A 115,343-nucleotide genomic window follows, 5' to 3' on the forward strand; every position below is an offset into this window, starting at 1 on the left:
CCATTTGCGCCGTTTTCTCTTGAAGTCGTGGTATTGATTTTGGTGTAGTTGATAAAGCGTTCAACAATATCCATTCCAGGAGGTCCTTTAATATTTTATTGACGAAATACTGTAAGAGGAAGCTCGCGTACAGCACGAGTGATATAAAACAGGGAACTGGATAAAACCAGCGCTCATCCCGGAACGCTGATTTTATGAACATTACGACAATGATTTATATAAATGAATATAAAGAAATGAGTAATGACGCCTGTGACAAAAACGCCTTACTGATGGGTAAAATCATATTCCCTGTCGGTGTTTACTGCTATTTTCCATGGTGTTTAGCTAACAGAAATCATAAACGGCACTCGTAAGCCCAAGAGATAATAGAAATCATTTAGACTTCACTCCTCTATACCGGCCTAAGATATACCATCGCTATATTTTTTTAATGAACGAAGACTGTAACAGCAACATGCAACCGTTTGCACATCTCTACAAATAGCCACTTAACACACTAAAATCCGTGAGCAAGCTCACAATTATGTCAATAGCAAAAATTTCTATCATGCTGAAAAACCGTTAATTATAAGTAACGCTATATAGTACCCCGGTAAATAGATTCATCGTGATACTATTTCAGCATCACCGTATTATCGATTGAATAATACTTGCGCAATCATTAATTTAAAATACGGCCAACAATAGTATTAACACTTCTTTATTATGGAGATTAATAAAAAACACAGAAAAAAAACCTCTCCCCTGAGAAGAGATTCAGGGCAGAGGTAATACGGGTGTTAAGGACAAATTTATAGTTTTAGTGATAACGGAAGAGCTTCTTGCGAAACCGAGTATACACAACTTGCAACATTAAGAAAATTCTTAAAATTGATTAATCGCAAACTCGGTCGAAAATCATCAAAATAATAAAAAATGCCTTATCAAAACGGCAAATAAAACAACACAAAGATTAACCCACACTAATCAATTACATGGTGCTGAATGCGCTCACAATGCTGTGTCAGCACAGATATCATTCTGTGCGCAGACAGAATATCAAATTAATTTAATGCTTTAATAAATCCCTCACATAACGAAAATTTGAAGTTAATAAAGTAACTAAACGGCATAACTCGCTACAGATCACATTTTATGTATCAGGATTTTTCTCCTGAGATTTTGGCTGGTATGATTCGCCCGGTAAATACCTTTCAACTCAACCCGAGGCTTCGATGCTGGAGAATGTAATCATCTGATAATCAGCTTACCGACCTTTTCAGGCCGGACTGGTTATCAATGCGCCGAAATGGAATGCGGACACCGCTGTGTGTTTGCACGTTTTGCACATGATGATTAAACAGGTTTTCCAGTATGAATTTATCCCGTCAGGAACAACGTACCTTACACGTTCTCGCCAAAGGTGGCCGGATTCAGCACGTCCGCGACGCCTCAGGCCGCGTCACCTCCGTCGAATGCTACAGCCGCGAAGGACTGCTGCTCTGCGACTGCACCCTCGACGTGTTCAAAAAACTTAGAACCAAAAAGCTGATCAAGTCCGTCAATGGTCAGCCCTATCGCATCAATACCACCGGGCTGAACAACGTTCGCGCCCAACTGGATAATCGCTAAGGAGAGAGAGATGGATATCCCAAAAATTTTTACTATCAGCGAAAGCACTCATCGCATCCATAACCCGTTCACCGCGCAGAAATACGCCACGTTAGGCCAGGTACTGCGCATGGAGCCGGGAACCCGCATTCTGGATCTCGGTAGCGGCTCGGGCGAGATGTTGTGTACCTGGGCGCGCGATCATGGCATTTTCGGCGTCGGTATCGATATGAGCCAGCTGTTTAGCGAACAAGCAACGCAGCGCGCAGCGGAACTGGGCGTCAGTCAGCAGGTGAGTTTTGTCCACGCCGATGCAACGGGCTATATCGCTGAAGAAAAATGCGATATTGCCGCCTGCGTTGGCGCAACCTGGATCGCAGGCGGCGTCACCGGAACGGTCAGACAACTGGAGCAGAGTCTTAAGCCTGGCGGAATCATACTCATCGGTGAACCGTACTGGCGCCAGATGCCCGCAACGGAGGAAATCGCGCAGTCCTGCGGCGCGACCGCTGTCGCCGATTTTCTTTCCCTGGCGGAACTCATTTCTTCTTTTGACCCACTCGGCTATGACGTGGTTGAAATGGTTCTGGCTGACCAGGAAGGTTGGGACAGGTACGAGGCGGCAAAATGGTTGACGATGCGCCGCTGGCTGGAAGCAAATCAGGACGATGAGTTTGCAACGGAAGTCAGGGAGCAACTGAGAAGTTCACCGGGACGCCACGTCACCTTCACCCGAGAATACATCGGTTGGGGCGTGTTCGCACTCATGAAGAGGTAAGCTGTGTGGTCGGTATAGCCGGGAGGTTATACCGACTTTCTCATCACTTTGCCGCTGACTGCATTAATACTTCAACAAATTTAGCCAGCCACTGCGGATGTGCGGGCCAGGCAGGTGCAGTCACCAGATTACCGTCGACATGGGCTTGATCAATACCGATATCTGCATAATGTCCGCCGCTCAAACGCACTTCAGGGGCACAGGCCGGATAGGCGCTACAGGTGCGGTTTTCTAATATCCCTGCAGCCGCCAATAATTGAGGACCATGACAGACGGCGGCGATAGGTTTATCCGCTGAGTTGAAATCCTGCACCAGCTGAATGACATCCGGGTTCAGCCGGAGATATTCCGGAGCACGCCCGCCGGGGATCACCAACGCGTCGTAATCGACGGCCCGCGCTTCGGCAAAATTCGCATTCAACGTAAAACGGTGTCCCGGTTTTTCGCTATAGGTTTGCGCCCCATCAAAATCGTGAATCGCGGTTTGAACGTAGTCACCCTGGCTCTTATCCGGACAGACTGCATCAACACGATGCCCCAGCATTTGCAACGCCTGAAAAGGAACCATCGTTTCATAGTCTTCGACATAATCGCCAACCAACATCAGTATCTTCTTCATTCACATCCCCCACGCACGGTTATTAATGATGAGAAATAGCGGCCATCTTTACTATAGTCCACGCGATAGGTGACATTGATAAATACGCCAGAACATTCGGTCAGATCACAATCTACGGCAAGTCCGCCAGATGACGACCTTAGCGCAAACCTGCATGGTAAAACAGGGTTAATAAATATAAATTATTTATAAATATATATAGTTGAGAAATTTTAATAACAGCCAGAACCATCCATTATATAAAATAAAGCAATTGCAACGAATATATACTGTGCTATATTCCGCCTGCACTTTACCGGAAAACACCTTATTTATTATTTAATAAATAAGATTATGCACACACTGGTTATTATCTATTATTATTTTATTCACCTGCAGTCAGGTGAAAATACGCAAAGGTTATTCCCATGATGACAAGACGTTCATTCGTCAGGCAAGGACTGGTGACATCAGCAGGTATGCTACTTGCCGGTATGGCTGGCATCAGCTTTAGTCAATTTGTCCGCGCAACAGAAAACCGCAGATGGCAAATGCCGGATGAAGGTGCGCCGCATGCGGCCACATGGATGGCGTTTGGTGCCAGTGCGGAAATCTGGGAGCCTCATCTGCTGCCGGTGGTCCAGGAAAATCTGGCATTGGTCGCCAAAACCATCGCGGCATTTGAACCGGTGCATATGCTGGTACGTGAGGAGGACAGCGAACTCGCCGCGCGCCTGTGCGGGCCGTCGGTCAACCTGTTGGTTCACCCGATCGACGATCTGTGGATCCGCGATACCGGGCCGGTATTTGTAACAAGCGCCGGCGGCGGGCTCGGCGGCGTTGGGTTTAATTTCAACGGCTGGGGCAATAAGCAAGAGCACGAACGTGATGCCGAGGTGGCTGAATTTGTCGCCAGCTACGCTCAAGCCGAATATATCCGCTCGGCGCTGACTCTGGAAGGTGGTGGTATTGAGGTGGATGGCGAAGGCACGGCGATTATTACCGAGAGCTGTGTGCTTAATCCCAATCGTAATCCAGACGTCAGTAAAGCCGAGTGCGAAACTGAACTTAAGCGACTGTTAGGGTTGGAAAAAATCATCTGGCTGCCGGGTATCACTGGTAAAGATATTACCGATGGTCATACAGATTTTTATGCCCGATTCACGCATCCGGGTACGGTGGTGGCGGGTCTTGAGCCGGATCCATCCTCCTTTGACTATGCTGTCACCCGACGACATCTGGAAATATTACGTGCCGCCACGGATGCCAAAGGTCGACGCCTGGAGGTGGTGACGCTTGAAGGGCCGACCACCATCCGTCAGACATATGCGAGTGATGATTTCGCCGCAGGCTATATCAACTTTTATCTCTGTAATGACGCCGTGATTGCACCACAATTTGGCGATAAGCGTACCGACCACAATACCCATGCTATTTTGCAGGAGCAGTTTGCCGAGCGTGAGATTATTCAACTGAATATTGATGGCATTGCGGCTGGCGGCGGTGGAATTCACTGCGCGACGCAGCAGCAACCCTGTTAATCATTCGCAATGGCATGTTTTGCAGGAGAGCGGGGAGACTCGCTTTCCTGGCGACAGAAAAAGTGATTTCCTTAGAAAGGTATAACCACAGATTAATTTAAAAAACAAAGCAACAAAATTAACAACAACGAAATAAACAACATCAAATAATAACATTTCAATAGCTTTCATCGATCTTTCATCGTGTTTACGATCTGCCAAACCTATCGTTTAAATCTATCAAAACATTTATATTGATCGTTTTTATCGATCGTATATTCTGTACGAAATAAATGCTAATGACGGCATTTTTATTACCAGCGCAGTCAGAAAAATTCTTCTCTCTTGCGTTGTGATACACCAGAAAATTATCAAGGATTATGCTTAAACATTTACATAACATCTATTTAAATAGTTTTCAATTAGCAAAAACATCCAAAAATACACATTTTCAGCACCCGGTATAACCGGTTTTAAATAGATGGATTAAATTGAGAGCGGTGATAACTCACTGAGAATTGCGCATGATAATATCGTTAAAAAAAACGGCAAACATAAATTTCGTTAATGCATTTAGAGACTATTTTTGCGTAGGCATCGCATTTTTTGCTTTACAGTTTGTCGCAGGTCATCTCAGTAAGCAGGAAGATATTGCGGGTGTAACACTGCATTTTTACGATCTCACTTTACCTCTCATTTCCGCATTACTGGTTTTATACAGGAAAAAGGCATTCCCCATTTTAGGTGCCTTTTTCTTGTATGCGCTCTACTCTTACTCATTAGATTCGCTGCTAACGTTATCGGCTCAGCTACTGGCCGCTCTCATTAGCCAGACATTCTATTTGTTCTCGACAGGCAAACGAGGTGCCGTAAGCTTTGGCCGTAGCCAGCTTACAACCCTACGTATTGTTTGGCTGGTGTGCTGCAATTCCTTACTCTTTATCTCGATTGAGCACTGGTTCCAGTCGCGAGTTATTTCTGAACCAATTACTCATCTTTTTACACTGCAAACATTAATTAACTTGCAGTGGTTGATGAACTCTTGCCTGACAGGGATCCCTTTCTGTTACTTGTTGCTCAGAAGCGTTCAAAACCCAGTGTGGTGTGTTTTACACATTAGGCATGTGAAGACATTGATAAAATCCGGCCCACCTATTTTATGTCAAGTATTATGGCTGGTTCTGTTAGTCTGCATGATGTCCGCTTTGATTGTCAGCAGACAGGATATACTCATATTTACTGACTACTCATTACTGTGGCTTCTTCCGCTCATGCTATGGGGAGTGATCTGTATTGGTCATGCTTTTATATCCCCTGTTTGGGTGGCTATGCTCATCTTGCTAGGATATTACATAAATAGTTATATACCACCCGTTGACTATAATAACTATTTACATAGTCTGGTGATTTCTTCCACGATAGTGTTTGTCTTTTCTCTGACGATTGTCGTTGCTGGTGTACTTGCCGTCCGTAACCGAAAATACCTCCGACGCCTCAAACAACTTTTTAGATCAGAGCCTAATACTGGCCTGCCTAACTTTCAGGCCCTGCAAATGGATATCCGTAAATACTCAACTGAGTGCCTGTGTTACATCCGTTGTACTGAACTAAACACGCTAGAGCAAACTCATGGAATCGAGTTCCGTTTTGAGTTTGTAAAAGGGTTAAGCACCTATGTGCGTAAATTAATAAACGGGGCCGGTAACATCTATTATGCACCAGGCCACGGGATAATTCTTCGCCTTAATGCTATACCTGATATTACTGAACTGTATAAAAAGCTAAACTCTTTCCGTTTTATCTGGAAAGACTACCAATTAGGACTATCTTGCGGTATGGCGTATACCACCGAGAAAAATCTAATTAAAAATTTATCACTCGCAATTAAGCAGCTTAATACCCAAAGTTACATCTCGTTGATGCAGGGACAACCGTTGTTACTTAGCCCACACATGCCGGGGGATAGAATTGTCAGTCAGGCTGTGATTCGTCATATGTTGCAAAAAGCGATCGACAGACAGTCGTTTGAACTGATGGCTCAACCCATCGTATCAACAATGTTGGTTGTTCAACCGATCGTTTCAACCACTGGACTGACACGTTATCACGAGATACTTATTCGGATAAAAATGGTTGATGGTAAGTTAATCTTCCCAGATACCATCCTACCGGTTGCACGCGAGGCTGGACTACTCCCTGCGTTGGATATCACTGTGATTGAACAGACATTTCGTTTTATACAGTCACGGCAGAAATCTGAACCCAACAGCCATTTTTCTATTAACCTGACCCCAGATTCGCTTAATAAAATTGATTTTCTTGATAATGTTTTCACATTGTTTAGAAAATACGCCATCGCACCGGAACGTATCATTTTTGAAGTCATTGAGTCAGATATCATTGATAACGCCAATGTCACTGATGTTCTGAGAGCATTACGTAAAGCCGGTTCAAAAATTGCTATTGATGATTTTGGAACCGGAGCATCCAGTTATTCTCGATTACGAACGTTAGACGCTGACATTCTGAAGATTGATGGCTCATTCATCCGTAATATACTGACCGATGAGTTTAGTCGATGCGCGGTCAGATCGTTCTGCGAAGTTGCGAAACTGAAAAAAATGGAAGTCGTCGCTGAGTTTGTTGAAAATGAGGAAATTGAAAAGATGCTAATCACGATGGGTATTGGTTGGTTACAGGGATACCATATAGGGAAACCCGTTCCTATAGAGTTAGCTCAATTGTAATTCAATTATTATAATAATAATTATCTTACAACATTGATTCACTTACCGGCTCCCGTGCCGGTTTTTTTATTGCCTAATACAAGCAGTACATCAATTAAAGCAGGTATGCCGCCGCAGTCTGCCGCGGCATACCGTATTTTATTTTTAGCCCAATTCAGCTGAAAGCTATTGTCGATTCCGCTTCCATTACTCCCAAGCGCGCTCAGTTTTCGCCGCGTCAAACTGCGGCGGCGGCTTACGAAAACGTCCGGTCAGGTAAGCGAGATATACCAGCCCTACCCCGGCCCATACCAGTCCCAGCGTCAGCGAAGTCACCTCCAGGTTGACCCACAGTACAGCAACCGTGGCGGCACCGACCATTGGCAATACCAGATAGTGCAATTTCTCCTGCCAGGTGTGTTTACGCCCTTCACGACGCCAGAAGTGGTTAAACACCGACAAATTGACGAACGTAAAGGCCACCAGCGCGCCAAAGTTAATCAACGCCGTGGCGGTTACCAGGTCAAAAAATAGGGCTGACAGCGCCACAATGCCGACCATAATGACGTTTAGCGCAGGGGTGCGCCATTTCGGATGGACATAACCGAAGTACTTCTCCGGGAAGACGTTATCGCGGCCCATCACGTACAACAAACGGGATACACTGGCATGCGACGCCAGGCCTGACGCCAGCGTATTCACAAAGGTCGTACACAGGAAAATAGACTGGAACAGTTTGCCGCCGACATACAGCGCAATCTCCGGCAGCGCTGCATCCGGGTCTTTAAAGCGGCTAATATCCGGGAAAAACAGCTGCATAAAGAACGACGCGGCAATGAAGATCAACCCACCGTACAGGGCGGTGAGGAAAATAGCTTTCGGGATCGTACGCGCCGCGTCCGGCGTTTCTTCAGAGAGCGTCGTCACCGCATCAAAGCCGAGGAACGAGAAGCAGACAATAGTCGCCCCGGTGATAATCGGGATCAAATGCGCATTCTGGCTAATAAATGGTTGCAGCGACCAGACGGTGCCGACCCCCTCGCCTTTATGCAGTCCTTGTACCACGAGGAAGATAAACACGGCGATTATCGCCACCTGCACCAGTACAAACAGCGCATTGAAGTTCGCCACCAGATTAACGCTTTTCAAATTAGCCGCGGTGAGGATCACCACGAACATCACTACCCAAATCCATGGAGCAACCTCCGGGAACAGCGCGGAGAGGTAAATTTTCGCCAGCAGGACGTTAATCATCGGCAGGAAAAGGTAGTCAAGCAGCGACGACCAGCCAACCATAAACCCCACGTGCGGATTGATGGCTTTTTGCGCGTAGGTGTAGGCCGAACCGGCCTGCGGAAACTGGCGTACCAGCTTACCGTAACTGATGGCGGTGAACAGCACGCCCGCCAGGGCCAGCAGATAGGAGGCCGGAACATGGCCATTGCTGATGCCCGAAACAATCCCAAAGGTGTCAAACACCGTCATCGGCGTGAGATAGGCCAACCCCATCACCACCACCTGCCACAGCTTCAGGGATTTTCGCAACTGTGTTTTGCCCGGCTGGGCTGCAACATCCACAGGAGAATTAGTCGACATAGCGATCCTCCCCGCATCGAGTCCAGGTCTGCGTTCGAAACGTCGGTAGCGCAAACCTGAGTCGTGTCGGGGTGGATCTCCAAAAGTAAGGGGTCACTGTCGTACGGCACAGTTGTGGTCCGTACTTACTGCGGGAGCCATGGATGCTCACGCGGGGCTGGTTTTTAAACACTGGCATCATCACATTTCCTCGTCACAAACTCTGTCGGTTATCTGAAGACCCGTTGTCGCCCGCGCTCCATTACGCGACATCCGGGAAATGGCAGGTATTCCTGCAATTTTTACGGGCTGGCTCCGCTCAGCCCGCATGATGCGACTTCTTTTTAAATGACCTGTACGACGGTCAGGCGTTTTTCAACATCCACTCAATTTCAGTGTCGGTAATAAGACGTTCAAACTGGATCAATTCATCGTTTTTACAGGCGTGATACACGTGGCTAAAACGCTCACCCAATAATTCACGCAGACTGTCGTTTTGCATAAACTCCCACAGCGCATCGCTCTGACGGATCGGGAACGGCAAACCTTCCTGCTCCAGACCGTTGCCTTCCACCTCTTCCTGTAACGGCAGCTCGTTATCCAGACCATGGAGGATCCCGGCCAGAATGGTCGACATCACCAGATAAGGGTTGGCATCAGCCCCCGCCACACGATATTCAACCCGATGGTTATCACGATCGCCGCAGGGAATGCGCAGCGCCACTGTACGGTTGTTATGCCCCCAGGATGCCTGGGTAGGGACGTACATCCCCGGCTGGAAGCGACGATAAGAGTTCACATTTGGTGCCAGCAGCGCCATCGACGCGGGCATCAGATCGATCATCCCGGCAAGCGCCCGCTTAAGCAACGTGGAATCATCGCCATTCGCATCGGCCAGCACGTTCTCGCCTTTGTTATTCATAATGCTGATGTGGATATGCATCCCGCTACCGGCATGCTCCTCATAAGGCTTAGCCATAAACGTGGCGTGCATCTTATGTTTCTCCGCCACTAGCCGCACCAGGCGCTTCAGCGCCAGCGCATCGTCACAGGCGTCGAGTACGTTATCGGTATGGATGAGATTGATTTCAAACTGACCAGGCGATGCTTCGGCCACCGCACCGTCGGCCGGGATCAACTGCAGACGAGCCAGTTCGTCGATATCGTTCAGCACATCAGCAAAGTGGTTCAGGTTATCAACGGAGTAAACCTGACTTTGGGTATTACGATCGTCCGTTCCCGGCGCGCACGGCGGCTGCAGATAACCTTCGGGATCGCGCTTGCGATCGAGTAAATAGAACTCCAGCTCTACCGCTACGACGGGGAACAAACCGCGCTGGCGAAGTTTCTGCCAGAGTCGGTTGAGAACGTTCCGCGGCTCAACGTCAAAGGGAGCGCCATCTTCATCCAGCATTGTCAGCATCATCTGCCCAATAAATTCCGGATCGGCGGCCGAAGGGGTTAACGTTCCGAGCACTGGCACACAGGTCCTGTCCGGCTCGCCAAGTTCTTGTCCTAACCCCGCCTCTTCCACCACATTGCCCAGAATGTCCATCGCGAACACCGATGCCGGAAAATAACAGCCCTTCTCTAACTTAGACAATCCCGACACGGGGATGCGTTTACCGCGAAAACAGCCGTTAAGGTCGGTTAACAGCACATCCACAAACTGCGTGTTGGGATAACGTTCCAGATATTGCTTCACTTCGCGCGCAAACGCGCTACTTCGCCTCTCTTCAGAATGCTGCACAAAATTCTCAACTTCTACGATATTGGTATCCATGATTCACCGCCGTTGGCCTGGTAAGCTTTCTGTGATTTGACTGTTAAATATAATGTCCACTCTTCGACTCTGGATGCAAACAATTTGTTTGTCAAATGTTAAATTAAGTTTGCTAGAAGGTTATTACGCTGCTAGATTGAGAAAATAATGAACGGAATGGCACAACAAGGAACCGTTTGGCAATAATTTATTCCAAAACGTGAGGTCGATCATGGGCAATATATTTGACAAGCCAGTTATTGGTGTAGTGATGTGTAGGAACAGGCTTAAGGGTCACGAGACCCAGACTCTGCAAGAAAAGTACCTGAATGCGGTTTTGAATGCCGGTGGATTACCGATAGCGTTACCTCATGCGCTCGCAGAGCCAGAATTACTGAACGCGCTGTTACCAAAACTGGATGGTATCTTCCTGCCTGGAAGCCCAAGCAATGTGCAGCCGCACCTCTATGGTGAAAATGGCGATGAGTCTGACGCCGATCCGGGGCGTGATCTTCTGAGCATGGCGCTAATTAACGCCGGGCTCGAAAGGCGCATTCCCATTTTCGCCATCTGCCGGGGCTTACAGGAATTAGTTGTCGCCACTGGCGGGACTCTGTATCGTCGCCTGTGCGATCACTCACAGTTCCTGGAACATCGTGAAGATGCGGAACTCCCGGTGGAGCAGCAATACGCCCCATCTCATGAAGTCCAGGTTCAACAGGGAGGATTGCTGTCGCAATTAATACCAGGTTGCAGCACGTTTTGGGTTAACTCCTTACATGGTCAGGGCGCAAAAACGCTTGGCCCGCAGCTGCGTGTGGAAGCACGATCGCAGGATGGATTAGTGGAAGCGGCCAGCGTTCACGACCATCCTTTCGCGCTCGGCGTGCAGTGGCACCCGGAATGGAACAGTAGCGAATACGCCCTGTCGCGTTTGTTACTTGAAGGTTTTATCACCGCTTGTCAGAACCACCTCGCTGAAAAACAGCGACTCTGACCACTACTGTTAAGGAAATGCAATTATGAGCGATGACGGCCTGGCGCCGGGTAAACGTTTGTCAGAGATCCGCCAGCAATTGGGTCTTTCGCAGCGTCGTGCCGCCGAACTGTCTGGGTTAACGCATAGCGCCATCAGCACCATAGAGCAGGATAAAGTCAGTCCTGCCATCAGTACGCTGCAAAAGCTATTGAAAGTATATGGGCTGTCGCTCTCCGAGTTCTTCGCGGAACCGGAAAAGCCTGACGAACCGCAGGTGGTTATCAATCAGGATGATTTGATTGAGATCGGGAGTCAGGGAGTATCCATGAAGTTAGTTCACAACGGAAATCCGAATCGTACGCTGGCAATGATGTTTGAAACCTATCAGCCAGGCACGACAACCGGGGAGAGAATTAAACACCAGGGTGAAGAGATTGGGACAATACTGGAAGGTGAAGTCGTTTTAACCATCAACGGTCAAACGTATCATCTTGTTGCAGGGCAAAGTTATGCCATTAACACCGGCATTCCACACAGCTTCAGCAACACCTCGGCAGGGATCTGTCGCATCATCAGTGCCCACACTCCCACCACATTCTAATAAGTAGCGGCCTGAGTTTCTCAGGCCTTCTTAAATAACGCGCATTAACAGGGTAAATCCCTGGGGCATCGTGCAGCCTGATTTTGCCTGAAAAAGATCAGCAACGAACTTTATCTTATTGATATAAAAGGAGTAGCTATGAACTTTCAGAACCTTAAATATTGGCGTGAGAAAGCCAGTCATTATTCGCCGGAAACCCGTTTATTTATTAACGGCGAATATTGCGCCGCCGCCGATAACGAAACCTTTATTACCCAGGATCCGGCCGGACAGCGCCCACTCGCCAAAGTCGCCCGCGGCAAAAAAGCGGATGTGGATCGTGCGGTCTCCGCGGCTCGCGCCGTCTTTGAACGCGGTGACTGGTCGCAAGCGTCACCCGCAGAACGCAAAGCGGTTCTCCACAAGCTTGCAGATTTAATGGAGCAGCATCACGAGGAGCTGGCGCTACTGGAAACGCTCGACACCGGTAAACCGATTCGCCATAGCCTGCGTGATGATATTCCAGGCGCGGCGCGCGCCATCCGGTGGTACGCCGAAGCTATTGATAAAGTCTATGGCGAAGTTGCCACCACTTCGGTAAACGATCTGGCGCTGATAGTGCGCGAGCCGGTCGGCGTGGTCGCGGCTATCGTTCCGTGGAACTTTCCCCTGCTGCTGGCCTGCTGGAAACTCGGCCCGGCACTGGCGGCGGGCAACAGCGTAATCCTCAAGCCTTCCGAAAAATCACCGCTGACCGCCATACGCCTTGCGGCGCTGGCTAAAAAAGCGGGTTTGCCCGATGGCGTTCTCAACGTTGTTAGCGGGTATGGCCAAGAAGCGGGCCAGGCGTTGTCGCAGCATCCGGATGTCGATGTGATTACTTTTACTGGCTCAACCCGCACCGGCAAGCAACTGCTTAAAGATGCTGGCGACAGCAACATGAAACGCGTGTGGCTGGAAGCTGGCGGTAAAAGCGCCAACATCGTGTTTGCCGACTGCCCGGATCTACCGAAAGCCGCCGCCAATGCCGCAGCAGGCATTTTCTACAACCAGGGCCAGGTCTGTATCGCTGGTACGCGTCTGCTGCTGGAAGAGAGTATTGCCGACGAATTTATCGCACTGCTGAAAGAGCAGGCGAAAAACTGGCAGCCAGGCAACCCGCTGGATCCTGAAACCACGATGGGCACGCTTATCGACAATGCGCATGCCGACACCGTGGACACGTTTATTCGCGACGGCGAAACGCAAGGCACGCTGGCGCTGGATGGCCGCAGCCATATCCATCCGGCGGCTATCGGCCCGACAATTTTTGTCGATACCGCGCCGCAAGCCCACGTCAGCCGCGATGAGATCTTCGGCCCGGTGCTGGTCATCACCCGTTTTAGCAGCGAAGCCGAAGCCCTGGCGCTGGCCAACGACAGCGACTACGGCCTGGGCGCCGCGGTCTGGACCCGCAATTTGTCGCGCGCCCATCGCATGAGTCGTCGCCTGAAGGCCGGGTCGGTCTTCGTGAATAACTACAACGACGGTGATATGACCGTGCCGTTCGGCGGTTATAAGCAAAGCGGCAACGGGCGCGATAAGTCCCTGCATGCCCTGGAAAAATTTAGCGAACTGAAAACCATTTGGATCTCCCTGGAGCCTTAATCATGACTGAACATACCAGCAGTTATTACGCCGCTAGCGCCAATCAGTACGAACCGTTTCCCACCCTTAGCGAATCGGTTAGCTGTGATGTCTGTGTCGTGGGCGGTGGCTATACCGGACTCTCCTCCGCCCTGCATTTAGCGGAAATGGGTTATGACGTGGTGCTACTGGAGTCCGCGCGTATTGGTTTTGGCGCCAGCGGACGCAACGGCGGCCAGTTGGTTAACTCTTACAGTCGCGATATTGATGTTATCGAACGCAGCTACGGCCCGGACGCCGCCAAAATGCTCGGCAGCATGATGTTTGAAGGCGGCGATATCATTCGCGAACGCATTAAGCGTTATCAGATTGACTGCGACTATCGCCCCGGTGGGCTGTTTGTGGCGCTGAACCATAAGCAGATGGAAACGCTGGAGGAGCAGAAGTCGAACTGGGAACGCTACGGCAACACGCAGCTTGAACTGTTAGACAGCAGCGAAATTCGCCGTGAAGTCAGTAGCGATCGTTATGTCGGCGCGCTGCTCGACCATAGCGGTGGTCATATTCATCCGCTCAATCTGGCGATTGGCGAAGCGAACGCCATTCGTCTGAACGGCGGGCGCGTCTTTGAACAATCGCCAGTCACCCGAATCCAACACACCAGCCCGGCGGTGGTCAGCACGGAAAAAGGTCAGGTTACCGCCCGCTTTGTGATCGTGGCGGGCAACGCCTACCTCGGCGACAAACTGGAACCGGCGCTGGCAAAAAGCAGCATGCCGTGCGGCACACAGGTATTAACCACCGAACCGCTGTCCGCTGAAATGGCGCGCTCGCTGATCCCGAAAAACTATTGCGTGGAAGATTGTAACTACCTGCTGGATTACTACCGTCTGACCGGCGATAACCGCCTGCTGTACGGCGGCGGCGTAGTCTACGGCGCCCGCGATCCGAACGATATTGAGCGCCTGGTGATGCCGAATCTGCTGAAGACCTTCCCACAATTGCAGGGGGTAAAAATTGATTACCGCTGGACCGGTAATTTCCTGTTGACGTTATCACGTATGCCGCAGTTCGGCCGTCTTGATACCAATATTTACTATATGCAGGGCTACAGCGGTCACGGCGTGACCTGCACCCATCTGGCTGGACGCCTGATTTCCGAACTGTTACGCGGGGATGCCGAGCGCTTTGACGCATTCGCCAATCTGCCACACTACCCGTTCCCGGGAGGCCGCAGCCTGCGCATTCCCTTTACCGCCATGGGGGCGGCCTATTACAGCTTACGCGATCGCCTTGGGGTTTGAGTTCTTCCGCGATAAACCCGACGCACAGGGCGGTCTCCCCTGTGCGTTTTTTTATTGCCGATCGGTGAAAAACAGATAACAGTCACGAATATATCGCTATAGGACATAACCACACTCTTCGCATTGTTTCTCTCCTCTAATCGGATACGCTTTTTTAGATATCGCTGGCGGCGTGCGCCAGAACTCAACGGGGGAAGAAACGCGTGTTATGAATACGAATAATGAGGAGACCTTTTATCAGGCGATGCGCCGGAAGGGAGTGAGCCGACGCAGTTTTCTTAAATATTGTAGCCTCGCCGCAACATCGCTGGGATTAGGGGCAGGAATGACGCCCCGCATAGCCTGGGCGTTGGAGAACAAACCCCGCATCCCGGTCGTCTGGATCCACGGGCTGGAATGTACCTGCTGTACCGAATCGTTTATTCGCTCCTCGCACCCACTCGCCAAAGACGTCATCCTCTCTCTGATTTCCCTCGATTACGACGACACGCTGATGGCCGCCGCCGGAACGCAGGCCGAAGAGGTATTTGAAGACATTCTGCGCCAGTACCATGGCCGCTACATTCTGGCCGTCGAAGGTAATCCTCCGCTGGGTGAACAAGGGATGTTCTGCATTAGCGGCGGAAGACCCTTTGTGGAAAAACTCAAACGAGCCGCCGCCGGGGCCAGCGCGATCATCGCCTGGGGCACCTGCGCCTCCTGGGGCTGCGTGCAGGCTGCCCGGCCTAACCCCACCCAGGCAACGCCGATCGATAAAGTGATCACCGATAAGCCGATCGTGAAAGTGCCCGGCTGCCCGCCGATTCCGGACGTCATGAGCGCCATCATCACCTACATGGTGACGTTTGACAGGCTGCCTGAACTCGACCGTCTGGGGCGTCCGCTAATGTTCTATGGGCAGCGTATTCACGACAAATGCTACCGCCGCGCCCACTTTGACGCCGGGGAGTTCGTCGAAAGCTGGGACGATGACGCCGCCCGCAAAGGCTATTGCCTGTACAAAATGGGCTGTAAAGGGCCAACCACCTATAACGCCTGCTCCACCACCCGCTGGAATGGCGGCGTTTCTTTCCCCATCCAGTCCGGTCACGGTTGTCTGGGATGTTCAGAGAACGGCTTCTGGGATCGCGGCTCGTTCTACAGCCGCGTGGTTGATATTCCACAGATGGGAACGCATTCCACCGCCGATACCGTGGGCCTCACCGCGCTTGGCGTCGTGGCTGCCGGCGTCGGCGTCCACGCCGTCGCCAGCGCCGTTAACCAACACAACCGCCACAAACAGCAATTAGCCGACGCCAGACAGCAGTCGTCAGACAATGAGGATAAACAGGCATGAGCCATTCGTATCAAACCCAGGGATATACCTTAAACAATGCCGGTCGCCGTCTGGTTGTGGATCCCATTACGCGCATTGAAGGTCATATGCGTTGTGAAGTGAACATTGATGAGCAAAACATCATCACCAACGCGGTTTCTTGCGGCACCATGTTCCGCGGACTGGAGATCATTCTTCAGGGTCGCGACCCGCGCGACGCATGGGCATTTGTCGAACGAATTTGCGGGGTGTGCACCGGCGTACATGCCCTTGCCTCTGTCTACGCCATTGAAGATGCCATTGGCATTAAGGTGCCCGACAATGCCAACATCATTCGCAATATTATGCTGGCCACGCTGTGGTGCCACGACCATCTGGTGCACTTTTATCAGTTAGCCGGAATGGACTGGATTGACGTGTTGAATGCCCTGAAAGCAGATCCGCGCGCCACATCGCAACTGGCGCAGAGCCTTTCTGCCTGGCCGATGTCCTCACCAGGCTACTTCTTTGACGTCCAAAATCGGCTGAAGAAATTTGTCGAAGGCGGTCAGTTGGGGATTTTCCGCAACGGTTATTGGGGCCATCCGCAGTACAAGCTATCGCCAGAGGCTAACCTCATGGGCTTTGCCCACTATCTGGAAGCGCTCGATTTTCAACGCGAAATTATCAAAATCCATACGGTGTTTGGCGGTAAAAACCCCCATCCTAACTGGATTGTCGGGGGTATGCCGTGCGCTATCAATATCGATCAGAGTGGCGCAGTAGGCGCGGTCGATATGGAACGCCTGAACCTGGTGCAGTCGATCATCACCCGCACCGCTGACTTTATTAACAACGTCATGGTGCCTGACGCGCTGGCTATCGGCCAGTTCAATAAACCCTGGAGCCAGATTGGTACCGGGCTTTCTGATAAATGCGTTTTGAGCTACGGCGCGTTCCCGGACATCGCCAATGACTTCAGCGACAAAAGCCTGTTGATGCCAGGCGGCGCGGTGATTAACGGTGATTTTAACAACGTATTGCCTGTGGATCTCGCCGATCAGCAGCAAATTCAGGAGTTTGTCGATCACGCCTGGTACCGTTACCCGGATGATCAGTTGGGCCGCCACCCGTTCGAAGGCATTACCGAACCCTGCTATAACCCCGGCGATGTGAAAGGCAGCGATATTAATATCCAGCAGCTTAACGAGCAGGAACGTTACTCGTGGATAAAAGCCCCACGCTGGCGGGGGCACGCCATGGAGGTTGGTCCGTTGGCGCGCACGCTGATTGCCTATCACAAAGGGGATGCCGCCACGATTGAATCCGTGGATCGCATGATGTCCGCCCTCAAACTGCCGCTGTCGGGCATGCAGTCTACGCTGGGCCGTATTCTGTGCCGGGCGCACGAAGCGCAGTGGGCCGTGAGCAAGCTGCAATACTTCTTCGACAAGCTGATGACCAATCTGAAAAACGGCAACCTGGCGACGGCGAATACCGAAAAATGGGAGCCAGCAAGCTGGCCGCAGCACTGCCGCGGGATCGGTTTTACCGAGGCGCCGCGCGGAGCATTAGGACACTGGGCATCGATTCGCGACCAGAAAATCGATCTGTATCAGTGCGTGGTGCCGACCACCTGGAATGCCAGCCCGCGCGATCCAAAGGGACAAATTGGCGCTTACGAGGCAGCGCTGATGGGTACCCAAATGGCGATACCGGATCAACCCCTGGAGATCCTGCGCACCTTGCACAGTTTCGACCCCTGCCTGGCCTGTTCAACCCACGTGCTTGGCGATGACGGCAGCGAACTGATCGCAGTCCAGGTTCGCTAAGCGTTGAGGAAAAGGAACGATGACTGGAAAGATATCCCCACGCGTCGGGGAGGCGCGTGATACCGCCGTCAGCCACTATGTGTTTGAAGCGCCTGTTCGCTTGTGGCACTGGCTGACGGTAGGCTGCATGTTGGTTTTGATGGTGACCGGATACTTCATTGGCCGACCGCTGCCGTCGGTCAGCGGCGAGGCCACTTATCTGTTCTACATGGGTGACATCCGGCTGGCGCATTTCGCCGCCGCCATGGTGTTCACGGTGATACTGCTGATGCGCATTTACTGGGCCTTTGTCGGTAACCGCTATTCACGCGAGTTGTTTATCGTGCCGGTCTGGCGTCGCAGCTGGTGGCAGGGCGCGTTTTCGGTGGTGCGCTGGTATCTGTTTCTGGAAAAGAAACCGAGAGAGGATATCGGACATAACCCCGTCGCGCAGGCAGCGATGTTCGGCTATTTCCTGCTCTCTGTTTTTATGATCCTGACCGGTTTTGCCTTATACGGCGAGCATAGTCAGTACGCCATCTTCACTCCCTTCCGCTATGTGACAGAGTTTTTTTACTGGACCGGCGGCAACTCTCTCGATATTCACAGCTGGCACCGGCTAGGAATGTGGTTCATCGCCGCCTTCATCATGGGTCATGTGTATATGGCTATCCGCGAGGACATCATGTCCGACGATACCGTCATCTCAACCATGGTCAACGGCTATCGTAGCCACAAATTTGCCAAACGTCAGCGCGACAAGGAGGGAGCATGAGTGAGCCAAACGTCATCGTGATGGGCTTAGGCAACCTGCTGTGGGCAGACGAAGGGTTTGGCATTCGCCTTGCGGAGCGCCTGTACGCCCACTATCACTGGCCAGAATGGGTAGAGATTGTCGATGGCGGCACCCAGGGGCTGAATCTGCTGGGCTACGTTGAACAGGCCAGCCATTTGCTGCTGCTGGACGCCATCGACTACGGACTCGCGCCGGGCACCCTGCAAACCTACGCCGGTGATAAAGTTCCCAGTTACCTCAGCGCAAAAAAAATGAGTCTGCACCAGAACAGCTTCTCCGAGGTGCTGGCTCTGGCAGATATTCGCGGCCATCTCCCCGCACACATCGCCCTCGTGGGACTGCAGCCGGTACAACTGGACGACTATGGCGGTAGTTTGACCGACATCGCACGCGCTCAGCTCCCGGCGGCGGAACAAGCCGCGCTTACGCAACTGGCCGCGTGGGGTATCACGCCACAGACAAACGAGGAAACGCGTTGCCTGAACTATGAATGCCTGTCGCTGGAAAACTATGAAGGCGTGCGTATTCGCCAGTATCGCGTGACGCTGGAGGAATAAACAATATGTCGAATGACACCCCATTTTCTGCGTTATGGCAACGTATGCTGGCGCGTGGCTGGCAACCGCTGAGCGCGTCTGAACTGGATGGCTGGGTAACCCGCGTGCGTGATGGCGTGGTCCTGCTCAGTAGCGATCCTCGTCGCACGCCGGAAGTCCGCGATAACCCGGTCATGATTGCCGAGCTGCTTCGAGAATTTCCCCGGTTTGCCTGGAAAATAGCCATCGCCGACCTCGAACACAGTGAGGCGATTGGCGATCGTTTTAGCGTGTTCCGCTTCCCGGCAACTCTGGTGTTTATCCACGGTGAGCTGCGCGGCATTCTCAGCGGCATCCACCCCTGGGCCGACCTGCTCAACCTGATGCGTCCCCTCGTTGAAGAACGCATACTGCCGGAGCCAGCGAGATGAGCGAAACCTTTTTTCATTTATTGGGACCGGGTACGCAGCCGGGTGATGACAGCTTCAGCATGAATCCCTTGCCGCTAACCTGCCAGGTCAACAGCGACCCCAGCATGGCGATACTGGAAAACTGCCCGCACAGCCCGGCGGTGATGGCGTTGTTAGCCGATGTTTGCCACCAGCTTACCCGGAGAATTCCCGCCAGGCAGGACGTACTGGGATGGGATTTATCCACGCTCAATGCCGACGATCTCACGTTTTTAAATACGCTGCTCGGTGAAGGCGAAGTTTCAGCGCGCATCCAGCATGCTGACGGCCGGGAAAGCGAAATTCAGGAGTCGATTTTCTGCGGCATCTGGCGAGTGCGTTGTCAGAATGACAAGGGCCAATGGGAGGAACATCTGGAAGCCGGTAGCGCGCCGCAGGCGCTGTGGCAGGCGGCAACACTCAATACGCTGCCGAACGATAGCCTGCTGCCTCCACCCATCGACGGATTGATGAATGGCCTGACGCTGGCCCAGGAACTGCTGGCGCACGTGCGCGATCCAGCCACGCTTCCCCATAGCATTAACCTCACCCAACTGCCGATTAGCGACGAGGATCGCCGCTTCCTCGCCAATCTGTGTGGCGAAGGGCACATTCAGATCCGCACCATCGGCTACGGCGAGAGCCAAATCAACGCCACGGCGCTGCGCCATGTCTGGCATGTAAGCTGTCTGGATACCTTGAAAGGGCTTTTACTCGAGAGTTATGAGATCTGCCCATTACCGGAACTGGTACTGGCTGCGCCGGAAGATCTGCTCGACTCCCTCGAGCGCCTGGATGAAGTCTGCGCCTGGCTGGCATCCGGCCCGCCTGCCTGACCACTCGCCAGGCTCGCGCACTTTTCTGCTGTGGGTCTGGCTGGCGTTTTCTTCCTTATCTATTCACTCTCTAATGCCTGATGGAGTTCGCATGTGGGACGTCATTGACTTATCGCGCTGGCAGTTTGCGCTGACCGCGCTGTACCACTTTCTGTTTGTTCCCCTGACGCTAGGGCTGATTTTTTTGCTGGCCATCATGGAAACCCTGTTCGTGGCCACGGGCAAAACCATCTACCGCGACATGACGCGTTTCTGGGGAAAGTTATTCGGTATTAACTTTGCGCTCGGCGTGGCAACCGGCCTAACCATGGAGTTTCAGTTCGGCACTAACTGGTCGCTCTATTCCAACTATGTGGGCGATATTTTCGGCGCCCCACTGGCGATGGAAGCCTTGATGGCTTTCTTTCTTGAATCCACCTTCGTCGGGCTGTTCTTCTTCGGCTGGCAGCGTTTAAACAAGTACCAGCACTTACTGGTGACCTGGCTGGTCGCGTTTGGCTCCAATATCTCGGCGCTGTGGATCCTCAATGCTAACGGCTGGATGCAATACCCAACCGGTGCTCGCTTTAATATCGATACCCTGCGCATGGAGATGAGCAGTTTTAGCGAACTGGTCTTTAACCCTGTCAGCCAGGTGAAATTTGTCCATACCGTGATGTCCGGTTATGTCACGGGCGCCATGTTTGTGATGTCCATCAGCGCCTGGTATCTGCTGCGTGGTCGCAATCGCGAGTTTGCCCTGCGCTCCTTCGCGGTGGGTTCCGTTTTCGGCACGCTGGCTATCCTCGGCACCCTGCAACTGGGTGACAGTTCAGCCTATGAGGTCGCCCAGCTCCAGCCGGTAAAACTGGCGGCAATGGAGGGCGAATGGCAAACCGAGCCCGCCCCCGCCCCTTTTCATGTCATAGCCTGGCCGCAGCAGCAACAAGAGCGTAACGCCTTTTCCGTGAAGATACCGGCCCTGCTTGGGATCCTGGCGACCCACTCTTTAGATACCCCGGTTCCGGGACTCAAAAATCTGATGGCGGACGCGCTCCCCCGCCTACAGCGGGGCCGGGAAGCGTGGTTATTGTTGCAGGAAATCGCCAACGGTCACCGCACGCCTCAGGTACTGAAGGCTTTCCACGCCGTAGAAAATGATCTGGGTTACGGCATCCTGTTGGCGAACTACGCGCCTGATATGAACCACGTTACGCCAGCGCAATATCAGGCCGCGCAACGCGGCACCATCCCGCAGGTAGCCCCCGTGTTCTGGAGTTTCCGTATCATGATTGGATGCGGTTCTCTGCTGTTGCTGGTGATGGCGATAGCGCTGATACAAACCTTACGCTGGCGTATCGACCAGCATCGCTGGGTATTGCGCATGACGCTGTGGAGTTTGCCGCTACCGTGGATTGCCATTGAAGCAGGCTGGTTCATGACGGAGTTTGGCCGTCAGCCGTGGGCGATTCAGGATATTTTACCCACCTGGTACGCCCACTCCGCGCTGAGCGCGAGCCAGTTGGCCTTCTCCATGGGGCTTATCCTTACGCTTTACACCCTGTTTTTAATTGCAGAGGTCTACCTGATGCAAAAATACGCGCGTCTGGGTCCAGATACGATGACGAGCCAACAACCAGCGCAACAACAGGGATAAAGGAGATAATCATGTTGGATTATGCAACATTGCGGCTCATTTGGTGGCTGCTGATTGGCATCATTCTGGTGGCCTTTATGGTCACTGACGGGTTTGATATGGGGGTCGGCTGTCTGTTAGCGCTAATTGCACGTAACGATGACGAACGCCGGGTGTTAATCAATAGCGTCGGAGCGCACTGGGAAGGTAATCAGGTGTGGCTTATTCTGGCAGGTGGCGCATTATTCGCCGCCTGGCCACGCGTGTACGCTGCCGCTTTTTCGGGGTTTTATGCGGCAATGATTCTGGTGCTATGCGCCCTTTTCTTCCGCCCGTTGGCTTTCGACTATCGCGGTAAAATCGCCAATGCGCGCTGGCGAAAACTGTGGGATAGCGGATTGCTTATCGGCAGTCTGGTACCGCCTGTTATTTTCGGCATTGCGTTCGGCAACCTGTTTTTGGGCGTGCCTTTTATCCTCACGCCGCAACTGCATGTGCAATACCTTGGCACCTTCTGGCAGTTACTCTCTCCCTTTGCCCTGTTGTGTGGCGCATTAAGCCTGATGCTGGTTATTCTGCAAGGGAGCGTGTGGCTCCAGTTAACAACCGAGGGCATCATTCGCCAACGCGCGCTGTCCGCCACCCGTCGCAGCGCAATGCTGGTGGTACTCTGCTTCCTGTTAGCCGGTTACTGGCTGTGGACGGGAATTGATGGCTTTGTGCTACTTAGCCAGGATCCGAACGGTCCTTCCAACCCGCTATTAAAAGCGGTAACAACCTCACCGGGCGCGTGGATGGCACACTTTTATCAGTCACCACTGCTGTTGATTATTCCACTACTTGGCATGATTTTCCCAATGCTCGCGATCTATGCCTGCGGCCAACGCCGCGCCGTGTGGGGATTTTTGTGCGCTTCCTTGACCCAGGCCTGCGTGATCTTCACCGCCGGAATCACCCTGTTTCCGTTTGTGATGCCTTCAAGCGTGCAGCCCCTTTCCAGCCTGACGGTGTGGGACAGTACCTCCAGCCAGATGACGCTCAGTATCATGCTGGTTATTGTGCTGATTTTTCTACCGATAGTGCTGCTTTATACCGCGTGGAGTTATTACAAGATGCTGGGGCGAATCAAGGTAGAAACGATCCGCCGCCACAACAACGAACTTTACCCGGGAGGACTGTAAGATGTGGTATCTGTTTTGGTTGGTCGGTATTTTGCTGATGTGCGCGTTCTCCACGCTGGCGCTGGTCTGGCTTGAGTCGCGGCAGAAATAGTTCTGCGCGTGTGTTTAGCTTTCAGGCTCCCCCTGTTTATTCGGGGAGCCTTTTATACCCTTTCCATCAATTCCCCAAGACGTTTAATCTGCCGTCCCTGGTTATCAAAATTACGCTCATTAAGCCACATATCGTAAGCCGGTCGGAGTGTCGGGTACTCACCGTCAATAATTGAGTACCATGCGGTATCCCGATTTCGCCCATGGGTAACAATAGCCTGCCGAAATATGCCTTCAAAACTGAAGCCAAAACGCTCCGCCGCCCCACGGGAAGGCGCATTAAGCGCATCACATTTCCATTCAAAACGGCGATAGCCCAGATCCTCAAAAACGTACTTTAAAAGCAATGATATGACCTCCGTTGAAATTCGTGTGCGTTTCATGCGTACGGAGTAAGAAATATGCCCCACCTCAATCACACCATTTGAGGGATCAATACGCATCAGTGCAAACGTACCAACAGGTTTCATACTGGCTAAATCAATCACGGCAAAATGCATTGGATCTGTTTGTTCTTCCATGTTTTTTACATAATCCAGGAAGGAAGCAAAAGTGTCAAAAGGCCCTGCTGCCAGATATGTCCAGTCACGAAAATCGCTCGCTTCGCAGTACGCTTCATACAACTCTTTTGCATGGCGTTCGGCGTTAATACGTTCAAGCTTACAATAGCGACCTGTAATTTGCTGAGCCTGTGGAAAGGGTACGCCCTTCCAGTCCGACAAAGACTGACCTACGGGTTGGTGGAATTGGTTAAAGATGCCCGACATATCTGTACCTCTTACAAAACAGGACTAAACCAGCGCAGAGTATGATCAAACTGAGCAGTCCAAAAGAACCACAATGCATGTTTTTAACGGATCCACAGCATTTCATTGTATAAAAAAGGCATAATATTTTAGACGTAGCCAAACCAGCGTATTACAGCATCAATGATAAGAGCTGAATAACTTATTCATTAAATAACCTGAGCCAGACGGCGTATCCCATCAGTAATTTTCTCAGCAGGATGATTAGCAAAACCAATCAAAACTCCCTGTCGGGTGATATCTCCATGGTAATAACGGCTCAGTGATAGTATTCCCATCCCAAGCGCTCTGGCTTTTTCCTCGACTTCATTTCCACTCAATCCATTTTGTAGCCAGCATACAATATGAACCCCAGAGTCAGAAGGCTGAACAATCATTTTATCAGCAAGGTGTTCTTGAATAGCATTGACCAGCGCAGTTCTTCTTTCATAACACGCCTTGCGAATTCGCCGCACATGACTGGCATAATGTCCCTCCTCAATAAAATTCGCCATCACGGCCTGCTCAAGATAACTGGTGCCGAGATCAGTAAAATATTTCGTCACCATAATCTGTTCTTGTAAACCGGGCGGAACAACTAAAAAACCTAAACGGAATTCTGGATACATCATTTTCGAAAATGTACCGGCATAAATAACCCGTTGATTGTCATCTAATCCTTGTAGTGCCTGTAAAGAACGATCGGCATAGCGGAACTCGCTATTATAATCATCTTCAAATATCCATGCCTGGTTTGACTTCGCCCATTCCAATAGCTCAAAACGCCGGGGTAAACTCAATGTTCCACTTAATGGATATTGATCCGACGGGACAACATAGGCCAGCTTAGCGTCAGGGAAATGATCAATTCCATAGCGCACGTTCATTCCTTCGCTATCTACCGGTACCGGCCTCACAATCGCGCCAGCGGACATAAAAGCCCCTCGTGCGCCTTTGTAACCCGGGTCATCCAGCCAAACTTCATTGCCTGTCGACAGCAGCGCTCGTGCGGTAATGTTCAATGCCTGTTGGATACCATTTACGATGATTATCTGATCGTCGTTACAGTTCACGCCACGCGTTGTTTTGATGTAACGACAAACCGCTTTTCTCAAAGGAAGGTATCCGCAAGGGTGAGTGTGTGCTCCCAGTTAATGCCGGGATTGTCTCCAGACCCGTTGCAGTAATTTGCCCCATAGTGCGTGCGGGAAGAGATCCGTACAGCCAACGCCAACCGCAAACAGACGGTTCATGCCGCGCCCTTCATACTCATTCGACCATAAATCGCGCACAGGATTATTTTGGCTGTTTAGCTGTTCATCAGGAATGACGACTTCCCCCGGCGCCATCATTGGATAGCTATTGCTGATACTCCGATCTGGGATATGGTGCGCAACATAGGTACCAGACCCTTTCCGGGTCAGAATATACCCTTCATCTAATAGCCTGTCATAACCGGCAATGACTGAATTTCGTGAGATTGACATCATCTCGGACAACGCCCGGGTTGAAGGCATCTTTGTTCCTGCGGGTAATCGACCAGCAAGAATGTGTTCACGAAGAGCATGATAAACCTGTTCCTTCACGACACCTTTGCCTAAAACAAATCCTTGAAATAAAGGTGCATTATTTTTCTTCATTGTATTAACCTTTATGCTAAAAGTGGATCCTATCAATAGGTAAAAAGTGTCTCTTTACGAGAATTTATAAAGCCCCTAGGATCATCCTCCTGACACATTATTCTTATACAATATCAGGATAAATATATGAATAGCAAAAATACTTTTACTATTACAGCTGCAGAACAAGAAGATTATTCCGGCTGGCTCCCTTTATGGAAAAACTACCAGACATTTTATCGCACTAATATTTCAGATAACGTAACAAAATTAACATGGGAGCGTTTTCTGACGCCCGGCGAACCGGTTTATTGTGCGGTCGCTAAATATGATGGTAAAATAGTGGGTCTGGTGCATTATCTTTTTCACCGCTCAACCTGGACTGAATCAAACTATTGCTATCTCGAAGATCTATTTGTTAGCGAAGACGTACGCGGTCAACACATAGGTAAACAGCTGATCGAGTATGTTCAAAAGCAAGCCCAGGAAAACCACGCGTCAAGATTATACTGGCACACGCATGAAACCAATCTCCGTGGGCAACGACTGTATGACTGGGTTGCCAAAAAGAGTGGGATGATTGAATATCGTATGTAAGAGAAATAATACCTCGACCAGACGTTAATAATTCAGTTTAAAAAAATAAAAGATTAGCCTCTGAGTAGATATACTCAGAGGATGTATCTATCAAGCATCAAAAAGGTAAAGAGCCGGAATGGCAAAAATAAAGTAAAAACCCCCGCTATCCGATGAGGATGCGGGGACATTCACAAAAATCACAGAGAGCTAAAATTATTTAGCTCGCCGTTATCATGCTTAAAGGTCTTTTATTTCGTAGTCCGGTAGATGACATCGCGTAATAAAAGCATTCAGCGTTTCGATATCCGGCAATGCGGTCAGTGCGCCCTTGCGGGTTGTCGCGAGCGCACCGCAGGCACTGGCCCAGGCGATAGCCTGGCGAAGCTGTTCAACACACTCCGGCATCCGGTTGTCTGCAAGCCAGGCCAGCAAGCCGGCAACAAAAGCATCCCCCGCCCCGGTCGTATCGATACTGTCGACGGTATAACCGTTGAAATGGATCACATTATCCTGCCAAAGCACCATCGCGCCCTGCGCTCCGTAGGTCACAACTTTCAGTTGTGCAGGCAGCGCTTTAAGGCCGTTAAGCGCATGGGCAAAATCGTGTGTACCGGTCATCCAGTACCACTCTTCTTCCGAAAGCTTAAGAATGTCAGCCTGTAAAGAATAGTGGCGTACCACTTTGAGCATCTCATCCTTATCGGGCCACATTTGCTCGCGTAAATTTACATCGAAACTCAGTAATCCGCCCCGTTGTTTAACCTGAGCGATGGCAGAAGCCAATGTCTCACGACAACCTTCAGCCACCAGAGCCAGAGAACAGAAGTGCAGAATATCGTCGCTAAAATCAGGAAGCGCGGCGGACGTTAAAAATTGATCCGCGGAAGGATTGGTTAAAAATGTAAATCCACGCTCTCCACCGTTACCCAGCGAGACCAGCACCGTACTGGTTCTGTGCTGATTATCCACCTGAAGGCTTGCAGTTGAGACGCCTGCATCAGACAGCGTTGTTTTTAGAAAGTGGCCAAAGTCGTCATCACCAACCCGACCAATAAAACCACTTTGCCTGTGTAAACGCGCAGTACCAATTGCCACATTGAATGGCGCTCCTCCTGCACAAGCTTGATATTGCATGTCTGAAAGCGGCAAAAGATCAACCACCGCATCGCCAAGCGTCCAGATATTCATGACATTTCCTCAATGGTAATTAACGCATTTATTTAAACGTGACGGTTAAAAGTTATAATCCAGCATCAGCTTATAGTCAGTGGTTATGGCATCACCATTAGTGACCCAACTGCCACTCTGGTTTATTAACGAACCGGTTATTTCGCCGGATACCGTAAAACGAGAAGTTAATGGATAATTTGCTGATAATTTAAGAAAGCGGTTACGGGTATTCTGGAATACCTCGCCATCTTCAACTCGCGCATTATTCTTTTTGTAATGCCCATATCCACCGCTGAATGTCGTGGATAATTTCCCCCAGTTGTGCCAGACGCCAAGTGATGTTGTCCAACTTTTTTCATCAATATCTCCCCATTGCGCACGGTCTAAAATTGCAGAAGCGAATTGCTGGCGGAACCAGGCTCCAGTGGTATTGTTAATAATGTATTGAACGCCGGGTTCAATCTGAAATGAACGTCTATCCCGGTCATTTTGTGAACCACCATTACGGCGATGATCAATCTGCTGATACAGATAGTTAAAGAACGAGAAATTGTCCGTAACACGCAAATCGGTAAAGAACTTGACGCGCCCCTGCCAACGGTCATCAAGTGATGAACTCCCGCCCATCACGTCCCAGCCATAGCGTAGACGCTTGTAGAAATATTCATGACCAACAATCAACTGAGTCCACTGATTTTGGCTGAGGTATGTTTGATCCTCCCAGGTCCCGTTATAGTTAGTGGTTCGGCCCTCAGAAAATGCCAAATACCAACCGGGTAACGCATCATGACGCATCACTCCTTGTACAAATGTCAGTGAATCATTTCCGTTATGGAAATGGCTGTTACGCCAGTTATTATCCTCTATAGAATATTTCATTTTCAGTTGACCATGAACACGACCGCCGGCAGGATTTGATGAGCGGGTTGAGGTCCACATCACGTCTTCATCCAGATATGACCACGGATCTACAGCAATCACCTTTCCCGATACATCCTTCATGATGCTCATGCTCGCATTCGCCAGCGCCGGAAAAAGAAGAACAAAAATAACAGACAGGGCATGATAGTTTTTCATAGTGATATCTCGTTATATTATTTCTTTTATTTTCAATGTGGCGTGAAAATTATCATTTTGTGGCAAACTAATACTCCAGGATTTCTCCGCCATGGAATACATTCGGGTACTGAATGCGGCTTTATTATTTATATAAAAAACAGCAATTGAGTTTTGAATCAGCACACGTAACTCAATTTTTTCATCCAGAGGAATATTTACCCATGATTCCGCATTCGCATGGTGAATAGATGCGAGTGGCGCATTGAAAAAGTAGACCTTGCCTTTGCTCTTATTGAACACAACGTTAAGCTTTGCATCGCTTACTCTGTCGTCAGTCAGACCAAAACTCATAACCATTCCAGCAGAAGGGATATCTATAGTTGCACTTAACTCACCTCGTTTGGGCAGCGGTGGGTACACTGCAGATTGTAATGGACCAAACTGTGTTGCTGTTTTTATCATTTTACTGCTTGTTAAGCTGGTCACCGGACCGGGGTTATCATTTATGGCCGTTTGAAGTTCCTGTGAAAGGATGCTGCTAAGCTGCCCCTGCTCATCTGCGATGAGCTCATGAGCAACCAGATTTCCTGCCCAGTCAATATTGCCATTGTCACTGCTTCCTGCTTTGGTTGGGATCCAACCAAAAACAAACAGGCGATCGTTTTTAAGTACGAGTTTTCCTGCGTAAAACCCCGAGCCATCAACCACATAATTGTCCATCTTTCGCCATGGTCCATCCGGATTATCCGCAACTCGGTACTGGGTCAGGCGTAGCGGCCATTGGTCGCTAAAGCTGAGATACCAACGTCCGTTAAAGAAAACCAGCGTTGGGCATTCGAGGTTAGAGTTACTGGTAATCGTGTCATTATCAAAAAATACACCACGGTCTTCCCAGTTCTTTAAATCGGTTGAACTGTACCGGGCTATGACACCGCGCCCCTCGCTTCGCGTGGTAATTAACATCCAGAACTCTTTCTTTTCTGCAACCCAAACAACATGAGGATCCCGGAAGTCATTACCGCGATAATTATCACCTGGCAGGATCGTATCCTGTGGGTGTTTTACCCAGTGAAGGCGATCTTTACTGGTCGCGTGCATAATGGACTCAACCGGGAACACATTTTCATTATGCGCGGTATACCAGGCATGCCAGGTATTGCCAACTTTAATAATCGAGCCGGTTCCCAATAGCAGTTCAGGATCGTCAACGTCGTTAACGTAGGGAATCACCTCAGAATGGTTCTGGTAGTTATATAAATTAGTGCTCGATAGCAAATGAATAGCATGTACGCCTAAATCGCTACCGCCGCGTACATCATTGAGATAAAAAATATCAAATTCACCATCGTTATAAACAGGCATCGGGTCACCCACAAATGATCCCTCCACCCGAGGAAAAAAATCATTAATATTGCGAATACTTTTATTGTGTAATGTTTCTTTAGAAGGTTGCGACCAGGCTGGCATATTGATAAACGAAAGTGCCAACAGAGCGGCAGATACCACTAATATTATTTTTTTCATGTTACACCTGAATATCAGAAGTTATAATTCACGCCAACCACGGTAAAGGGATTCCACGAATGGCCGCTAGAAGTCCAAAGCCCGTTTTCTTTCGTGAATTGTGCTTTGAATTCACCATATAATCGAACTTCACCAAAAACTGGATAGCTGATGGTGCCGCCAATAAATTTATAACGACCGTCATAGAAAACTTCTTTGCCATTGCTGGCGTTATCTATTTTGTCCTGGCCGAAACCTAAATACAGGGAGGTTAACAGAGGATACCAGTTTCGCCAGAGCCCAGCGGTAACCTTCCATTCTTCTTCTACAATGTCGCCCCAGCTCTCACGTTCCTGACGGTTATAGTAATAATATGGCCGCAAATACAGGCCGAGATCGGGATTCACACGGTATTGAATGGCGGGTTCAATTTCAAAAATGTACTGCTCAAGATCGCCATTTCCCGGTTCGTTGCCCTGCGGCTGATATTCCCCATAGGCGTAACCGGCCAGGCTCCATTTGTTGGTCAGTCGCAGGTCCTGCCAGATTTTGTACCTGTTTTTCCAACGTTTAGTTGCTGTTTCCGAACCGACCATAACCTCCGTACCGATATTACCGCGCCAGGTTTCAAAAATATGGCCGACAAAAAACTCATTGATCGTATTTGTGCCTTTGTAATCCTGATTACTAAATTGTCCTTTATAGCTATCCTCGCGGGCATTCCAGAAGCCAAAGTACCAGTTTGGTAGCTCATCATGTCTTAAAAAAGCCTGAATGGTGGCGAGTTTAAATTTGCCGCTATTTTTCTTATTATCACTCCAACGAACATCATCAATTTCTATCTGAGTGCTGATATTTCCATGGAGGCCGCCAGCCTCCATATTACGACCAATGCTGTCCCAGTGAACAGGAGGATCTTCCTGTCTTAAACGCAATACACTGACATCATCAGGCTTATCTAAAGCATGACTCTTTTTCACCTCGGTTGTTTTATTTTCAGTTTCTCGATGCGAGGCTGTCGGCATCGATGAAGTTGCCCGTTTACTTTCTGCCCCTGTAGTAACAGGAGGGACAGTGACGCTATTCGTCGATTGTTCATCTCCTTTTGTTGGCTGGCCAGTATTATCTTGCGGCGTGTCATATTCATCAGAAAAATAGCTTTGATAACTCCCGATATAGGTAGCTGGTTGTTCGGTATTATCCTCTGCGATAGCGGGAAATGCCGTAACGGACGATATCACACAGGCCAGAATTTTTTGTTTCAACACAAACCTTTTGATATTTCTCGCGGTAACGCGAGAGTGAGGTATTAATATTTCATCCATTTCATTATCTCATTATTCCAGGCAATAACATGCCAGCCTAAGACTGGCAGAAATAAAAGCTCACAATGTAAGAGGTAAGGCGAATCAGGACTAAATTATTTATCCAAAGACCAATATCCGGCTTCCTGTAATGAGGCAACACCATGATTCGCAAACAGTGAAAGATCGCGTTGTGCCGGGTGAGGATAAATTCGGCTACTTAAGCAAGCATCCCCCTCATTAACAAATACCTCTACTGATGAACGGTCGATAAAAATGCGTAATGACAGTACACCGTCTGCTGGCAACGAAATACTGCGAGTTCCTTCCAGTGAATATTCTGGATAGCGACGCTCCACTATCAGACGTTGGGCCTGATTATCGACGTAAATTCTCAGCCCATCCCCTAATGCCATACCAAACTGTTCAGCTGTAGAGGCGATTAGATCCCATACCAGTTGCACCTCGACCGCTTCGGCATCATCCGTAATAAGGACTTTCTGATTACGCAGGCAACAAGCTGGCGTTGGATAATAGCTGCCACGCAGCGCAGAGACTTCGTCAGCGGGTTTCATTCTCACCCGATGGTCATCTCCAAGGCTCAGTTCGCGCGGGAGAGACAGCATGCCTGCCCAGCCGTCCTGCTGTTCAGGCATCGGTGATTCCCACATATCCAACCAACCAATAACAATGCGGCGATTATCCGGGGTCAGAAAGCTTTGCGGAGCATAAAAGTCGTGCCCATGGTCAAGCTCAATGAATTGTCCGTCATAGGTGAACTGTTGACCGGGCTGCCATTCCCCGAGTAAATAGCCACTCTGAAAAAGGTTGCGATGGTGATAGCCTTTCGCCGCGATCCCCTGAGGAGAAAACATCAGGATCCGCTTCCCACTCAGAGTAAAGAAATCAGGACATTCCCACATATAGCCCATCCCCTCATCAGCCTCAGCGAATATCCCTTCGTCTTGCCATTGGCGGAGATCGGATGAACGATACAAACGCACTTGACCCGTCTTCTCCACACGGGAACCAACCACCATGTACCAGAATTCCCCTTCACGCCATACCTTCGGGTCACGAAAATGATGCAGTCCAGGGGGAGTATCGATCACCATCCCATGCCGTTCAAAATGGATACCGTCACGACTGGTGGCCAGACACTGCACCTGGTAGAGATTGTCGTCTGTGTCTGGCGAACCGTGAAATTTATGTCCGGTATAAATCAGTGCCAGCATATCGCCATCCACCACGGCGGAGCCGGAGAAACAGCCATCCACATCCGCCGGACCTTCTGGCGCCAGCGCGATTGGCAGATGCTCCCAGTGCACCAAATCTTTGCTGCGGGCATGTCCCCAGTGCATTGGCCCCCATTCAGGAGAATAAGGGTGATGTTGATAAAACGCGTGATACCAACCGTCAAACCAAACCAGGCCGTTAGGGTCGTTCATCCAGCCTGCGCGAGCAGCGAGGTGATACCGCGGATACCATCGCGGATTAATACTGGATTGTGCTTTTTCAAGCGTCTGTTCGGCTTGTTTTAATAAGGATGTCATCGTCTTTACTCTCAGTGCATTACACAGCGTTTTGCTGCAGAAAGGATGGCTCAGATGAAGACTTATTTGAGCGCAAAAGGAAAATTGAAATAAACGTGGTGCAGAACACCATAATGCCCATGATGAGATAGGACTGGGCGAAGCCAAATTTCTCATAGCTAAAGCCTGCCAGCGGGGATAATACGGTGCCAATAATGGAACTGGTGCAGGCAAATCCCACCAGATAAATCGTGGAGGACAGACGCTTGTCGAAATTTAGACTGTTGTATTTAAAAATAGCGACTAACAATATCGGTAGTTCAACAGCGTGAAGTAATTTAGTAATGGAAATAAGCAGCGGTCCTTCCACCAGCCCGGAAGCGATCATACGCATCGCCATCACCATTCCGGCGAATATCAGACCATTTTTGGCGCCAATGCGATTAACCAACCAGGGCGCACAAAACATGCCCGCCGCCTCCAGAAAAACCTGGAAAGAGTTTAAATAGCCAAACATCTCATTCCCTTCTCTTAATGACGGGAACTGTGAAGAGAAATAGACCGGAAATTGCTGATCGTAAACGCCGTAAATGCAGGTACCGACCACGAAGAATATCAAGGCCCAGAAACGTGGCAGAGTAAGCAAATTCAGCGCATCTTCCAGAGAGACTTTTTTAGCGCCGATTTCGAGTTTCTCCATGCTTGCCGGAGCCGCGACTTTTAAACGGGCCAACAGACAGAAGAAGATAATCCCGGAGCAAGAGGCCACCAGGAAATTAAGGTCCGGGTTAATGTTAAACAGTAGCCCGGCAAAAAAGGTAGCCACAGCCCAGCCCAGAGACCCCCACATACGTGCCCGACCAAACTCAAAGGTACTCTGACGCGCAACGCGCTCGGTGTAGGACTCCAGAACGCCGATACCGCCGTTAAATGTCAGACCGATAAACAAACCGCCGAACACACTCCCCAGCAAAATATTAATACTCAGCAAATAGCTAAATAACAAATAAGCGGGTCCGGAGAGGATCAAAAGCGCTGTGATGCACCATAACAGATGTTTACGCAAGCCAAGTCGGTCCTGAACAAAGCCATAACAAACCTGAGCGAAGAGTGCCGAGACGGATAGCACGGAAAAAATAATTCCGGTTTCCGACGCCTTTAGTCCCACTTCCTGATGAAGCCAAATAGAGAGAAGTGAACTTGATGAGGACCAGGTCACAAAGAAAAAGAACAGCAGCGCGCTAAGCAGCAGATAGCTGCGAGAAGATCTTTTATTCATCTACGTAATCTCAGGGAAATGACATACCAAGATGGTAACGTTAACATTTTATCGGTACACTTGATTTTGACGCGATAATCGATGTTAATCACAAAAGTTAACGTTAACATTTTTATGCCAGGATCAAGATCACATTTTTTATCGTCGCTTGCCATTCATCGGTATCGGGGTTCGGTGCCTGGAATAAATATTTGTCTTTGTTCACAACCCGTTAATAGATGGATTGCGTACAATACTGGATTGGGTAGTTAGTTTCTTTAATGGAAGACTATGGCATCTTTAAAAGATGTGGCCAGACTGGCCAATGTATCGCTAATGACCGTGTCTCGGGTGCTGAACGATCCGAAACGTGTGAAGCCTGAAACCCTGTCCCGGGTACAGGAGGCTATTTTACAGCTAAATTACGTGCCGGACCTCTCTGCCCGGCAGGTTCGTCGTGTCGGTTCCAGAAATAAAACGATTGGCGTGCTCGCGTTGGATACTGTCACAACCCCTTTTTCAGTCGACATTACGCTGTCTATCGAGGAAACCGCGCGCGCGTACGGCTGGAATAGCTTCGTAGTTAACATGTTTGCCGATGATAATCCTGACGATATTGTCGATCTGCTGCTCGCACACCGCCCCGGAGGGATCATTTTCACCACGATGGGATTACGTGAGGTGAACGTCCCTTCCAGACTTCTGAAGCACCCTTGCGTCCTGGCCAACTGTGAGAACAAGGGAGAAGCAGTTGCCAGCTATATTCCCAATGATGAACAAGGGCAATATACGGCAGTGCAGGCGCTATTAGCAGCAGGATACCGTCGCCCTCTTTGCTTGCATTTACCTGTCAACCATCTGGCGACGCGACGCCGCCGTCAGGGGCTCGATCGCGCCTGCCGTGAAGCCAATATTAATCCTGACGCGCTCGATCACTGCTATATGCAATATGGAGATGAACACTATCGTGATATTCCGGACATTTTGCTGAGATATATTGATCGGGGGATACCGCAATTTGATTCGGTAATTTGTGGCAATGACCGCATCGCATTTATGGTATATCAGACGCTGTTGACCCAAGGGATTCGCATCCCACAGGACATTGCTGTTCTTGGGTATGATAATCTCGTCGGGATCGGAAATTTGTTCTTACCCCCGCTTTCCACAGTCCAGTTACCGCATTATGAGATTGGGCGTTTAAGTACGTTGCATATTATCAACGGCGACAGCCACCGGGAGAAAGTTCTGGTCGACAGCCCCTGGCTGTTACGCGAATCATTCTGAACAGGCCAACAGACTATCCCATCTACGCCACCACGACGGGAAAACCTCAGAGACTCCTGGCATCATGAATATGAGGGAAAGTATGTTTTCTTACATTATGTTAGGCACCAACAATCTCCCGCGCGCCATTCAGTTTTATGATCCGCTAATGGAGCTGCTTGGGCAACCGCAGGCCGGGCGTAATGAAGAAGGAGCGTCGTGGGGAACATTTAGCGGCAACCGCACCGTTGGGTTGTGCATCGGCCGCCCCTTTGATCGACAACCTGCCAGCGTTGGTAATGGCACGATGGTGGCGCTGAATGCGCGTTCCGTCGAGCATATTGAGCAGTTGCACACCCTCGCGCTCAGCCTGGGCGGCGCAGATGAAGGCGCGCCGGGGCATAGACCGCAGTATGGTCAGGGTTTTTACAGCGCCTACGTACGCGATCCGGACGGCAACAAGCTCGCGTTTATCTATTACGCGAACGTAGTCTGAAGGAATCTTTATCCGGCCATTCTGTACTGGCAGAGATCAGCTTTACTGTATTGTGAAGGCATAGTGTTGCATCAACACATTGCTTATCGATCGGCGCTAAGTAGTCCGGTTAATAAAATCCTCAGTGAAACCCGCGTGGTTATTTCACTTATCATTGTCGATACTCAGTCCGGCCTGAACAATGCATGTGCGATGGAAAAATGCCTCAGCGCGGGGATGGATATCTGTGAAAAACAGCGTTCACCTCTCATTATGCATAATGGTTGCGGAATAGGTCCGCCAGTTACCTGAATCGTTAATCACCGCATAGTTTAACGTTGTCCCCACGACTGGAGCCTGAGAAAGTACGACATCACGCCGCTCATACGGCGCGAGCATGATGTTACCGATCGTGATTCCTTTTGTTGCCGTTACTGCCAGGGTCATGTACCAAGGCGTTGGATTGGTAATCGTGATGCCCTGAGAAGCGATACTGAAGCGCAGTTTCTGCTCATCATTACCGGTGGGTGCCTTTAAACCAGTCGGACGAATAAATACTTTCAACCGTAGCCGTAGGGGTAACACTAGCTTGCGGGTGGCGCTTTTCGTCGCACTCAGCTCTGGCGGTATCTGGTAAATGTTGAGCCAGAACAGACTCTCCCGATCCTCTGGCAGACTGCGGCGCGAGCTCAGCATCACGCGAAGTGTTCTCAACTCATCCGGCCGCATTTTAAAGACGGGCGGCAATACTACCAGCGGCGTACGGCTGCTATCAGGGGAAGAGGCTGTTTCTCCGGCGTCGGTCCAGATTTGTAACAGCATTGGCGTTACGCTGTCGTTTGCGAGCGTCAGCGACTGAACAATATCGTTAGCGGCGAATACGAGCCGGGTTCGGTCAATGTTAACCGCAGCGAACGGCGCAGAAATGACACCTGCCAGCAACAGCAGCGCTAATACCGCCTTACTGAAAACTAACCACTGCCTGTAACTGTGCATTCACGCTCCCTACCGTTACCGGTTGTCCGCCGAGCGCCTCAAGGGAGGCGGTAAAATCACCGTGCCAGACCTCCACCGAACCGCGGTCTTTTTTACTCGTTAGTTCGGTGAGCTCCTTATATCCATACCAGCCACGGGCGTGGCCCGTTCCGGTACTCATGTTGTCCGGCAAAAGGTTAAGCGGCGCACCGCCCTCATCGTAAATCCGTATTCCTACTCCGGAAGCCACGCCCTTTTCGCCATAATGCGTATCCAGCAACCAGGTCAATCCACCGCCGGTGGTCGTCAGGCCAAGGCGGCGCGCGGCGGCCACGGCGCCAGGTTGATTGACTAAAAAACCCATGGCTACGTTAGCGACACTAGTGGTGGGATGAGTCGAGGACATCGCGCCAGCTTCGCACTCCAGCGTTATGCTGAAAGGCGATTCGCTGCTTTCGCCAGAAGAGAGCGCCTCCCCTGTAATGGTAGGAAGCAGCACCGTCGCGGGATAATCTTCAATGGTGCAAGCCGCGCCGCGAATATAGGTGACCTGATTGTAGCTCCCCCACGCACCGGGCCAGGATTCGGGCCAACCATAATAACTTGAAGCATGATCCATACCGGCTTGAATGGCGGAGGTCAGTAGGCCTGGCCCCTTAAATGCGATATAGCCGCGCGGCTGGTTATAGGTGTCTTTGTTAATTCTGTCGCCAAAAACATAGTGGTCCGAGGCGGCGATTTTAATCATCTCATACAGGACATTACTAAATGCACCTGCAGGAATATAAATTGCGCGATCGTCCTGAAACCAACTATCCGCAGTAAGCTGGCGCTGCTTCCAAAAGCGGCTATAGTATTCGCCGGTACTCAGATTCGTCATGCGTACCGCGACGTTACGTTCCGCGTCATAGTAGGCTCCCTCCACTTCTTTCGCCCGACTTCCACCAACATAGTAGTTATCGCCGTTGGTTGAATACAATTCATACAGCTTCCCGGCGTCCTGCAAATCACAGCGGTACAGTACCTGCTTTGCCGTATAGGGCGTCTGAACGCCTGCAGTGAGGAAATTACCCACCGTACTGGCAAGCACGGTGCCGGAAGGCTGGAATTTATTATTCGCGCTAACGCTAATGACCGAGGGCAAACCAAGATGACCGATATTGTCATCAAAGGCGCCGCGCCAGAAGCGCGCGGTATAGCCTGCTTTAATCGCCGCCTGAGAAAGGAAACTATTATCCGTCACTTTAACGCAGTTAGCCCAGGGCGCAGTGCTGAAAAGCAGGGTAGCAGCAAGTAGCAGCGTTTGGCGAAGATAACACATGAGACTATTCCCTCTCGCAGGTCGTAGTAAGATAAATCACGTTTTCAGGCGAATGCAGATCGAACTGGTAGGGCACATGGCAACGTCGATCGGTCCCTTTTCCCCAACGCACCAGCAATGAGCCTGAAGGCGTGCTGATACGGGCATAAACCTGCCCCCCCTGCCCGACCATCCCAATGACGGCCCCTTCGCTGTTAATGACCTCGGCCCCCATCGGCGGAATACCGCCATCAGCCATTTTCACCGCGATAAGCACCGCTTTGCCGGTAATCGTGGAGAAGTTCACCCGCGCGATCGCGCCGGCGTAGGGAACAACTTGTTGGCTTCCCCCCGTCAGTTCAGCATCGCTGCGCATCTGGCGAGTATCGAGAGAGACGTTGTTGCGACGATACGGAGATAGCGCAGGTAAAATGGCGTAACCGGAACTGTCGATAACCGCTCCCTGACCGTTCTGCACTACTGCGCCCTGCGCGCCATCGGCGTGAATTAATGCAAACGTGTCGCTGGCGTAAGGACCGAGCGTCACGCCACCGGAATGCAGCACCAGGGTCCCGGAGGAACCCAGCGCCACCTGACGATAGTCCTTTCCCTGGTCGTAGCCCGCACGCAGCGCGCCAAAACGGGTGTTTTGCTGGAAATTACCGCCGAAAGTCGTCGATGTCCCTTCATCGCCATGGCGATAGCGATCATAGCCGCCATAGACAGACCAGGAGAGCTCGCTCTGCTCGCCACGAGTCCCGGTCATCGACAGGGTTGAAGAGTGATTTGCGCGAGACTGGTTATAGTTCATCGCTACGGATGTCGGGCTGTCGCCCCAGTCAAATGGAATGGAGAGAGTAAACGACAGCGTCGTCTCGGTATATTTTTGCCGCTGGCTCAGATCCTGCGGTTCGTTAACGCTGCGGTAGAAGCGGCCATAGTCCCAGGTAGAACGCTGCCTGGCGAGGTTGACTCCATAACTCACTTTTCGCCACTGGTTGCTATAGCCCAGCTGCAGCTGCGTGATCCGCGACTGGTTATGGTAGTAATCCGCGGTACTGGCGCTGAGATTGAGCGTACCCGAATGGCCTAAGGGCTGGCTGACGGTCGCAGAAAGGCGTTGACGTTCATGCAGCGTGTCGGAGTAGTAATCAATGCCGTTTTGCTCCTGTCGGCGTACGCCAAATACATCCTCCAAATCGCGGAATCCACCGGTTGAGTAGCGATAGGCCGCCAGCACCAGATTAGTACCAGTGGAAAAAGTCTTGCTATAGCTCAGTTCCGTACGCCAGCCCTGCTGGCGATCATTATGCTCCACTCGCGCGCCAGACCAGGTGGCATTCATACCAAATGCACCAAAGCGGGTCGCCCATACACCGCCGACCAGCCAGGCCTGATAATCATGCGCCAGCCGCGATCCGAGGTTAAGAGTGAGGTTATTATTCACCCCGTGCTGAAGCGTCCCCTCAAGAAAGCGGTTGTCGATGCGGTAATATTGGCGAACCTTGCCAAGAGCAAAAGAGTAGTGCCAGTTGCCAGGTCGCACCGAATCGGGAACCGCAGAATAAGGTACGGTAAAACGCGATACTTTTCCGTTAGCCTCAATCACGTCAACCTGCAAATCCCCCTGATAGCGGGTGTTGTAAAGATCATCAATAGAGAACGGTCCGGGCGGAACATGGGTTTCATAGATAACTTTACCCAACTGTTTGACGATCACCCGTGCGCTGCTTGCCGCCACGCCGCGCACCTCTGGCGCATAGCCGCGTTTGCCCTGCGGCCACATGCGTTCATCCGTGGCGAGTTTCATACCATTAAACGACAAGCTGCCGAATAAACTGGAGTCAGTGTAGTTATCGCCAAACGTCAGGATGCTGTCGATTGCGGCGAGTGGTCGCTGCACCCAGCTGCGTACGCGATTGTAATGCCAGTCGCTTCCGCTCTGATTGCTGTCGGCATAGCGCAGATTACCCTGATGGCGGAGCTGCCACAGTCCGATGTTGCTGCCAATGTTGATACCGCTCCACAAATACTGGTAGCGGAAGTGCTGGCTGGTGTTGTCAGTGTGGGTCCAGTTGGTGTTATGGCGTAAAAACAGAGCCAATGCACCGCTGTCCCATTGCGAAGGCGGAAGATAGCCGTGCGGCCTGTGCATCAACTCGCTCATCGGCAGCGTAAGCCTGAGCTGTAGCGTCGCGCTATCAAATTGCCATTCGCCTCGGGATACCCATTCTCTTAGCGGACGACAGCTATTTGGCGGTGCTTTGTCCGGGAGCGATTTTACCGAAGCGGCCTGCATCAGCGAGAACGGAAGGCAAGGCTCCGTGCGTTGTCCGCCATTGACTGGATTAAAGCGGAGCTTTACGCCGGATTTTAGCAGCGAGCCATTGACCATAACGTCAACCAGATACTCTCCGGCGGGCGTACCGGGACCGTTAACGCTCGCCATACCTTGCCCGTAAGCCGTCCCCTGCAGCAGAGAAGGATCAAAATAGTACTCTTCGCCAAATGCCTGACCGGTGCAGGCTACGGCTAAGATAACGAAGATATTTTTGCGACAGAATTTAACCTTCGGCGACATGATAACGCTCGCTTATCCTTGCTCCCTGGTCGTTAACCAACGTCACGATGACGGTACCGTTAAGCGAGTTGGCGCTGAATTTCCCAGGTATCCAGAAAGTACGGCTGGAGAAAGGTGGAATCATTTCGACATTGAGCTGACGTGATACACCACTTGCCGTCACGCTCAGATTGCTGAGGGATGCATACCAGGGCTGCGGATTGCTGATGACAATACCGGCACCTTTTCGGCCATTACGCACCACGGCGACGTGCAGCTTTTTAGCCAGATTGCCCGGTGAACCAATCCCTTCCGGCCGGTAAAAAAGTTTGATCCGCGTGCGTAACATCACCAGCACTTTATTCTGCTGACGGCCGCCAATATTGGCCGGCGGTACCTGCAACGCGTTGAACCAGAAGACAGATTCACGATCGTGCGGTAACGCTTTACTCTGGCTGTACACCACGCGCACCACCTGCCCTGCTTTTGGCTGGATACGAAATACCGGCGGCGTAGCGATAAAAGGAATGCCGCTCGCGTTCTCTGGCCCAATACGCATATCGCCATCGTCAAACCAGGTTTGTACGATGTAGGGAAAGTCATCGTTATTTTTTAGCTGTACATCGACAGAGGGTACGGTCGACGGATAGATAATCCGACTGCCTACAATAGTGACGCTGGCCCATGACGTGGCAAAGGGAAGGAGCAGGACTAGCAGCACCATCAGATAGCGCAGCCCTGAACGGGTAGCATCCTTTTTCATTGCAACAACTCCATTGCTATCAAAAGGGTCCGACGGCAAGCACCGGACCTCGAAGCGTTTTTACAGGTAGGAAACGGCGTACTGGAGAGTGGCTTCGACCGTACCAGCCGATGCCGCGCCGTTGGCGTAATATTGCGCGGTATAGGTGGCGCTGGCTTCCGTCTCTCCCGGCTTCAACTGCAGATCGCCTTCACCTTTGAAGCCGTTGGTCAGGTTGATAACTTTCTCAGCCGTATCGAGAATTTGGACTTCAACATTGGCGGCGTCCCCGGTATTTCCAAGATTACCGTTGCTGGTCACCTGGTTACCGACAAAGACGGTAGAGATTTTGGTCGGTCTATCAGCATTACTCGTACAACCAGTGAGACCAATATCAAATGTCACCTGACCTGCGGTATTTCCGCCTTTCGCCAGTTCTTTGGCACTCACCGTCGGCAGAATAATTACCGGTTTTGCCTGATTACCGTTAATCGCGACAGAACAGGTTTCATCGGACACTTCACCGCGAAAGGTAATGGTATTATTGGACATCGCAAACGTGCTGGTAGAAATAAAAAGTGAGGCTGTGAGCAAAGCCAGAGTAGTTTTCTTGCACATGGTCGTTTATTCCTTGATTGCTATTTACTTTCAACTAACGCTACTCGCTCTGCGAATAACACAGATAAAGCAAACGTCCTTTGGTTGAGGAAAAACAAAATAGCATCTCGCTGGGCGATTTTTATTGCGCGCCCGCTGTCACAAGGTGCATAGCCACTGACGTTATAACCCAACGGCGCTATCATGTTTTAGGGCTAATCTTAGAAATCAATTTTGGAAAAGAGCTTCCTCACACGCTGAATAATCCTTACATTTTTCTTACTCACCTGACGCACTGAAATTCATAAATTCAAATCCAGGTAAGGAAAATTCATAAAGCACAAATAACCACATGATTTAAAATGAAATTAACCTTCAACACAAATGTCATAACAAAAAACTGAAGTTCCAAAGCGGGATGAAATCCCTCCGCTTCATGTTAATATACAAAGCGACAGAGAAATGTATGAAAGATCGGGTTTGACATGGATGAGAAATCGTTACTAATAGATAAAAAGGTGATATTTGATAGCGCCAGAATGACATTAACCAACGGCGTTAAAATCATTAAAATTTCAGAATCGGAGACAAATTTACTCCTTGCGTTCTATCGCGGGATATATAAAAAAGAAGATATTATTAATTTTGTCTGGAAGAACCGTGCGGGTTGTGTTTCCGAATCAAGTTATTACAAGCTCATTAACCTGATGCGAAATAACTTTGATCTTGTTGGCCTGAATGCAGCAGATATTGTTACACGGCCCCGAATTGGCGTCACGTTATCATTGGCGTTAGATCCAATCGAAAAAGAACCTACGCCAGCATGCGAAAACCTCGGAGATGCCGCACGCGAAAAAGAGAGTCAACAGGCTCACATTACGGACGTTAAAAAGATTGCAGTGAAAATACGCCTTCTCGTCCTGACCATTATACTGCTGCTGTTAACGGGAAGTGCGATGCAATTTCAGCATGCGCCAGCGCAAAATAAACACAACAGCAGCTTCAGGATACTTGGCAATGAGGATGGGTACATCTTCTTTAAGATGGCTAACGATAAAGTGACATTTAAGGAGGTGGTTTCGGCTTATAAAACCCTGACGCTGCCACTATGTCGCCAGAACGGACATTATCTTTATTACCTTCGGGAGCCGAACATGAATCTTTTTTTGCAGTGTCTGAATCCTGTTGAAACGGCGGTACCTAAATGCATTACCATCAAAGAACGTTACTAATCATCCTGTGCGGTCTGCTCTGTGGATTTATCATCCTGGTAACGCAGATATATCATGGAGCCAGGCGCGATACGGAAGAAGTGCGTAATCTTATTTGCACTGCCAAATCAAATATTTATATAAAGCCGAGAGAGCTCATGCTGAACGGAACTTTGGTGCTGGACCTGAAGTCGAACCGAATTGCCATGCATTATGCCGTGCAGGATCAACAGCGGGAGCAGCGGTTATTCTTTCAGGATGTCGCAATCACTCCAGTTAACCGCAGCGGCATGAAAACCTACACCTTTCGGGTTAAAGCGGTGCACAGATTTAATTCTGATACGACAGGCGATATGTTTTCCTGGCTGCGTATCCTGCAACCGGCAACAGTGAATGAGCTGACGATAAACAAAATCGGTCAGAGAGCCTATCTTTTTTCCCTAAACCGGCAGATCTATAATTTCTGCACAACGAGTGGCAGCGCTAAAGCATAATGAGTGTTACGGCCATGGATACAAAACCGCAGTTCCATTCATGAGTGAGAGGCAAAGCCCAGTGAAACTAAAGCTATCTTTTGTGATTTATTCAGTGCTGGTGCCGCTGGTCATGATGATTGTATTAGCATTGCTGGTCTGCGTGCTGCAGTTTAAACAGGATGTCGCACTAAGTGCGAATACCTTATTACGTTTCAGTAACGATGTGTCAACCGCCTCATGGCGGGTCACTGCGAAAACCGTAAAAATAGCGGACAGGCCCTGTACTGAAATGCTGTCGGAGCTTAATCGTACCCGTGCCTTTACCCCTTATATCCGCGATATTGGTCTGGTGGAAAACGGCAATCTGCTCTGTTCCTTTGTTACCCGGGAGCAGGCGCACCCTTTTCCTCTGCCGCCAGGTAAAACGCTCCCGACGCCGTTACCTGCCAGATGGGTCCGCTCATTCGGCTTGATGGCCGGAGGACCAGGCAGACCCGCAGTGGTTTACACGGAGCAGGTGACGGCGGATAAAGCAGCGTTTGTCATCGTCGACTCTCGATATATTCAGGAATTGATGGATGTCCTGGCAGAGGAAAGAGCCGCCTTATTCAGCCTGCGGTTTGGCGAAGGTGATACGATTATCAGCCAACCAGCGCAGCGTGACAGAATAGTGATGACCCAGCATTTCGCCACCGCTGACGGAAAGATTTCGCTTGCCGTCGGCGCGCCTCTCACGACATTGACGGCTCTGTGGATGAAATCTCTACTTATCTTCATCCCTATCTCGCTTTGCTTCTCATTTATGACCCTTTTTCTTTACCGGCACTGGGCCCAGAAACGGCTATCCATGGCCCGAGAAATCACCCGCGGTATGAAACATGGGCAGTTCACTGTGCATTATCAACCTGTTTTTAACGTCAGCCGCGGTAATTGTGGCGGCGTGGAGGCATTAATGCGCTGGCCCCTTCCGGATGGGCGTTCTATTACACCCGACATCTTCATCACCGCAGCAGAAAACGAAGGCATGATTGTTCCGCTTTCGCGTCACTTATTTGAACTCATCGCACGGGATGTCAGACGGTGGCAGGTTGCCGAAGATTTTTATATTAGCGTAAATATTTCACCTGAACATTTGATGCATGAGAGTTTTATTGCCGATGTAGAGTCGCTACTCACAAGCTTAGGGAAACTGCGCCTCATGCTGGAACTCACCGAACGCAGCCTCATTATCCAACCGGCTTTAGTGTCAGATAAGCTCATACAGTTGCGTGAAAAAGGGGTACTGATAGCGATTGACGATTTTGGTACCGGCTACTGCTCGCTTTCTTACCTCCAACAGCTTCCGGTTGATTACCTGAAAATCGATCGTTCTTTTGTCAATACGGTTGATACCAGCGGCAGCGACGTGCCTATTCTGGATACCATTATTATGCTGAGTCAAAAGCTGGGGCTTAATATCGTCGCGGAAGGCGTCAGCTCAGAACATCAGCTATGCTATATCCTCGATCACCATGTAGGTTTTATACAGGGCTATCTTTATGCAAAGCCAATGAGTTCATCTGATTTTACGACCTGGCTTGATACGCATGCCAATGAGCAAAATGAAAGGATTAAAAGTAAAAACCTTTCAATAGATCGGTAGTCACTGAGGTAACATAATGGTTTAACCAGAACGACTCATTCTTAGCAGAAGGCCCTATGAGTAAAAAGAAGTACCTAATTGATAAGAAAGTCATTCTTGATTGCGAGCGGATGACCTTATCATGCGATCGCGAAAGCTTAAAAATTTCTGAATCCGAATGCAATTTGCTCCTTGCTTTTCATCAGGGGCTCTTTAAAAAAGACGATCTAATTGCCTGGGTGTGGGGGCGAAAAGGTGTGGTGGTTTCCAGTGCCAGCTATTACAAATTAATCAATCAATTACGCGGTTCGTTCGAAAAAATCGGCCTTCCCGCTTCTGCGATATTAACGCGCCCTAAGGTTGGCGTGACGCTCTCGATAGCAATCGAACCACTGCCTGAAGAATCAACACCCGCAACGCAAAATAGAGCCAGCGATATTGTTGCGCCAGTTGCAGAATCCTTGTCTGCCCCCAATAAATCCTCGCAGCCAGTTTCGAACTGGAAAGAATGGTTATTTTTAATCTGCGCAACGCTGTTCCTGCTGGTGGTGATTTATATATATAGCAAACGCCATCCAGACTATTTTTCTGAGCTGGGAACCTATAACGGATATACCTTTTATGGTGTTACTGAAGATAATCGTTCTCTCGATGACGCGGTGGGGGCTTTTTCCGAACTGAGTCAGCAAGTCTATAAACAAAACGGCAATTTTATTTATTATATTCGCGTTCCTAACACCAATATTTTTGTTCAGTGTTTGAATCAACTGAATGTTTCGGAGCCCAAATGCATCACTATCAAAGAACGGTATTAAGGAGCGTTACGCTGCTTATTCTCGCAGCCGCTTTTGTGCTGCTGATTTTACAGGCACGCCAGCAGCGCAATCCCTTGTTAGTTACCGATTCATTTTTATGTACCACCAAAACGGTAACGTCAGTCCTGCCTGGAAATTTCCTCGCTGACGGCAATATCGTCCTCGATTTCAAAAACAAACGTATTACTCTGCAATATGACATCATCACCAAAGAGCAGATAAAAAAAGTGTTGTATCGCGATGTGTATATGAAGAACCTACAAATGCCGGGGCCTGGCATTTATACATTTGATGTCGATTCGGTAAAAGTATTTTCTACTGACACAGCAGGTGATTTTTTAGCACATTTTCGACTCTTGCATCCTGATGCCGCCAATGAAATACGAGTCACTATGGTCGGTGAAAACACCTACTTGTACTCCATAAATCGACAAATATATAACGTATGCACTGCGCAATGAACAAAACAACTCCGATTATAAATTCATATATATCAATAAGTTACCACGTCTTACTTTTTTCTGAAATTGTCGGTAAAATTTATGTAAGACCATTTTCATAACATTACTCAACTTTTCTGGTTATATTGCTGCCGCAATCATCCTTCTACGGCCATTGCTTATATAAGCATTGATATTTTCATGAACAACAAGGAGCTTAAGATGCAGCGTGTTTTTTCGTCATGGATTATGGCAGCACTATTAACTTTTCCCTCATTAGCCTTAGCGATGGGAAATCACACCCTCTCGCTTGGCTATGCCCAAACACATCTTAGCGCGTTAAACAAATCGGCAAGTAAAGATCTTCACGGTCTCAATCTAAAATATCGTTATGAGTTTAATTCTGATTGGGGAATTTTGACCTCTCTCACCGCAACTCGTCATGACGTACAAAATTACAGTTGGGATGCAGGAAAGTTGCATAAAGATGGAGATAACACAACTAGTTATAGTTCGTTGATGATAGGACCAACCTACCGAATTAATGACTATGTTAGTTTATATGGAAATGTAGGCATGGCAGGAATGAAGATCAAGAACCATGATAATCAGTCTTCTTCAGAAGATGCTTTTGCCTATGGTGCAGGTCTTATGTTAAATCCACTTGCTAATCTTTCCCTGGATCTTTCTTGGGAAACAGCTAAGTTACTTTTCGTTGATACAAACACATTTGGCGTAAGCGTAGGGTACCGTTTTTAATAATTAAAGAAGCCTCAGTTTATGGCAAGGAACTCCTACACCCAAAAATAGAGTCTCATATTTATAGAAAAATCATTATAATTTATTTAAATTTTGTATGAAATTATCCTTATGATCCATACTCCTTAAAATCCCGGGGTAGGACAATTTATTACCAGTACGATGTGCCTCAACACCCGACAATTTTAGCAGCATATTGGATTATTTTTAGCTAAATTTATTAAGGAGCTAACATGAAAAAAAAATTAGTTTTTCTAACTTCTCTTATGCTAACAGCTTGCAGTGCTAATTCACTACAGCACGGCGCTGAGGGTGTGCGTGTAACACATAACGAACCGGATGCCTCATGCACCTATTTAGGTGATGTAACCGGTAGCCAGGGAAATTTTTTCACGGGTGGATGGACATCAAACAGCAACCTGGAAACGGGGGCCCGTAACGACCTAAAAAATAAAGCCTGGAGAATGGGGGGGAACGTCGTGGTACTTTTAACGCAAAGGGCGGGACAAACCGGAAGTACCTATCGTGGCTCAGGCTCAAGCCAGCAAACCAATGTGACATTGAGCGGTACGGTTTATCGGTGCCCATGATTTTAACAAAGCTCTGATTCTAACGCAGGTAGCGAAGCTGAAGCTACGTTACCTGTTTATTCAAGCGTTCTTTATTAACCCTATCGCGAAGTGATTAAAAGAGGTTTCATCGTGTCATCATCAGTATCGAGGAAGATGTTTAACGCTGACGGTTGTTCTCGTTGCCCTGTTGGTGATGTAAATCTGTTCGAGAGCGAACCCTATATCACGAAACAAACTGGCGTCTGGCCCGAGACAAATCCCTTCTTCATTGATTCTATTTATCATCTTATAAACAGAAATACAAAACTGTCCGAAGGCGTTCTGTTTGTTGACTTCAGTAGAGATAATATTGCGTATTTTATTAATGAAGACTGGATGGCGGGTTTAAAAAAAACGAGGATGCGCATCGTGCTGGTCATCGATCGTTTCATGAAACCGATCGCCCAATATTGGTATGCCAGGTATCCTGACATCGCGTTACTTCCCGTAGAGAGCGAAGGGATAACGACTTTCTTGCACAATCTGGAGCGTGTTCTGAACGGGGAAAACATTGCGCTCAATGGCGTTACCTCCGTAACAGAAAATGAAATTTTTGTATTACGTAAGCAGATCGCAGGAGAGTCTGCCAGAACCATCGCTTTTATTCTGAATTGTTCATTGAAGAACGTCTATAACTATCATTATTCTTTATGTAAAAAACTGGGGGATTTACCCAATCTGAAAAAACTATTTATTAACCATTTTCATCATTACTATTAGGAAACAGATTTAGTCCAGCTACCGAGGATGCTATTATTTTCAGCACACCGATTTCTCCATGCAGAAAACGTATACCCCGTTCAACTCCTTTTAGTTAACCTGCGGCTCAACGACTATCTTTCTCAAACATACTTTCAATATATTTCCCATAGTTGTTCACACTGAATCATCAGTTCGTCCCGATGGAAGCGGGATCAAAGAAGTCAGGAAAATGAGGAACGACGCGAACACGGCGTGGAGGGCGGCGTTAAGAGGAGCAGGAATTGAAAACTTCCGCTTCCACGATTTGCGGCACACCAAGGCAAGCAAGCTTGTGTAGTTCCGCTATCAGCGCCTCAGGAAATGGCACAAGGCATGTTTGTAAATCTGTTGAGTTTCGCGTGAAGCCGCTTGGTTACTGGTGCCGATAAGAGGAGTCGAACCTCCGACCTTCGCATTACGAATGCGCTGCTCTACCAACTGAGCTATATCGGCCCTGAAAAGGACATGTCCACGAATGTGAGCACGGGTAGAAGGTTAAAACTAACCGGGCGATGCGTCAATGGCCTTGCGAATCAAACGCCTATTTTTGCAGCACCCGGATTCAATTACGCACGAATCGTGTCGTTAATAGCTGCCATCAACATAAACAGTGGTGCAACCAGTACCCCGGCGAGGCTGCTGACGTAGAAAACAAAGTCCAACGGGAGCCGCGCATTCCAGGGTAGATAGGGTTGCGGCTCCAGGTGCCCCCCGCCACACATGCGCTATGGCTTTTATCCTACATGTGAAAAGCCATGCCTGAAAGGATGCAGGTTGCGAGAGTAGAATCAGCTGCAGATCCAAACAGTTCTGACAGACTGCTTGTAATACCGGACAAAATCATTAAACGTCACTGGCGGTAAAAATTGATAACCTTGCAGGTAGTCAACATTATTTTTTCCCAGCCATTGCTGCTGAAAGTCATGTTCAACCCCCTCAGCGACTATGCGTAGCCCTAAAAGCCCGGAAAGATGAATAATTGACTCAAGCATAGGAATATGTTGCTCAACCTCTTTAATAGCCTTAGTAAACGTTTTATCAATCTTGATTACATCCAGGTCTAACTCATTGAGATAGCAGAGGTTAGCGTAACCGGTCCCAAAATCGTCTAAAGCAAACAGAACGCCTCTTTTCCGTAATGAACGAATAAGCTCTTTGATTGCTGGAGTGATTGTAAGCGTCTGATTTTCAGTTATTTCTATCATCAGTTTTATGGGTAGCTTTTGCGTTATTTCCATAAAATTAAGGCATTCCCAATAAAAGACAGGGTTACTTAAACCTGATGGACTGACATTAAATGAGACAAATAGAGTGTTATTGATTCCCGCACCTCCGGCGACGAAATCACGCGCAACGGCAGTCATTAAATAGCTGGTCAACTCATTAATCAGCCCACTTTTTTCTGCCAACGGAATAAACTCACGCTGAGAAATGGCATAGTTATGCCCCTGTGGCCAACGAGCCAAAACCTCAACACCACAAACATCACCACTGGTATTTACGATGGGTTGAAAATAAGGAATGATTTCTTCATTCCTTATTGCCATACTCAATCGACTGGCATCTGAAACATCATACGCCTCACCATAAATGATATTCTCCGCTGTATTTCTTAGCGTTGAACAGTCTTCATGCAAGAAATTATTCTTAGTTAAGAAAATGATAGTTTCGTTAAAATGAGAAAATCCGAGCCGGGTGGTAATTTTATCCCGATAACGATATACTGACTTAATTGTCAGCGAGTTGGCAATACAAAAATCGTGCAATCTTTCTTTTGAGAAAGAAGCATACAACATTTCCTCCTCAAACTCAGTTAAATAAAAAGTAAATATTGGTGATCCTCTGGTGATTTCGGCTATCTCACCAGGTGCCAATAAATAATCTTTTAACTGAGAGATCACCTTCTCTGATAGTTCCCATCCGTTAATAAATGCATACTCTTCATAGCCCCGATTAACGGACTGGTTTTCACTCATCCGAAGAACAATACAGCTCATATTGATGAACTGTGTACTATTTCTCTGGAGCCATTTTCTGACCAGAAATAATGGCAATCGATTATCAATAACCAACACACAGGATGGATATTGTGGTATGACGGGTTGCGCCCCAGAAATATAAGTATGTGCATCGACCAGTACTAAATTTGGCAAACACGCTTTTAAGCCAGAGAAAAGGAAAATATCATAACTGAGAAGAAAAACCTTTTTCGTATTCATAGTTATCACCAATTTTAATTTATGGCATAGCAGGCCCCTCGTTTCATGCACGAGAGCATGTACAACACCTTCAACCTCCAATAATTATAAGACGGCGCGTGAGTTAACTTTTTCCATAAGTCATCTCACGCAGATTAGGAATTTATAATCACAACTGTCCATATGAGTATCCCCATTAAATAGTAAGGCCATTTCAAATATTGAAAAAGGAATATTACAAATCCCTAAGCAGAACAAATAAATCCACTCACCTTCACAGCAAGGTGAAATATAAAAGCATAAAATCAAAAAACGACAACATATGTAACTAAAAAAATTATATTACCCAAAAAACCATGAGCGAACGTCATAAATTTCTTATCCCATAACTTTTTCCAGCGATATAGATCACATTTCACCACAACAAAACCGGATTTAACATGAGCAACTCAGCAATATCATCAGGCACATTATCATTTTTATTTTTGACGATAGGCGCACGGTAAATCTGTAATATCAAGATACCTCAGTTTTTCCTGGTTGAATCTTACTCAACCTGATCATTAATTACACTTTCATACAATCCCTTCTAAAATAACGTATATTGTGTACGAATGGCAAAGAATTAATCTATTCTGAACTTATGACTGTATTTTTTAAAGATACATACTAACGATTGAGTCTGAAACATCCCTGCCCCACGGGTAAATATTTCTGCAAAGCAACGATAAATTTTCTGTTTTGTGTTTTTAATTCGCTACTATGCCAGGTTTCTCCCGGTAACACATAACGCATGACGGCTTCATCATCTGTAGAGTGACAGCCCCGGTGTACGATAACCTTAAAAAAAGTATTCCCGGTGTTTTTTAGTATCCCGTTTCTCTCATCAATCGAGTATGCCAGATTGATTTTTCTCGGACGAACAACCAATATGGTGTCCATAGCGATAACCGGAAGAGCCTCCCCGCCTTTCCCTTGATTACGCTGGGTAAACAGCGTTATCGGCATCTCGCGAAACAGAATTCGATAATAACGCTCCTTATCATCCTGTGGACCACGGTAGAAAATCTTAAAAAATTCGCTCGCCTGCGGTGCCAGTGAGAAATTCAGTGGTGTAAATAAAAGTTCGCCTTCGGCAATAGCGCTTCTGTTTTCACCTCCCGGCCCCGGTTTATCAATTTTTACTGCGCTAATACTGTACAAATTCTGTTTCTGGCTATCGTTATAGATGCGTTTACTGATAAACGATTTATCCGATGGCATCTCATAAATAGTCGATTCCAGATAAACAGCCTGTGCAGAGCATGCAGTCAGCCCAAAAAGAAAGACAAATGCCCATCTAAGTGCCAAATGGCAGCGATTCATGGCGTGACTCCCACCCAATTCGCCGTCACTTTTATCTCTCCGCTGGCGCTGACGACCCCTTCCCAGTCGCTACCGGATACAGTAAGCATCGAACGTGAATCATTCATTGGGAAAAGCAGTTTCAAATCAGTGGCATAGTAGCTTCCATCATCGTTGTTATTTGCGTCCCAGGGTGTCTGTTGCCACTGTGCATCGCTCATGCTGATGGCTGCTTCACTACAGCTATTCCGTTTCTGCACCACGCCCCCCGACTGACTGTTGTATTGAAGAAAAGCGGGGATTGGAACGGATAGCCCTCCTTGTGCAGAGGTAAACAGACAATAAGGTACACTGTTTATCGTTGTACTATCCCCAATAACCTGGGCGGTAATGCTATCGGCCTGACGGGGTCCGGAGACCGTCACGGTGTAATCCATCTCAATAGGAGCGGCATCGCCAATCGTACCGCTGCCGCTTGCAGAAGTAGTATTATTCGCAGAGACAATACTGATCCCATACTCCTTCGGCACAATGTTAAGCTGCAGCGAAGGTGTAAATTGGTAATATCCCGACTCTGGTGTTAAGCCATTATAAAAACCAAAAGTAAACGGTTGACTATTAGTGATACTGATTCCTGAATCGACAAGATTTTTCAGAAATACTTTCGACAGAAAAATATAAATATACTCCCCGGACGTGGTGAAAACGTTGTAATACGCTGTTGAAGTACCATAGTTATACCAGTTTGAGCCATTCCCGGAGTATCTCACGGTGGCCGCTCCGGGCGTAAAACCAAGCATCGCCGTGTCAACATAAGCGCGAAACGTCAGAGAGGGGGTCAGATTAGCCGTTTGTTGCAGGTTATAACTCACCATCTTGCAAATCACACCGTCTGTGCCGCCCACCACGCCAAGCTCACAATAACCAGAGTCCTTGGTGATGCTCGGCGTTCCGTCGCTGGCAACCCAAAGTTCCTGAAACGCATTAGTCGATTCAAGCGACAGATGCCCGCGTTTGGTCAACGTATAATTAACGTAATTCCATAATCCGGTCGACTGGTCTTTGCAACGCTGCCCGGAAGAATAATCATAATTTACAGACGTATAACAGCGGTTGAATACGTAGGTTTCGCTGCTACCGGTAGACACATTGCGAAAATACTCATAGGCAGTATCCGTCAGAGAGGCGAATCCGTAGGCTCCGCCAACTACACCTGCGACAGATCCCACCTGTGCATGATAAAAACCATTATTGTCAGTTCCTTGCCCGGCAATAAACCCGGTCGATGGGCACTGGGTACCGCTATAACAACGTATTCCCCGGAAAGGCCCATTAATCGGGGAATTATCAATCCACATATCCTGATAATACTTTCCGGGTGCAGTCCAGCCCACAAAACCTAAATATCCTAGACTGACCTGTGAGGTACCGTATTTTATCCACGTGTTTGACCCGCTGAAGCGCGGATCAAGTGCCGATGGGGTAATAAAATATTCACCATCTATCGCATTCTCAATAAACAAATAATTATTGCTGACAGAACCGGACGAGGAGGCTTTCAAAGCCAAAACAGGTAAAGGCGTAAAGCTACCCATGGCACAGATTAAAATAGCCCATTTAATTAATACTTTCATTTTATTACCTCTGTGCCATAGTGGTTTGCGTTGCGCATTTCACCTCACCAACCCACGCCGCGCCGCGTGCTTTTTCCAGATCGAGATCGGCTTCACATACGCTGCCATTGGCTGAAATTAATGTGATGACCGGATACTTTTTATCAATATCGATAGCAAATTCACCCTTGTCATCCGTGCGCGTTTTACCAATGTGATTATGGATATCGGTATTTGCAGCCAATTGCCCATCAGGGTAGCGGATACGCCCGAACACGGTGACCATGCTTTTAATTTCAGGGTTAATAACGCCAACGTTACCCGGATAAAGCGTCAATTCCTGTTTGCGTCCTGAAACAATATCGAAGCTGTCCTCAGAGTTCTTATCATTGAGGATCTCCAGCTTGTATTGCGCATAGGGCGGCAGTGCAATGAAATTTGATTTACCGCTGAGAAGATAATTACGGTTATTAATCTTCGCAGCCAGTTTCCCCTCACCGGTCAAATCTGTTTTCACGATGACACCTGACCGTTGCCTCTCTTTACTCAAACCGAAGTCTTTGCCAGCCCATGCCAGCGAGCCTTGTGAAGAGAAGTTCATATTGGTGGAGTTATCCGCGGAACGCGTTACCGATACGGTACCGGCGTTATATTTCGTGTCATAACTCAGATTGCCATTTATCGAATAATTGTTGTCGTAATATTGTTCACCACTCAGACGGGTTGACGCCGCCAGGCCAACTGATTTAATGGGGCCTTCAGCATATTGCTTGCGCGCGCTGAGATTCCCCTGAGTGCTGCCATAGCGATCCCGGGAGACCCCCATGCTCAACCAGGAAGCCAACGGCAACGATAAATCCAGGCTGACATAACGTTCCTGTCGCCCATCGTCATTTCGGTTGTTGTAGTAATAACGCTGGATCCCAGCACGCAGTCCAACCGAGGCATATCTGCCAGAATATAGGGTCGTGCTGTAGTCCAGGTTGCGATATTTATTGCCGGAATAACGATTCTCGGTCTGGCTCACGGTGAGCGAACCGCCATGAGGAATAAACTTTCCGAGGTTCAGCGTGCCGCCAATGGAATAATTGTCACGCTCCTGTATGGGCAAACGATCGCCAATTTTACTGTCTTCACGAGATGCCCAAAGAGATCCATACCCCTCAGGCACATTGAGATTAATGTTACTGATATTTCGCCATGACGAATCGTTCGCCACCAGCGTCTGAATGCCAATACTGACGTATTCATTCACATTGAGTGTGACGTCCGTTTCATTGACCGTATTATTGTCAAAACCATAGATCGTCGACTTCAGACCTAGCCCCGACAATATCGCCAGCGTTACCGATGCCGCACCTCCGGCAATCCATGTCTGCTCGCTACCCAAATCCTGATAGTGGTTACGCTTATAGCTCACCCGATCATAATCCAGTGAACCGCCAAAAAACTGCCATGAGAGCTGATCAATACCGGCAGCCTGCTGGCGGGCAAAGATTTTATTAACCCGGCTGATACGACTATTAATCGTCCGGCCATTGACCACAATATCAACCGTGACGTCATAAACACCATATGGAAAGCGACTGGTATCAATTTCATAGCTGCCCATATTAAAGTTCTGCACGCTGAGCAATCGCCCGTCACGAAATACATGAACTTCACCAGCGGCCGGTAAAAATACGGTGATCGGCGTGAGCGAAAGCGCAGTGTTTTCAACCACCGTACTTCCTTTATTTCCATAGCTCACGCCGTAAATTTTACCGCCATTCAGCGCATTCAGGCTGGCAATAGACTGGACATTCCATGTGTCAAGCATCCCCAACGCCAGTCGATACCCTTCATAATCGCGCTCATACATCGCCCGATAGAGTTTACTGCTGCCATTGCTGTCGCCTATGCCGTAAAACGAACCGTTAATGTTGATGTGGTGTTCACGTAGCGATGTTGTATTGTCCATCGTCAGATAACTGCGGGTGCTACTGCCGTTACGATAGTCGTTGTAGTAGGTGCCAAAGTTATAATTCAGGATGTTGGAGAGCGTCTCCACGCTGGAAGGCCCAAGCAGACTGCTTCGCGCGACAATCGCTTCAGTTAACGCATCTTTGCTGACGATCATCTCCAGGTGGAATGAAGAGACATTGAGTTGCAGGCGCACATCATCTGACAGTTCAATATTCGTGTTGTCATGAAATTTCACATCACGAATCTTTTCCACCATCGCGCGGGTTTTCTCAGAGAGCACCGCATTATTGGGTAATTCAGCAAGCGTCAGGGCTTTGACGGTAATATTGCCATCAACAAGCGCAATAACCGCATCGGCAATTTTCTGCTGACTTTTCTCGTCAGTCTCGTTGTAGCGGATATATACCGGCACCGTCATTCCCTGCTCCAGTGAACGGGCAAAAGCGCTGGGAATAACGTAATTGCCCACTTTTACGGGAGCTGCATGTGAAAAGCCTGGTGCCAGCGCAAGAAAAAGACAAATGCTACCGCCGACAATATATATATTTGCCATATGCATCCTTACATCCCGGTATTTTTATTTATCCCGTACAGATGGCTGCTATTGACCATCACTTCACTGTAATAAACTGCTTACCATGCCAAATACCGATGCGAGAACGGTTGTTGCTAATGTCGGTAAACTGTAGTTTTATTTTTGTCCCCGGCATAATGTAATAACGCTCGCGACAACCTCGCCCCCGATCGCGGGTCTTATCTTTACACGTGCCATAGGCGATCACACGAAACGAAACATTGCCGGTATTGGTAATAACGTCGCCATTTCGGCTATATTCGAATCGCTCTTTGCGCGGAGCGACCACCAAAATAGTGCCAATTTCAGCGGATGCTGTCGCAACAGCCATTTTATTGGCCCGGGTTTCTGCGCTCTCGGTGACCGGTTCATCAATCCATTGCAGACGATAATAACGCTCGATATCATCTGCAGGTCCTTTGTAAAAGAAGCGAAATACATCCTTCGCCTGACCAGGAAGAATAAGATTGGCAGGTGTAGAAAGTAACTCTCCGGAATTAACTGGCTTTATTTCGATACCACCCGCCAAAGGTGATGACAATTGTTTTACCGAAACACTGACATAACGTGCCGAATCTGTCGTATTGGTAATTTCTTTCGATAATGAGCTCTCAGCTGAAGTCATTATCGACGTGATATCACCGACATTAATTGCCCAACCGGAAAAAGATGTTACTAACCCTACCAACATTGCTGCCGGTAAATATTTTTTCATGACACCATTCCTGATAAATTCGGGAGAAAATATTCTCCCGAATCTTTATTGCTTAGGCAGACGGAGTCGTCCAGGTTGCATTGAACTGTACTTTTACATCGCCAGTCCAATAGCCGTCCGGCAGCGTAGAGTAATCCGTTACTGCCTGGGTACCATCAGAAGTCGCTGACGCGATGGTGAATTTGAAGTTGGATTGATCGCTGACACGAGCAGCACCATTATAAGCGCCATCAGCCATCAGGCTTTCAAGACCAGAAGTCGAGCTGGAGTTGACCAGGACGGTATCTGATGAATTAGTCAGCGGGGTGCCATTCCATGCCACCCCGACGTTCAGGGTAGAAGCATCGCCACTGGCGTTAGTCAGGGTATTGCTAACAATCTGAGCAGTCAGTTCAAAATCAGTGGCGGTCTCCTGGCCTTGAATGGTCACATCAAATGCGCCATCCTGGGAATTGAAGCCATTCAGGCCTTCCGCATACTGAAAGGTTAAAGAATTCAGCGGGGTGACAACCAACATGCTGGAGGTATCTTTTGTTGCCGTCGCATCCCACGAGGCTGTTGCAGAAGCAGTAACATCCGCCATTGCATTTGCCGCAACAAATACAGAAGCCAGAGAGGTCACTAATAATAATTTTTTCATTTTATCTTCTCCTAAGAACAAACTCACCACCGAGTCTTATTATTAAGTCACTCCAGCGGTTCCATTATTGCGAGCCAGAATTGCCGCGCCAAAAAAATTATCATTTGAATTAAGTAACATCTCAACAAACTCTGAAACGCAGAAATTATAAAAGACTAAGAATTTTCCCACAAAAAAAGACCCCTAAGAAGTTTCCTAAGAGACATTTACTTAAAATACGCCTTCACTCAGAATTATTACCCACACAAATGAATAGAACCAAACAATTCATCTTTTTTATGTTTTTGATAAATATCAAAAAAGTCATACAAATAAAGCTTCACCAAAATCCTTACAAAACATAAAGATAATCAAACTCTCTTTATCCTCTCTGGAATGCTAATTATTTGTTGCGATTTTGCTAAATTCTCATCTCAACAAGAAAATTCTCATGAAACTTTCGTTTGAAGGGGAATATTCTTATAAACAAAGCACTAATTTAGAAAAATGGTATCAGAACTGATAATTATTTCACACAAGTAAAACCAGGAATTTTCCATATAAAAAGAATATTCCTGGTATTAACAGAAAAAATCATGTGCATAAAAGAGATAATTAGATGAAGCTTTTCAAACCAAGATAACTATTAAGTGTTACCGTACGTACCCGATGTAAGGTAATCAAATCTTGTTGTTCGAGTGATTTTAATGAGCGGCTGACAGTTTCAATTTTAAGATCGAGATAACTGGCAATTTCTTCCCTGGAAAAAGGCAACCGAAGCGTCGTTTCCGGCCTGCCAATGCGCAAATGCATCTCATAAAACTCAACCAGAAAAGCGGCGATTCTGGCCTCGGCGTGTTTATTCGCATAACGCCGCAATTTCTCAACAATGAACCCATTATCTCTGCACAGAAACTTGATGACTGTCGCAGCCACTAAAGGATCTTTTTCTGCTACCTTAAACAGCCGGGCAATATCGATATGACAAACTTCCGCAGCCGTTGCAGCTGTGATGGTGGTCAGATACGTTCTCCCTTCGACGGCATCCAGCGCCATGATATCCCCAGGAACATAAAAGCGAGTGATAAAAACGTTATCGCCACATTCCACGCTGGACTTGCAATACCCCTCATGAATCACAAAAAGCATCTCTGCGGTTTCATCCTGCCGAGCGAGAATCTCACCTGCTTTAAACTTCCTTCTTTTGTCTATTAACTTATGCTCATTATCACGATCAATAGCCGATCCCTTTGGGCACAGCGAACAATGGCGGGGTGGGAACGGATTGCCGAGCGGTACAACAGGAATACTAAGTTTGTGAATATCCGATTTCACGCCACAACTCCTCATAAAAATGAGACTGATTCTAATAGAACAGGCGTTGGGAACAATACGTGAACCGCAGACCAGGAAAATTCATGCCTGACAGGCAAAATTCTGTGATAGTTCGCTTTTCTGGCGCAAACGAGAATATAAGTAAATCTGGTCTGCTGCGGATGATTAAAAACGCAGAGCTGAAAACAAACGCGGATACGGCGAAGAAGGTTAAAACAAACCGGGTGATGCTTGTATGGCTTTGCGAATTAAACGCCTGTTTTGCATCACCCGATTTCAATTACGCACGAATCGTGTCGTCGCCGAAGCCAATCCACTTATAGGTGGTCAGTGCTTCAAGTCCCATTGGGCCACGCGCGTGTAGTTTTTGCGTACTCACCGCCACTTCAGCTCCCAGTCCAAACTGGGCACCATCGGTAAAACGGGTGGAAGCATTGACGTACACGGCAGAAGAATCAACTTCATTCACGAAACGGTTGGCGTTGCTGAGCGTGCGCGTCAGGATAGCGTCGGAATGCTGGGTGCCGTGTTCGCGAATATGCGCGATAGCGCCATCCATATTTTCGACCACCACAACGTTCAGATCCAGAGACAGAAATTCGTTATCCAGCTCTTCCGGTTTCAGCGGCACCAGTTTGGCCGGGCCATGCAGTACCTGCATCACGATTTCGTCACCGTGCAACGTAACACCGCTTTCCGCCATCTTTTGACTTAACGCCGGCAGGAAACGCTCAGCGATATCCTGATGCACCAGCAGGGTCTCCACGGTATTACAGGTGCTCGGACGCTGAGTTTTGGCGTTAACGATAATCTTCAGCGCCGGAGCGATTTCAGCAGAATCATCCACATAAATATGACACACGCCAATGCCGCCGGTGATGACCGGGATAGTCGACTGCTCACGGCACAGCTTGTGCAGGCCCGCGCCACCGCGCGGGATCAGCATATCGATGTATTTATCCATACGCAGCATTTCGGCGACCAGCGCGCGATCCGGGTTGTCGATAGACTGCACCGCTGCTGCGGGTAAACCACAGGCTTCCAGCGCCTTTTGGATCACCGCCACGGTCGCGGCGTTAGTCCGGTAAGTCTCTTTCCCGCCGCGCAGGATCGCCGCATTACCGGTTTTCAGGCACAGGGAGGCAACATCAACGGTAACGTTAGGACGCGCTTCATAAATCACACCAATCACGCCCAGCGGGACGCGACGACGCTCAAGGCGCAGTCCGCTATCCAGCAGTCCCCCGTCAATCACCTGCCCGACCGGATCAGCAAGATTACACACCTGACGCACATCGTCAGCAATCGCTTTCAGGCGCGCAGGGGTCAACGCCAGGCGGTCGAGCATCGCTTCGCTCAGACCATTTTCACGCGCCTGTTCTACATCCTGCTTATTAGCACTAAGGATGCTTTCCATTTGCGCTTCCAGCTCATCGGCTATTTTTTCCAGTACGCGATTTTTTTCGCGGCTGGAGAGCAGCGCCAGCTTGTATGACGCAGCTTTGGCAGCAATGCCCATTTGTTCCAGCATATGCCTGTTCCTTAACGGGTAATCATGTCGTCGCGATGGACAGCAACCGGGCCGTATTCATAGCCAAGGATGGTGTCAATCTGCTGTGAGTGGTGTCCGGCAATACGGCGGAGCGCGTCGCTGTTATAGCGGGTCACGCCGTGGGCGATATCGCGCCCTTCGAGATTGCAGATACGAATCACTTCACCACGAGAAAAGTTGCCTGTCACGCTTTTAATGCCTTTTGGCAGTAATGAACTGCCGCGCTCCAGGATCGCAGCGGTAGCCCCCTCATCGACGGTAATTTCACCGGCAGGCGGCGCGCCGAAAATCCAGCGTTTACGGTTTTCCAGCGGAGAGGCCTGAGCATGAAAACGCGTTCCAACGGAAACGCCTTCCATCACATCGCCAATCACGCCCGGCTTGCTGCCCGCGGCAATAATGGTGTCGATTCCGGCGCGGCACGCGACATCTGCGGCCTGCAATTTTGTGCCCATCCCGCCCGTTCCCAGGCCAGAAACGCTGTCGCCGGCAATGGCGCGCAGCGCATCATCAATACCGTGAACGTCTTTAATCAGCTCCGCCTGCGGATTGGTACGCGGATCGGCGGTGAACAGTCCCTGCTGATCGGTCAGCAGCAGCAGCTTATCGGCTCCGGCCAGAATCGCCGCCAGCGCCGAGAGATTGTCATTATCGCCGACTTTAATTTCGGCGGTCGCCACCGCGTCATTCTCATTGATGACAGGAACGATGTTGTTGTCCAGCAGCGCGCGTAAGGTATCGCGGGCATTAAGAAAGCGCTCTCTGTCTTCCATATCCGCACGCGTCAGCAGCATCTGCCCGATATGGATACCGTAAATAGAGAACAGCTGTTCCCACAGTTGAATCAATCGGCTCTGCCCTACCGCCGCCAACAGCTGTTTCGAGGCTATCGTCGCCGGAAGCTCAGGGTAACCGAGATGCTCACGACCGGCGGCAATCGCGCCTGAGGTAACGATCACAATACGATGCCCTGCGGCATGGAGCTGCGCGCACTGGCGAACCAGTTCTACGATATGGGCGCGGTTCAGGCGGCGCGATCCGCCCGTTAACACACTGGTGCCAAGTTTTACCACCAGCGTCTGGCTGTCACTCATGATTCTCTGCCATTCAAAATTGGGGAAAATGATATCAAACGAACGTTTTAGCAGGACTGGCCCCGGTTGCCAACAGCCAGCGCACAAAGCATGTAATTTTATTGCGCAGGATCAGCAAGCGTAGCGGCAGATTTTGACGCATTTATTACAGAAACATAAAAACACTTTTTTTTAAAAATATTCTTACTTTGTCATAAAACGTTCATTGCCAGACGTTAAAAACCTTCCTGTCTTTTAACGGGGATCACACCCAGTGAATATTAGCGCGTACTTTTAATCAGGAATGAAAATGAAAAAGAGCACTCTGGCATTAGTGGTGATGGGGATTGTGGCGTCGGCATCCGTACAGGCAGCTGAAGTGTATAACAAGAACGGTAATAAACTGGATCTGTATGGCAAAGTGAAAGCCATGCATTACATGACGGATTATGACAGCAAGGACGGCGACCAAAGCTACATCCGTTTAGGTTTTAAGGGCGAAACGCAAATTAATGATGAACTGACGGGTTACGGTCGCTGGGAAGCAGAGTTCGCTGGCAATAAAGCTGAAAGTGATTCCAACCAGCAAAAAACACGTCTGGCCTTTGCCGGTCTGAAATTAAAAAATCTTGGCTCGTTTGATTATGGTCGTAACCTGGGCGCACTGTACGATGTAGAAGCATGGACCGATATGTTCCCGGAGTTCGGCGGCGATTCATCTGCGCAGACCGATAACTTTATGACCAAACGCGCCAGCGGCCTGGCGACTTACCGTAACACCGACTTCTTCGGCGTCGTAGATGGACTGGATCTGACCCTGCAATATCAGGGTAAAAACCAGGACCGCGATGTGAAAAAACAGAACGGCGATGGTTTTGGTACGTCCGTTACTTATGACTTTGGCGGTAGCGATTTCGCCGTCAGCGGCGCTTATACCAACTCCGATCGTACCAATCAGCAGAATCTGCAGACTCGCGGTACGGGCGATAAAGCAGAAGCCTGGGCAACGGGTTTAAAATATGATGCTAATGATATCTATATTGCGACGTTCTATTCTGAAACGCGCAATATGACGCCGATTTCCGGCGGCTTCGCCAATAAAACGCAGAACTTCGAAGCGGTTGTTCAGTACCAATTTGACTTTGGTCTGCGTCCGTCACTGGGTTATGTGCTGTCAAAAGGTAAAGATATTGAAGGCGTCGGCAATGAAGATTTGGTGAATTATATCGACGTTGGCGCAACGTATTATTTCAACAAAAATATGTCCGCGTTTGTCGATTATAAAATCAACCAGCTGGATAGCGACAATAAACTGGGTATCAACGATGATGATATCGTTGCCGTCGGTATGGTTTATCAGTTCTGATTTAGTATAAAAAAATGCCGGATGGGGTTGCGCCGCCATCCGGCATTTTACTGTTCATTATGCGGTTAATTTAACCGGCTCATCCTTAAAATCGTCAGCAGGCTCCAGCGCCAGATTCAGCGATGTTAACAACCCACGTAATTTTTCATGAAACTCACGTAAGGTGTATTCCAGTCGCTCTATTACTTCAGTCTCTTTCACCGGCACCGCCGTCCAGTTGCCATCTTTATCAAACAAACCAAACTGATAGCTGTAGGTAAAGCGTTTTTCCTGCGCCTCAAGCTCCATCCACCAGCCCCAGAACTCACGTTTCTCAGGGGCGGGTTTCACGTTGACGCAAACAGCCAAACAATCGAAAAAAAAGCGATTGTCTTCGCACTGCCCTTCCCGGATGTACGGGCCAAGCGCGGTGAATTTCTTGATCAATCTACTTTTCGGATGCCCACTCGGTAACGTCATTACGATCTCCTTAGGTGAAGCATCTGTTTTACCAAATCGATAAAATTTAGCAAACTTTTAACACAATCTCTGATTGATCCATCCGGTTATTTCTTGCAGCCCTTTGTCAAAATTGCGATACACCGGGTTGAATGGAATCTCCAGCAGCTTACCGTCAGAAGATGACGACGTGATTAAACGCGACTCCTCTTCCGGGCTAAACGGGTCGTTTTTCCAGAACCCCGACAGCATTGGCGTCGGGCAGCGTCGACCGAGCAATCCCTGCACTTTTAATGAATAGCGATTAAGCTCAACGCGCAGCGCTTCATCGGAAGCGTCATGCATCCCCAGGCGGCTGGCCAGAACGTCAAGATACATTTCCGGGACGCTTGCCTGACGCTGCGGATCGCTCAACAGCGCATGTACGACCGGCCCCAGACAGGCCACCGCCTTCAGCCGTGATGATTCCAGATACGCCAGCCGTACCGCCACGTTAGCGCCAAAGCGGAAACCGAAGGCCGCCACGCGGGTGTGATCCACCCACGGAACATTCGGCAGCGCCTTTAATACATGCTGATGCAGCAGGCTGGAATCCTGAGTGAGTTTCCATTTTGACGAGAACCCGACCGACGGCATATCCAGCGTCAACATGGCAATACCACGCGGAGCAAAGTAGCGCTCATACAGGGTGTAGTAGTCCGTTTGCATGGAATCGAGACCGCCGCACATCAGTACCGTCGGGAACGGACCTTCGCCTTTTGGCATATGCAGGAAGCCGGTTATCGGCGCGCCGCCAGCAACCGCAAATTCCATTTCACGCAGCGTGCCCGGCAGCCGTTGAGCGGCTTCTTCATAGGCGCGATTGGCCAGAGCCTGCGCCTGCTCTGCCAGCTCATCGCCTTTCAGGTGCGGATAAGCGGCAATGTTGTACAGCGTGGAGGCATGCAGCCAGTGGCGCCCGCTCACCTGCGGATCCTCCTCCATAGACGCTTTCTGTTGCCATACCATCGCCTGCTTTGCCCACTCATAGATCCAGTTCCCGCCACGATAGCCAATGACCGTGTCGTAGAGCTCTTTATCCGTGCGTTCGGCTTCGCTCATCACGATACGCGCCTGCACTTCGAGGATTTCACGCGGATCGATGCCGCGCCAGATCCACATCAGGCGATTCACCATGCGATACCAGTGCGGAATTGTTTTGCCATCCAGGGCAGATTGTACGGACGGCTGCGCGCCGTGATTAAAACGACGAACCAGCGTAGACGTTTCAGGGTGTTTGAAGCGGGGTTTGAACAGGACTTCGCTGAGGTTAGCTTGTGACATTCTTGCAGCCTCCATGAATACTCATTAAGGCATAGTGTAACCTGATGGGGATTAATAAAGAACAACGCCCGGCATAGCCAGGCGTTGAAAACGGTGTTGATTAACGACCAGAGATCGGCGGGACAAATACTACGCCCATATCCCACGGCTGCTCAATCCAGGTATCCTGAGGGATATCAACAACATAATCATTTACCAGCGGACGACCTGCCGGTTTTGCGAAAATAGTGACGAAATGCGCTTTAGGATACATTTCGCGGATCGCAACTGCGGTGCCGCCGGTGTCAACCAGGTCATCGATGACGATAAAACCTTCACCGTCGCCTTCAGCACGCTTAAGCACTTTCAGCTCGCGCTGGTTGTCGTGATCGTAGCTGGAGATGCATACGGTATCGACATGACGAATACCTAATTCACGCGCCAGCAATGCGCCCGGCACCAGACCACCACGGCTAACGGCAATAATGCCTTTCCATTGTTCAGAAGGCATCAGGCGGCTTGCCAGTTTACGTGCATGGATCTGCAACATGTCCCAGGTGACGACGTATTTTTCGCTCATGTGAAGTGTCCCAGCCTGTTTATCTACGGCTAATTAATAAATTGAGGGTGAACCAGGTTGCGCGAGATTATAGAGATCTGACGCACTAAAAACCAGTGTTTCGCGGAATCCACGCCTCTTTTTGCATGCTTTATGCTAGCCGTCAGCGGAGAAAGTGGTATTCTCAATCGCATCGCGCAAGCCTGACTTGTGGTGTTTTTTATTCAGCTAACCCCGTGCCCTGCAAGCAAGTTTTGTAGGACATCGCCAAGGAGACTCAACGTGTCTGAACTGTCTCAATTATCCCCGCAACCGCTGTGGGATATTTTTGCCAAAATCTGTTCTATTCCTCATCCGTCCTACCATGAAGAGCAACTCGCTGAACACATTCTGAGCTGGGCCCAGGAGAAAGGTTTTCACGTCGAGCGCGACCAGGTCGGTAACATCCTGATTCGCAAACCTGCCACTGCTGGCATGGAAAACCGCAAACCGGTTGTTCTGCAGGCGCACCTGGATATGGTCCCGCAGAAAAACAACGACACCGTGCACGACTTCACCAAAGATCCTATCCAGCCTTATATTGATGGCGAATGGGTGAAAGCTCGTGGCACCACGCTGGGTGCGGATAACGGCATCGGTATGGCGTCCGCGCTGGCCGTACTGGCGGATGACAACGTGGTACACGGTCCGCTGGAAGTGTTGCTGACCATGACCGAAGAAGCAGGTATGGATGGCGCGTTCGGTCTGCAGGCAAACTGGCTGCAAGCAGATATCCTGATCAACACCGACTCTGAAGAAGAAGGTGAGATCTACATGGGTTGCGCAGGGGGTATCGACTTTACCTCAAATCTGCCGCTGTCCCGTGAAGCGGTTCCGGCTGGTTTCCAGAGCTTTAAACTGACCTTAAAAGGTCTGAAAGGCGGTCACTCCGGTGGCGAAATCCACGTAGGCCTCGGTAACGCGAATAAGCTGTTAGTACGCTTCCTGGCGGGCCACGCTGAAGAGCTGGATCTGCGTCTGATTGATTTCAATGGCGGTACGCTGCGCAACGCGATTCCGCGTGAAGCCTTTGCGACCCTCGCCGTGGCGGCTGATAAGGTTGATGCGTTAAAAGCGCTGGTTAACACTTACCAGGAGATCCTGAAAAACGAACTGGAAGCCAAAGAGAAGAATCTGGCTCTGCTTCTGGATGCCGTTGCCAACGATAAAGCCGCGCTGACCGCGCAGTCTCGCGATAGCTTTGTTCGTCTGCTGAATGCCACCCCGAACGGCGTGATCCGCAATTCCGACGTGGCGAAAGGCGTGGTGGAAACCTCCCTGAACGTCGGTGTCGTAACCATGACTGACGATAATGTACAGATCCACTGCCTGGTTCGCTCGCTGATCGACAGCGGTAAAGACTACGTGGTAAGCATGCTGGATTCACTGGGCAAGCTCGCTGGTGCCAAAACAGAAGCCAAAGGCGCCTATCCTGGCTGGCAGCCGGATGCTAACTCTCCGGTAATGCACCTGGTTCGCGAAACCTATCAGCGTCTGTTCAACAAAACGCCGAACATCCAGATTATCCACGCCGGTCTGGAATGTGGTCTGTTCAAGAAACCGTATCCGGAGATGGACATGGTTTCCATCGGGCCAACCATCACCGGTCCGCACTCCCCGGATGAGCAGGTTCATATTGAAAGCGTCGGCCACTACTGGACGCTTCTCACTGAACTGCTGAAGTCGATTCCGGCGAAGTAAGTCTCTGTACTAAATGCCGGATGGCGCTGCGCTTATCCGGCCTACATGCTGATTTGTAGGCCGGATAAGACGTTTATGCCGCCATCCGGCAATACATCAGAGTCAAATTCCCAGTAGTAGCTGTCTTTCCAGCTGTGGATCCAGCAGCGTAACGTGTAATCCCACCAGCCTCACGCCCCGCCCTCCCCGACGTTCATCCCAGGTTTTGCGCGCCGTCGCAATTAAGTCATCTTTACTTAAGCGCGGCCAGACGTGCTCCTGCGTGGTTTGCTGAAAATCATTAAACTTGAGTTTTACTCCCTGCCGGGCGATCAACAGATCCGGTTTTACCTTTGCCAGACGTCGTTCCAGTTCAGAATAAAGCCGCTCAATGATCTCCTCACATTCAGCCCATTCATGAATATCTTCTGCCAGCGTACGCTCGACGCCGACTGATTTGCGCAGTCTGTCATTGTTGACGTCGCGCTCATCAATGCCCTGGCTGCGTTCCCACAACACGCGACCAAACTTACCAAAACGTTTGAGCAACATGGCCAGGTCGTATTTTTGAACATCCTCGCAGGTACGCAACCCCATCGCTTCCAGCTTAGCGGCAGAAACTTTGCCAACGCCGGGTATTTTCCCTAACGGCAGCGTTCTGAGAAATTCAGGAACATCGGCGGGGGTAATGACATATTGCCCATTGGGCTTATTGAGATCGGAGGCTATTTTTGCCAGAAACTTGACCGGCGCAATTCCGGCGGAGGCGGTTAACTGTAGCTCGTTGAAAATCGTCTGGCGGATCTCCTGCGCTATCAGCGTGGCGGAACCGTGACAGTGAGCGCTGTCGGTTACATCCAGATAGGCTTCGTCCAGCGAAAGAGGTTCAATCAGTGAGGTATAACGGGAGAAGATCGCCTGAATCTGGCGGGAGGCTTCTTTATAAGCCTCGTATCGACCAGGCAATAACGTGAGATGCGGACACAGTTTTAACGCCATTCCGGTCGGCATTGCGCTACGCACGCCAAATTTACGCGCCGGGTAATTGGCAGTGCTGATAACCCCCCGGCGTTCACGACTGCCGCCGATAGCGATGGGAATGTCGCGTAGGGCTGGATTATCACGCATTTCCACCGCCGCGAAAAAACAGTCCATATCAACATGTATGATTTTGCGCATCACTCGCCTCCCCACAGCACTGTTTAAGTATACAGTATTTTTATGGTGTGAGAAGTATGATTATGCCTTACGCTGGACCATTCATAACGAAGCGCGCATCGCACAGGTAACGCACGATGTCCGTGGCCTTATGCTCTGCGGGATTACCCGCCGTACTGACAAAAAGTTTATTCACTTTGCGAATCTTTGCCCGCAACAATTTTTCGATCGTCATCAGGCGAAAGGCGTCATTTTCCACGCAGAAAAGCTCGTAGTCGCCCAGACGCTCTCCACAAATTTCACAATGATTCATCCAGTAACGTAGCCCGGTAGTTTTACTTTTATCCAGATAGTAATTGCTGGCTTTGATGTTCTTTTTTATCTCTTCAGGCAGAGAATTAATGTGGAACAGAAAGGTATTCCGTCGAATAGATTGCCAGCCTTTGCCATCCTGATCTTTTCTGATAAAGCGGGTAAACATCACTCCGTGAATATGGGTGAGCTGGTGGCAGTTCCAGCAATGCATCTTCGAGGTAATCACCAGATAGTACGGCGCGACGATGTTAAAACTGTCGGTGTTGTAGACATAGTCACGAAGCGCCCCGTTTAACTCATGGGGTTCGGTGTACCAAATCCCTGAAACCTTGTCGAAATGCGCGCCCTGACAGGCCACATCCGTGATGTTATCAGTATGAATATCCAATGGAATAATATGGGTTACATCTATCACATTGCCTCCCTGCGGGATAATTTGCCCCCACGTTGCGTGGGGGACGGGGAACCGAATTAATGCGTGACGGGAGCAGAATGTTGGCGTAAAGAAGTCACCTGCTTTTGTTTGTCGAGCTTATCAACCAGCGGCTGTACCACCTTCTCGCCATGCTGACCAAAATATTGATACAGCGTATCGGAAGCGCTTTGCGTCAATACCATAATCTCAATGCGACGGTTGCCGGCGCTTTCCGGATTTTTCGCATCCAGCAGCATTTGGTCGGCCATCGCGCTGACCTGCATAACTTTATCCTGCGGCATTCCGGCATCTTCCAGCACACGACGAGCCGACAATGCGCGGTCGCCTGACAGGTTCCAGTTGTTGTAAATGTTACTCTTATAGCTCATCGCGTCCGTATGCCCGGTAATGATGATCTTGTTGTCCAGCGAGTCAAACACAGGGGCCAGCTCAACCAGCAGCGATTTAAAGAACGGCATAATTTTGGCGCTACCGCGTTCGAACATATTACGGTTCTGATCATCTTTAATCAGTACGCGCAACCCCTGAGGAACAATCTCCATTTCCAGGTTGGTCTCCATATGCGCATTGCGGGCAATGACGTTAATGTCGGTCGCCAGCTCGCCTAGCTCCTGGGCTGATTTTTGTTTCAGTAACGCCGTTTTCTCGTTCACGTCCAACGCTTTTTTAGCGTTCTCTTCCGTGATCCTCGCCGTCTCCTGTGGATTCACGGTTTTATCAAGCTTGTTGCGCGTGACGTTTTTCTTCTGCGCGCCTGGCGCTATCGGCTGCTTGCCCAGCTTGTTCAACGGCGCCATACCGCCACCGTTAAAGATCGACTGGCCATGCAGCGCCGCCACGATATTTTCGCGGTCAGCTTTACTGACGCTGTTTACAATCCACAGCGTCATAAACAGCGCCATCATCGCCAGCGTAAAGTCAGCAAAGGCGACCTTCCACGCCCCGCCATGATGACCTGCATGGTTTTTTTTAATTTGTCGACGGATAATGGTGGTTTTCGCGCCGCGATCGCGACGATTTGGCCCCTTCCTCATGCTTATTCCTGCTCCAGCATCGCATTAACCCACGCATCCAGATTGGCGAAAGTGGGTTTAGAGGCCAGATGGAGAAGTTTACGGCCAGCATCGACCGCCAGTAGCGTCGGTTTACCGCCCGCTTGCGCCACCAGCACGGTACGTACGCATTCGAGCAGCGAATGCTCTGCCCGCGCCTGCTGTTCCATGGCATTTGCCAGCGGGTCCATCAGGCAATAACAGATGAATACCCCTAAGAATGTCCCCACCAACGCCGCCGCCACTTTCAAACCGATAAGCGCAATGGAGCCATCGATAGACTGCATGGTGATAATAATCCCCAATACCGCAGCACAAATGCCGAATCCAGGCATCGCCTCGGCGGTACGCTGCAAGGAGCGCGAAGGGGTTAACAAAGACTCTTCGGCGGTATCCAGCTCCTGATCGAGGATCCCTTCCAGTTCATGGGCATCGATTTTACCCATCGCCATCAGACGGAAGTTATCGGCGATAAATGTCACCAGTCGCTTCTGAGTCAGCACCAGCGGGTATTTCTGGAAAATGGTACTTTCTTCCGGCTGTTCGATATGCTGATCCAGCATACGCAGACCACCGTTCTGCACCATTTCCAGCAGCTCATACAGGCACATCAGTAGCTGACGCTGAAACTCCGGTCCCATTTTCTTTTTACTGATCACCCCTTTGATCTGATGAGCGATCTCTTTCAGCACATGTACCGGGTTACCAATAATCATCGCCCCCAGACCGGCACCGACGATGATAATAATTTCTGCAGGCTGCCAAATAGCAATTAACTGGCCACCAGCCTCAAAATAGCCGCCAAATACGCAGCCCAAAACCACTAATAAACCAAAAATCTTTTGCATTACGTCCTCCGCATGTTGATTCGGAATTGTTAGTCTGGATATAAACAATCACGAATCTTGTGCGTGATTTTTTTATTCATTTGACAAATTCGGGCTTCGGTCAGCCCTAATACCAGCGCGATCTCTTTTAAATTCATATCGTGTTGGTAATACATTGAGAGCACGAGGCCCTCTTTTTCGCTGAGTTGGCTCAGGGCATAACTCAACATTTCCTGGGTAACGAATTGCTCTTCAAGCCCCCGCCCTTCGAGCGGTGCAATCGGCATATCGCCATTCAGTAATTCATCCAGACTGGCCAGCGTTTCGGCGCCTTCCAACTGTTGATATTCCTGATAATCCTCAGACGATAATCCCAGCCGGGACAACTCCTCCCATGAAGGCTCATGCCCAAGCTGTGTGCGCGCATCACGAATCAAATCTTTAATCTGATGGTATTTTTGCCGTAGCTGGCGAGGCCGCCAGTCGAGGCTGCGCAGCTCATCCAGAATTGCGCCGCGTATGCGGTGGACGGCATAACCGGCAAAACCTTCGTCTGGCTGACCGTAGCGGCGAATCGCGTTCAGCAATCCCATCAGCGCCGTTTGTTCCATATCCTGCCTGTCCATAACGCAGGTACATTGCGGCGCAAGTTGACGCACCACTTTGCGCACCAAAGGAAGATAAGCCTGTAAATAATGACTCTCTTGCTTTGGCGTGAGCACGGGCGTCGCATTAAAGTCTTCTGACTCGTAAGCATCCTGTATCATGTTATTTCCTGGATTGTCGCTTATTGGAACACGACTTTTTTCACCAATATGTCCTTATAAGGTGTCGCCATTTTGCGTTTCGCTAATTCGACTTTCAGATTCTCAAATACTTTCTTTCTGATATCGGAGATCTTCAGCGCCCGAATATCTTCATATTTCATATTCGAGAGCTCATCTACGGTAATACTTTGATAAAGCGGTTCGTCCTTCTTAATTTTTTCAGCGTCTTTCTCTGAATCAACGACCATTACCAGCTCAGCGACCATATAGCGATCGCCCCCTTCATCATCATGCAGCGTAACCACCGTTTCTGGCAGGGAGACAAAAATACTGCTGGATTCATCCTGGCTGTCTTCCGCTTCGTGAGCGGGAGTCGCTGCTGCAGCCGTGGTTCCTTTATTCATAGAATGATAAATGCCCCATCCGGCGCCCCCTGCAATAGCCAAAGCGACGACGGAGCTGATCACACACGCGATAACAATTTTCTTCATCTTGCTCTTACACTTTGATCAGAATGGATTCGTTTTGTTGAAATTGAGGTTCGTCGTTAAGCGTTAACGCCGACGTCACCTCATCCTGTTGATGACCTGACTGCTGTTTTTGCTGCTGCGATTGTCCCTCGGAAGAGACCTGAACATTGACTTCCATGAAGTTCTGCGCCGTCAGGTGCTGGCGTAGGTTGTCGCTAAATTGTTGCAATGAGCGGCAGACATCGCTCTGATTTGCGCCGATGTGAACCATCAGCTTGCCTGCATCCAGTTGCACGGCAATTTCAAGTTTGCCCAGCGAAGGAGGATCAAGACGAATGGTCGACACCTGCTGTTGCTGACCAATCTGGAACTGAATTCTGTCTTTGAGCAGCGCAGTGAGTTTTTCCCCAAGTTCCTCCGTTGACATCACCACTGGCGAGGACGCTTGCGTCGACACGATGTTATGGTCAGTCAGCGGATTCACCGGCTGATTTCCCTGCGCCGCGGTATTGAGCAAACTTTGCGTAGAGGGCGCTGGGTTAACCGTCACGCCAGCGGTTTTTCTCTCAACCACCGGGCGAGGACCGGTGTTCTGGGTTGCTTTCACCCGAGCAGAAATTTGTTGGGTGGTCGAGAGTGACGCAGGCTCCGGCGCAATCGCACGCAGATCCTGAGCGGAAAACGTCGCCAGCTTAGCCTGCTGATCCGGCGTTGCTGACGGCAAATCCTCGCTGAGTGACGCCAATAACGTTTGCAGCTTCGGCGGCAGTGACGATAAGTCAGTTGTGTGCTGCTCAGCCGATGGCGTGGACGTGTTTTCCGGCTGGGCCATGGCGCTCGCCAGTTGGCGCAGCAGTGATGACCCCGAATCGGTGGTTTGTACCTGCGCCAGCATTTTCAACATGTCGCCATCAGGCTGCTTTTGTAAATCGGCCGGAGCTGCCTGAGTTGGTTGCGCCAGTAGCATAGCCAGCAATGCCTGCATGGCTGCCGGATTCGCATCGTCTTGTTTATGTGCAGCCGTCGATGTCTGCTGATGACTCAGTTTTGCGCCAATCAGCCGCTCAGCCGCGGCATTAAGCCCCGACAGGGGTAAAGAAAATGTGCCGCTGCTTGCAGGGGCCGCCGACGCCGAAATAGTCGCCTTTTCCGGTGTGGCCTCTGTCGACGCACTGACCGAGGCCAGTAATACAGGATTCATGCCTTCTCCGAAATTAAATTAACCATTGAATACGCCAACATTCCTTCCTGGTTTTGCTGATGTTTCTCCATGCACGCTTTGAGTTCTTCCGCACGCTGCGTTCGCCGCTCAATTAATGCCTCAAACGCGATCAGCAGTCTGCTCTTCACTTCCCGTAGCGCCTCGGCGTCAGTTTCCCAGGCAGCATAGGCATGAAAGTCACGCATCACCTGCTGATGCAGACCCGGTAATCGACGCCACCGTTTTTGATCCAGGGCTTCGTTCATCGCCGCCACCAGGGCATAAAGTTGCTGTTGCTGACGCTCTCTTTCCATCGCCTTATCCAAGTTTTGCCGACAGACCTTCCCAGCCTGTGCGCAGATTCGTCAGGATGAGGATCACTTCATCAATTTTTTCTAACGACAATTCGCCGCTGGCTTCATACAGGCGGTAGACGCAGTGGTCATAAAGCCGGGAGAGATTCACTACCAGCTCACCGCCGGTTTCAAACTCCAGCGAGCTGGTTAAGGCGTTGAGAATATCGATGCATTTATTGATGCTTTGCGCTTTACGCTCGTAGCGTTTGTTCTCAATGTGGCTTTTCGCGCGTTCCAGTTCGTCCATCAAACCGGAAAACAGCACCAGCACCAGTTCTAAAGGCGATGCTGCTGCCGTACGCGCAGCAAGATCCATCTCTTTGTATTGTGAATAACCATCCTGCGTGTCGTACATGTTGATTCTCAATCCTTCTTTTAAATCAGCCGATTACATAAAAGCGGCCATACTCACTTTCATGGTGTACGTTTCAACCAGCGTATTGGTGTACTCTTCCACATAGCGCTCGTAGTTAGTGTTATAGGTTTCAGTCAGCTGATCGCTTTCATCTGAAATCTTGTCCTGCTGGTCATCAATGTTCTCCTGGCGCATGGCAATGATGCCGTTGCTGGAATCCAGATAGCTGTCCATCAGGTCGTCCATTTGCGCGACCATGCTGTCATCGCCGACAAAGATTGAGGTCAACCCGTCCGGGTTCTCTTCCATTTCTTCGCTGAACTGGGTGGAGTCAATTTGTAAGTGACCGTCGGAATCCAGCGTGATGCCGTAATCCACAATCGATACGCCGCCGTATGAAGCGTGAGCGATGTCATCCATCTGATTTGCCAGCGAATTCATCCCGGCATCACCAGCAAAGACCCCGGCAGCGGTGTCGTCATCGCCATAGCTGGTCAGTGAATCAATGGTGTCGATCAGCGTGTTATAGGCATCCACGAAGGTCTGCACTTTTTCCTGAGAACCACTGGAGTCTTCAGCAATGGTAAAAGTGGTCAAATCATTAGGATCAGCAGGATCGCTGGCCTCCGTGAAGGTCATGGTTACGCCGGGGATTACATCGTCAAAAGTGTTGGTACTACTGGTGATTGTGGGACCCGTTTGACTTCCAAGATGAATTTCTGCGTCCTGCGCATCCGTGACGTTATTTTTGCTGGCTGTAATCTGATCAGAGAAAGAGGTGTTTCCCGTTACGCTTACTGAGAATGCGCTTTGCGCTCCCGTGGTATCGGACGTCAGCATGATGGTGGTTGTCCCATCGGTTTTGACCAGTGCCGCCGACACACCAGGGTTGTCGTCCGAGTCATTGATCGCATCAACCAGTTCGCTGGCATCAATAAAGCTGTCGCCATCTTCATCGGCAGCCGCGAGATCGATATCCATGGTCGTGCCGTCATCCATCGTTAGCTCAAATGTGCCGGATGCGCTAAACGTGTCATCGCTCATGCTGAAGGTCGTCTGTTGCGCCTCTGCCAGTTTTGAGACATAAAATGAATAGGTCCCCGCCTGCGCCTGCGAGTTTGCTGACACCGTATTCGCCTCATTATTCGAGGTGGCAGAAAACGTCAGCGGGCCGTCAGTATCACTGTTAAGCGCATCAATTGCTGACTGAAAGTTGGTGAGCGCCGAACTTAACGAGTCCAGGCCGTTGCTCTCTGCAGTGAGTTGGTTCTGCTCGTTTTGCAGATTTGCCGCCTGGGTGGCGATGTCTGCGTAGGCAAATTCTTGTGCTAATTTTTGGATCGGACTCGTATAGCTCATAATCAGTGACTCCGTGCAACATTATTTATGTGTTAGCAAAACGCATGCCAATATTTTTTATTATTTATATTCAGTAAGTTAAATTAGTGGCGGAAATGGATTTTCCCTTCCTCAGGAAGGTTTCCAGGTAAAAGCCTGGTCGCTGAAAGCACAACACCGCCGGGTGGCGGTGTTGTGAATGACATTACGTCAGGAATTACTGCAGCAGGCTGGAAACCATGCTGGACATGCTGTTGGACTGCTTCAGCATGGTGATACCCGTTTGCATCAGCACCTGTTGCTGGGTCATGTTGGACGCTTCCGTCGCGTAGTCGGTATCCATAATGTTACCGATCGCCACTTCCGTGTTGTCCTGCATGCTGGTCAGGTTAGCCGCGGTATCGTTCAGACGGTTGATGGATGCACCCAGTTTGGACTGGATCTTAGACACGTCATCCATTGCAGTCTGGATAGTTCCAATCATCGCGTTTGCAGAGCCAGAAGTGGTCAGTTCGGAGCCGCCAGAGATACCTGCGCTACCGGTCTTATCTGCCTGGTCGCCTTTGAAAGAAGCACTAACCTGGTCCAGCGCGCCAACAAGAGCGTCCAGTTGGCTGGAGATGTTAACGGTCATGGTGTCGGAAGATTCAGCACCAACCTGGAAAGTTACACCGCTCTGGAACAGACCATCTTTACCGGTGTTGCTGGTACCGGAAACACCGAACAGATTGGTGCCGCCGTAAGTGGTGTTCTGCAGCATATCGGACATCTGCTGACCCAGTTCATCGTATTCGTCCTGCATCGCCTGCAGATCTTCGTCGTTGTAGGTTCCGTTCGCTGCCTGAGTGGACAGGTCTTTCATACGGCCCAGTACGTCGGTCATTTCATCAAACATGCTGTCTGCAGTCTGCAGCATGGCAGTGGCATCGTTGATGTTGCTCAGCGCAACGCCCATGCCGCTGGACTGCGCGGTCAGACGGCTGGCAATCTGTTTGCCCGCAGCGTCATCTGCAGATGAGTTAATACGGTTACCTGTTGCCAGACGTTCCATAGAAGTAGACAGTGATGCGCTGCTTTTGTTGATAGCATTTACAGCAGACATTGATGCGGTATTAGTATTAATCGATAACATGGTACTGCTCCTTGGGAATAATCGTTTTCGTTTCGATACTCTGTAAAAACGACCACCCGTTCGGAAAACTTAAAGCGCTACAAAAAAAATTTTTATGAGCCCCACAACTTCATTACCAAGAGCTCACTCCTATTTTAGCTTTCCGTGCTTTAGTTCCAAAAAAGGCCTCACCTAAGAAAGAACTCACCCAAGGTTTAATTAAAAGATTATTAGAAATATCTCATCATGAGTTGATTGATTACGCACCTGAAGGGTTAACTTCATGATAAAAATAAGATTATACTTAGCTGAAAATGCTTTAAGTTACCCTGTCCAAGGTTTATTTTACATTTAGTTGCAAATAGCCTGTATTTTTATATTGTGAGTCGCAAGCACTTTCGTTACATTTCGAGTCCATTTTTGGACAGCATAAAAAACACTCAATAGCGATTCGGCTGCAGCTTTACAGCCAGAAAGACATTTCAATTTCTCCAGAATTTTAATGCACTGATTTTTAACGGTGTGACACCAGGGATATAAAATCTTGCACAGGTATACAAATCGATGAGTATCGTAGTCAACAACTGGCGGATGGATTCCTCGCTTAATGCGTTAATCCATTGTGAAACAGGCGAGATACGTCGCCTGGGCGAATACCATTTTATTCTGTTAGAGACATTAGCTAAAAATGCCGATGTCGTTTTATCTCGGTCGTATTTAATGAGCGCAGTGTGGAAGAATCGCATCGTCGGCGGAAATAGCCTACCGACAGCCGTTCATGCCCTGCGTGTTGCTATCGATGATGACGGCAAGCAGCAGGAAATTATTAAAACCATTCCCAAAAAAGGGTATTTATTTAATAAAAAGTACCTGATTGAAACTATTGACTATAATGAACCTGTGGTGGATAACTGTACTATTGATGAAGCTGAGAAGCGTATCGAGGTTGTTGAGCCCCTTGCGCTTGATGAAACGTCTCCATCAACCGCCCATGAAGAAATAACCTTACTTAACAGTCAACTACTGACAAGAAACCAGAGAAAAACAACCATCAGGCGGCATCCTTACCGAGCCGTACTGATTACCTTACCCGTTATCGTTATCGCGCTGTCGTTGTTTATTTTAATCTCTTATTTTAAAGCACCGTCAGTCACTAAAATGGAAGAAGCTCCGCAACTGGTTAAAGAGACGCTGGAAAATGCCAACCGTGTTACCGTATTTCATCTTTACGATCCCGGTGAAAATAAGAAATCGTCATCGCTTGTTTCACCGCATATTCTTCCTGGTATAGAGCAACTCAACCCACTGTTGGTAAGCCATAATGCCTCGATGACCTTGTATTATCGGGTCTCACTGAACAAACTCGCCCTTGATATTGTGCTTAGCAATCAATGCAATGACAAATGGCAGTTAGCGCTGAGTTTCGATCACTGGCTAAATAAAGATAACGAAATGAATGGTATTTTAATTAAAGAAGTGGAGAAAATGTTAAATGAAATGCCAAAATGCAAATAATTTCTTTTTCCCTGGTCTGTCTGTTTTAACGCTATTTTTCACTGTCATGGCGCATGCCCATATTGAAAATACGGTTATTGCCAATTACGATCTTACTACCGGCAAAAATGTACATTATGAACTTATCACCAGCCCACTGAATAAAAACACTACCATCACTCTCGTCCCGCTGGAGCAAAATAACAAAATGCCATCCACGTTTAAGATCGCATCGTGTATTAATCATTATGCAGGCTCATCCAAACAGGGTGAGTTTCACTTTAGCACCACCAAAACCGATCAAAACGATTCTCTTCTGGCGAATTTCGGGGTGTTTGTCACTGAACATAACCTGCATACGTGGTGGCTTCATTTAAACCCACAGCAGAATTTGCTTTTTACACGGGATGTTGGAGGTCTGTTAATCACAGACCCCACTGCATTTAGCTTCTCAACAAACGCATGCCAGCAAAATTAACTTAATAAACTACGGACAGTCTGGCTGGAAAGTCGGGCTTGTCCATTTACCGCCTGTGCTAATACCTGATAATTGTGATTAGCATGATCCAATACTCCCCCCAAAGATTCAGAGGCTTTCACCGCGCTTTCCGCCTGCGGGAAACGCGCCATACCGTCAATTAGTTGCCGGGCCTTCTCCTGCTGGGCAGCCATTTGCGCACGCTGATCGCCAATAATATCCAACGCCTGCTGTAACCCGTCCTGAGTTCGGGCGCCGCCCTGCGCTATATGCTGTTGAAGCTCCTCTGAACGAGAGGGATCGGCAAATGTTTTCAGTGGGGTAAATGCTGACGACTTGGCACCGACATCGCGTACGCTGAGGGTCTGTTGGATCTGCGTCCACTGCTTTTCCGTGGTGGAGAACGTTAACGCGCCCTGCCGATCGTGCACCTGCACGCCGACGCGACGCAGCGCGTTGTTCATCATCATTTTGTACTGGCCTGGCTCCATATCCTCACCAACCACCACCGCAGAGTGCTGCGTTTGCCGCCCGTCAGAAACACTAAACATGCGTGAGCTTATGGCATCTTTTTGCAGCATCTGCGCCAGTTCAGGCGCGTGAAAGGTCACTCGCGCCTCGCCCTGCAAAACCGGACGCAGTTGCCTGTCCACCGCGCCGCCGGATAACGCCGTTCTCTTGTCCAGCCACTGGGTAAGCTCGGCGCCCTTTTGCTGCTGCGTCTGCCCGCCACGGCGCGAGGCATGGCGATAATCCAGCAAATGCTGTTCCAGTTGTCCCAGATAGTGATCGGCCTGCTGCAGCGTGGTGAGCTGATCGTTAAGCTGCACGCTGTAGCGCTGAGGCCGGGTGGTAATAAGCGGTGAGGCCGGGTAATCACTCGCCGTTGCGGGTAACTTTTGACGGACAGGGGCATTCTGCGCAACGGTATGCTGCTGCACAGAAGGATTAAGCGCTCCGCTACCGGAGAGTGACGTTGTATTTAAACCGACCTGCATACTATTCCTGAGCTACTGCTCGCTGTTAAATCACACTGAAAAGGTTCAACTCACTCACTTTAGAGTAGGTTTTTAAGGTGGCTTCCATCGCCATTTCCAGTCCGGTAAAGGTAATGGAGGCCGGGCCATAATCCAGATCGCTTAACTGACTGATAAGCTGATCGTTGGACGTTGAGATATCCGTCTGAGCACCGCTCAGCATGGTCATTGTATTCTGCGTTTCACCAATGGTGGCGATGGAGGCATTCAGCCCGTCAGAAGCCACGTCTACCGTATTAATGGCATTCTGAATATCGCTTTGTACCTGCGGATCGGCAGGGTCAACCGACGGATCCTGCAACTCTTTCGATAATGACGTTAAGGTGTTCAGCACATCCAGGCTATCGCCGAAGAAGTCGCTGACCGCCACATTGGTATCCACCTCGACACCATTGGAAACCGTGGTCTGGCGATGATCGTTATTCCCCTGGTAGGTATAGCTATCAGTCACGCCGTCGCCGTCCTCATCCACCGCGACAATCGGCGGCCGATCGTTCACCGTGCCGCCAAACACATAGTGCCCGTCTTCATCCTGGTAATTGAGCGCCGACACCATCGCTTCGGTCATCGACTGAATATCTTGCCCCAGGCTGGATAATGACTCGGCGGTATTGGTGCCGTTCGCGGCTTCCAACAGATCGTCGCGAATCGCCAACAGATCGTTATTGACGCCATCGAGAATAGATTCCTGCTGGCTCATCCCCGCCGTCGCGGAATCAATATTCGTTTGGTACTGGTCGAGAGCCGATTGCTGGCGGTTAAGCTGGGTGATTCGAGTCGCAGCGATAGGATCATCTGACGGTAGCAGAATGCTTTTCCCCGTCGCCATCTGCGTGACGACGTGAGAAAGATCGCTGGAAAGGTCGTTAAAACTCTGCGTCATGGACACATAAGACTGCTGTGCAGTTACTCGCATTTTTCATTCCCCTTCCGGTTAGCTACACATTTCCAGCACAGAGTCGAAAATATCTGCGCCGGTGGAGATGACTTTGAGGTTGGCCTCATAAATCTGCTGATAGGTAATGAGGTTGACCGCTTCTTCATCCATGCTCACACCGCTCACGCTGCTCTGCTGGTTCTGTGCCTCGGAGTACACGTTCGCTGCGGCTTCGGCTTCCGTCTGGTTTTGCTGGCTGTAGATACCAATATTGCTGATGATCGATGAACAAGCTTCGCCTACGGTTACGCTGCCGAGGCCTTCGATCTCCAGCGGTTCGGTAGAGATGTTGATCAGCGCCTGCAGGTTATCACTGTTACCGCTTTCGTCCGGCGAACTGGAAAACGCCAGCTCATCGGCGGTGATATCGGGATTTACCTCCAGCGGGCCATCTGATGAGTTTTCATCATAAATAAACAGCGGTTCACCGGGATTTCCGTTCAGATCGTAGCCCTGCGCCAGTTGCGTGTTCACCGCATCGGCAAACTGCTCGGCCATGCTGTTAATCGTTCCCGTCAGCGGCGTCAGTATTTCATTCTGATAATCAAACAACGCGCCCAGCGAGCCGCCGGTATCGGTGTTCATAGAAGATGTGGTTCCGGCAAACGTCAGCGACATGCTTTGCGTGCCGTCGGCATTGGTATCCAGTTCGATGGTGGAACTCTCCTGCCCGCTGACCAATGGCTGACCGTTTTGCAGCGTGACGTTATAGTTGCCTTCATCATCGATATTGACCTGAACGTCCATGATACCGCTGAGTTGTTCGACCATCTGATCGCGGGCGTCATACAGCGCCGACGCGTTATCGCCGTTGGCTTCAGCTTCCGCAATTTGCTGGTTATAGCTGGCAATACCGGTAGTCAGGGTGTTCACCTGCGCCACCATCGCCTGCTCCTGGCTGACGATCTCACTGCTTTGCGAGTCGATATAATCGAGGGTGTTATCCACACGCAGCGCCAGCGCGCCGGACTCGCTGATCACCTGTTCACGCAGGGCGGAATCATCCGGGCTGGTGGTGGCTTCGTTTAGCGCGGCAAAAAAGTTATCAAAACCCCCGCTCAGGCTGCTGTTATCATCACTGAGCACGGTTTCCAACTGCGTTAAATACTCTTGCTGGGTGTTGTAATAGCCATAATCGCTGGCGGCATACCAGACCTGGTTAACCTGATACTGGTTTGACACCCGGCGAATACTGTCAACCTGCACACCGTTACCCGCGCTGTTCGCCGAACCGGAACTCGCGCCAATAGTACTGGTGATGGCAACCTGCCGGGTGTAACCGTCGGTCATGGCGTTGGCTGTGTTTTGCGCCGTTACGTTAAGCTCCACCTGCGCAGTCGATGCGCCGCTGTAGCCAATGTTAATCATATCCATCAAAGCGTCCTCGCCGGTCAGTTACCCGGTCTGTATTAACAACCTTGCCGATTAAGAGCGGCGAAAAACCGCAGTTCTTAAGCCGCCGCGCAACCTTTATCCTTTGTGATGAGGGGAGAGTTGTTTGACGATCATCTCCGCAATGCCAATGCCGTGCTGTTGGGCAAGACTGTTGCACAGCTGATCGTCATAAAATCCCTGCATCATGCGTACCGAGTCGCTGTTAAACGGGTTATCTTTTGAGTCGAAGATCTCATTGGTTTTACGCATCTCTTTCAGCATGTTGCGTAAGAAGATGGCTTCAAACTGCTGGGCCGCTTTCTGCAAATCGTTATCTTTGATTTTTGGGCCCATTAACGCATCGCTGCCGTCAATGCCCCCACTGTGATTCACCTTGATGTCGGCCATTAAATCACCTCCAGATCGGCATCCAGCGCGCCGGCTTCATGCAGGGCCTGTAAAATGGACATAATGTCGTCCGGCGTTGCCCCCAGGCTATTGAGCGCGTTGACCAGCGTTTTCAGACTGCTGGACTCTGGCAGACTGATCATTCCCGGGCGGGCATGATTCACCGAAATATTGCTTTGCGGCGTCACCGCCGTACGGCCACCGGCAAAAGCGTTCGGCTGGCTGACGTTGCTGCTTTCATTGATGGACACTGTCAGGCTGCCATGCGATACCGCCGCCGCATGCAGGGCGATACCATCGCCCATAACCACCGTACCGGTACGCGAGTTAAACACCACCCGAGCACGGACTTTTTCCGCCTGCACCTGAACGTCATCCAACTGAGACATAAAGGCAACGCGTGCACCGGGGCTGGTTGGCGCGCGGACGATAACGTTGGTCGAACTTTGCGCAGTCGCAATGCCGCCAAATGATGCGTTAATCGCACCGGCAATATTATTGGCATCTTTGAAAGAGGGACGTTTCAGGTTGAGCGTGATGGTATCGCCCATCTGGAAATCGCTGGGAATTTCACGCTCTACCGACGCGCCGTTCGGTATCAGCCCGGCGGTGGGGGTATTCACGGTGACGCTGGAGCCGCTGGCGCCGGTCGCGTTCATCCCGCCGACCACCACGCTCCCTTGCGCAAGGGCGTAAACCTCTCCGTCAGCGCCGTGTAATTGGGTGAGCAATAATGTACCGCCGCGCAGGCTTTTGGCATCGCCAATCGACGAAACCGTGACGTCAATGGTCTGCCCACGCGAGTACATGGGCGGCAGCGTCGCGCTGACCGCCACCGCCGCAACGTTCTTCACCTTCGGATCGATTTTGCTCGGCAGCTGTACGCCGAACTGGCGCAGCATGTTGGTAATCGTCTGGTTAGTGAATTTGACCTGGTTTTTATCCCCGGTTCCGTCCAGACCGACCACCAGACTGTAGCCGACGAGTTGGTTTTCCCTGACCCCCTGGACGTTAACCAGCGACTCCAGAGATTGCGCCTGCGCCGCGCCAGGCAGCGCCAGGCTCAGGGCGATAACGATGCCGTTTAACGCCTTCATCCAGCGCCCGCTTAAGTGTTGCATATCAAAATCCTGCATTAGATCGGGAAGAGAGGATGGTTAAACAGACGCGTCAGCCAGCCCGCCGCATTGGCATCGCTCAATGCGCCACGACCCGCGTAGGAGATCCGTGCATCGGCAATACGCTGCGATGAGACGGAGTTGTCGTTCTGAATGTCATCGGCACGTACCAGACCGCTCAGGCGAATGTACTCATCGCCCTGGTTAAGGGTGAGCCATTTTTCGCCGCGAATTTCCAGAATGCCGTTCGACTGCACCGAGTGTACCGACACCGTAATTTCGCCGCGCAAACTGTTTTGCTGCTGCGAGGTCGCCGTCCCGTTGAAATCGCGATTGGCGTCCACGGAAGCGGAAAGGTTATCTTTGGTATGTCCAAACAGCGTCGGCGCGCCGATATCGACGGTATTGTTTTTCCCGAAATTGGTTTTCGCCTGTTTGCTCGACTGGGTAGATTCCTCCAGCATCACGGTCAGGATATCGCCCACCCGATAGGCGCGGCGGTCCGCCGTCAGCGACCAGTTATACCCCGTTTCAAACACGCCCCCCGCTCGGCCATCCGCCGTTGGCGGCGCTTCCGTTTTGGGAGGAGCAAAGAATTCGTCATTTTTTTTGACCAGTAGGGCCTGCGATTCACACCCGCTTAACAAGGGAAGCAGTACCATCAGCCAGAGATAATTTTTCACGTTCTGCCTATTTCTGCCGGATGGAGTGTCCCATCCGGCATTTCACATTCTTGGGTTACAGTGTCTGACTAATAAACTGCAGCATATCGTCTGCCGCAGAGACCATTTTGGCGTTCATCTCATAGGCGCGCTGTACGGTGATCATCGCCACCATTTCGTTGACGATGTCCACGTTCGAGCCTTCCAGCGCTTTATCCTGTAACGTTCCCAGGCCATCTTCCCCCGGAATACCTTCCGTCGGTTGACCGCTGGCCGCCGTTTCCAGATACAGGTTGTCGCCTTCGGCTGAAAGGCCGGCCGGGTTGGCGAAATTCACCAGCGTCAGTTGCCCCAGTTCGGTAGGGTCACTGTCGCCGGGCAGGATTGCCGTCACGGTGCCGTCTTCACCAAATGCCACGTTAGTTGCGCCGGATGGCACGTCGATTTCCGGTTGCAGGGGTAAGCCTTCGGAGTTGGTTAGCACGCCGTCGGCGTTAACCTGCATATTGCCGTCACGGGTATATGCGATATCCCCATTGGCTTTTTGCACCTGCCAGAACCCCTGCCCCATGATGGCCACGTTCATCGTATTGTCGGTGGTTTCAACATTCCCTTCGGTGAAGGTTTTTTGCGTTCCCACAATACGAACACCGCTACCGAACTGCATTCCGGTCGGCATGATGTTGTTTTGATCGAGCATGGCGCCCGGCGCTTCCTGAGTCTGATAAAACAGATCCTGGAACATCACGCGGTCGCGCTTAAAGCCCGTGGTATTGACGTTGGCGATGTTGTTGGCAATCGCACTCATCTCAGCATCCTGCGCCGACAGGCCGGTTTTACTGATCCATAACGCTGCGTTCATAAAACTTTATCCCTGATTAAAGACTACGACTCAGGAGCCGCGTAGCAGCCTGTTGCCTGAGTCGCTGAGATCTTCAGCCGTTTTCATCATCTTGATTTGCGCTTCGAACTGACGATTCATCGCGATAGATGACATCATTTCACTCACCGCAGACACGTTACTGCCTTCCAGAAAGCCGCCGCTCACTTTGATGTTCTCATCGCGCTGTGCCGGTACGCCGTCCGCCGTCACCAGCATCCCCTCGCTATTTTTCGCCAGGTTAGCGACCGGAATATCCACCAGCTTCAGGCGATCGATATCCATCGTGGCTGTGACATCACCATCGTCAGGGGTGACCGAGAGCGTGCCGTCGCTGCCGAAAGAGGCAATCGCGTTTGGCGGTAAAATAATCGGGCCGTTATCCCCGAGCACCACGTTACCATCGATGGTCAGTTGCCCCTGATCGTCCTGCTGAATGTTGCCGTTACGGGTGTACACCTCGTTTCCCGCTTTATCCTGCACGGCGATATAGCCGGATCCCTGAATAGCAACATCGAGCGGGCGTTCGGTTTTTTCCGCCACGCCGGTACTGTCATTGACGCCGCTGGGACTCTCCTTCGCCATAAAACGCGTATCGAAGCCACCGCCTTTTACTTTGTCATTGCTCGCCATTGCCATATCCGCGCGAAAACCATTGGTGTTGACGTTGGCAAGGTTATTGGCGCTAATTTGCTGCTCCAGCAGCGTCTGGGTGGCGCCGCTCAGTGCGGTATAAATCAACCGATCCATTTCTTAGCCTTACATCGCCTGGAAGAGAGCCTGATCCAACTGCGTACTGGTCGAAATCACCTTGGTGTTCGCCTGGTAATTACGCTGGGCGGTCATGAGATTGACCAGTTCGTTCGTAATATCCACGTTGGAGCTTTCAAGCATGCCGGAGGAGAGCGTGCCGCAAGAGCCGGAGCCAGGCGTGCCAATCAGCGGCGTGCCGGATTCGCCGGTCTGTACCCAGGCGGTGCCGCTTACCGCTTCCAGTCCGTTCTCGTCCGGGAAGGTCGCAAGCACGACCTGCCCCTGCAGCATGCGTTCACCGTTGCTGTAGGTGGCGTAAACTTTACCGTCGTCATCAACCTGTACGCCGTTTTGTGTCGCGGAGGCATAACCGGTGGCGGAGTTGGTCGTCACCGAGAAATCAGAGCCGTACTGCGTACAGTCTGAGTAATCGACGGTCATTGAAATCGGCGCAGCTTCATCGGTCGTGAACGTGATGGTTTGCGGCGTTGTTGGCGATGTCAGCTTGCCGGTATTCTGATCAAAGGTCAGTGTGGTCGGGGGAACGCCGCTCTGCGCCTCACCATCAAAGGTATACTGCACTTCCCAGGTGTTATCTGCGGTTTTCGTAAAATACTGGCTAACCGAGTGCTCATTACCCAGCGAGTCATACACGGTGGTGGTGTAGCTGTCGGTGTAAGTGTCGCTGTTGTTAGGATCAAACGGCACGGTTGCGCGATCGATGGTTTCGTCACTGGCGTCAAAGTTTGCCGTGAAGGTCATGCTGTCGGTGGCCTGCGCCGGGATGTTGCCGGTTTTAATCTGGATATCAGTGACGGTACCGGTTTGCAACGTGCCGCTGTCATCAACCGGATAACCTTGCAGGTAATCACCGGACGCATTGACGATATAACCGTTTTTATCCGTCACGAAAGAGCCGGCGCGGGTATAGGAGATGTTCCCTGCGCTGTCGCACATGACGAAAAAGCCATCATCGTTAATGGCTAAATCCAGCGCATTGCCGGTGGAAACCATTGAACCGCCGGTGGAGATGCTTTGTGCGGAACCTGCCACGCTTACGCCCATCGCTTGCGTCCCGGCGTACATGGCGGAGAACTGGGTAGTCATTGATTTATAACCGACCGTCCCGGAGTTAGCGATGTTGTTACTGATGCCGTCCAGTTGTTCGTTGACGGCGTTTAGCCCCGTCGCTGCAATTTCATAACTCATTGTTTCTTCCTGTAATGTAAACTAAATCAGAGCACTGTATTGCTGTCGGCGTTATCGCTGCCGTCGTCAGTTTCTGGCGGCGTGGTGTCATCAGTGCTGTCCGGTACGCCAAACTGGGTGATCATGGTGAATGGCACTTCACCCACGCCGTCAACGTTGAGCACCGGCGTACTGCCATCGAGCGGAATACGCACATCTTCCACCTTGCCCGTTACCTCAATCGGCACTTCCTCTTCCCCGGTATTGGTCACCACGGATACGCTGTAATCGCCCGGCGGGATGCCGTAATCCGCAGGATTAATATCGAAGTCCACCTGGCCGGGTCCAACGGAGGTTTGACCTTCCGGGATCAGCGAGACGGTGTAGTCATCACCGGCTTCATCGGTAAAATGCAGATCCACATCGGTACAGCTGTCATCCAGCGTGACGCGCCCCTGGATCTCCTTGCTGTTATCTTCGATATCCAGCGAGGTGGTTTGCACCATGATGTCGTCGCCGACCATATTCCCCAGCGCCATCACCTGAATGTTGCTCATCAGTACGGCGTTGGTGTTGGCCTGGACGCTCATCTCTTCCATCATGGCGACCTGCGCCATTGAGGAGAGCTGATCGATATAGGCCGTGGGATCGGTGGGATCGGTCGGGTCCTGGTTTTCAATTTCCGCGACAAACAATGTCAGGAAGGTATCCACTCCTGAGCTTTCCGTTGAGGTCGTTGTCGTCGGCGTACTGCTGGTATCCGTGGTTGACGACGTCGTAGAAGAACTGCTGTCTCCCACAGTAGTGCTTTGCGCCGTGGCGCCGACGTTATTTTCAGCAACGGCCGTCGTCTTCTCCTGAGAAGAAGCCAGCGCCTGAGATTGGGCATACAGAGCCAGGGTATTCATTACACTTCTCCCAGTTTGAGTAAGCTTTGCTGCATACTTTTGACGTTATTCAGCACATCAACGTCGGTTTCAAAATCACGTGACGCGGACATCATGTCAGCCATTTGCTCGACCACGTTGACGTCCGGGTACCAGACAAAACCGTTCTGGTCCGCCATTGGGTGGTGCGGTTCATAACGTTTCACCGCCCCGCCGCTTTGCATGACGTCCTGCACCTGTACGCTGGCGCCATCAATGGCGTGACGGTTATGCCCACCTATCAGGCTATTGTTGTAAACCGCGGCAAAAACCGGGCTGCGCGCCTTATAGGCCTGCGCCTCGCTGCTGGCAGGAGATTCCGCATTCGCCATGTTGCTGGCGACGGTATTCAGACGGATGGTTTGCGCCGTCATCGCCGAGCCGGAAATCTGGTAAATATCAGTAAACGACATGGTTATTTTCCTTCGATGGCCTCTTTGATACCGCTAAGCTGCAGGTTCAAAAAGGTCAGACTGCTTTGATAATCCATACTATTTTGTGAAAACCGGGCCTGCTCGGTATTCAGCTCTACGGTATTGCCATCCTCTGAAGGCTGCATCGGCACACGGTATTTCACGTCAACCTCGGGCGGAACATTTGTACGACTTGCCCGTTGCATCTCAGCGGCAAAATCAATATCTTTGGCTTTGAAATTTGGTGTATCGACGTTTGCCAGATTCGCAGTCAGTAGCTCGGTCCTCTCAAGACGTAACTTCACTGCCTGCGGATGTACACCCAATGCCTGCTGAAAACTGATTCCCATTTCTTGCATCACTCCTGCGTAGATATCGCTGTTATTAGCAATATGTATGCCAACTTTTAAGTGATTGATGAGAAATGACTTTATGAAAAGACCCCCTCACAGAAGGAAGCCCTCTTTCCGCTTTGCCGTGGAAATGATGCTGGCTATATGCTGTGGCTTACCCGTACATGCCGCCGTCCATCCCATTCAGCACAGCGCCCGGGAACAGATCAACGCGCGGGTTCTCAATGCCGCCAGTCATGAAATTGACGCGCTGGCGCGCAAACAGCAGTGGCAGGACTATCGCTACACGTTCAATATCTATATCCCCTCAGCCGTGAGTACCAGCGCGCTATGCGCATCGGCGCCACAGATCACCTCCAGTACCTCCCCGGAGATGGCCTTGTCACGCATGAACTTTGTGGTGACCTGCCCAGGCAGCGCAGGCTGGAAATATAACGTTGCAGTGCGCCCCGACGTGTCGGTGCCGGTAGTGATGCCAAAGTCGTTGATTGCCCGAGATACGGTGATTACGGCCGACGACCTGCAGCTTAAAAAATTCAATATCAGCAACCAGCGGGAAGGGTTGATGACAAATATGGATGAAGCCATTGGTCTCACCAGCAAGCGCGCCCTGCAACCGGGTAAACCGATCACCCGTAGCGAGCTGGTTCAGCCCGTATTGGTTAAACGCGACCAGCCGGTAATGATTGTCTCCCATACGGCCGGGATTACCGCCTCGATGCCGGGTGTGGCGTTGAAAAATGGTCGTAAAGGGGATGTGATAAAAATTCGCAACAGCAGCAGCCAGCGGATCATTAGCGGTATGGTGGACGATACCGGCGTGGTCACCACGCTGACGGCGGAATAGTGCGGGGATTTTTTGTGATGGGATTAAAGTTTTCCTCTATTGCCGTCGCTTTTAGCCAATAACAGATAACCAACCCAACGAAATGTGTACGAGGTTGCTATGAAAATTACCCCAACCCTGCCAGGCAATCGCCCTGCATCGACAACCGAACAGGCGCGTGCAGACAAGAGCAGCGTGCAGACGAGCGCGTCCAGTGCCACATCGCTTTCCGCCGATGACATTACTCAGGCGGGATTGCAAACGGCGCAGCAAACGCTGAACAGTGATGCGCAAAGTGACGTTGATTACGACAAAGTGGCGCAAATGCAGGCCATGCTGGCCTCAGGCGATTTGCAGGTTGATACCGATCAATTGGCTGGGGACATGCTCAGCTTTTTCCAGAAATAAGAGGCGACAACAGTGAGCACCAGGCTACAGCAGGTGAAAACTCTGCTTCAGGGCATCCGTGAGGACGGGGCGCGGTATGACGCGCTCAGACACCAGTTGGAACAACAACGTCTGTGTATGATCCGTCGCGACAGCGACGAGCTACTGGCCGTCAATGAACTTATTCAACAGCATTATGAGCAGTTGCAAAACAGCAGCCAACAGCGCCGCTCGATCCTGCAACTGCTGGGCGTAAGCGTCAATCGCGCAGGAATGGAACAGGTCTTTAGCTGGCTGCCGGGCGTGCAGAAAAGTGCCGCAGAGGGCTGGTGGCAAAGCCTTGAGCAAAAAGCGACCCGCTGCAAGATGTACAACGAAAAAAATGGCGATCTGCTGATCCGTCAGTATGAATTTATTCAGGCTTTTTTAGGCACTGAGCCAGATTTTATTTACCAACGCTAAAACTTCCTTCCTGACGCGGAAACCGACTTTCCGCGCCTCACATAACCACTTGATATAATTACAATTAAAATTCAGGCATGGATATTGCACTGTTAGAGCCAGATTTTGAATATTGGGATTACTGAGAACACATTATGAGTATGATTGATTGTTATGAGCCTGACTTTGTCCGGTTGTTTTTATCCCACCACCCGGATTCCGCTTTACTGGTCAACATGCGCTGGAAAACGGAAGTTCGCCAAAGTCTGGTCTTAACCGATCCAGTCAGCTGTCAGGCTGCATTAGGCGATCCCAATGCCTTTGTCCTGCATACGTCAAAATGTGCAGCAGACCTGGACAGCCCAGCGTTATCCCCACGCGATCAGGTCTTGAATCAATCCGCTCTGAATACCATCACCCTTCCAGGTTTGTCGCCGGAACTGCGCCTGTATGCGCTGGGCATCATGCTCTCTTTTTGTGAAAAATGCCCAGCCAGTAGCGATGCCACGCTGGAAAAGCTGGCCTCGCTGCCACAAGTGTTGGCTGACCATGCACAAAGTGGAAAACTGCAGGAGCAATTCGCACAACTGCCCAGCCTCCCCCAGTTGCAGCGGGAAATGATCACCCAAATGGGCAACTGTGATTTCAATTGGGAGCTGTTGCCGGAAAGCGCTCGTAAGCTGACCTTGCCCCTGCAGGTAAGCCTGCTGATGCTACAGGATGCGAACAGTGAAGCCTTGCTCCAGCAGCAGTTGCAGGATCAGTGGTTAATGACATGGGATCGCTATTTCGCGCAGGATGCCTGGATTTTCAGTAACTATCTTATTTATCGCCTGTATCACGATACGTTCCCGCAACACAACGATGAAAGCGCGCTCCAGCGTTTCTTCTGGCTGGTCACTGACGTCTTTATGATTCGTACACTCTTTTGCCTGTGGACAATGGACGATTCCACATTAAGCCACGACGAAATATATGCCCTTTTCGCGCTGTTTGAAGCGTGGCGCAATAGCGAGAATGCCAACTCGCTGCGCCAGCATATTCTGAACATATTGCCGGGAGACCCTCTGCTCTCGGCGTTTTCCCTGATTACACGTTAGTGCCTGTTGACCGGGTGAATGCCCGGTCTTTTTTCGAACCGCGAATACACATCACCATGCCTGAAACCTCTAAAGCTCGTTCCGCCCTGACCGGCATTGTCAAAACGCTGGAAACTGGTCGTGAAAAGCCGTTTGTCAGCGTCATTACCCCAACGTGGAACCGCGCCGCTTTCTTACCCTATTTACTGTATATGTTCCGCTACCAGGATTACCCTGCCGACCGCCGGGAGCTGGTGATCCTCGACGATTCCCCGCAAAGCCATCAGTCGATCATCGACAGGCTGACGCAGAATCACCCGGAGAAATTTAATATTCGTTATATCTATCATCCGGAAAAACTGACGCTCGGTAGAAAGCGCAATATGCTCAATGCGCTGGCGTTAGGTGAATATATTCTGTGTATGGATGACGATGACTATTATCCGGCGGATAAGATCTCTTACACCATCGATATGATGCAGCGCCACCGGGCGTTGATTTCGGGTTCCGATCAGATCCCTATCTGGTATAGCCATATCAACCGCTTATTTAAAAGCCGCAGCTTTGGCCCGCAAAACATCCTCAACGGCACCTTTTGCTACCATCGCAATTATTTGAAAAAGCACCGTTACGATGATGAATGTAACTTAGGCGAAGAAGAGGGATTCACCAATCAATTCACCGTGAATCCACTGCAATTGCCGGGCGAGCGTACCATCATCTGTATCTCGCACAGCCAGAATACATTCGATAAAGACTTTGTATTGGGAAGCAGCGAGCCACAGGAAACCTCGCTGGCACAGGCGGTTACCGACCCGATGCTGAAAAACTGGTATCAAAGCCTGCATAACGCCACGCATCATCAGCCGATCCGCTGGGATTACATTGATCAGGTGGTGATCGTGAATCTGGATTCGCGTCCGGATCGTTTAGCGCACATCCAGCAAGAGCTGACGTTTCTTAATTTCCCTGCGGAAAAAGTTACCCGGCTGGCCGCATCAGTAGCAACCAATGGCCAGATTGGCCGCCGTCAGTCCCATATGCAGGCGCTGCAACTGGCGCAGCGTAAGGGCTGGAAAAACTACCTGTTACTTGAAGATGACAGCGTGATCCTCAAGCAGGAAAAGCATATTCGGGTACTCAATTCGCTCCTGAGCGCGTTACCTAATTTCCCGTGGGAAGTGGTTATCCTCGGCGGGGAAATTAAACAAGGCAGCGAACTGAAAAGCCTGCAGGGCATGATCCATGCCCGCGACTGCAATAAGGTTTGCGCCTATCTGGTAAATAGCCGCTATTACCCGACGCTGGCTCAGCAAATGGAGCATGACCTCTCAGACACCCTCGAAGAGCAATGGCAGCCGCTGCTACGTGAAGGAAAATGGCTCTCGTGTTATCCGAGTATTTGTTATCAGCGTGCGGGATATAGCGATATCGAGAAGAAAGAAACCGATAACATCGGCTACTACTTCAATAAAATTAATAAAAAACCCGAGACCGTCAACGCGCTGGTAAGCAACTCGCTACCTTCGGCCTCCACTCAACTCGATACCATTGGCTTCTATATGGAAACGTCGCTGCATTACGCGGTGTACCGCCCCATCATTACCGCACTGCAGGCGATGGGCCATACTTGCTCGTTGTTGGTGAGTGACAAAATCCATAAATCGTTTCTGGATGAAATGACGGCAACGATTAAAACCATTAACGACCCCGCGCTGGGTGGAACACGTCTTTCTACGGTCATTGAGCAACGCCAGCATTTCAAATGCCTGGTCAGCCCTTACTACACACCGTTGCTAAACGGACTGGCGGATACCCATGTGCGTGCCATGTATGGTCTGGCGAAAGAAGAGTGGAACCATGCCTGGTGGAATGCTTTTTATCATCGCATCCTTTGCTACAGCCACTATAGCCAGCACGCGCTTGATATTGGCGGCAGTGCAAAAGTGGTCGGTAATCCCCGCTTCGATGAGTGGCACAACCACACTTTTGATAACACGTTGCCAAACAGCCTGAAGCTCAATGCGAAAAAACAAACCATTCTGTATGCCCCAACCTATGGCGCGCTAAGCTCGCTGCCCCATTGGGCGGAACAGCTTGGTCGGTTAAGCCATGAATATAATATCGTCACTAAATTGCATCATGGCACCCTTCACAGACCGGAGGAAACCGCCTCTCTGGCGCTGGCGCAGCGCTATTTAAAGAACAGACTCGACGACCCACAGCATCTGCTGGCGCTTATTGCACAAGCGGATTACATCCTGACGGACAGCAGCGGCTTTATTTTTGACGCTATTCATATGAATAAACGCGTCATTTTACTGAGCTGGCCCAACATGAATTCGTTGCTCGATGGTCAGCAAAGTTTCTCCACTCCTGACAGCGCAGATCAACGTATCCGGGACATTCTCCCGGTGGCTCAGGATATACAGGCGTTACGTAACGCACTCTCCGACGCGTTTGGCTGGGCTGCACTGGAAACGCCGTTAGCTGATATTCGCCGCCACTATTGTGATGCGTTTATGGATGGACAGGCGGGGAAACGGGCAGCTCAGGAAATCGTAAACCTCATCGATGCGCCGCCCCAACAACACAGCAATACGTTACTGATTAGCCTGCAACAAAAATTATTTAGTTGATAACACACTAATTTTCGTCAGAGATGAATCTATGCCAACGCCTTTAGTGAGTATTATCGTCACCAGTTATAACCACGATGCTTTCCTTGAAGAGGCGCTGGACAGCGTCTTTAACCAGACGTGGAAAAATATCGAAGTGATTATCGTCGATGATGCGTCTACCGATCGGTCCGTTGATATCATTAAAAAATATCAGCAGAAATATCATTGCAAAACGATCCTACGCGAAACTAACTATTATTCGCAGAAAAATAAAATTGGTGATAAACCGATCATCGAGGCAATGAATATGGCCTCGGGTAAATATATTGCTGTTGTCGACTCTGATGATCTTATCGTCCGCACCAAAATCGCCCATCAGGTTAATATTCTGGAGAAAAATCCACATTGCGTAATGTGCTATAGCGCCATTGAGGTCATCATGCCTGATGGCTCGCGTTTTCCCTACAGCGATATATTTCTTGATGGTGATGTTTTTCATCATCTGCTGGTGTCTGGCAATCTCAGCCTTTATATCGGATCGTTAATCCGCCGCGAGGCGTATCTGAAGATAGAACGCTCCGATCCTGAACTGGTACAGGAAGACTGGGATATGTTTCTGAAACTTTCCCGCCAGGGGCATTTTATTTCATCCCGACGTTTAGTCGCTTACTACCGCCGCCATGACAACAACACCTGGTACAGAAAAGATAACAGCAAATTAATGTACCGAAACCGGATGATGATCCTTAATCAGTGGAAACATGAAGATGCCTGGGTAGAGGCGATGAACAGCCGCTGGAAACAGTATGCTCATCCCGACCATATGCTGATCAAAGAAGATATTGACGAACTGTTGCTTAAACAGCCAGGTGACCCATTGCTACATTTCCAGGGTTTTATCGTGGCCATTCACCATAAAGACGTCAGCAAAGCACAATATCATATTGTACAGGCCATCATCTATTGTGATAGTCGTCTGGAAATATTACCTCAATTATATTTTGCTGCGTTAAAAAGTATTACTGACAACAAGATCAGAAGCACGCTCCTTACCAGTCTGAAAACCAGGCTACCAGAACACTATCAACAGATTAGTGAAAAATTTCCTCAGGATCTTCCGCAATGAAACAAGCCGATCATAACCTTATCACGGTCACCAAACCTTTCTTGCCTCCACTCGAGGAGTTTATGCCATATCTGCAAGAGATTTGGTCAAGTAAGCAGTTAACAAATAATGGTGTCATGCATCAACTGTTAGAGGAAAGGTTGGCGTCTTATTTGAACGTACCTTATATCTCGCTGTTTTGTAATGCGACTATCGCGTTAATTGCCGCAATGCAAACGCTACGCATTAAAGGCGAAGTCATTACCACCCCGTATTCTTTTGTTGCCACTACTCATAGCATTCTCTGGAACCAATTAACGCCAGTATTTGTTGATATTGATCCACACAGCTTTAATATCAACCCGCACCTGATTGAATCTGCCATTACCTCCAAAACAGGGTTAATTATGCCGGTGCATGTCTACGGCCAAAGCTGTAATACCACCGAAATAGAAAAAATATCCAATAATTATGGTATTCCCGTCATTTATGATGCGGCACATGCTTTTGCTGTAGAAGATTGCGGCGGAAGTATTCTACGCCATGGCGATCTTTCGGTACTGAGCTTCCATGCCACAAAAGTGTTCAATACTTTTGAGGGTGGCGCCATCGTCAGTTACGATAAAAAAACAAAACAACGGATCGATTACCTGAAAAACTTTGGTATTGCTGACGAGTTAACCGTTGTCGCGCCAGGCATCAATGGCAAAATGAATGAAATCCAGTCGGCTTTTGGTCTCTTGCAGTTAAAGTATATTGATGAAGCAATAGCTAAGCGCCAAAAAATCGATCGCTGTTATCGAGAGCAACTCGCCAATACGCAAGGGATCTTTATTCCTGATAGTAATGCCAATCATAAGAGTAACTACAGTTACTTCCCGATCCTGGTGCGTCCCGACTATAAAATGTCGCGAGATGCGTTATACGATTATCTCAAAAAATATAACATTTTAACGCGTCGTTATTTTTACCCATTGCTGTCGAATCTTAACATGTACAAAAACATGTCTGGCGCCAATAAAGAGACGCTGCCCGTGGCGAACCAAATCGCCGAACAGGTGCTGTGTCTGCCAATTTATCCTGATATGACCCCCGAAGAACTCAGCACCATTATTGAGCTCATAACAGCATGATCAATGTCCTTATCTTCCCTGCAGGGACCGAAATTGGTAGAGAAATTTACCTGTCTCTTCGATACGAAAAAAACGTTAATCTGGTTTTAGCCGGTGCGGATTACGATAGCCATGCCCGACATTACACCAGTGAGTACCATATCGTACCTGACGTTACGCATTGCAATTGGTTACCCACATTGCAGGCATTAGTGCTGCAAGAAAACATTAATTATATTTTCCCGGCACATGATGAAGCCCTTCTTGCCTTGTCTGAAAACCGGGACGCGCTGTCCGCCACGGTACTCTGCCCATCGCAGGAAACCTGCCAGATTACGCGCTTTAAAAGTAAAACATACCAGGCCCTCAAACATTCAATTCCCACCCCGCAGATCTTTAACGACGTTGCTGGGATCGAGCAATGGCCCGTTTTTGTTAAACCGGATCGCGGTCAGGGTGCACAGGGAGCTGCGCGTGTTGATACCCCAGCAATGCTGGCATCATTACAGACAGAAAGAGATGATCTGATTGTGTGCGAATATTTAAGCGGGGAAGAGTTTACCGTTGATTGTTTTTCCGATCGCGCTCAGGGATTACTGTTTTGCCAACCTCGCATACGCTCACGTATACGTGCCGGTATTGCAATGACCTCAACGTTAGTGAATCTGCCGGAAGTGGACGCTTATGCTCGCGCTATTTCGCAGAAATTACAGCTCTACGGTGCATGGTTTTTTCAGTTGAAGCGTTCTGCCTCGGGTACTTTGACATTACTGGAAGTTGCGCCGCGTATTGCAGGCACAATGGCGCTTAATAGAGTTGCCGGTATTAACTTTGCAATGCTGACTCTTTATGAAAGCATGCGGGTCAATATTAATATACTCCCAACAACAAATAACATCCAAATAACCAGAAGTTTATCAAACAGATATCAACACAAAATTAAGTTCAAACACGTCTATATAGATTACGATGACACTATTGTTAAGAACGGAAAATTATGCTTGCTGGTAATCACATTTCTATATCAATGCATAAATAATGGAATAAAACTACACTTAGTCACGCGTCATGCTGGAAACATACATTCCTCCTTGAGGAAAATGCGTCTTGACAATGTTTTTGATAGCATTACGCATTTGGGTCAGAAGGATAAAAAAAGTATCTATATTACAGAAAGTGAAGCTATTTTCATTGATGATAGCTTCCGCGAAAGGCTTGATGTGTTTAGTCACACACAAATACCTACATTTGATATCAATCAACTTGAGATGCTTATAGATAGTTAAAAAAAACCGCCATTGATGGAATTCAATGGCGGCTTAATGACTTATCAAGTATTAATAAGTATGTTTTTTATTTTATGAGAGATATTTTCACTGGCAAGTTGTGCTTCACCATGAAATAAAGATTCAATAGCTTTCATCCTTAAAGATTTTTTTTCATCCGCACGGATAGCTTTATTCAGGATCTGCTCTACATTATTATCCGCTATTTTATATATGAAATCATCATTAACTGGCAATAATGAATAATCTGGTTCGTAGTTCTGATGTGATTTTTCAGAAAAATCATAAGCCACAACAGGCTTGCCTGTTAATAAGAAATCGAACATTACGGAAGAGTAATCAGTAAGTAATAGATCGAATTTATTTAAATGAGGATAGATATCAATATCATTATCTATATAGTAAAACCCTTTTACCTTCAGAAGGGAAAAGTCAGCCTGATTAGAGCTAAAATCATAATAATGCTTATGAACTTTTAGATATACATCAATGCTATTTTTTATTGCGTACCTCATTACATGGGTAAGAAATTCTGATGTTAATACTGGCGAAATTTTATCTCTCTGCCATGTTGGCATAATAATTATTTTCTTCCTGTCGTTTTTTATCGCCAGCTCTATAGCAGGTGAAAATTTCGCTCCAATCATTTCAGATGGATAGGCATCCCGAACAATGACTTCATTCCTGGGATAACCTGCATGAATGATGTTATCGCATCCAAATGCTTCTTTCCAATAATCATCCAGCAAAGTAGATGGGCTTAAAAAGTAATCAACATGGCATGCCCAGCTTGTTGCCAAGGCATGATTTACATTCCTTAATGAGATATATGGCGTTAGTTGCAACATTAATTTTTTAACTGATATTCCATGCCATAACTGTATCTTTATCGCCCCCGCAAGGCAGGCGTAATAATATATATTTTTTTTAATTGCTACATATGGCGTGATGCTAAATATAGCTATTCTGGCTTCCAGTAGCAGGTTTATTGTCGCAGTATCATCCAAACCCAAATGATGAACAGGTAAGTTCGCAGCTGTTAACTCGTCAACAATGCTTTTATTTTCTGTACACCATATACACTCGACAGAACCATTTCTAACCATTGATAAAAATAAATATTTAGAATTTTCAGAAAATGAATCATGCCCTATAAAAACAACCAAATTCTTTTTCTTTTTTTTGTTTGAAATTTCTGAAAATGATTTCAGATGCTCATTAAAAAGAAGATTTTCAATAGTATTCATAAAATATAAGCACCTACTGGTAGTGATTTCATATTTTCAGGTTGTAAGCATTTTCACCACCTCAATAATCGAGGTGGTGGATATTGATGGTGTTCGGGGAAAATAGACCACTTCACACAGGTACGACAAACTATCAAAGCGTCCGGCCCAGTCATCCCCCATCACCAGCGTATCGGCGTTAAACTGGCGAATATAGTCGGCTTTTTTCTCCAGCGACTCTTCGAGAAACACGCCATCCACGCATTTCAGCCCGGCAACGATCCCCATGCGATCGCTTTGGCTATAAACCGGCATCCGGCCTTTTTTCTGCATATTTAGCGCATCTGAAGAGACACCGACAATCAGTCGTTCACCCAACTGCCCGGCGCGTTCAAGAATACGCAGATGTCCAATATGAAAAACATCAAATGTGCCGAAAGTAATGATCGTTTTCATACCAGGCCCAGCGTCTTCTGTCTTAGCCAACATTGCGCGGCGATTTCATCTACAGCTTTTTGCTCTTTTACCTGCGCCTCATTGCTCAGCGCGTAACGCTTATCTGCCAACGTCATGGCGACAATTTTCTCTTCGCAGGCCGCGGCAACCAGATTTTTTTGAATACGCTGCTCTTTGATTTTAGCCAGCGTTTTTTCCTGTTCTTGCCAGGCAATAACCGTGCGTAGCGTGCCTTTGTATCCGGTCACGTTTTTGAGTGATTCAACCGAAGGGGTGTCAACGCCGGTGCCAGTTTTCTGAATAAGGTAGCTCAGCGCTTTGATGTTATTGTCAAAGCCGGTACAGACCTGCTGCTGTTTAGCCAGTTGGACCGTCATGTCCTTTACTGATTTATCCCGCAGGCGCTGCAACTGCGCCAGGGTATCAATAATTTGCCGCATGATTATTTACCTTCCGCTTTCTTTGCCTGGGGGAAAAGGGCCTGTAAGCGACTTTGCACCAGCTCAAGTGAGGCGGGTTCACTCACCTCCTGACGCAGAAAACGCTCAATGGCGGGAAACACTTTGACGGCTTTATCGACGCTGGGATCGGCTCCGGCAACATAGCCCCCCAACGGGATCAGCGGCTTAATTTCCATATAGGCGGCGTAGTTTTGTTTCAGCAGACGGGCCGACTGTTGGTGCTCATTGGGCGTAACCTGCGTCATGCATCGACTGATCGATTGCCCAATATCGATGGCTGGATAATGCCCGGCTTCCGCCAGCTTACGGGTCAGAACGATGTGTCCATCCAACACCGCGCGCGCGCAGTCAACGATCGGATCCTGTTGGTCGTCCCCTTCCGCCAGCACCGTGTAAATGGCGGTCATTGAGCCTTCGCTTTCGCTGTTGCCGGCGCTTTCCACAAGCTTAGGGATCATGCCGAACGCCGATGGCGGATAACCTTTCGTCGCCGGAGGTTCCCCCAATGACAACGCAATCTCACGCTGCGCCATGGCATAACGGGTTAACGAATCCACCAGCAGTAAAACGTGATGCCCACGATCGCGAAACCAGGCCGCGATAGAGTGGCACAGCTCGGTGGCTTTCAAACGCATCAACGGCGACTCATCCGCCGGAGCCGCCACAATAATGGATTTTGCTAACCCTTCCGCACCCAGTGAATGATCGATAAACTCTTTCACCTCGCGGCCACGCTCGCCAATTAACCCCACCACCACGATGTCGGCCTTGGTCTGGCGGGTGATCATCCCCAACAGCACGCTTTTTCCCACGCCGCTGCCGGCCATCAATCCCACGCGCTGGCCCTTGCCGATAGTTAACAATCCGTTGATTGCTTTTACCCCCACATCCAGCGGTTGGTTCACCGACCGACGCGTGAGGGGGTTGATAGACGGCGCCTGCGGCGGTAGCACGTCATTGCCGGTCAGACGGCCTTTGGCATCCAGCGGTTCGCCCAGACCATTGACCACCCGCCCCAGCCAGCTTTCGCTAATCAGGATTTCCTGGGCTTTTTCTTCGGGGAATACGCGCGCGCCCGCCATCAGTCCGACGGGGTGTTTGAAGGGCATCAGGTAGGTGATATCACGATTAAATCCCACCGCCTGCGCGTCGATCAGCGTATGGTTGGCACTTTCCACGCGGCACAACTGGCCGGTCACCAGCGGACAGCCCACGCTCTCCAGCAAAATGCCGTTCACGCGCACCAGTCGCCCGGCTACCCGGGCTAAAGGAATCGACTCAATGGAACGCAGCGCGTTGTCGAAGCTGGAAAGGTCACTCACCCGTCGGCTCCGGCAGCAGCGACTCTTTAAGTGCCGACATACATTGCTCGAGTCGATGCTCGCAGCCAATATCCAGCTCGGATTTATCGGTAATCACCCGGCACTCGCCCGCCTGCAGATCGGCAGATGGCGTCAGTCCCCATGCAGTGACCTTCTCAGGCGCGACATCTTTGATACGGTTAAATTCTTCGTTACTCAGCAACACCTGTAGCGATTCAGGCATCGCCGGAAAGGCCGAAATCGCCTCTTCGACCAGCGATAATAGCTGCGTCGGTTGCAGCGCCAGCTCACAACGAATCACCTGGCGGGTCACCTTTTCAACCAGCTGCAACAGGTCTTCCCGCTGTTTACGCTGGATGTGCGCCAGATAATCATTCACTTTGCCAGAGATGGCTTCCAGCGGCTGCGCGGCCCGTTCAAACTGCTTGCGCCCTTCCTGCTGTCCGGCCAGGCTGCCTTCAGTGTATCCCTGACGACGACCTTCATCGTGCCCCTTCTGATGACCTTCCTGAAAACCCTGCTCCTGGCCTTCGGTCATCCCCTGCTCAAAACCTTTTTGCAGCCCTTCCTGGAAGCCGTCCATCAGCTGGCGCTGATAATCCGCCGGGGTAATACCCGGCGTGAGCTGTTCAGCCTGGAGATGGCGCTGGCGAGGAGGAAAACGGTGCAGCCGGTAACGACCACGAATGGTTTCAATCGCCATGTATTACTCCGCCGTCTGTTCAGCAAACAGCTGTAGCTGAATTTCACCCGCTTCCTCAAGCTCGCGGGCAATTCCCATGATTTCACGGCGAATCTGTTCAATACGGCTCACCGGAACCGGACCAAGACGTGAGGTTATCGCCTCCAGTTGTTGTACCTGGCGCTTAGGCATCACGGCATAAATCGAGCGGCGTAACAGCGCTTCGGTACCTTTCAGCGCCACAGCCCAGTCTTCCATCGGCACTTCGTCCAGCAGTCGACGACGCACTTCGTCAGTTTGGCGGCTCAGAATAAAGAAGTCGTACATTTCATCCTGCAACTGTTCGAGCACATCTTCATCGCGCTCGCGCAGCTGATCGAGGATCACCTGTTGGTTCCCCTGGAAGCGGTTAACGATATCCGCAGCCTGCTTGATCCCTTTCACTTTCGAACCATGTTCGGAGAGCACTGACAGCCCACGCTCGATCAAACGATCCAGCTCATCCACCACATCCCGGTTCACATCGTTCAGTTTGGCAACCCGATAGAGGATCTCGTTTTGCACTGACTCATTCATGTAAGACAGTACCGTAGCCGAGATCTCTGGCGTCAGGAAGGCAAGGAATACGGCCTGTAGCTGCAAATGCTCTTCTGAGATCAGAATCGCCAACTGGCGCGGTTCCACCCACTGTAAACGCGCCATCCGCGAACGAATTTCGTCGCCATAAATACCGTTGATCACGCTGCTGGCGATTTCAGTGCCCAGCGCTTTATTGAGGATCCCTTGCAGCATGGAACGCGATGCGCCGTTGATACCGCTCTGCTCGCGGAATTCATCAAAAAAGTTATTGATCACTTTTTTTGCCATGCTGGTTTTTACCCCAGACAGACGCGCCATGTTTTCACTCAGACGAACCACCTCTTCACGGCTGAGTTTTTGCATCACCGTGGCTGCCGCCTCCTCGCCCAGACACAGCAATAAAATTGCGGCCTGTTCCAGGTAGCTGTTGTTGCTGCCGTTATTTATTGTCAATTCGCTCATTGCTGGTAATCCATTGTCTGAGAACTTCAGCTACGCGATCGGTGTCGCTCATCGCTAGTTTTTGCAGGAACTCCAGCTTCACTTCCAGACCGGAGCTCTGCGAAGGCAGGCTATCGTCACCAGGGAAAGAAGGTAGTTCGATATTTTTGCGTTCATCTTCAGCAGCCGCAAAATGGGGCTTGTCCGCAGGAATCGCGATCGGTGCGGCGTCCAGCGCCAGCTCTGGCGTCGACGTCCGGCGACGTTCGGCGGTCACCCGTTTCATGACCGGACGAACAACAAACAGCAGCAACAGCAGAGCCAGCAGGCCGCAACCAATCAGACGCACCCAAGCCAGGACGCTGTCATCCTTCCATAAGGGGACCACTGGCTCGACGGGGATCGACTGCGGCACAAAATTAAGCAGCGATAAGGACAGATTGTCGCCACGCTTAGCATCAATCCCGGCGGCGTTATTCAACAGCGCCGTCAGCTGCGTGGTTTGTTCCGGTTTCCAGTTCTTCAACGCAGGCGCGCTCTGGTTAAGTACCACGGCCACATTTAAACGTTTAATGTCGAAACCAGGATGCTGAATATGTTCAACGCTACGGTCCCAGGAGTAGTCGCGTTTGTTCTCGCTATGCTTTGACAACGCAGCGGGCTGGGCAGACTCCTCTGGCGCGGTTCCATTGGCACCATTCGTCACCTGATTTGCCGCCAATGGAGGACGGTTACTCAGCGAGCCGGGGATCCCCATGGCGATTTGGTTGGTATCGCTATCGAGTACCGTTTCTTCACGATTCACCTTTGGCGTATCGCCGTAATGCTCCTGGGTTTCGTCGATATTGCTCAGATCGAGATCCGGCATCACGCTTACCCGGTAGTTGCCGGTGCCGACCAGCGAGTCGAGAACATTTGCGAGACTGGCGCGGGTCTTATCCTGAATATCTTTGAGGATCTGGTCGCGCTTACGCGTCGCCGCAGAAACCGCTTCACCTGCGCCAATACCGTCGGACAATAAATTCCCCGCCTGGTCGACAACGCTGACCTGCGAAGCTTTCAAATCAGGCACGCTCCCGGACACCAGGTGCACGATGGCATTCACCTGGTCCAGATCCAGCTTGCTGCCATAATGCAGACGCACCACCACTGAAGCGCTGTTTTGCGGCTCGTCGCTGACGACAAAGGAGCTCTCTTCATTCAGCGCCAGATGCACACGGGCGCTCTCAACCGCATCCAGCGTCATGATGCTTTGTGCCAGTTCGCCTTCCAGGCTCCGCTTGTAGCGGACGTTTTGCACAAACTGACTGGCGCCCAGCACTTCATCTTTATCCATCAGCTCATAGCCGCTGGGCAGCATGGCCTGAACGCCCTTCGCCGCCAGCGTCATTCGCGTTTTGGACAAAGCCTCTTCCGGAACCAGAATTTGTCCGCTTTGCGGATCGATGCGGTATTCCAGCTTTTCACCATCCAGCACGGTGACTATCTGCGAAACCGGGATATTCTCCTGACTACCGTACAGCGAAACATAGCCGTGGTTGCCATTCCACAGTACGCTGACAATAATGGCGGTGGCCGCAATAGCCGCTGCTGCCAGTAACGCCAGGCGTTTATTACCATCCAGCCTGAAAGAGAACGAGGGTAAAAACTGAGTAACTTTTTTTATTAGTTCATTCATAGCGTTAGACTGACATGCTCATCAGGTCGTTGAATCCGGAAGCGACTTTATTACGTACCTGCACCAGCGCGGAAAACGATAACGATGCCTGCTGACTGGCGATCATCGCCCCCGCCAGGTCGTCGCTTTTCCCCATCTCAATGGCCGTCTGTTTTTGTTCCGCAACCTGCTGGAACCGATCAACATGATTCAGCGCCCCTTGCATAACGCGGTCGAACGAAACCGGAGAGGACGTCTGTTGGGCGTTAACCTGCATCGGCAAAAGGACGGGCGCTTGCGCGACCGCTTTCATCTGCTGCATGTCCTGCATCATTTGCGCCTGCATCGTACTGGCTGGGGCTATCGTATTTATGCTCATGACCTACTCTTAAAATTAGAAAAGCGTTCTCGGTACCACAGACTGATTCAGGAAAAGATCTCTATTCCCTGTTTTCGCATTGATGCCAGACGATAACGAAGCGCACGTGGGGTGATTCCTAATAAATCAGCAATTTTGGTTTTATTACCCTGATATTTGCGCATCAGGTCAGCGATATATTGATACTGCGCGCTGCGACCATGCTGGCCCAGATTGTCGCTGGTGGTGATTTGCGCACTGGGTTTAGGTTGCCATTGCGGCTCGCTCCAGGAATCGGACTCAATGGATGGCAGGCCTAATGTATCGGGATAAATGACGCCATCACGATTCAGGATCATTCCTCGCTGAATGGCGTTCTCCAGTTGGCGCACGTTACCCGGCCACGCATAGCTGAGTAATGCCCGGCGTGACGATTCAGAAAGCTTGATATTTTTTACCAGCACCGTGGAGTATTTTTTAATAAAGGATTCCGCCAGTGGGATAATATCTTCCATACGCTCACGCAAAGGCGGCATCGTCAACGGAATCACTGACATGCGATAATAGAGATCTTCTCTGAAGCGTCCTGCCGCAACCTCTTCTTCAAGATTTTTATTAGTGCAGGCAATTAAACGAAAATTTAATTTGATTAGACGGTTACTGCCTAAACGCTCAACCTGTTGTTCCTGTAATACCCGCAGTATTTTGGCCTGTAGCGCCAAAGGCATATCACCGATCTCATCCAGCAACAATGTACCGTTATTGGCTAATTCCATTTTTCCCGGCACGGTGGCTACCGCTCCGGTAAACGCCCCTTTATCATAACCAAAGAGCGTTGCTTCAAGCATATTTTCAGGAATAGCGGCGCAGTTCACACCGATATAAGGTGCCGAGGCCTCCTGCGCAAATGCAATCGAGTGGATAAATTTGGCGATACATTCTTTACCAGTACCGGTTTCGCCATGGATAAGTACTGGAACATTAAAAGCAGCAATACGCCTGGCCATTGAAAAAACGTTAATGCTGGAGGCTGCTTCGGCAATAAGTTCAAACATGATTATTTACACTTAGAAGTAAAGTTAACATCCGTTACGAGAAATATACAAATCATTCCAAAGCACAATCATCGAATAATAGATATCGCCCGTGCCATGTCTTAATCTCATCCTTGCTCATGTTTTACCGCCCTTTCTTAGGGCAGCCCTATCAGAGACTATTTTCAAATAGGGTTTTTCCTAAAAAAATACTATCACCGGTATCATTAACAATCTTAAATTAAAAGATAATAAAAATATTATTCTCATAAAAACAACAGGTTACGTCAAGTTTAGCGCAAAAAACAGACGTAAGAATAAGCCTAAGAAGGGACAGGCAGTAAGCGGACGACATCACGGATGTGTAATTAATTATTTTTTAATTATAGTTCATCACCATTAATAACTTGCAGTGGAGAGGGGTAAAATATCTAATATCCAGCCCTACTCCATAGACGTGAGTAGGTACTGCATTCGTATCTAATGGACTTCAACACTATGAGAATAGCGTCAAGGATGAAAAATAAATTAAATGGATTTGTATTTTCTTTGATAACCGCGGGATTTGATATCAATTCATCCGCCCCAGAAATTACAGCTGAGAAAGCGTGCCATGCTGAAATATAGTCAAACGCCCGGAATCTTTAAACTTGAAGGAAACCGGCTTGGACGTCCATATCATCGTCTGCCGACTATGTTTACGGGAAGTTTTGATACAATTGAATCACATCTTGGAAACTATTTCCTGAAAAAACATCGCACAAATATAACACTTAAAAAAATACATTGTGAGATGGATGTTATCAATAAAAGTGCGGAATTATTAGTTTCTCAGGTTGGGCATCTGGCCTTTGATATCGATCGCGCATTATTGTTAATGTTATTAGGAAACTTTTATGGTCTGACATCGTCTCTCACCGACGAGAAGTCGCAGGATGATTTACCGACCAAAACGGAAATCCGGTTAAGAAGCAGACTGGCGTTGGATATTTGCAATATCATTTTTAATAAAAATATATCCGGTATTCCACTGACGCTCAAACCCGACAGCAGCACCATACAAACCCACTGGGCTTATCAGCTTACATTTGTATTAGGTGATGATGAGAATTGCAGTTTCCGCATCTTACTGGACGATTCGCATACCGATTACATTCTGAATTTGATCCGCCGTAGCGAGCACGGAGAGAAAAAAAAGCAGATTGATAAAGCCAGCGCTGAGACGCGTAAAAAAACGCTGATCAAAGAAATCATTCATACGCTGCCGCTAACCATGAACGTGAAGATTGCAGAAATTCCTCTGAATGTTGCCGACCTGACAACGATTAAACCCGGCGATATTTTACCAATTGCGATGCCTGACACTTTCCCTGTTTATATCGGGAAATCCGAATTATTTAATGCCCTGATCGTAGAGGATAAAGACAAATTGTTTTTGTCCGAATTAACGAGCAAGACGGAGAAATCCTATGAGTAAGCCAGAAGATATTTTAGAGCAAGGCTTCGAGTTAGCCCCCGAAGCAACCACGCCACCCGCGCCGTCTGTCACAGAAAAGCTGGTGGCGCGTTTAGAAGACCGTTTTTCCGAGTCGATGTCATTACTCAAACGTATTCCGGTCACGCTCACACTGGAAGTCTCCTCCGTGGAGGTGATGCTGGCCGATCTGCTGAACATTGATGACGACACCGTCATTGAGATGGATAAACTCGCCGGTGAACCGCTGGATATCAAGGTCAATAATATCCTGCTCGGTAAGGCTGAAGTGGTTGTGGTCAACGAAAAATATGGCCTGCGCGTTCTTGAATTCAATACGCATGAAATCAACGACCTGGCACCATGAAACGCGCGCCAACACTCACACTCTTACTGGGTATCTCGTTACTCATCCTTTCTCCCTTTGCCTGCGCGCAAGGGGGAGATATCCCGTTGCTGAATGTGATTTCACACGGAAATAGCCAGGAATACAGCGTAAAAATCCAGGTCCTGATCCTGATGACCCTGGTGGGCATTCTGCCTACCCTGGTGCTGATGATGACCTGTTTTACCCGTTTTATTATTGTTCTTTCCCTGCTGCGTCAGGCATTAGGGCTGCAACAAACGCCGCCGAATCGCATACTGATTGGCATTGCGCTGTCTTTAACCATGCTGGTGATGCGCCCAATCTGGATCAACATTTACGATCATGCCGTGGTTCCGTTTGAAAACGATCAAATCACGCTCCCCGACGCCCTGAGTACAGCCGCTTCGCCATTGAAACGCTTTATGCTGGCGCAGACCAATAAAAAAGCGATTGCGCAGATAATGACGATCGCCAACGCGAAAGGGAATGCCGTCGATCAGGATCTTTCCATTATCGTTCCCGCCTATGTGCTAAGCGAACTCAAAACCGCCTTCCAGATAGGTTTTATGATTTACATTCCGTTCCTCGTGATCGACCTGATCGTCGCCAGCGTACTGATGGCGATGGGGATGATGATGCTGTCACCGCTGATCGTTTCGCTGCCCTTTAAGCTGATGCTGTTTGTACTTATTGACGGCTGGGCGCTGACCGTTGGGACGCTGACCTCCAGCATTCGCGGTCTGGGACTGGGCTAACGGAGATCGGACATGCTAACCATTGATGTAGCCGCAGACATCGTCGCCAGCGGTATAAAAGTCGTGATCATTTTAGTCTGCGTGTTAGTCGTTCCCAGCCTGCTGGTCGGTATGCTGGTCAGCATTTTTCAGGCTGTGACGCAGATTAACGAACAAACGCTTAGTTTTTTACCCAGGCTGATCGTCACCCTCGCGGTTTTGGGTATCTGCGGAAAATGGATGATCGTCCAGTTGAGCGATCTCTGCGTGCATCTGTTCACTCAGGCCGCCATTCTGGTGCACTGACATGCGCGAAACAGATATTACGCAGTTAAGTAATCTGATCCTGGGCATGTGGTTTCCCTTCGTGCGCATTATGGCGTTTATTCACTACGCGCCGGTACTGGATAATGCCGCGCTGACCATACGGATACGCATTATCTTGTCACTGGCGTTAGCCTTTATCATTACGCCCCTTATCCCCCACCCGGTGCCCACCAGCCTGCTGTCGATGAACAGCATTATTTTGACTGCAGAGCAGTTTCTGTGGGGAATGCTTTTCGGCCTGATGCTGCAGTTTTTATTTTTAGCGCTACAACTGGCAGGCCAAATCCTCTCTTTTAATATGGGGATGAGCATGGCGGTGATGAACGACCCCAGCAGCGGCGCGTCGACGACGGTGCTGGCGGAAATGATCAACATCTACGCGGTGATACTGTTTTTTGCCATGGACGGGCATCTGCTGCTGGTGAGCATTTTATTCAAAGGCTTTACTTACTGGCCGATTGGCAATGCGTTGCATCCGCAATCTCTGCGCACAATTTCTCTGGCGCTAGGCTGGGTATTCGCCGCCGCCACGCTGCTGGCGCTGCCGACGACCTTTATCATGCTGATTGTTCAGGGCTGCTTTGGTCTGCTAAACCGTATTGCGCCGCCGCTCAACCTGTACTCATTAGGTTTTCCCATCAACATGCTGGCGGGCCTGATCTGCTTTGCGACCCTGCTTTACAACCTGCCCGACCACTATTTGCACCTGGCGAATTTCGTCTTACAGCAGCTTGACGCGTTGAAGGGGCACTATGGCGGATAGCAGTAGCGAAGAAAAAACAGAAAAACCCTCGGCGCAAAAACTTCGCAAGGCCAGACAAGAGGGACAAATACCGCGTTCAAAAGATATGGGGCTTGCCGCCAGTCTGTTTGCCGCGTTTATGGTGATCTCCAGCAGTTTTCCCTGGTACGAAGATTTCGTGCGCGAAAGCTTTATCAGCGTGCATCAGTACGCGCAGAACATTAATGACCCGGACATCATCGGTCAGTTCCTTGAACACCATCTGCTGATTCTGGGGAAATTCATCCTGACGCTGTTACCCATGCCGGTTGCCGCGCTGTTTGCCTCATTGGTTCCGGGTGGCTGGCTATTCCTGCCGAAAAAAATATTGCCCGACTTTAGCAAATTAAGCCCGATCAAAGGGATTGGTCGCCTGTTTTCCACCGACCATCTGGTGGATACCGGCAAGATGACGCTCAAAGCGATAGTGCTGCTGGTGATGCTATGGATCAGCGTACGCAATAACGTTGCCGCATTTCTCGGCTTGCAAGAGCTTCATTTCAAACAGGCCATCAGCGATGGTCTGGCGCTATACAGCAGCATCATGCGCAACTTTGTCATCCTGTTTGTTTTCTTTGCGTTGGTCGATGTCCCTCTGGCGAAAAAAATGTTCACCAAAGGGCTGAAGATGACCAAACAGGAAGTGAAAGAAGAGTATAAAAATCAGGAAGGTAAACCCGAGGTTAAGGCCAGGATCCGTCGCCTGCAACGGCAAATGGCGATGGGGCAAATTCGCAAAGTTGTGCCAAAAGCCGATGTGGTGATCACCAACCCAACCCACTATGCCGTGGCGCTGCAGTACGACCAGTCACGCGCCGCCGCGCCTTTCGTGGTTGCCAAAGGCACCGATGAAATCGCGCTGTATATCCGCCAGGTGGCGGCAGAAAGCAATATTGAAATCGTTGAGTTTCCGAAGCTGGCACGCTCCGTTTATTACACCACCCAGGTGAATCAACAGATCCCATTTCAACTGTATCGGGCGATTGCACACGTCCTGACCTATGTACTGCAAATGAAGCACTGGCGTGACGGTTCACAAGCACGTCCTTCGCTGAACAGACATATTTCCATTCCAAAAGAGGTTCTTAAACTGGATGCCGAAAACAACTAAACAATTCCTGGCGCTGCTGCGTAACGGTAACATCGGCATTCCGCTGGTTATACTGTGTATCCTGGCCATGGTGATCCTACCGTTACCACCGGCCCTGCTGGATATTCTGTTCACCTTTAACATCGTGCTGGCGGTGATGGTGCTGTTAGTGGCCGTTTCCGCAAAACGCCCGCTCGAATTCAGCTTGTTCCCGACTATTCTGCTGATCACCACCCTGATGCGATTGACGCTGAACGTGGCGTCAACACGCGTGGTATTACTGCACGGTCACATGGGGGCAGGCGCTGCCGGTAAAGTGATTGAATCCTTCGGTCAGGTGGTGATCGGCGGTAACTTTGTCGTGGGTTTCGTGGTGTTCATCATTCTGATGATCATTAACTTTATCGTGGTAACCAAAGGCGCGGAGCGTATCTCCGAAGTGTCTGCCCGCTTTACGCTGGACGCCATGCCCGGTAAGCAGATGGCGATCGACGCCGATCTCAACGCAGGACTGATTAATCAGGCGCAGGCGCAAGCGCGACGTAAAGACGTGGCGGGCGAAGCGGATTTCTATGGTGCGATGGATGGTGCGTCAAAGTTCGTGCGCGGCGATGCAATCGCCGGGATGATGATCCTGGCTATCAACCTGATCGGCGGCGTCTGTATCGGGATCTTTAAATACGATTTAAGCGCCGACGCCGCATTCCAGCAATACGTACTGATGACCATCGGTGACGGCCTGGTCGCTCAGATCCCTTCTCTGCTGTTGTCGACCGCGGCAGCGATCATCGTCACCCGCGTAAGCGACAGCGGCGATATTGCCACCGACGTGCGTAGCCAACTGCTGGCCAGCCCCTCCGTGCTGTATACCGCCACCAGCATTATGTTTGTGCTGGCAGTGGTGCCGGGGATGCCGCATTTCCCCTTCCTGATTTTCAGCGCCCTGCTGGGATTCACCGCCTGGCGCATGAGCAAGCGACCCAAGGTTGCTGAGACCGAAGAGAAAAATCTCGAAACGCTAACCAAAACCATCGCAGAAACCACCGAGCAGCAGGTCAGTTGGGAAACCATCCCCTTAATTGAACCTATCAGCCTGAGCCTGGGGTACAAGCTGGTGTCGTTGGTAGACAAATCCAAAGGGAATCCGCTCACTCAACGTATTCGCGGTGTGCGGCAGGTGATCTCAGACAGCAACGGCGTGTTGCTACCGGAAATTCGCATTCGCGAAAACTTCCGCCTTAAACCAACCCAGTACGCCATTTTTATCAATGGGATCAAGGCCGATGAGGCCGATATTCCCGCAGATAAGCTGATGGCGCTGCCCTCCAGTGAAACCTATGGCGAAATCGACGGTGTTTTAGGCCACGATCCGGCCTACGGTATGCCGGTCACCTGGATTGTCCCGGCGCAAAAAGCCAAAGCGTTAAATATGGGATATCAGGTCATTGATAGCGCCAGCGTCATTGCGACGCATGTGAATAAGATCATTCGCAACTATATTCCAGAGCTGTTTAATTACGATGACATTACGCAGTTGCATAACCGCCTCTCTTCTATGGCGCCGCGTCTGGCGGAAGATTTGAGCGCAGCGCTGAATTACAGCCAGCTGTTGAAAGTGTACCGGGCGCTGCTTATCGAAGGTGTGTCATTGCGCGATATCGTCACCATAGCCACCGTACTGGTCGCCAGTAGCGCCGTGACCAAAGATCATATTCTGTTAACGGCGGATGTGCGTCTGGCATTACGTCGCAGCATTACCCACCCGTTTGTACGCAAAGATGAGCTGGCGGTATATACGCTGAATAGCGAGCTGGAGAATCTGCTGGCGAATGTGGTGAATCAGGCTCAGCAAAGTGGAAAAGTGGTGCTGGATAGCGTGCCGGTCGATCCCAATATGCTGAATCAGTTCCAGACCAATATGCCGCAGATAAAAGAGCAGATGAAAGCGGCGGGGAAAGAGCCGGTGCTGCTGGTTGCGCCGCAGTTACGTCCTCTGCTCGCCCGCTATGCGCGCCTGTTTGCTCCGGGTTTGCAGGTGTTGTCTTATAACGAAGTTCCGGATGAGCTGGAATTAAAGATCATGGGGGCGTTGAGTTAACGCCTGGCGAGGCGGTGTCATTACACCGCCTTTTTGATTACAGAATCGTATTTTCCGTAAGAATACGACGGGCGCCAAGATAATGATCCTGCCAGAAGTCATCGGATAAATTGCTCACCCGAATAGTTTCTCCCGTCCGCGGTGATTCAATAAATTGTCCCTGCCCCAAATAGACGCCCATATGATCGGCAATATCCCGGCTGTGAATATGAAAGAACACTAAATCACCACGGCGAAGATCGCGATTTGAGACAATCGTTGCCCGCCGGTAGTGATACATTTCATTCGCCGTACGGGGCAATTTTGCCGCCAGAATTTTGTTGTAGGCATAAAAAATCAGCCCGCTGCAGTCAAACCCTTCATCCGGATCGGTACCGCCCCACAAATAAGGTTTGCCTAGCTGCTGCTCAAGCCGGTGGATGGCCACTTCAGTGATATTGTGCAGATGATCGCTACTGAGAAAATGGTCATTCTCAGCCAACTCCTGCCAGCGATGGTCGCTGGCTTTTAGCGGCCCCGGGAACCACTCAGGGTGCTGTTTAATCAGCGTCCGATTCTGCTGGCGCAGCGCGCGTTTACTTTCTGCATTGCCTTCCACCACGTAGCTTGCCTGTTTTTTTACCTGGGCGTGATACTGCTTCAGCAACCGGGCGCGGTTACGCATACGCAATTGCGCCGCATAGCTTAAATGGGCGTCAGATAAGTGGGGCTGAACTTTGGCGACAGACGGTAATGACAGCACAACACACAAAGACAGCAGGCCCGGCAAGAAGCAACGGGGTGCAGAGACAAAAAACATGAAAAGAAGAATACCTGGTCAAACACGTTCGCCGCAGTCTACCGCTATTGCTCATCATTCCTTTTTAATATTCGATTATTAAATAATTAATTTTTTAAATTCAATACATTAGACATTCTTCACTAATAAGACAAAATGCAGTGTGGTCGCCAGCAAAATAGGCCAGTGTCTGACTGCCTTTAAGCGCAATTTTCCGTATAAAGAAAAACTAAAGTGTAAACGGCGCACGAGAGACTTGCGAAAAACTCTCTTGGTGCTAATGTGAGCGCTCCAGATCCAGATTTATCCGATTTGGGGATTCTTTTTGCCGTCCTGGCGTGTGTAATCGTTTTATCAAGGAATAAGCAGTATGCGTAAAATCGCATTTTTTCTTGCGATGCTTTTATTGCCGTGCGTTTCATTTGCTGGTTTGCTGAGCAGCAGCAGCCCGACCACGCCTGTCAGCAAAGAATATAAGCAGCAGTTAATGGGCTCCCCTGTCTATATCCAGATCTTCAAAGAAGAGCGAACGCTGGATCTGTACGTCAAGATGGGCGAACAGTATCAATTGCTCGACAGTTATAAGATCTGTAATTATTCCGGCGGCTTAGGGCCAAAACAGCGTCAGGGCGATTTCAAAAGCCCGGAAGGGTTTTACAGCGTACAACGCGGACAGCTCAAACCGGATAGCCGCTTCTATAAAGCGATTAACATCGGTTTCCCTAACGCCTACGACCGTGCTCACGGTTATGAAGGTAAATACCTGATGATCCACGGCGCCTGCGTTTCCGTCGGCTGCTATGCGATGACCGACAACGGTATTGATGAGATTTTCCAGTTTGTCACCGGCGCTCTGGTGTTCGGACAATCCAGCGTACAGGTGAGCATCTACCCGTTCCGCATGACCGATGCCAACATGCAGCGCCATAAGTTTTCGTATTACAAAGATTTCTGGGCCCAGTTAAAGCCAGGATACGATTACTTTGAACAAACGCGTAAGCCACCGACCGTTTCCGTCGTCGATGGCCGTTACGTTATCAGCAAGCCGTTGAGTCACGAAGTCGTTCAACCGCAGCTGGCATCAAACTACGCGCTCCCCGAGACAAAATAATGCCCATTCGCCTGGCATAATCTTTTGCCAGGTTTCATTGCCGGTTAACGGCTGAGTGGCAATCACGGTGACCACATCATTGGGTGTGGTCTCTGAGCTAAAATCAATCTCCACATCCTGATCCAGCAGCGTCGCTACGCCAAATGGCGCTCGACGGGTGATCCAAAACAGATTGGTCGAGCAGAAAGCCATCACATAGCGACCGTCAGACAACAGCATGTTGAAGACCCCCTTCTCCCGCAGTTCTCCTGCCAGCGCCGCGATATATTTAAACACCGCTGTCATATTACCTGGCGTGCGCGGGTAACGTTCTGCCAGCTTGTGAAGCAGCCAGCAGAAAGCTTTTTCGCTGTCGGTTTCACCGACCGGACGGAAATTACCGGTCTCCAGCGATTTATAACCGCTGAGCTGCCCGTTATGGGCATACGTCCAGTTGCGTCCCCACAGTTCACGGGTAAATGGATGGGTATTTTCCAGCGCCACTTCCCCACGATTCGCCTGACGAATATGGGCAATCACGGAACAGGATTTAATTGGATAGTCTTGTACCAGTTTGGCGATAGGCGAGTTAAAGCTGGGTTGCGGATCTTTAAACGTACGGCAACCCTTACCCTCATAGAACGTAATACCCCAGCCGTCTTTGTGCGGCCCGGTCCCTCCCCCGCGCTGAACCAGCCCGGTGAA

At 49.7% G+C, this 115,343-nt stretch carries 109 protein-coding genes, 1 tRNA gene and 3 pseudogenes (2 of these 113 cut by a window edge); 49 read left to right on the plus strand and 64 right to left on the minus strand.

What is annotated here, in order from left to right; all coding sequences use genetic code 11:
• Positions 1 to 74, minus strand: the 5' end (the start) of a protein-coding gene (gene pepT, locus ACVXHP_RS16985; RefSeq protein WP_447571863.1) for a peptidase T. Its footprint begins 1,183 nt before the window's first position; only the first 74 of its 1,257 coding nucleotides appear in the window; the start codon lies at positions 72 to 74; its stop codon lies beyond the left edge, outside the window.
• 1,282 nt (positions 75 to 1,356) lie between these two features.
• Here pepT and ACVXHP_RS16990 point away from each other — a divergent pair.
• On the plus strand, positions 1,357 to 1,614 hold the full coding sequence (locus ACVXHP_RS16990; RefSeq protein ID WP_200007889.1) for a YjhX family toxin: 258 nt from the start codon (positions 1,357 to 1,359) through the stop codon (positions 1,612 to 1,614).
• A 10-nt stretch (positions 1,615 to 1,624) separates the two neighbouring features.
• Entirely contained in the window at positions 1,625 to 2,371 is a 747-nt protein-coding gene (locus ACVXHP_RS16995; RefSeq protein WP_447571864.1) for an SAM-dependent methyltransferase, read from the plus strand.
• Between the two features lie 43 nt (positions 2,372 to 2,414).
• Here the strand turns inward: ACVXHP_RS16995 and ACVXHP_RS17000 are convergent, their stop codons facing one another.
• A complete protein-coding gene (locus tag ACVXHP_RS17000) occupies positions 2,415 to 2,990 on the minus strand; it encodes a DJ-1/PfpI family protein (protein WP_200007893.1) in 576 nt (191 codons plus the stop codon).
• A gap of 407 nt (positions 2,991 to 3,397) precedes the next feature.
• On the opposite strand from ACVXHP_RS17000, the gene ACVXHP_RS17005 reads away from it, so the two are divergent.
• Both ACVXHP_RS17005 and ACVXHP_RS17010 read left to right on the plus strand, forming a co-directional pair.
• On the plus strand, positions 3,398 to 4,510 hold the full coding sequence (locus ACVXHP_RS17005; protein WP_447571865.1) for an agmatine deiminase family protein: 1,113 nt from the start codon (positions 3,398 to 3,400) through the stop codon (positions 4,508 to 4,510).
• Between the two features lie 503 nt (positions 4,511 to 5,013).
• Positions 5,014 to 7,236, plus strand: a complete 2,223-nt coding sequence (locus tag ACVXHP_RS17010; RefSeq protein WP_447571866.1) for an EAL domain-containing protein — start codon at positions 5,014 to 5,016, stop codon at positions 7,234 to 7,236.
• A gap of 186 nt (positions 7,237 to 7,422) precedes the next feature.
• Here the strand turns inward: ACVXHP_RS17010 and ACVXHP_RS17015 are convergent, their stop codons facing one another.
• Together ACVXHP_RS17015 and ACVXHP_RS17020 are read right to left on the minus strand one after the other, a co-directional pair.
• On the minus strand, positions 7,423 to 8,811 hold the full coding sequence (locus tag ACVXHP_RS17015) for an APC family permease (protein ID WP_304696736.1): 1,389 nt from the start codon (positions 8,809 to 8,811) through the stop codon (positions 7,423 to 7,425).
• Positions 8,812 to 9,154: 343 nt separating this feature from the next.
• Positions 9,155 to 10,573 (minus strand): glutamine synthetase family protein, encoded by a 1,419-nt coding sequence (locus ACVXHP_RS17020; protein ID WP_447571867.1) that lies wholly within the window; start codon positions 10,571 to 10,573, stop codon positions 9,155 to 9,157.
• Positions 10,574 to 10,784: 211 nt separating this feature from the next.
• Here ACVXHP_RS17020 and puuD point away from each other — a divergent pair, with 211 nt between their 5' ends.
• From puuD to cbdX, 13 genes are all read left to right on the plus strand, one after another.
• Positions 10,785 to 11,549, plus strand: a complete 765-nt coding sequence (gene puuD, locus ACVXHP_RS17025) for a gamma-glutamyl-gamma-aminobutyrate hydrolase (RefSeq protein WP_316128425.1) — start codon at positions 10,785 to 10,787, stop codon at positions 11,547 to 11,549.
• A gap of 25 nt (positions 11,550 to 11,574) precedes the next feature.
• The gene (gene puuR / locus ACVXHP_RS17030) at positions 11,575 to 12,132 is read left to right on the plus strand and encodes an HTH-type transcriptional regulator PuuR (RefSeq protein WP_038637926.1); all 558 of its coding nucleotides are present in this window, start codon (positions 11,575 to 11,577) and stop codon (positions 12,130 to 12,132) included.
• A gap of 138 nt (positions 12,133 to 12,270) precedes the next feature.
• Positions 12,271 to 13,758: an aldehyde dehydrogenase PuuC gene (puuC, locus tag ACVXHP_RS17035; protein ID WP_447571868.1), complete on the plus strand. Its 1,488-nt coding sequence runs from the start codon at positions 12,271 to 12,273 to the stop codon at positions 13,756 to 13,758.
• Positions 13,759 to 13,760: 2 nt separating this feature from the next.
• Positions 13,761 to 15,041: an NAD(P)/FAD-dependent oxidoreductase gene (locus ACVXHP_RS17040; protein ID WP_137371407.1), complete on the plus strand. Its 1,281-nt coding sequence runs from the start codon at positions 13,761 to 13,763 to the stop codon at positions 15,039 to 15,041.
• A gap of 208 nt (positions 15,042 to 15,249) precedes the next feature.
• Positions 15,250 to 16,377: a hydrogenase 1 small subunit gene (gene hyaA, locus ACVXHP_RS17045; protein ID WP_079225335.1), complete on the plus strand. Its 1,128-nt coding sequence runs from the start codon at positions 15,250 to 15,252 to the stop codon at positions 16,375 to 16,377.
• Positions 16,374 to 18,167, plus strand: a complete 1,794-nt coding sequence (gene hyaB, locus ACVXHP_RS17050) for a Ni/Fe-hydrogenase large subunit (protein ID WP_447571869.1) — start codon at positions 16,374 to 16,376, stop codon at positions 18,165 to 18,167. The genes hyaA and hyaB overlap by 4 nt, the downstream gene beginning before the upstream one ends.
• 19 nt (positions 18,168 to 18,186) lie before the next feature.
• A complete protein-coding gene (gene hyaC, locus ACVXHP_RS17055; protein ID WP_447571870.1) occupies positions 18,187 to 18,921 on the plus strand; it encodes a Ni/Fe-hydrogenase b-type cytochrome subunit in 735 nt (244 codons plus the stop codon).
• Positions 18,918 to 19,499: a hydrogenase 1 maturation protease gene (hyaD, locus tag ACVXHP_RS17060; RefSeq protein ID WP_447571871.1), complete on the plus strand. Its 582-nt coding sequence runs from the start codon at positions 18,918 to 18,920 to the stop codon at positions 19,497 to 19,499. The genes hyaC and hyaD overlap by 4 nt, the downstream gene beginning before the upstream one ends.
• 5 nt (positions 19,500 to 19,504) lie before the next feature.
• Entirely contained in the window at positions 19,505 to 19,909 is a 405-nt protein-coding gene (hyaE, locus tag ACVXHP_RS17065; RefSeq protein WP_447571872.1) for a hydrogenase-1 operon protein HyaE, read from the plus strand.
• A complete protein-coding gene (locus tag ACVXHP_RS17070; protein WP_447571873.1) occupies positions 19,906 to 20,763 on the plus strand; it encodes a hydrogenase expression/formation protein in 858 nt (285 codons plus the stop codon). Before hyaE ends, ACVXHP_RS17070 begins: the two co-directional genes overlap by 4 nt.
• Positions 20,764 to 20,854: 91 nt before the next feature.
• Complete coding sequence (appC, locus tag ACVXHP_RS17075; RefSeq protein WP_447571931.1) at positions 20,855 to 22,399, plus strand: cytochrome bd-II oxidase subunit 1; 1,545 nt, start codon at positions 20,855 to 20,857, stop codon at positions 22,397 to 22,399.
• Between the two features lie 11 nt (positions 22,400 to 22,410).
• A complete protein-coding gene (appB, locus tag ACVXHP_RS17080; protein ID WP_447571874.1) occupies positions 22,411 to 23,559 on the plus strand; it encodes a cytochrome d ubiquinol oxidase subunit II in 1,149 nt (382 codons plus the stop codon).
• A 1-nt stretch (position 23,560) separates the two neighbouring features.
• Positions 23,561 to 23,650 carry a cytochrome bd-II oxidase subunit CbdX gene (gene cbdX, locus ACVXHP_RS17085; RefSeq protein WP_069323885.1) on the plus strand — a complete coding sequence of 30 codons (90 nt, stop codon included), beginning with the start codon at positions 23,561 to 23,563 and terminating at the stop codon, positions 23,648 to 23,650.
• Between the two features lie 52 nt (positions 23,651 to 23,702).
• On the opposite strand, the gene ACVXHP_RS17090 is transcribed toward cbdX, so the two are convergent.
• Together ACVXHP_RS17090 and pdxR are read right to left on the minus strand one after the other, a co-directional pair.
• The gene (locus tag ACVXHP_RS17090; RefSeq protein WP_304696726.1) at positions 23,703 to 24,416 is read right to left on the minus strand and encodes a GNAT family N-acetyltransferase; all 714 of its coding nucleotides are present in this window, start codon (positions 24,414 to 24,416) and stop codon (positions 23,703 to 23,705) included.
• Positions 24,417 to 24,604: 188 nt separating this feature from the next.
• Positions 24,605 to 26,074: pseudogene (gene pdxR, locus ACVXHP_RS17095) on the minus strand (MocR-like pyridoxine biosynthesis transcription factor PdxR).
• A gap of 126 nt (positions 26,075 to 26,200) precedes the next feature.
• Between pdxR and ACVXHP_RS17100 the strand changes: the two are divergent.
• Positions 26,201 to 26,650: an N-acetyltransferase family protein gene (locus ACVXHP_RS17100; protein ID WP_447571875.1), complete on the plus strand. Its 450-nt coding sequence runs from the start codon at positions 26,201 to 26,203 to the stop codon at positions 26,648 to 26,650.
• Positions 26,651 to 26,869: 219 nt separating this feature from the next.
• Here ACVXHP_RS17100 and ACVXHP_RS17105 read toward each other — a convergent pair whose 3' ends face one another.
• From ACVXHP_RS17105 to ACVXHP_RS17130, 6 genes are all read right to left on the minus strand, one after another.
• Positions 26,870 to 27,820, minus strand: a complete 951-nt coding sequence (locus tag ACVXHP_RS17105; protein ID WP_447571876.1) for an aminoimidazole riboside kinase — start codon at positions 27,818 to 27,820, stop codon at positions 26,870 to 26,872.
• A 45-nt stretch (positions 27,821 to 27,865) separates the two neighbouring features.
• Positions 27,866 to 28,879, minus strand: a complete 1,014-nt coding sequence (locus ACVXHP_RS17110) for an OmpG porin family protein (protein WP_200007936.1) — start codon at positions 28,877 to 28,879, stop codon at positions 27,866 to 27,868.
• Between the two features lie 12 nt (positions 28,880 to 28,891).
• On the minus strand, positions 28,892 to 30,385 hold the full coding sequence (locus tag ACVXHP_RS17115) for a family 43 glycosylhydrolase (protein ID WP_447571877.1): 1,494 nt from the start codon (positions 30,383 to 30,385) through the stop codon (positions 28,892 to 28,894).
• A 14-nt stretch (positions 30,386 to 30,399) separates the two neighbouring features.
• Positions 30,400 to 31,689: an OmpG porin family protein gene (locus ACVXHP_RS17120; protein WP_447571878.1), complete on the minus strand. Its 1,290-nt coding sequence runs from the start codon at positions 31,687 to 31,689 to the stop codon at positions 30,400 to 30,402.
• 95 nt (positions 31,690 to 31,784) lie between these two features.
• Positions 31,785 to 33,221 (minus strand): glycoside hydrolase family 32 protein, encoded by a 1,437-nt coding sequence (locus ACVXHP_RS17125; protein ID WP_447571879.1) that lies wholly within the window; start codon positions 33,219 to 33,221, stop codon positions 31,785 to 31,787.
• A 19-nt stretch (positions 33,222 to 33,240) separates the two neighbouring features.
• Positions 33,241 to 34,479 (minus strand): MFS transporter, encoded by a 1,239-nt coding sequence (locus ACVXHP_RS17130; protein ID WP_110498687.1) that lies wholly within the window; start codon positions 34,477 to 34,479, stop codon positions 33,241 to 33,243.
• 270 nt (positions 34,480 to 34,749) lie between these two features.
• Between ACVXHP_RS17130 and ACVXHP_RS17135 the strand changes: the two genes are divergently transcribed.
• Entirely contained in the window at positions 34,750 to 35,745 is a 996-nt protein-coding gene (locus tag ACVXHP_RS17135) for a LacI family DNA-binding transcriptional regulator (RefSeq protein WP_200007946.1), read from the plus strand.
• An 82-nt stretch (positions 35,746 to 35,827) separates the two neighbouring features.
• Entirely contained in the window at positions 35,828 to 36,220 is a 393-nt protein-coding gene (locus ACVXHP_RS17140; RefSeq protein ID WP_304696720.1) for a VOC family protein, read from the plus strand.
• Positions 36,221 to 36,460: 240 nt separating this feature from the next.
• Here the strand turns inward: ACVXHP_RS17140 and ACVXHP_RS17145 are convergent, their stop codons facing one another.
• From ACVXHP_RS17145 to ACVXHP_RS17165, 5 genes are read right to left on the minus strand one after another with little or no spacing between them, the layout of a single operon-like run.
• Positions 36,461 to 37,195: a fimbrial assembly chaperone gene (locus ACVXHP_RS17145; protein WP_447571880.1), complete on the minus strand. Its 735-nt coding sequence runs from the start codon at positions 37,193 to 37,195 to the stop codon at positions 36,461 to 36,463.
• Positions 37,161 to 38,495: a fimbrial usher protein StbD gene (gene stbD / locus ACVXHP_RS17150; RefSeq protein WP_447571881.1), complete on the minus strand. Its 1,335-nt coding sequence runs from the start codon at positions 38,493 to 38,495 to the stop codon at positions 37,161 to 37,163. Before stbD ends, ACVXHP_RS17145 begins: the two co-directional genes overlap by 35 nt.
• 4 nt (positions 38,496 to 38,499) lie before the next feature.
• Positions 38,500 to 41,055: a fimbrial outer membrane usher protein gene (locus ACVXHP_RS17155; RefSeq protein ID WP_447571882.1), complete on the minus strand. Its 2,556-nt coding sequence runs from the start codon at positions 41,053 to 41,055 to the stop codon at positions 38,500 to 38,502.
• Positions 41,039 to 41,797 (minus strand): fimbria/pilus periplasmic chaperone, encoded by a 759-nt coding sequence (locus tag ACVXHP_RS17160; protein WP_200007956.1) that lies wholly within the window; start codon positions 41,795 to 41,797, stop codon positions 41,039 to 41,041. The genes ACVXHP_RS17155 and ACVXHP_RS17160 overlap by 17 nt, the downstream gene beginning before the upstream one ends.
• Before the next feature lie 60 nt (positions 41,798 to 41,857).
• On the minus strand, positions 41,858 to 42,394 hold the full coding sequence (locus tag ACVXHP_RS17165; RefSeq protein WP_200007958.1) for a fimbrial protein: 537 nt from the start codon (positions 42,392 to 42,394) through the stop codon (positions 41,858 to 41,860).
• 464 nt (positions 42,395 to 42,858) lie between these two features.
• On the opposite strand from ACVXHP_RS17165, the gene ACVXHP_RS17170 reads away from it, so the two are divergent.
• From ACVXHP_RS17170 to ACVXHP_RS17210, 9 genes and pseudogenes are all read left to right on the plus strand, one after another.
• A complete protein-coding gene (locus ACVXHP_RS17170) occupies positions 42,859 to 43,605 on the plus strand; it encodes a winged helix-turn-helix domain-containing protein (protein WP_447571883.1) in 747 nt (248 codons plus the stop codon).
• Between the two features lie 137 nt (positions 43,606 to 43,742).
• On the plus strand, positions 43,743 to 44,078 hold the full coding sequence (locus tag ACVXHP_RS17175) for a hypothetical protein (RefSeq protein WP_447571884.1): 336 nt from the start codon (positions 43,743 to 43,745) through the stop codon (positions 44,076 to 44,078).
• 61 nt (positions 44,079 to 44,139) lie between these two features.
• A complete protein-coding gene (locus tag ACVXHP_RS17180) occupies positions 44,140 to 45,702 on the plus strand; it encodes an EAL domain-containing protein (RefSeq protein WP_447571885.1) in 1,563 nt (520 codons plus the stop codon).
• 56 nt (positions 45,703 to 45,758) lie between these two features.
• Positions 45,759 to 46,496: a winged helix-turn-helix domain-containing protein gene (locus ACVXHP_RS17185; RefSeq protein ID WP_316128451.1), complete on the plus strand. Its 738-nt coding sequence runs from the start codon at positions 45,759 to 45,761 to the stop codon at positions 46,494 to 46,496.
• On the plus strand, positions 46,469 to 46,957 hold the full coding sequence (locus ACVXHP_RS17190) for a hypothetical protein (RefSeq protein WP_447571886.1): 489 nt from the start codon (positions 46,469 to 46,471) through the stop codon (positions 46,955 to 46,957). Before ACVXHP_RS17185 ends, ACVXHP_RS17190 begins: the two co-directional genes overlap by 28 nt.
• A 201-nt stretch (positions 46,958 to 47,158) precedes the next feature.
• On the plus strand, positions 47,159 to 47,695 hold the full coding sequence (locus ACVXHP_RS17195) for an Ail/Lom family outer membrane beta-barrel protein (protein WP_447571887.1): 537 nt from the start codon (positions 47,159 to 47,161) through the stop codon (positions 47,693 to 47,695).
• Positions 47,696 to 47,928: 233 nt separating this feature from the next.
• Positions 47,929 to 48,285 (plus strand): DUF4156 domain-containing protein, encoded by a 357-nt coding sequence (locus tag ACVXHP_RS17200; protein WP_200007972.1) that lies wholly within the window; start codon positions 47,929 to 47,931, stop codon positions 48,283 to 48,285.
• A 135-nt stretch (positions 48,286 to 48,420) separates the two neighbouring features.
• Complete coding sequence (locus ACVXHP_RS17205; RefSeq protein WP_447571888.1) at positions 48,421 to 49,026, plus strand: helix-turn-helix transcriptional regulator; 606 nt, start codon at positions 48,421 to 48,423, stop codon at positions 49,024 to 49,026.
• A gap of 115 nt (positions 49,027 to 49,141) precedes the next feature.
• Positions 49,142 to 49,342, plus strand: a pseudogene (locus tag ACVXHP_RS17210) (tyrosine-type recombinase/integrase); the annotation flags it as partial.
• Between the two features lie 82 nt (positions 49,343 to 49,424).
• Here ACVXHP_RS17210 and ACVXHP_RS17215 read toward each other — a convergent pair.
• From ACVXHP_RS17215 to proB, 10 genes and pseudogenes are all read right to left on the minus strand, one after another.
• Positions 49,425 to 49,500 (minus strand) — tRNA-Thr (locus ACVXHP_RS17215).
• A gap of 286 nt (positions 49,501 to 49,786) precedes the next feature.
• A pseudogene (locus ACVXHP_RS17220) lies at positions 49,787 to 51,266 on the minus strand (EAL domain-containing protein).
• 648 nt (positions 51,267 to 51,914) lie between these two features.
• Positions 51,915 to 52,610: a molecular chaperone gene (locus ACVXHP_RS17225; RefSeq protein WP_447571889.1), complete on the minus strand. Its 696-nt coding sequence runs from the start codon at positions 52,608 to 52,610 to the stop codon at positions 51,915 to 51,917.
• Positions 52,607 to 54,223: a fimbrial protein gene (locus tag ACVXHP_RS17230; RefSeq protein WP_447571890.1), complete on the minus strand. Its 1,617-nt coding sequence runs from the start codon at positions 54,221 to 54,223 to the stop codon at positions 52,607 to 52,609. The genes ACVXHP_RS17225 and ACVXHP_RS17230 overlap by 4 nt, the downstream gene beginning before the upstream one ends.
• Positions 54,224 to 54,227: 4 nt before the next feature.
• The gene (locus ACVXHP_RS17235; protein ID WP_447571891.1) at positions 54,228 to 56,720 is read right to left on the minus strand and encodes a CS1-pili formation C-terminal domain-containing protein; all 2,493 of its coding nucleotides are present in this window, start codon (positions 56,718 to 56,720) and stop codon (positions 54,228 to 54,230) included.
• Between the two features lie 58 nt (positions 56,721 to 56,778).
• Positions 56,779 to 57,456 (minus strand): EcpB family pilus assembly chaperone, encoded by a 678-nt coding sequence (locus tag ACVXHP_RS17240; RefSeq protein WP_447571892.1) that lies wholly within the window; start codon positions 57,454 to 57,456, stop codon positions 56,779 to 56,781.
• Between the two features lie 52 nt (positions 57,457 to 57,508).
• A complete protein-coding gene (ecpA, locus tag ACVXHP_RS17245; RefSeq protein WP_447571893.1) occupies positions 57,509 to 58,096 on the minus strand; it encodes a common pilus major fimbrillin subunit EcpA in 588 nt (195 codons plus the stop codon).
• Between the two features lie 594 nt (positions 58,097 to 58,690).
• Positions 58,691 to 59,410 carry a Crp/Fnr family transcriptional regulator gene (locus ACVXHP_RS17250; protein ID WP_447571894.1) on the minus strand — a complete coding sequence of 240 codons (720 nt, stop codon included), beginning with the start codon at positions 59,408 to 59,410 and terminating at the stop codon, positions 58,691 to 58,693.
• Positions 59,411 to 59,690: 280 nt separating this feature from the next.
• Positions 59,691 to 60,941: a glutamate-5-semialdehyde dehydrogenase gene (gene proA, locus ACVXHP_RS17255; RefSeq protein WP_061383056.1), complete on the minus strand. Its 1,251-nt coding sequence runs from the start codon at positions 60,939 to 60,941 to the stop codon at positions 59,691 to 59,693.
• Between the two features lie 11 nt (positions 60,942 to 60,952).
• Positions 60,953 to 62,056, minus strand: a complete 1,104-nt coding sequence (proB, locus tag ACVXHP_RS17260; protein ID WP_003031373.1) for a glutamate 5-kinase — start codon at positions 62,054 to 62,056, stop codon at positions 60,953 to 60,955.
• 289 nt (positions 62,057 to 62,345) lie between these two features.
• Between proB and phoE the strand changes: the two genes are divergently transcribed.
• Positions 62,346 to 63,401 carry a phosphoporin PhoE gene (gene phoE, locus ACVXHP_RS17265; RefSeq protein WP_042310379.1) on the plus strand — a complete coding sequence of 352 codons (1,056 nt, stop codon included), beginning with the start codon at positions 62,346 to 62,348 and terminating at the stop codon, positions 63,399 to 63,401.
• A 57-nt stretch (positions 63,402 to 63,458) separates the two neighbouring features.
• Here the strand turns inward: phoE and crl are convergent, their stop codons facing one another.
• The 3 genes from crl to gpt all read right to left on the minus strand — a co-directional run bounded on the left by crl (position 63,459) and on the right by gpt (position 65,721).
• Positions 63,459 to 63,860: a sigma factor-binding protein Crl gene (gene crl, locus ACVXHP_RS17270; protein WP_447571895.1), complete on the minus strand. Its 402-nt coding sequence runs from the start codon at positions 63,858 to 63,860 to the stop codon at positions 63,459 to 63,461.
• A 57-nt stretch (positions 63,861 to 63,917) separates the two neighbouring features.
• Positions 63,918 to 65,162: an esterase FrsA gene (frsA, locus tag ACVXHP_RS17275; protein ID WP_200007991.1), complete on the minus strand. Its 1,245-nt coding sequence runs from the start codon at positions 65,160 to 65,162 to the stop codon at positions 63,918 to 63,920.
• A 100-nt stretch (positions 65,163 to 65,262) separates the two neighbouring features.
• Positions 65,263 to 65,721 carry a xanthine phosphoribosyltransferase gene (gpt, locus tag ACVXHP_RS17280; protein WP_003031380.1) on the minus strand — a complete coding sequence of 153 codons (459 nt, stop codon included), beginning with the start codon at positions 65,719 to 65,721 and terminating at the stop codon, positions 65,263 to 65,265.
• 261 nt (positions 65,722 to 65,982) lie between these two features.
• On the opposite strand from gpt, the gene pepD reads away from it, so the two are divergent.
• Positions 65,983 to 67,440 carry a cytosol nonspecific dipeptidase gene (pepD, locus tag ACVXHP_RS17285; protein ID WP_304696706.1) on the plus strand — a complete coding sequence of 486 codons (1,458 nt, stop codon included), beginning with the start codon at positions 65,983 to 65,985 and terminating at the stop codon, positions 67,438 to 67,440.
• Positions 67,441 to 67,542: 102 nt separating this feature from the next.
• Here pepD and dinB read toward each other — a convergent pair whose 3' ends face one another.
• From dinB to lafA, 11 genes are all read right to left on the minus strand, one after another.
• Entirely contained in the window at positions 67,543 to 68,598 is a 1,056-nt protein-coding gene (gene dinB, locus ACVXHP_RS17290) for a DNA polymerase IV (RefSeq protein ID WP_447571896.1), read from the minus strand.
• A gap of 67 nt (positions 68,599 to 68,665) precedes the next feature.
• Positions 68,666 to 69,307, minus strand: a complete 642-nt coding sequence (locus ACVXHP_RS17295) for a DNA primase (RefSeq protein ID WP_316128462.1) — start codon at positions 69,305 to 69,307, stop codon at positions 68,666 to 68,668.
• Between the two features lie 56 nt (positions 69,308 to 69,363).
• Positions 69,364 to 70,362: a putative lateral flagellar export/assembly protein LafU gene (gene lafU, locus ACVXHP_RS17300; protein ID WP_200007997.1), complete on the minus strand. Its 999-nt coding sequence runs from the start codon at positions 70,360 to 70,362 to the stop codon at positions 69,364 to 69,366.
• A gap of 2 nt (positions 70,363 to 70,364) precedes the next feature.
• The gene (gene motA, locus ACVXHP_RS17305; protein ID WP_006685923.1) at positions 70,365 to 71,228 is read right to left on the minus strand and encodes a flagellar motor stator protein MotA; all 864 of its coding nucleotides are present in this window, start codon (positions 71,226 to 71,228) and stop codon (positions 70,365 to 70,367) included.
• Between the two features lie 29 nt (positions 71,229 to 71,257).
• On the minus strand, positions 71,258 to 71,974 hold the full coding sequence (locus tag ACVXHP_RS17310; RefSeq protein ID WP_006685924.1) for a FliA/WhiG family RNA polymerase sigma factor: 717 nt from the start codon (positions 71,972 to 71,974) through the stop codon (positions 71,258 to 71,260).
• A gap of 20 nt (positions 71,975 to 71,994) precedes the next feature.
• Entirely contained in the window at positions 71,995 to 72,465 is a 471-nt protein-coding gene (locus ACVXHP_RS17315; RefSeq protein WP_200007999.1) for a flagellar basal body-associated FliL family protein, read from the minus strand.
• Positions 72,466 to 72,472: 7 nt separating this feature from the next.
• Complete coding sequence (locus tag ACVXHP_RS17320) at positions 72,473 to 73,645, minus strand: flagellar hook-length control protein FliK (RefSeq protein ID WP_447571897.1); 1,173 nt, start codon at positions 73,643 to 73,645, stop codon at positions 72,473 to 72,475.
• A complete protein-coding gene (locus ACVXHP_RS17325) occupies positions 73,642 to 73,959 on the minus strand; it encodes a flagellar protein FliT (RefSeq protein WP_447571898.1) in 318 nt (105 codons plus the stop codon). Before ACVXHP_RS17325 ends, ACVXHP_RS17320 begins: the two co-directional genes overlap by 4 nt.
• Before the next feature lie 4 nt (positions 73,960 to 73,963).
• A complete protein-coding gene (gene fliS, locus ACVXHP_RS17330; RefSeq protein ID WP_003843794.1) occupies positions 73,964 to 74,356 on the minus strand; it encodes a flagellar export chaperone FliS in 393 nt (130 codons plus the stop codon).
• 33 nt (positions 74,357 to 74,389) lie between these two features.
• Entirely contained in the window at positions 74,390 to 75,715 is a 1,326-nt protein-coding gene (fliD, locus tag ACVXHP_RS17335) for a flagellar filament capping protein FliD (RefSeq protein WP_316128466.1), read from the minus strand.
• A 196-nt stretch (positions 75,716 to 75,911) separates the two neighbouring features.
• Positions 75,912 to 76,826: a lateral flagellin LafA gene (gene lafA, locus ACVXHP_RS17340; protein ID WP_316128467.1), complete on the minus strand. Its 915-nt coding sequence runs from the start codon at positions 76,824 to 76,826 to the stop codon at positions 75,912 to 75,914.
• Between the two features lie 543 nt (positions 76,827 to 77,369).
• On the opposite strand from lafA, the gene ACVXHP_RS17345 reads away from it, so the two are divergent.
• Positions 77,370 to 78,320, plus strand: a complete 951-nt coding sequence (locus ACVXHP_RS17345) for a winged helix-turn-helix domain-containing protein (protein ID WP_447571899.1) — start codon at positions 77,370 to 77,372, stop codon at positions 78,318 to 78,320.
• Positions 78,298 to 78,777: a hypothetical protein gene (locus ACVXHP_RS17350; protein ID WP_447571900.1), complete on the plus strand. Its 480-nt coding sequence runs from the start codon at positions 78,298 to 78,300 to the stop codon at positions 78,775 to 78,777. The genes ACVXHP_RS17345 and ACVXHP_RS17350 overlap by 23 nt, the downstream gene beginning before the upstream one ends.
• Here ACVXHP_RS17350 and ACVXHP_RS17355 read toward each other — a convergent pair.
• From ACVXHP_RS17355 to ACVXHP_RS17410, 12 genes are all read right to left on the minus strand, one after another.
• The gene (locus ACVXHP_RS17355; RefSeq protein WP_447571901.1) at positions 78,774 to 79,775 is read right to left on the minus strand and encodes a flagellar hook-associated protein; all 1,002 of its coding nucleotides are present in this window, start codon (positions 79,773 to 79,775) and stop codon (positions 78,774 to 78,776) included. The genes ACVXHP_RS17350 and ACVXHP_RS17355 overlap by 4 nt on opposite strands.
• A 25-nt stretch (positions 79,776 to 79,800) precedes the next feature.
• On the minus strand, positions 79,801 to 80,730 hold the full coding sequence (gene flgL / locus ACVXHP_RS17360) for a flagellar hook-associated protein FlgL (protein ID WP_316128471.1): 930 nt from the start codon (positions 80,728 to 80,730) through the stop codon (positions 79,801 to 79,803).
• An 18-nt stretch (positions 80,731 to 80,748) separates the two neighbouring features.
• A complete protein-coding gene (gene flgK / locus ACVXHP_RS17365) occupies positions 80,749 to 82,125 on the minus strand; it encodes a flagellar hook-associated protein FlgK (RefSeq protein ID WP_447571902.1) in 1,377 nt (458 codons plus the stop codon).
• A gap of 96 nt (positions 82,126 to 82,221) precedes the next feature.
• The gene (locus ACVXHP_RS17370; protein WP_094301070.1) at positions 82,222 to 82,524 is read right to left on the minus strand and encodes a rod-binding protein; all 303 of its coding nucleotides are present in this window, start codon (positions 82,522 to 82,524) and stop codon (positions 82,222 to 82,224) included.
• 8 nt (positions 82,525 to 82,532) lie between these two features.
• Positions 82,533 to 83,654, minus strand: coding sequence for a flagellar basal body P-ring protein FlgI (locus tag ACVXHP_RS17375; protein WP_304696688.1), 1,122 nt, complete (start codon positions 83,652 to 83,654; stop codon positions 82,533 to 82,535).
• A 14-nt stretch (positions 83,655 to 83,668) separates the two neighbouring features.
• A complete protein-coding gene (flgH, locus tag ACVXHP_RS17380) occupies positions 83,669 to 84,334 on the minus strand; it encodes a flagellar basal body L-ring protein FlgH (protein WP_038643004.1) in 666 nt (221 codons plus the stop codon).
• Positions 84,335 to 84,389: 55 nt separating this feature from the next.
• The gene (gene flgG / locus ACVXHP_RS17385; RefSeq protein WP_199965971.1) at positions 84,390 to 85,175 is read right to left on the minus strand and encodes a flagellar basal-body rod protein FlgG; all 786 of its coding nucleotides are present in this window, start codon (positions 85,173 to 85,175) and stop codon (positions 84,390 to 84,392) included.
• A 30-nt stretch (positions 85,176 to 85,205) separates the two neighbouring features.
• Positions 85,206 to 85,943, minus strand: a complete 738-nt coding sequence (locus ACVXHP_RS17390; protein ID WP_042310418.1) for a flagellar basal body rod protein FlgF — start codon at positions 85,941 to 85,943, stop codon at positions 85,206 to 85,208.
• Between the two features lie 9 nt (positions 85,944 to 85,952).
• Positions 85,953 to 87,155: a flagellar hook protein FlgE gene (flgE, locus tag ACVXHP_RS17395; RefSeq protein ID WP_200008019.1), complete on the minus strand. Its 1,203-nt coding sequence runs from the start codon at positions 87,153 to 87,155 to the stop codon at positions 85,953 to 85,955.
• A gap of 26 nt (positions 87,156 to 87,181) precedes the next feature.
• Entirely contained in the window at positions 87,182 to 88,042 is an 861-nt protein-coding gene (locus tag ACVXHP_RS17400) for a flagellar hook capping FlgD N-terminal domain-containing protein (RefSeq protein WP_447571903.1), read from the minus strand.
• Positions 88,042 to 88,473 carry a flagellar basal body rod protein FlgC gene (gene flgC, locus ACVXHP_RS17405; RefSeq protein WP_006685942.1) on the minus strand — a complete coding sequence of 144 codons (432 nt, stop codon included), beginning with the start codon at positions 88,471 to 88,473 and terminating at the stop codon, positions 88,042 to 88,044. Before flgC ends, ACVXHP_RS17400 begins: the two co-directional genes overlap by 1 nt.
• A 2-nt stretch (positions 88,474 to 88,475) precedes the next feature.
• Entirely contained in the window at positions 88,476 to 88,823 is a 348-nt protein-coding gene (locus ACVXHP_RS17410; protein ID WP_137360640.1) for a flagellar basal body protein, read from the minus strand.
• 82 nt (positions 88,824 to 88,905) lie between these two features.
• On the opposite strand from ACVXHP_RS17410, the gene flgA reads away from it, so the two are divergent.
• The 8 genes from flgA (at position 88,906) to ACVXHP_RS17450 (ending at position 97,683) form a co-directional block, all read left to right on the plus strand.
• On the plus strand, positions 88,906 to 89,673 hold the full coding sequence (gene flgA, locus ACVXHP_RS17415) for a flagellar basal body P-ring formation chaperone FlgA (RefSeq protein WP_410053814.1): 768 nt from the start codon (positions 88,906 to 88,908) through the stop codon (positions 89,671 to 89,673).
• A gap of 99 nt (positions 89,674 to 89,772) precedes the next feature.
• Positions 89,773 to 90,060 carry a flagellar biosynthesis anti-sigma factor FlgM gene (flgM, locus tag ACVXHP_RS17420; RefSeq protein WP_200008022.1) on the plus strand — a complete coding sequence of 96 codons (288 nt, stop codon included), beginning with the start codon at positions 89,773 to 89,775 and terminating at the stop codon, positions 90,058 to 90,060.
• Positions 90,061 to 90,072: 12 nt separating this feature from the next.
• Entirely contained in the window at positions 90,073 to 90,501 is a 429-nt protein-coding gene (gene flgN / locus ACVXHP_RS17425; protein WP_200008024.1) for a flagellar protein FlgN, read from the plus strand.
• A gap of 134 nt (positions 90,502 to 90,635) precedes the next feature.
• Positions 90,636 to 91,580: a lysine-N-methylase gene (locus ACVXHP_RS17430; protein ID WP_447571904.1), complete on the plus strand. Its 945-nt coding sequence runs from the start codon at positions 90,636 to 90,638 to the stop codon at positions 91,578 to 91,580.
• 56 nt (positions 91,581 to 91,636) lie between these two features.
• Positions 91,637 to 94,198 (plus strand): glycosyltransferase, encoded by a 2,562-nt coding sequence (locus ACVXHP_RS17435; RefSeq protein ID WP_447571905.1) that lies wholly within the window; start codon positions 91,637 to 91,639, stop codon positions 94,196 to 94,198.
• A gap of 31 nt (positions 94,199 to 94,229) precedes the next feature.
• Complete coding sequence (locus ACVXHP_RS17440) at positions 94,230 to 95,306, plus strand: glycosyltransferase family 2 protein (protein WP_447571906.1); 1,077 nt, start codon at positions 94,230 to 94,232, stop codon at positions 95,304 to 95,306.
• Positions 95,303 to 96,418, plus strand: a complete 1,116-nt coding sequence (locus tag ACVXHP_RS17445) for a DegT/DnrJ/EryC1/StrS family aminotransferase (protein WP_316128479.1) — start codon at positions 95,303 to 95,305, stop codon at positions 96,416 to 96,418. The genes ACVXHP_RS17440 and ACVXHP_RS17445 overlap by 4 nt, the downstream gene beginning before the upstream one ends.
• Entirely contained in the window at positions 96,415 to 97,683 is a 1,269-nt protein-coding gene (locus ACVXHP_RS17450; RefSeq protein WP_447571907.1) for an ATP-grasp domain-containing protein, read from the plus strand. Before ACVXHP_RS17445 ends, ACVXHP_RS17450 begins: the two co-directional genes overlap by 4 nt.
• Before the next feature lie 44 nt (positions 97,684 to 97,727).
• On the opposite strand, the gene ACVXHP_RS17455 is transcribed toward ACVXHP_RS17450, so the two are convergent.
• From ACVXHP_RS17455 to ACVXHP_RS17495, 9 genes are read right to left on the minus strand one after another with little or no spacing between them, the layout of a single operon-like run.
• Positions 97,728 to 98,930, minus strand: coding sequence for a CDP-glycerol glycerophosphotransferase family protein (locus ACVXHP_RS17455; RefSeq protein ID WP_447571908.1), 1,203 nt, complete (start codon positions 98,928 to 98,930; stop codon positions 97,728 to 97,730).
• A gap of 36 nt (positions 98,931 to 98,966) precedes the next feature.
• Positions 98,967 to 99,365 (minus strand): adenylyltransferase/cytidyltransferase family protein, encoded by a 399-nt coding sequence (locus tag ACVXHP_RS17460; protein ID WP_447571909.1) that lies wholly within the window; start codon positions 99,363 to 99,365, stop codon positions 98,967 to 98,969.
• Positions 99,362 to 99,805 carry a flagellar export protein FliJ gene (fliJ, locus tag ACVXHP_RS17465; RefSeq protein ID WP_447571910.1) on the minus strand — a complete coding sequence of 148 codons (444 nt, stop codon included), beginning with the start codon at positions 99,803 to 99,805 and terminating at the stop codon, positions 99,362 to 99,364. Before fliJ ends, ACVXHP_RS17460 begins: the two co-directional genes overlap by 4 nt.
• 2 nt (positions 99,806 to 99,807) lie before the next feature.
• Complete coding sequence (fliI, locus tag ACVXHP_RS17470; protein WP_200008041.1) at positions 99,808 to 101,148, minus strand: flagellar protein export ATPase FliI; 1,341 nt, start codon at positions 101,146 to 101,148, stop codon at positions 99,808 to 99,810.
• Complete coding sequence (gene fliH, locus ACVXHP_RS17475; protein WP_137360629.1) at positions 101,141 to 101,851, minus strand: flagellar assembly protein FliH; 711 nt, start codon at positions 101,849 to 101,851, stop codon at positions 101,141 to 101,143. The genes fliI and fliH overlap by 8 nt, the downstream gene beginning before the upstream one ends.
• A 3-nt stretch (positions 101,852 to 101,854) precedes the next feature.
• Positions 101,855 to 102,871, minus strand: coding sequence for a flagellar motor switch protein FliG (locus tag ACVXHP_RS17480; protein WP_006685955.1), 1,017 nt, complete (start codon positions 102,869 to 102,871; stop codon positions 101,855 to 101,857).
• Positions 102,849 to 104,528: a flagellar basal-body MS-ring/collar protein FliF gene (gene fliF / locus ACVXHP_RS17485; protein WP_447571911.1), complete on the minus strand. Its 1,680-nt coding sequence runs from the start codon at positions 104,526 to 104,528 to the stop codon at positions 102,849 to 102,851. The genes ACVXHP_RS17480 and fliF overlap by 23 nt, the downstream gene beginning before the upstream one ends.
• A gap of 4 nt (positions 104,529 to 104,532) precedes the next feature.
• Positions 104,533 to 104,886 (minus strand): flagellar hook-basal body complex protein FliE, encoded by a 354-nt coding sequence (locus ACVXHP_RS17490; RefSeq protein ID WP_316128486.1) that lies wholly within the window; start codon positions 104,884 to 104,886, stop codon positions 104,533 to 104,535.
• Positions 104,887 to 104,933: 47 nt separating this feature from the next.
• Positions 104,934 to 105,920 (minus strand): sigma-54 interaction domain-containing protein, encoded by a 987-nt coding sequence (locus tag ACVXHP_RS17495; RefSeq protein WP_042310449.1) that lies wholly within the window; start codon positions 105,918 to 105,920, stop codon positions 104,934 to 104,936.
• Positions 105,921 to 106,512: 592 nt separating this feature from the next.
• Here ACVXHP_RS17495 and ACVXHP_RS17500 point away from each other — a divergent pair.
• From ACVXHP_RS17500 to flhA, 7 genes are read left to right on the plus strand one after another with little or no spacing between them, the layout of a single operon-like run.
• Complete coding sequence (locus ACVXHP_RS17500) at positions 106,513 to 107,376, plus strand: FliM/FliN family flagellar motor switch protein (RefSeq protein ID WP_165408523.1); 864 nt, start codon at positions 106,513 to 106,515, stop codon at positions 107,374 to 107,376.
• Positions 107,369 to 107,740 carry a FliM/FliN family flagellar motor switch protein gene (locus ACVXHP_RS17505; protein WP_003838856.1) on the plus strand — a complete coding sequence of 124 codons (372 nt, stop codon included), beginning with the start codon at positions 107,369 to 107,371 and terminating at the stop codon, positions 107,738 to 107,740. The genes ACVXHP_RS17500 and ACVXHP_RS17505 overlap by 8 nt, the downstream gene beginning before the upstream one ends.
• Entirely contained in the window at positions 107,737 to 108,495 is a 759-nt protein-coding gene (gene fliP / locus ACVXHP_RS17510; RefSeq protein ID WP_042310455.1) for a flagellar type III secretion system pore protein FliP, read from the plus strand. The genes ACVXHP_RS17505 and fliP overlap by 4 nt, the downstream gene beginning before the upstream one ends.
• A gap of 12 nt (positions 108,496 to 108,507) precedes the next feature.
• Complete coding sequence (locus tag ACVXHP_RS17515; RefSeq protein WP_003838859.1) at positions 108,508 to 108,780, plus strand: flagellar biosynthetic protein FliQ; 273 nt, start codon at positions 108,508 to 108,510, stop codon at positions 108,778 to 108,780.
• A 1-nt stretch (position 108,781) separates the two neighbouring features.
• The gene (gene fliR, locus ACVXHP_RS17520) at positions 108,782 to 109,564 is read left to right on the plus strand and encodes a flagellar biosynthetic protein FliR (protein ID WP_137349244.1); all 783 of its coding nucleotides are present in this window, start codon (positions 108,782 to 108,784) and stop codon (positions 109,562 to 109,564) included.
• Positions 109,554 to 110,693, plus strand: coding sequence for a flagellar biosynthesis protein FlhB (gene flhB, locus ACVXHP_RS17525; protein WP_447571912.1), 1,140 nt, complete (start codon positions 109,554 to 109,556; stop codon positions 110,691 to 110,693). Before fliR ends, flhB begins: the two co-directional genes overlap by 11 nt.
• A complete protein-coding gene (gene flhA, locus ACVXHP_RS17530; protein ID WP_200008051.1) occupies positions 110,677 to 112,770 on the plus strand; it encodes a flagellar biosynthesis protein FlhA in 2,094 nt (697 codons plus the stop codon). Before flhB ends, flhA begins: the two co-directional genes overlap by 17 nt.
• A gap of 37 nt (positions 112,771 to 112,807) precedes the next feature.
• Here flhA and ACVXHP_RS17535 read toward each other — a convergent pair whose 3' ends face one another.
• Complete coding sequence (locus tag ACVXHP_RS17535; protein WP_316128488.1) at positions 112,808 to 113,569, minus strand: C40 family peptidase; 762 nt, start codon at positions 113,567 to 113,569, stop codon at positions 112,808 to 112,810.
• 349 nt (positions 113,570 to 113,918) lie between these two features.
• Between ACVXHP_RS17535 and dpaA the strand changes: the two genes are divergently transcribed.
• On the plus strand, positions 113,919 to 114,659 hold the full coding sequence (dpaA, locus tag ACVXHP_RS17540) for a peptidoglycan meso-diaminopimelic acid protein amidase (RefSeq protein ID WP_042310464.1): 741 nt from the start codon (positions 113,919 to 113,921) through the stop codon (positions 114,657 to 114,659).
• On the opposite strand, the gene ACVXHP_RS17545 is transcribed toward dpaA, so the two are convergent.
• Positions 114,630 to 115,343, minus strand: the 3' portion of a protein-coding gene (locus tag ACVXHP_RS17545) for a class II glutamine amidotransferase (RefSeq protein WP_200008055.1). The gene runs 54 nt beyond the window's last position; only the last 714 of its 768 coding nucleotides appear in the window; the start codon falls outside the window, past its right edge; it ends in the stop codon at positions 114,630 to 114,632. The two genes, dpaA and ACVXHP_RS17545, sit on opposite strands and share 30 nt — an antisense overlap.

The organism is Citrobacter freundii complex sp. 2025EL-00176, assembly GCF_053309355.1.

Bases quoted from the DNA above. Each gene is read 5' to 3' on its own strand.
- fliP (WP_042310455.1), top strand. From the start codon at position 107,737: ATGAAACGCGCGCCAACACTCACACTCTTACTGGGTATCTCGTTACTC.
- ACVXHP_RS17455 (WP_447571908.1), bottom strand. From the start codon at position 98,930: ATGAATACTATTGAAAATCTTCTTTTTAATGAGCATCTGAAATCATTT.
- ACVXHP_RS17230 (WP_447571890.1), bottom strand. From the start codon at position 54,223: ATGAAAGTATTAATTAAATGGGCTATTTTAATCTGTGCCATGGGTAGC.
- ACVXHP_RS17015 (WP_304696736.1), bottom strand. From the start codon at position 8,811: ATGTCGACTAATTCTCCTGTGGATGTTGCAGCCCAGCCGGGCAAAACA.
- ACVXHP_RS17460 (WP_447571909.1), bottom strand. From the start codon at position 99,365: ATGAAAACGATCATTACTTTCGGCACATTTGATGTTTTTCATATTGGA.
- ACVXHP_RS17100 (WP_447571875.1), top strand. From the start codon at position 26,201: ATGAATAGCAAAAATACTTTTACTATTACAGCTGCAGAACAAGAAGAT.
- ACVXHP_RS17115 (WP_447571877.1), bottom strand. From the start codon at position 30,385: ATGAAAAAAATAATATTAGTGGTATCTGCCGCTCTGTTGGCACTTTCG.
- ACVXHP_RS17400 (WP_447571903.1), bottom strand. From the start codon at position 88,042: ATGAATACCCTGGCTCTGTATGCCCAATCTCAGGCGCTGGCTTCTTCT.
- frsA (WP_200007991.1), bottom strand. From the start codon at position 65,162: ATGTCACAAGCTAACCTCAGCGAAGTCCTGTTCAAACCCCGCTTCAAA.
- ACVXHP_RS17515 (WP_003838859.1), top strand. From the start codon at position 108,508: ATGCTAACCATTGATGTAGCCGCAGACATCGTCGCCAGCGGTATAAAA.
- fliR (WP_137349244.1), top strand. From the start codon at position 108,782: ATGCGCGAAACAGATATTACGCAGTTAAGTAATCTGATCCTGGGCATG.
- puuR (WP_038637926.1), top strand. From the start codon at position 11,575: ATGAGCGATGACGGCCTGGCGCCGGGTAAACGTTTGTCAGAGATCCGC.
- ACVXHP_RS17375 (WP_304696688.1), bottom strand. From the start codon at position 83,654: ATGCAACACTTAAGCGGGCGCTGGATGAAGGCGTTAAACGGCATCGTT.
- ACVXHP_RS17390 (WP_042310418.1), bottom strand. From the start codon at position 85,943: ATGGATCGGTTGATTTATACCGCACTGAGCGGCGCCACCCAGACGCTG.
- ACVXHP_RS17195 (WP_447571887.1), top strand. From the start codon at position 47,159: ATGCAGCGTGTTTTTTCGTCATGGATTATGGCAGCACTATTAACTTTT.
- dinB (WP_447571896.1), bottom strand. From the start codon at position 68,598: ATGCGCAAAATCATACATGTTGATATGGACTGTTTTTTCGCGGCGGTG.
- flgK (WP_447571902.1), bottom strand. From the start codon at position 82,125: ATGGATATGATTAACATTGGCTACAGCGGCGCATCGACTGCGCAGGTG.
- ACVXHP_RS17440 (WP_447571906.1), top strand. From the start codon at position 94,230: ATGCCAACGCCTTTAGTGAGTATTATCGTCACCAGTTATAACCACGAT.
- fliD (WP_316128466.1), bottom strand. From the start codon at position 75,715: ATGAGCTATACGAGTCCGATCCAAAAATTAGCACAAGAATTTGCCTAC.
- appC (WP_447571931.1), top strand. From the start codon at position 20,855: ATGTGGGACGTCATTGACTTATCGCGCTGGCAGTTTGCGCTGACCGCG.
- ACVXHP_RS17000 (WP_200007893.1), bottom strand. From the start codon at position 2,990: ATGAAGAAGATACTGATGTTGGTTGGCGATTATGTCGAAGACTATGAA.
- puuD (WP_316128425.1), top strand. From the start codon at position 10,785: ATGGGCAATATATTTGACAAGCCAGTTATTGGTGTAGTGATGTGTAGG.
- ACVXHP_RS17495 (WP_042310449.1), bottom strand. From the start codon at position 105,920: ATGTTTGAACTTATTGCCGAAGCAGCCTCCAGCATTAACGTTTTTTCA.
- flgM (WP_200008022.1), top strand. From the start codon at position 89,773: ATGAAAATTACCCCAACCCTGCCAGGCAATCGCCCTGCATCGACAACC.
- ACVXHP_RS17315 (WP_200007999.1), bottom strand. From the start codon at position 72,465: ATGAAGAAAATTGTTATCGCGTGTGTGATCAGCTCCGTCGTCGCTTTG.
- appB (WP_447571874.1), top strand. From the start codon at position 22,411: ATGTTGGATTATGCAACATTGCGGCTCATTTGGTGGCTGCTGATTGGC.
- ACVXHP_RS17190 (WP_447571886.1), top strand. From the start codon at position 46,469: ATGCATCACTATCAAAGAACGGTATTAAGGAGCGTTACGCTGCTTATT.
- ACVXHP_RS17010 (WP_447571866.1), top strand. From the start codon at position 5,014: ATGATAATATCGTTAAAAAAAACGGCAAACATAAATTTCGTTAATGCA.
- ACVXHP_RS17345 (WP_447571899.1), top strand. From the start codon at position 77,370: ATGAGTATCGTAGTCAACAACTGGCGGATGGATTCCTCGCTTAATGCG.
- ACVXHP_RS17310 (WP_006685924.1), bottom strand. From the start codon at position 71,974: ATGATACAGGATGCTTACGAGTCAGAAGACTTTAATGCGACGCCCGTG.
- cbdX (WP_069323885.1), top strand. From the start codon at position 23,561: ATGTGGTATCTGTTTTGGTTGGTCGGTATTTTGCTGATGTGCGCGTTC.
- dpaA (WP_042310464.1), top strand. From the start codon at position 113,919: ATGCGTAAAATCGCATTTTTTCTTGCGATGCTTTTATTGCCGTGCGTT.
- ACVXHP_RS17410 (WP_137360640.1), bottom strand. From the start codon at position 88,823: ATGGGAATCAGTTTTCAGCAGGCATTGGGTGTACATCCGCAGGCAGTG.
- ACVXHP_RS17320 (WP_447571897.1), bottom strand. From the start codon at position 73,645: ATGAATCCTGTATTACTGGCCTCGGTCAGTGCGTCGACAGAGGCCACA.
- phoE (WP_042310379.1), top strand. From the start codon at position 62,346: ATGAAAAAGAGCACTCTGGCATTAGTGGTGATGGGGATTGTGGCGTCG.
- fliS (WP_003843794.1), bottom strand. From the start codon at position 74,356: ATGTACGACACGCAGGATGGTTATTCACAATACAAAGAGATGGATCTT.
- lafU (WP_200007997.1), bottom strand. From the start codon at position 70,362: ATGAGGAAGGGGCCAAATCGTCGCGATCGCGGCGCGAAAACCACCATT.
- ACVXHP_RS17450 (WP_447571907.1), top strand. From the start codon at position 96,415: ATGATCAATGTCCTTATCTTCCCTGCAGGGACCGAAATTGGTAGAGAA.
- proB (WP_003031373.1), bottom strand. From the start codon at position 62,056: ATGAGTGACAGCCAGACGCTGGTGGTAAAACTTGGCACCAGTGTGTTA.
- fliH (WP_137360629.1), bottom strand. From the start codon at position 101,851: ATGGCGATTGAAACCATTCGTGGTCGTTACCGGCTGCACCGTTTTCCT.
- motA (WP_006685923.1), bottom strand. From the start codon at position 71,228: ATGCAAAAGATTTTTGGTTTATTAGTGGTTTTGGGCTGCGTATTTGGC.
- ACVXHP_RS17020 (WP_447571867.1), bottom strand. From the start codon at position 10,573: ATGGATACCAATATCGTAGAAGTTGAGAATTTTGTGCAGCATTCTGAA.
- ACVXHP_RS17200 (WP_200007972.1), top strand. From the start codon at position 47,929: ATGAAAAAAAAATTAGTTTTTCTAACTTCTCTTATGCTAACAGCTTGC.
- ACVXHP_RS17240 (WP_447571892.1), bottom strand. From the start codon at position 57,456: ATGAAAAAATATTTACCGGCAGCAATGTTGGTAGGGTTAGTAACATCT.
- hyaD (WP_447571871.1), top strand. From the start codon at position 18,918: ATGAGTGAGCCAAACGTCATCGTGATGGGCTTAGGCAACCTGCTGTGG.
- hyaA (WP_079225335.1), top strand. From the start codon at position 15,250: ATGAATACGAATAATGAGGAGACCTTTTATCAGGCGATGCGCCGGAAG.
- ACVXHP_RS17535 (WP_316128488.1), bottom strand. From the start codon at position 113,569: ATGTTTTTTGTCTCTGCACCCCGTTGCTTCTTGCCGGGCCTGCTGTCT.
- ACVXHP_RS17140 (WP_304696720.1), top strand. From the start codon at position 35,828: ATGTTTTCTTACATTATGTTAGGCACCAACAATCTCCCGCGCGCCATT.
- ACVXHP_RS17500 (WP_165408523.1), top strand. From the start codon at position 106,513: ATGCTGAAATATAGTCAAACGCCCGGAATCTTTAAACTTGAAGGAAAC.
- ACVXHP_RS17505 (WP_003838856.1), top strand. From the start codon at position 107,369: ATGAGTAAGCCAGAAGATATTTTAGAGCAAGGCTTCGAGTTAGCCCCC.
- ACVXHP_RS17135 (WP_200007946.1), top strand. From the start codon at position 34,750: ATGGCATCTTTAAAAGATGTGGCCAGACTGGCCAATGTATCGCTAATG.
- ACVXHP_RS16995 (WP_447571864.1), top strand. From the start codon at position 1,625: ATGGATATCCCAAAAATTTTTACTATCAGCGAAAGCACTCATCGCATC.
- hyaE (WP_447571872.1), top strand. From the start codon at position 19,505: ATGTCGAATGACACCCCATTTTCTGCGTTATGGCAACGTATGCTGGCG.
- ACVXHP_RS17130 (WP_110498687.1), bottom strand. From the start codon at position 34,479: ATGAATAAAAGATCTTCTCGCAGCTATCTGCTGCTTAGCGCGCTGCTG.
- ACVXHP_RS17175 (WP_447571884.1), top strand. From the start codon at position 43,743: ATGCTGAACGGAACTTTGGTGCTGGACCTGAAGTCGAACCGAATTGCC.
- flgA (WP_410053814.1), top strand. From the start codon at position 88,906: ATGAAAAGACCCCCTCACAGAAGGAAGCCCTCTTTCCGCTTTGCCGTG.
- ACVXHP_RS17105 (WP_447571876.1), bottom strand. From the start codon at position 27,820: ATGAATATCTGGACGCTTGGCGATGCGGTGGTTGATCTTTTGCCGCTT.
- ACVXHP_RS17235 (WP_447571891.1), bottom strand. From the start codon at position 56,720: ATGGCAAATATATATATTGTCGGCGGTAGCATTTGTCTTTTTCTTGCG.
- ACVXHP_RS17155 (WP_447571882.1), bottom strand. From the start codon at position 41,055: ATGTCGCCGAAGGTTAAATTCTGTCGCAAAAATATCTTCGTTATCTTA.
- flgE (WP_200008019.1), bottom strand. From the start codon at position 87,155: ATGAGTTATGAAATTGCAGCGACGGGGCTAAACGCCGTCAACGAACAA.
- ACVXHP_RS17445 (WP_316128479.1), top strand. From the start codon at position 95,303: ATGAAACAAGCCGATCATAACCTTATCACGGTCACCAAACCTTTCTTG.
- ACVXHP_RS17430 (WP_447571904.1), top strand. From the start codon at position 90,636: ATGAGTATGATTGATTGTTATGAGCCTGACTTTGTCCGGTTGTTTTTA.
- ACVXHP_RS17110 (WP_200007936.1), bottom strand. From the start codon at position 28,879: ATGAAAAACTATCATGCCCTGTCTGTTATTTTTGTTCTTCTTTTTCCG.
- ACVXHP_RS17125 (WP_447571879.1), bottom strand. From the start codon at position 33,221: ATGACATCCTTATTAAAACAAGCCGAACAGACGCTTGAAAAAGCACAA.
- ACVXHP_RS16990 (WP_200007889.1), top strand. From the start codon at position 1,357: ATGAATTTATCCCGTCAGGAACAACGTACCTTACACGTTCTCGCCAAA.
- ACVXHP_RS17435 (WP_447571905.1), top strand. From the start codon at position 91,637: ATGCCTGAAACCTCTAAAGCTCGTTCCGCCCTGACCGGCATTGTCAAA.
- ACVXHP_RS17170 (WP_447571883.1), top strand. From the start codon at position 42,859: ATGGATGAGAAATCGTTACTAATAGATAAAAAGGTGATATTTGATAGC.
- ACVXHP_RS17040 (WP_137371407.1), top strand. From the start codon at position 13,761: ATGACTGAACATACCAGCAGTTATTACGCCGCTAGCGCCAATCAGTAC.
- ACVXHP_RS17120 (WP_447571878.1), bottom strand. From the start codon at position 31,689: ATGGATGAAATATTAATACCTCACTCTCGCGTTACCGCGAGAAATATC.
- puuC (WP_447571868.1), top strand. From the start codon at position 12,271: ATGAACTTTCAGAACCTTAAATATTGGCGTGAGAAAGCCAGTCATTAT.
- ACVXHP_RS17165 (WP_200007958.1), bottom strand. From the start codon at position 42,394: ATGTGCAAGAAAACTACTCTGGCTTTGCTCACAGCCTCACTTTTTATT.
- ACVXHP_RS17325 (WP_447571898.1), bottom strand. From the start codon at position 73,959: ATGGAAAGAGAGCGTCAGCAACAGCAACTTTATGCCCTGGTGGCGGCG.
- fliF (WP_447571911.1), bottom strand. From the start codon at position 104,528: ATGAATGAACTAATAAAAAAAGTTACTCAGTTTTTACCCTCGTTCTCT.
- ecpA (WP_447571893.1), bottom strand. From the start codon at position 58,096: ATGAAAAAATTATTATTAGTGACCTCTCTGGCTTCTGTATTTGTTGCG.
- stbD (WP_447571881.1), bottom strand. From the start codon at position 38,495: ATGTGTTATCTTCGCCAAACGCTGCTACTTGCTGCTACCCTGCTTTTC.
- gpt (WP_003031380.1), bottom strand. From the start codon at position 65,721: ATGAGCGAAAAATACGTCGTCACCTGGGACATGTTGCAGATCCATGCA.
- ACVXHP_RS17090 (WP_304696726.1), bottom strand. From the start codon at position 24,416: ATGTCGGGCATCTTTAACCAATTCCACCAACCCGTAGGTCAGTCTTTG.
- ACVXHP_RS17350 (WP_447571900.1), top strand. From the start codon at position 78,298: ATGAAATGCCAAAATGCAAATAATTTCTTTTTCCCTGGTCTGTCTGTT.
- ACVXHP_RS17185 (WP_316128451.1), top strand. From the start codon at position 45,759: ATGAGTAAAAAGAAGTACCTAATTGATAAGAAAGTCATTCTTGATTGC.
- fliJ (WP_447571910.1), bottom strand. From the start codon at position 99,805: ATGCGGCAAATTATTGATACCCTGGCGCAGTTGCAGCGCCTGCGGGAT.
- flgG (WP_199965971.1), bottom strand. From the start codon at position 85,175: ATGAACGCAGCGTTATGGATCAGTAAAACCGGCCTGTCGGCGCAGGAT.
- flhB (WP_447571912.1), top strand. From the start codon at position 109,554: ATGGCGGATAGCAGTAGCGAAGAAAAAACAGAAAAACCCTCGGCGCAA.
- flgC (WP_006685942.1), bottom strand. From the start codon at position 88,473: ATGTCGTTTACTGATATTTACCAGATTTCCGGCTCGGCGATGACGGCG.
- ACVXHP_RS17480 (WP_006685955.1), bottom strand. From the start codon at position 102,871: ATGAGCGAATTGACAATAAATAACGGCAGCAACAACAGCTACCTGGAA.
- ACVXHP_RS17145 (WP_447571880.1), bottom strand. From the start codon at position 37,195: ATGCACAGTTACAGGCAGTGGTTAGTTTTCAGTAAGGCGGTATTAGCG.
- flhA (WP_200008051.1), top strand. From the start codon at position 110,677: ATGCCGAAAACAACTAAACAATTCCTGGCGCTGCTGCGTAACGGTAAC.
- crl (WP_447571895.1), bottom strand. From the start codon at position 63,860: ATGACGTTACCGAGTGGGCATCCGAAAAGTAGATTGATCAAGAAATTC.
- ACVXHP_RS17160 (WP_200007956.1), bottom strand. From the start codon at position 41,797: ATGAAAAAGGATGCTACCCGTTCAGGGCTGCGCTATCTGATGGTGCTG.
- hyaC (WP_447571870.1), top strand. From the start codon at position 18,187: ATGACTGGAAAGATATCCCCACGCGTCGGGGAGGCGCGTGATACCGCC.
- hyaB (WP_447571869.1), top strand. From the start codon at position 16,374: ATGAGCCATTCGTATCAAACCCAGGGATATACCTTAAACAATGCCGGT.
- flgL (WP_316128471.1), bottom strand. From the start codon at position 80,730: ATGCGAGTAACTGCACAGCAGTCTTATGTGTCCATGACGCAGAGTTTT.
- ACVXHP_RS17490 (WP_316128486.1), bottom strand. From the start codon at position 104,886: ATGAGCATAAATACGATAGCCCCAGCCAGTACGATGCAGGCGCAAATG.
- ACVXHP_RS17205 (WP_447571888.1), top strand. From the start codon at position 48,421: ATGTTTAACGCTGACGGTTGTTCTCGTTGCCCTGTTGGTGATGTAAAT.
- lafA (WP_316128467.1), bottom strand. From the start codon at position 76,826: ATGTTATCGATTAATACTAATACCGCATCAATGTCTGCTGTAAATGCT.
- ACVXHP_RS17355 (WP_447571901.1), bottom strand. From the start codon at position 79,775: ATGCAGGTCGGTTTAAATACAACGTCACTCTCCGGTAGCGGAGCGCTT.
- ACVXHP_RS17070 (WP_447571873.1), top strand. From the start codon at position 19,906: ATGAGCGAAACCTTTTTTCATTTATTGGGACCGGGTACGCAGCCGGGT.
- proA (WP_061383056.1), bottom strand. From the start codon at position 60,941: ATGCTGGAACAAATGGGCATTGCTGCCAAAGCTGCGTCATACAAGCTG.
- ACVXHP_RS17225 (WP_447571889.1), bottom strand. From the start codon at position 52,610: ATGAATCGCTGCCATTTGGCACTTAGATGGGCATTTGTCTTTCTTTTT.
- ACVXHP_RS17005 (WP_447571865.1), top strand. From the start codon at position 3,398: ATGATGACAAGACGTTCATTCGTCAGGCAAGGACTGGTGACATCAGCA.